We start from the raw sequence: 115,343 nt of genomic DNA on the forward strand, positions 1-115,343 counted from the left end.
GTCTCGCGTTCGCGTTCCAGCCGGCGCATGGTCGCGACGAAGTCGCGGCGATCGCCGGTGTACACCCACGCCGTACGCACGATGTGCGCATCGGGCGCCAGACGCAGCACCGCCTGTTCCCCCGCCAGTTTGGAACGGCCGTAGACGGTGGTCGGGCCGGTCGCGTCGCCGGGTTCGTACGGGCTGGTCCCGGTCCCGTCGAAGACGTAGTCGGTGGAGATGTGAATCAGCTTGGCGCCCACGGCGGTACAGGCCGCCGCGAGCACGGCCGGCCCGGTCTCGTTGCGGGCGAACGCGCCCGCGGCATCCGATTCGGCCGCGTCGACCGCGGTATAGGCGGCGCAGTTGAGCAGCACGTCGCCGGGTTCGAGGACCGCGCGCACGCCCGCGTCGTCGGTGATGTCGAGATCCTCGCGTCGCAACGCCACGACACCGGGAGCCTCGGCGCGCAGGGCTCGCCCGAGCTGACCGCTCGCGCCGGTCACCACCACACGTCTGGAAATTTCTGGGCACACGCGGGCCAGTCTGACACGGCACGCCCGCCGCGCCTCGCAGATGCCCGCGACTGCGTTGGCTAGCCTCGATTCCACGGGGTCGATGCGTGAAAAAGAATTCTTCAGGGCGTGGCCGAAAGGATCAGAGCATTGCCGCAGAAGCTGTCTCCCGCCCGCCCAGGATCCCCCGACGCGCATCCGGGCCGAGTGCTGGTCGCGGCGCTCGCGGCGCTGGTCTTCATCGTCACCGGTTTCGGCTGGCACAGCATCGACGGACTGATCTCCGGTATCGAGCGGATCGGCGATCTGGGCCTGGGCGGCGGCAGCGACGGCGCCACCGACATCCTCATGGTCGGCATCGACAGCCGTACCGATGCGCACGGAAAACCGCTCAGCGCGGCCGAACGGGCGATGTTGCACGCCGGAGACGAGGTGGGCACCAACACCGACACGATCATCCTGGTCCGCATACCCAACAACGGCCGCTCGGCCACCGCGATCTCGATCCCCCGCGACTCCTACGTCGACATTCCCGGCGTCGGTAAGGGAAAGATCAACTCCGCGTACGGGGTGACCAAGGAACTGACCCGGCAGAAGCTCAACGCGAAGGGCGTCTCGGACGCCGAGGCGGACAAACAGTCCACGCAGGCCGGGCGCGAGGCGCTGATCAAGGCGGTGGCCGATCTGACCGGTATCACCGTCGACCATTACGCCGAGGTGGGGCTGCTGGGATTCGCACTGCTCACCGATGCCGTGGGCGGGGTGCAGGTCTGCCTGAACAATCCGGTCGACGAGCCGATGTCGGGCGCGGACTTCCCGGCGGGGGTACAGCGGCTCAACGGCGCGCAGGCGCTGAGCTTCGTCCGCCAGCGGCACGATCTGCCGCGCGGGGATCTGGACCGGATCGTGCGCCAGCAGGTGTACATGGCCTCGCTGGTACATCAGGCGATCAGCGCCAAAATCCTGGCCAACCCGTCGAAGCTGGACTCGCTCAGCAAAGCGCTCGGCCGCACGATCGTGCTGGACGACAAGTGGGACGCACTGGATTTCCTGAAGCAGTTGCAGGACCTCTCGGGCGGGCAGGTGCGCTTCGAGACGATCCCGGTGGCCGACCTCAACGGCAGCACCGCCGACGGCGAGTCGGTGGTGCGGGTGGATCCGTCCGCGGTGCGGACCTACGTCGCGTCGCTGGTGGGCCGATCCGGCTCGGGCGGCGGGATCTCACCCGCGCAGGTGACCGCCGACGTGTACAACGCCAGCGACACCTCGGGATTGGCCGGGCAGGTGGCACAAGCGCTGGCGGGCAAGGGATTCCACACCGGAACCGTGGAAAACTGGTCGGGCGCTCCGGTGTCGACCAGCCGGGTGCTGGCCGCCAGCACCTCCGATCCCAAAGCCGCGGCGGTGGCCGACGCGCTGGGCGGACTGCCGGTGCGGGCGGCTCCGGGCACGCCGGAGGGGGCCGTGCGGGTGGTGCTGGCGGGTGACTACTCTGGTCCGGGCTCGACGGCGGGCGAATTGTTCAATACGTCGGGGAGTTCGAGCACCGCGACCCCGGTCCCGCCCGCCCCTCCCATCGACGCAGGCCAGAACGGACCGAAATGCGTGAACTGAACCGGACTCTCACCGATGCGCTCCTGGAGCCGATCCTCGACCGGGATCCGGCCGGGCCGCGGATCACCTATTACGACGACGCCACCGGCGCACGCATCGAACTGTCCGGGCTCACCCTGGCCAACTGGGCGGCCAAGACCGCCAATCTGCTCCGCGACGAATTCGGCCTCGCACCCGGTGCGCGGGTCGCGGTGCTGCTGCCGGCCCACTGGCAGACCGCCGCGGTGCTGCTGGGCTGCTGGTGGGCCGGTGCGGAGGTGCTGCTGGGGCCCGACGACGACGCCGAACTCGCGCTGACCACCGCGGCGCGGCTGGACGAGGTCGATCACATCGCCGAGGTGGTGGCGCTGTCGCTGGACGCGATGGGCGGGCCGGTGCGCGATCTGCCGCTCGGCGTCACCGATTTCGCGACGTCCGTGCGGGCGCACGGCGATCAGTTCCACCCGCGCGGCGCGGGTCTCGCGCTCGCCGGGGCGTCCGTGGCCGAGGTTGTCGAGGCGTCTCGCGAATCCGCTGTCCGGCAAGGCTTCTCGGAGAAGGACCGGGTGCTTTCCGAGAGTTCCTGGGATACCTCCGCCGAGGTGATCGACGGGTTGCTGGCGGTGTACGCGGCGGGTGCGTCGCTGGTGCAGGTCGACAATGCCGATCCCGCGAAACGCGAGCACCGCGTCGGTACCGAACACGTCACCGCGTTCCGGTCCTGATCGATCGGCCGGGCAGTTCGGCGTCGTGATCCCGGCTGGTCCGATCTCGGTCCCGGCCAATGCGTTCCCATGCGCGCCGCGGTCGATCCCAGCGATTGCGATCGATGCGATGCCGCGGCGCGGCCGGTTCGACGACACACTCCGTTCCTCGATCCGCACACCGTCCCGCGCCTGCTACGGGTGCGGTTGCGGGTAGCGGGTGCGGCTGGGAAACAAGTGTGTACGCGCCGATACCGCGCTCGTAGCATCGAATGCGGCAGTCCTACCGCGGTAGGGGTCCGAGTCCGACCGCAGGACGTTTCCGCCAGTAGTACGGGTACGTACCGTGGATGTCGACCTGGACGTGACGACGAGTTGGGGGTAGTTATGGGACCGCTGTACTGGATGCGCTGGATGTCGGTGCAGGGCCTGCCGCGGCTGGCGCTGAAGGCTTACGCGCTGCGCGGAGATCCGCTGGCGCAGCTGTTCGGCGATCCCGCGGTCACCCACGACCCGTACCCGCTGCTGGAGTCGATCCGGGCGCGCGGGCGCATGGTGCGCACCCCGTTCGCCTGGGTCACCGTCGAACACGATTTGTGCCGGAACATCCTGCGGGACAACGCGATGGGTGCGGTCAGCGCGGATGCCTTCGACATCCCGAAGCCGCTGCGCAAGCTGACCGCCCTGGCCCCGCTCCCGCCGAATCCGATGGAGTCGCCCTCCATGCTGGTCATCGACCCGCCCGAGCACACCCGGCTCCGGCGATCGGTCTCGGCGGCGTTCACGCCGCGGGCGGTCGGCCGGCTCAATGAGCGCGTCGAATCGGTCACCGAGGAGCTGCTGGATGCTCTACCCGAGAACGGTTCCGCCGACCTGGTCGCCGATTTCGCCGCACAGGTACCGATCGCGATCATCTCCGAGATGCTCGGCTTTCCGCGCAGCGCGAAGGACCGCTTCCTCGGCTGGGGCGATGCGATCAGCCCGCTGCTGGACATAGGCATCCCGTGGCGCTTCTACCGCGATGCCGTGGTCGCCATCAGGCAGATGGACGAGTACGCCGGTCAGCACCTCGAGCAGCTGCGCCGCTCCCCCGGCGAGGACATCCTGTCCAGCCTGGTCACCGCGGGCGAACTCGACGAGCGGGATCTGAAGGCCACCGCGAGCCTGCTGATGGGCGCGGGATTCGAGACGACGGTCAACCTCATCAGCAACGGCATCGTGCAACTGCTCGCCCACCCCGACCAGCTCGCCAGACTGCGCGAGGAGCCCGAGCTGTGGCCCAACGCCGTCGAGGAGGTACTGCGTTTCGACGCACCCGTGCAGAACACCGGACGCGTCGCACTCCAGGAGACGGAGTACGAGGGCATTCCGATGCGCGAGGGCACGACCATCGTGCTGTCACTGGCCGGCGCCAATCGCGACCCGAATGTCTTCGAAGCTCCCGACCGTTTCGATATCGGCCGCTCCAACGCCAGGGAACACCTGACGTTCTCCTCCGGTATCCATGCCTGCCTCGGCGCCAGCCTGGCCCGCATGGAGGCGGTGCACGCGTTGCGCGCTCTGTTCGACCGCTTTCCCGATCTGCGACTCGACGGCCCACCCCAGCGCCGCCCGCTGTTCACCCTGCACGGCTACAGCCATATGCGAGCGAACCTGGGCAGGCGTCACGCCGACCACGCCACGTCGGTCTGAGGCGCCGCCGCGGGTCAGCTGAACCCGACGACCTGGTCACCCCACGCGGTGAAGAGGTTGTGGTCTGGATCGTCGACGATGCGATCCGTGACGTCGATGAGCAGGGTGTTGCGCGAGGATTCGCGGTAGGGCGGCCAGTGCTTGGATCCGTCCAGGGCGGCGGGCACACCGTGCTCGGCGAAGGCCAGCCAGCGCCGCATCATCCGGCCCGAGACCTCCATGGCCGCTTTGCGACCGCCGAGCCAGAACGTCGGATCGTGGTTGAGAGTGCCGAAATTGCCGAAGACATAAGGCAATTCGGTGGCATGCCCGGCGCCGACCCGCGCGGCCTTGAGCATCGGGGTGGCCTGATCGAACCGGTACATCCAGGTTCGGGTGTGCCGGGAGTGCGCATCGGCGACCCAGTGCGCGGGCATCCGGAACGCGGCGTCGGTCGACATCGCCAGGGCGCCACGGGCTTTGCCCAGATCCGGATAGGCCGAGGTGATCTCTGCGATCCGCTCGGGCGACATCTCCGGGTGATCGGCGGCGACGCCCTTGAGCATCGCATTCACCGCATCCGGGGTGACCGGCATGATCGGTGAGCGGAACAACCGGAAGAGCGAGGCCTCGTCCCGGTTGGTGCCGATAATCAGGGGCACCCGATGCGATCGGCCCTGCTGGAATCGGTCGGTGGGATAGGTGGGCAGCAGATCGCCGTCCACCACCGGTGCCGCGGCCAACCGGCCCGGGGATTGCAGCGGCACCTCGTCCAGCAGGATCCCGGCCGCCTCCACGATCCGGCCGATCGGGCATTCGAGCAGTTCCGTCGCCCGCTGCCGCGGCAGATCCACCAGTTCCAGGAATCGGCCGGCCACCAGCGCGGCCCGCTCGGGACCGAAAACCGATGTGGCGGGCGGACTCTGAGCGATGGCCCGATGAAACAGCCCGGCCGCGGGAGGCGAGGTGAGCAGCGCGGTCACACATCCCGCACCCGAGGATTCACCGAACAGCGTCACATTGCCCGGATCGCCGCCGAACGCCGCGATATTGTCACGCACCCATTCCAGTGCGGCGATCTGATCGTGCAGGCCCAGATTCGGCACGAACTCGTCGCCGAGCGAGGACAGGTCGAGAAAACCGAGCGCACCCAGCCGGTAGTTGACCCCGACCACGACGACGCCGCCCGTCTCGGCGAGTTTGCGTCCGTCGTAGATGCTTTGGGCCGCGGTACCGAGGCAGTAGGCGCCGCCGTGCAGCCACACCATCACCGGACGCGGCTCCGAGTGCGCCGCGGCGGGAGCCCAAACGTTCACCCACAGACAGTCCTCGCCCATCCGCAGACCGGAATCGACCGGCACCATGGTGCCCATCGTCTGCGGCGCGATCTCGCCGAACTCGGTGCAGTCACGTTCTCCGTCCCAGGGCACGGGCGGTTGCGGGCGGTTGAACCGGTCGGGGCCGGATGGGGGCGCCGCATACGGAATACTGCGCCAGACGTGCACCGAACCGTCGTGGAATCCACGGACCGCGCCCGCGGCGGTGCGGGCTACGGGTTCGGCGCCACGGGTGTCCACACCCTGAGCCTCCTGGAAGAATTGAGTACTCATCCCCGTGCCTCGCTCCGGCTCGCCTCCGGCCCGACCACCGCTGTGACCGCGCCTGATACTCGCTCGCCCATGACGGCACCTCCTCAACTCTCTGTAATGAGAGTACGTCCGAGATCATGTCCGACGGCGAAGCCCGAGTCCTCGCACGTCAGCCGCGATCGATATGACCGAGGTCGCGACCGGGATCAATCCGGTCGCGAACACGCTGTTTGAGCAGGGCGATGTCGGGAAATCCGCCGTCCGAGCGGCGTTCCCAGATCTGATCTCCGTCGAGCGTGATGCGGAAGACACCCCCGTCCCCCGGGATCAGCGCCACCTCCGACAGTTCGGTGGTGAAGGTACTCAACAGCTCCTGAGCCATCCAACCCGCTCGCAGCAGCCAGCGGCATTGGGTGCAGTACTCGATCGCGACTCGTGGCATATCCGCACCCTACGTCGGCGGCGGAATCTGCCCTTGGAAAAACTTGCAGCAACTCCTCCGCTTCCTCCGTGCGTTTGTAGTGGGAACGGTAGGAGTGTCCCCGATAACGGGCAACAACTCGGGAAAGCCGCACCCGAATCGTTACCTCTCGATGTCTCCATCCAGGTAGCGCCACGCGCCGTCGAACCTGGCAAATCTGCTGCACTCGTGCAGCACACCTCGTCCGCCCGAACTCCGGTAGTGCGCACGGAATTCCACGACGCCGGTGTCGTCGAATGGCCCGCCCGCTTCCGTGCGCAGAATCTCCAGAAACATCCAGCGCTGTTCCGGATCCAGTTCGATCCGGTGCGGCCGGGTCCGGGGGTGCCAGGACTCGAGCAGGTATGCGGTGTCACGCACGGCGAACGCGGTGTACCGCGACCGCATGAGCGTCTCGGCAGTGGGTGCGGGCCGGGTGCCGTCCAAGCGCGGCCCGCAGCACTGCTCGAACGATTCACCACTGCGGCAGGGACACCGATCGGAGCCGGCCGGAGATTCACTGTGCATCGTTCGATTATCGGATCCGGGCGGCCCGGATCCGGGCCGCCCGGTCACCGAACGGGATACGTCGCCGGATCGTCGGCTCCGCACCCGCCGGGTTCACAGCATGCTGAGCAGATTGATGACGCTGGCCAACGCCGCGCTGGCGTTGGCCACCAGCGAGGAACCGGCGTTGAGCAGATTGAGCGTCCCCGTATCCATGATGCAGCTCTCTTTCATCGAGACAGATGAAACCCGACTGTGTACAACCGCATTCACGCCGCAAACCGAGCAGCAAGCACACAGTACTGTTCATAGGCCGACCACATCAATGAAATCCCCATGTTGATAGCGAATTTGGGGCTTCCGTCATCGAATTGCCGGACAATACGGGCGATTACGACCGGCCGGTATGCGGTTGCTTGGCCGTAACCACGTTCTCGGATTCGGTCAATGTCCCCAATTCGTCCGCGAGCCGGGCGGTTTCGTCGAACCAGCGCCGCAGCTCGACCACCGTCGGGGCCAGTTCGTAATCCTGGTGATGTCCCACCCGGGACAACGTCGCCCACAGCGCGGAAATCCGGGCCGAGGTCTCCTGGCCGGCATAGGAATCCAGCGCCAGCAGCTGAGCCCGCATACTGCATCGCGCCAGCGGCGGCGCGACCACCAGCCACAGCTGGTCGATGGACTGCTCGAGCGCCAACCGCAGAATCCACACCGTGGCCCGCGACCACAATCCGCCCGCATCGGTCACGGTGCCGCGCAGCAGCTCGTCCGCCGCGGCCAGACGCTGCGCGACCGTCGGCGGCTGCGACTCCCGCGTTACGGATTCAGCCATTTGACCAATTTCCTGGTACCGCTGATCAATTCGCGGGTGCCCCGATCGATGCGGATATGCGCCCCGGCGGCCGCGTCCCGCAGGACCGCCCGCGCCCACGCGGCATCGCGATCGAGCAGATCGTTCAGATCGTCCACTCGATCCGGGTCACCGAAGACGGCCAGCGACACCTTCTCCCAGGTGGTGCGCGCGGCATCCACCCGCCGCTGCACCTCGCGGTGATCGACTCCCTCCGCCAGCAGCGTGCGCCGGGACCGGGCCAAGGCAGCGGCCTCGATGGCCGAGCGGCAACAGGTCACCACCAGTTCGGCGGCGATGGCGCGGGGCAGCTGTTTGGTGCGCAGCAAGGCGTTGGCATCGCTGAGATAGCGGCGCACCGGATCCTCCGCGACGCGCACCTCAACCGCCGAGCGCTCCCGCCGCTGCACGTCCAGCACCGTCGCGTCCAGCCGCAACCGGCGCACCGCCTCCGCAAGCCGCTCGTCGTGGGTGAACACCACGACCTGACGCCCGCTGCGTGCGGCCGCGGCGAGCACCCGCGCGAGCCCGTCCACCTTGGCCGGATCCATCGCCTGCACCGGATCGTCGATCACGACGAACCCGAACGGACTCTCCGGCACCGTCGCACGCGGCAGGAACAAGGCCAGGCCGAGGGCGTGCAACTCGCCCTGGCTCATCACGCCGAGCGCATTGCTGCCGGCCTCGTCGACGGTGACGTCCAGCAGCACCTTGCGGCTGGCTCCGGCGTTGCCCTGCAACCGGATCACGCCGAGATCCACATTGCTCTGCTGACGAAGTCCGCGCCAGATGCCGCGGGCATGCTCGGCCAGCGGCGCCATCCGCTCATCGCGGAGTCCGGCGGCGGCGGATTTGAGCCAGTCCTCGGCCCGCCGGAGGGTGTGCAGTTCGGACTCGGCGGCAGCGACCGCACGCGCGCCCTGCAACCACGCCGCGATGCGCGGAACCAGCGGCATCCAGACCGCGTCGAGACGATCCAATTCCTTTCGGGCCGAGCCGCGCAACGCGGCCAGCAGCCGGACCAGATCCGCGTGGGCGGTCCGCAACCGGTCCGGGAAATCCGCATCCGGTTCCGTCTGCGCCGATCTCGCCCATGCGGCCCAGGCCTGGCGTGCCGGACCGGTGTCCACGTTGGGTGCCTGCGCCGGCGTCGGATCCAGTTCGGCGGGCACCGGCTGCACCAGCGCGCGAGCACGTTCGGCCGCCGCGAGGAGAGCGTCCCGGGCCGCGGTGACCGCCGCGGCCCGCTCGCTCAACCGGGTGATCTGGGCATCGGTCTCGCGCAACCACTGCGCATCGAGCGCGCCCGAGCCGCACACCGGGCAGGCGCACGCGCCCGAGGCCGCCACATGTGCGCGGGCGCGGTCGAGCAGATCCAGCACACGCAATTCCGCCTCGGTATCGCCGGTGGTCAGCTCGCTCAGCCGCCGCGCGCCCGCCTCTACCGCAGCGGCGGCCTGATCCACCGACGCCGAATCGGGCAATCGCAGACGCAGCATCGCCTGCAACGCGGCGGTGCCGGCCGGATCCTGCCGAGCGCCCGACACCTCCCGGCCGATGGCCACCAGGTCCGGGTCCGCGGCCCGCAGCAGCTGCGCGACCCGGGCCGCGCGATCGTCCGCGACGGCCTCGAGCGCGGTGAGCAGCTCGTTGCGTTCGTCACGGGTTTGTTTTGCGGCGCGCTCCAATTCGAGGCGGCGCACGCGAGTTCGCTCCTGCGCCGCGGTGAGATCGTCCAGGCCCAGCAGCCGGTGCAGGGCGTCGAACAGATCGCTGGGACGGCCGTCGACCAGAGCGCCGAGTTCGCTGTAGGACAGGAACGGCCGGTACAGCTCGAGCGCACGAGCCCATCGCTCGACCCGAAACTCGGTGGGGCTGCGGCCTTTTCGCGATTCGGTCCAGGCGCCGCCGGTGAGGTCGGCACCCTCTGGCCACTCCCGGGTGATCGTCACGGCGCCGTCCGGGCCCGCCGCGGTGAGTTCCACCTCCACACGAGAGGTCTTGCCGTCGTGCAGGTTTCGCCATCCTTCGCGCCAGACCGACGCCCTGCCCGCCCAACGCCGCGTATCGCCGGTCAGCGCCAGCTCGGCGGCCTCGGCGAAACTCGACTTGCCCGACCCGTTACGGCCCACCACGAGCGTCAGGCCCGGACCGGGATCCAGGCGCAGCGACGCCTCGGGGCCGATACCGCGGAAGCCGCGAACCCGGATGGCACGCAGGAAGATTCCGCTCATGCCCAGACTCGGCGACCGATCGGGCTCGGCATCCAGCGCGGCGAGCACCGCACTCGATACCTCCGGGGTGATCGTCGGATCGGCATCCAGGCGGTGCAGCACCAGATCGGACAGGCGTTGCGCACCGCCGGTGGACACGTCCCCCAACTGCCACTCCCTCCGCAAACGCCGTAGCGCGTTCGGACTACCGATACGCCGACGCTACCGGATGCGCCGCGCATTCGCGTATGCCGGAGGCCGCGAACCGTCCCGGACGGGGTGCTTATGGCCATCGAGCGGTGATCCGCCCGATGTCCACCCCTCGGCCGTCCCCGGCCGGGCAGTTCTACGGGTCTCGCCCGAATTCGGGCGGTTCGGATCAACCGAACAGAACAGAATGACAGAGTTCGATCACGAGCACAAGAACAGATGAGATTTCAATCATCCACCGCCCCAGCGAGATTGGTCTCGCAAACATACCGCGAACCCGCCCGCTCGGGCCGCCCGGCGATTCCTGTCGGTGGGGTGGGGTAGAAATCCGGTCAACCGAGTGAACGGGGGACGGCAGTGCCGACGACACCAGTGGGAACCGAATCGATGACCTGGACCGCACAGCAGGTCGCCGCGCTCGCGCCCGATGCCGCATCACTCACCGCCGCGCGAAAACTGCACGGGCGGTGGCACTCCACGGGGTGGTGCGACTCCGCGCTGTGGGGGCTGTGCAAGGGTAGCGGCGCGAAGCCGTATCAGACGATCGTGGACCTGTCCGGCCCCGCCTACAAATGTTCCTGCCCGAGCCGGAAATTCCCCTGTAAGCACGCGTTGTCCCTCCTGCTGAACTGGTCCGACGGCCTGGTGCCCGAGTCCGGCGCGCCCGCCGACTACGCCGCGCAATGGCTCGGCGCCCGCGCACAGCGAGAGACCGAATCCGTTGCCGCGCAGAAGAAGACGCCCTCCGCGGCGACGGCAGCACAGCGTCGTGATCGGGTCGCGGCCGGACTGGCCGATCTGGACGTGTGGCTGTGCGATCAGGTGCGCACCGGGTTGGCCCAGGCGGACCGCTCGTTCGCCGCCTTCGAATCGGTGGCCGCGCGGATGGTGGACGCACAGGTTCCCGGTGTCGCCTCGACGCTGCGGCAACTTCCGCGCAACGTTGTCGGACGGGAAGATTGGCCGGCGATACTCCTGCGCGAGTACGCCCGGCTGCACCTGCTCGCGACAGCACATCGCCGTCTCGACGAGCTCGAACCAGCGCTGGCGGCCAGTGCGCGCGCACACCTCGGCTATCCGGTCACCGCGGAGTCCGTGCGCACCGAGCCCGCCGTCCGCGATCACTGGATGGTGCTGGGTCTGCGCGTCACCGAGGAGGAGGGCCTGCACACCCGTCGTGTCTGGCTGCGGGGGCGGATGAGCGGCCGGTGGGCGCTGATCCTGGACCACTCGTTCGGCACTCCGGCCTTCCCCGCGGATCTCCCGGTGCCCGGATCGATGGTGGACGCCGAAGTGCACTTCTACCCGGGCTCCGCGCCACTGCGCGCGCTGTGGGGCGAACGACACGATGTTCCCGCACCGATCCCGCAGCCGTTCGCCACCGCGCCGGAGGCGTCCGGCGGGGAGCCGGGCGGCATTTCCGCCGCGCTCACCGCGCACGCCCGCGCGCTCGGCGCGGATCCGTGGCTGCGATCGTGGCCGGTACTGCTCACCGACGTCGTTCCGGTGGTGTCCGGTGACATCTGGTCCGTCGTGGACCGCGAAGGTTCCGCGCTGCCGCTGGCGCGGCTGGCCCAGCAGCCCTGGCAGCTGATGAGTCTGTCGGGCGGACATCCGGTCACGGTCGTCGGCGAATGGTCCGCCGATGGCCTCGTCCCGATCTCGGGCTGGGCGGACGGCGAGATGACCGCTCTCGGCGCGGAGGTGATCGGCGGATCCCGGCCGCAGTCGAACGAACTGGCCTCGGTCGCGCTACTGGGCACGGCGCGGCGCGGATTCGATCCGGCCACACTGCCCGAGCCGGTGGCCGAGGCTGCCGCACGACTGCACGGCGATCCGGCACTGGTCCTGTTGGAAGTCGCCGCGCTCCAGGACGTCTTCGCGCGCGGCGCGGTCCTGCCCGGCACCGGTGAGCCGCCCGAACCCGCGGAAACCGATCCGCGCCCGGTCCTGCCCGCCCCGGCCACGGCTCGGCTCGTCCGTCTGCTGACCGAGGGGTCGCCGTTCCTCACCGAATGGTTCGACGCCGCCGAACCACACGACTTCCGCGCACCCGACGCGATCTGCACTCTCCTGCTGGACCAGGCGAAAACCCGTGGGCCCCTGCGCGAATCACTGCTGCGGCTGGCCGGAGAGCGCGGCCGCTGGCTGGCCGCGCACCATGCACCGTGGCAGGCCCTGGCACGCGCCAGACCCGACGATACGAGCGTGTGGTCGCACGGGCGCACGACCGAGCGCCGCGCCTGGCTTGCGCAGCTGCGGGCACGCGATCCCCACACCGCCCGCGAAACTCTCACGGGCAGCTGGCGTTCCGAGCCCGGCCCGGCGGGCGCGGATCTGCTGGCCGTTCTCGCCGACGGCCTCGGCCCCGCCGACGAGCCGCTGCTGGAATCCGCGCTGGACGACCCGCGTGCCGAAGTCCGGCGCATCGCGGCGGACCTGCTCGCCCGCCTTCCGGATTCGGCCTTCGCCGCGCGCATGAGCGAACGCGCGGCGCGCTGGCTCACCTTCGACGGCGAGCAGTTGGTCGCCGATCTCCCTGATCGACTGGATGATTCGGCTCGGCGCGACGGCATCGCCGACCGCACCGCGCACACCGCCTACCGCTTGGACGGGGCACCGCACGTCGCCGCGGAGTGGCTGCGCCGAGTGATCGCCGCGACCCCGCTGCGTCATTGGGACGCGCTGCTGGGCGCCCCCGGATCGGCCGCCCGGGTGGGTATGCGCGCCGACCTGCTCGGGCCGGTCACCGCCGGCTGGGCCGACGCCGCGCTGGCTCAGCACGACAGTCGTTGGGCCGCAACGTTGTTCGAGGTGCTGACCAGCACCCCGACGCTCGGCGCCGATCCCGATGTGCGGCGGCGGCTGTTCGCCCTGCTACCGCTCGACCGGCGGGTGGAGTATCTGCGCACGTTGGACAGCAGCTGGCTGGCCGAGATCGAACTGCTGGTGCAGGCGGTGCCGCGGCCGTGGCCGGTCCCGCTGGCCCGATACCTGATCCGGCTGCTGCTGGACCGCGCCGAGCTCGCCGCGGCCCGTCCCGGCGCGCCGGGCCTGTCACCGGCCTCCTACCGCACCCTGTTCCGCACCGCCGCCGCGCACTTCCCGGTCGAGGCCGCCGCGGCGGTCGAGGTCGCCGCCCGCCGCTGCGGTGACCCCTACTGGGAAACCTGTTTCAACGAACTGGCCCACGACCTGATCCAGCGCACGACCATGCTCGAGGAGTTGCGATGACCACGACGAATACGACCGATTCGGCGCCGGCCGGCCTGCTGCGTCCACACGCCGAACAGGCCTTCGCCGACGAGCTGCGCGCGCTGGCCGCGGCCGACGACCGTCCCCGCCCGCCCTCGTGGCGGCTGTCGCCGTGGGGCGTGGTCACCTATCTGCTCGGTGGCACCCTGTCCGACGGCACCGTGGTGAGCCCGAAGTACGTCGGGCCGCGCAGACTGATGGAGGTCGCGGTCGCGACCCTCGCGACCGACCGCGCACTGTTGCTGCTCGGCGTCCCCGGCACCGCGAAAACGTGGGTGTCCGAACATCTTTCGGCGGCGGTGTGCGGTGCGTCGACCCTGCTCGTACAGGGCACCTCCGGAACCGCCGAGGAGGCGATCCGCTACGGCTGGAACTACGCCAGGCTGCTCGCCGAGGGGCCCAGCGAGGGCGCGCTGGTCCCGTCCCCGGTCATGACGGCCATGCGCCGGGGTTCCATCGCCCGCGTCGAGGAGCTCACCCGCATTCCCTCGGATGTGCAGGACGCGCTGATCACGGTGTTGTCGGAGAAGACACTGCCGGTCCCCGAACTGGGGGTGGAGGTGCAGGCAGCCAAGGGCTTCAACGTCATCGCCACGGCCAACGACCGCGACCGCGGGGTCAACGAGCTGTCCTCGGCGCTGCGGCGGCGCTTCAACACCGTCGTGCTGCCGTTGCCCGCCGACGAGGACGAGGAGGTCGCGATCGTGACCCGCCGCGTCGAACAGCTCGGCGCCGCATTGGAGTTGCCCGCGGTCCCCGCCGCCGCGCAGGAGGTGCGCCGGGTGGTGCAGGTCTTCCGCGAGCTGCGGTCCGGCATCACCGCCGACGGCCGGACCAAACTCAAATCACCCTCCGGAACGCTGTCCACCGCCGAAGCCATCTCGGTGATCACCAACGGGCTCGCGCTCTCGGCGCATTTCGGTGACGGTGTGCTGCGTGCCGCCGATATCGCGGGTGCGGTACTCGGTGCGGTGGTGAAGGATCCCGTCGCCGACGCGGTGGTGTGGACCGAATATCTGGAAGCCGTCGTCCGCGAACGGAAGGACTGGGCCGACTTCTACCGGGCATGCCGCGAGGTCCACGCATGAGCCCGGACAGATCCGAGCCGCCGCAGACCCGGGTGTTCGGCATCCGGCACCACGGCCCCGGATCCGCACGCTCACTTCGCTTGGCACTGGAGCGGTTTCGTCCCGACGCCATCCTGATCGAGGGTCCGGCCGATGCCGACCCCCTGATCGCCCATATCGCCTCCGCGAATATGGAACCACCGGTCGCACTGCTGGCCTACGTCCCGGAAACCCCGTCCCGCGCGGCCTTCTGGCCCTTCGCGGTGTTCTCTCCCGAATGGCAGGCCCTGCGCTACGCGCTCGAGCACGAGGTCACCGTCGGCTTCTGCGACCTGCCCGCCGCCAACGCCCTCGCCGCAACCGGCGAACCCGGCGACCGCACCGACCCTCTGGCCGTGCTCGCCGCCACCGCGGGCTACGACGATCCGGAACGCTGGTGGGACGCGGTCATCGAATCCAGCGCCGACGCGGACGTTTTCGATGCCATCACCGAGGCCATGAGCGCGCTGCGCGAAGCCGCGGCCGAACCGGAGAATCCCGGGACGCAACTGTCTGGATCCGATCATTTTTCTGTGCCGGAAAACATTGCCGCACAACGTGCTTCAATAGAACAGTGCCCACCGTCGGCCGAAATCGACGACGCGGGCGGCGATCTGCACATCTGCGCTGAAACCCCTGTGGCACAGAATATTCCCGGCTCGACGCACCTTGATCCGCTACATGAACCCACGACCGCCGTGGTCGTGCGCGACGCCGACACCAGCACCGCACCGCACGATCACGGTTCACCGGTGTCCGCCGCGTCGGACGAGGTGGGCGACTCGTCGACTGCGACCGCTCCGGGACGCGACGCCGAGGAACTGATCGGATCGCCGGTGGATCCGCATACCTTGCGACGTGAGGCGTACATGCGCCAGACGATGCGTAAGGCGTTGAAGGGCGGGGCCACACGGCTCGCGGTGGTGTGCGGGGCATTTCATGCTCCGGCGCTGACGGGAGCGCTCGGGCCGGCCGCGGCGGATGCGCGGATACTCAAAGGGCTGCCGAAGGTGAAGGCGACCTCGACATGGGTGCCCTGGACGCATTCGCGGCTCGCGGGTTCCTCGGGGTACGGCGCGGGCGTCACCTCACCGGGGTGGTATCACCACCTGTTCACCGAGACCGATCGGCCGATCGCGCGCTGGCTCACCAAGGTCGCCGGCACCTTGCGCGCCCACGACCTGCCGGTATCCAGTGCGCACATCATCGAATCGGTGCGGCTCGCGAATACCCTCGCCGCCCTGCGCGAACGACCGCTGCCGGGGTTGTCGGAGGTCACCGAGGCCACCCGAGCGGTGCTGTGCGAGGGCGACGAGACCATGTTGCGCCTGGTCACCGGGGAATTGGTGATCGGCGAGGCACTGGGCTCGGTACCGGAGGACGCCCCGGTGGTCCCGCTCGAGGCGGATCTGCGCGCACAGGCGAGGACGCTGCGGCTGACGCGCCAAGCCCTGTCCCGGCAGTTGGATCTGGACCTGCGCAAGGACCGGGACATCGCGCGTTCGCGGCTGCTGCACCGGCTCCGGCTGCTCGCGATCCATTGGGGCACACCGGCTTCCAGCGAGGTCCGCAATACCGGAACCTTCCGGGAGACGTGGACGCTGGTCTGGGAACCCGAACTCGCCATCGCCGTGATCGAGGCATCCCGCTGGGGCACCACCCTCCTGTCCGCCGCCGAGGCGAAAATTCTGGACTCCGCCGCCGCCCCGCAGGCCACCGTCGCCGACCTCGGCCGCGCCCTCGAACAGGCCCTGCTGGCCGATCTCGGCGGTGCCGTACCGGGACTGGTGACCCGCCTCGAATCCGTGGCCGCGGTGGACCACGACGTCACCCACCTGCTGGCCGCCCTGCCCGGCCTGATCCGCACGCTGCGGTACGGCGATGTGCGCGGTACCGACGTCGCGGCGCTCACTCGCGTCGCCGACGGGATGCTGGTCCGCATCTGCGCCGGATTGCCCAGTGCCGTAACAGGTTTGGACGCCGATGCCGCGGCCGGCCTGCGCGCTCTACTGGACGACGCCCAGCTTGCCCTGGCCATCCGTGACGATCAGTGGGCGACCCGCACATGGCACAGCGCACTGGGCAAACTCGCCGACCGGAGCGATGTGCACGGCAGTCTGGTCGGCCGTGCGGTCCGGTTGCTGTGCGATGCGGGCATTCTGGACGACGCCGAATCCGCGCGTCGCCTGTCCGCGGCGCTTTCGATCGGCCACGATCCCGCCGAGAAGGCCGCGTGGATCGACGGATTCCTCGGCGGCCGCGGTCTGCTGCTGGTGCACGACCGAAACTTGCTGCACCGCATCGACATCTGGCTCCGCGGTCTGGACGAGGACCAGTTCGTCGCCACTCTCCCCCTGCTCCGCAGAACCTTCGGCGCTTTCGAATCCGGTGAACGCCAGGCGATCGGCCAGGCCGTCCGCGACGGCGGTCCGGTCGCCCCCGCCCCGCCCCGGACCGGTGGCTTCGATCCGGATCGCGGCACCTTCGCCCTGGGCGCCGTCACCCGAATCCTGGCGGTCGGATGATGCCGCCCAGTAATCCCCGGCCGACCTCGCCCGGCGAATCGGCCGGGCAACACCGCGACGGTTCACGCGAGTTCGCGCCGACCGACAGCGGCGACGTACCGACGACGTATTCCAGCTTCACGCCGACCGGACGCATCGTGACGGCAACTCGCCGCCATCCCGGTGCGGCACCGCGTACGCGCGCCGCCGGCCGCGGACGCGCAATCAGTACGAGCCGGTCGAGGCGCGAAACACGACGAGAACCGCACGGCGCGAATTCCCGCGCCGTCCGCGGGAGAGGCGGTAGGCACCGATGACCGAAATGGATCGAACACAGTCTCGCCGTTGGCGTTTGGTGCTGGGCGCCCCCGCGGAGTCCTGCCTCGGGGGGCTGGGGTCCGGGGGTGACGCGGCGATGGATCGAGCGCTCTCGGCGTTGTACAACGCCGACGAGCTGACCCCGGCGGAGAAGCGCGCGGGCGGATTGGGCGGATCGGCGCCCAAGGTCGCCCGGTGGCTGGGTGATATCCGCAGCTATTTCCCTTCCACCGTGGTGGAGGTGATGCAGCGCGACGCGGTGGAGCGACTCGATCTGACCCGGCTGCTGCTCGAGCCGGAACTACTCGAGGCGGTCGAACCCGATGTGCACCTGGTCGGCACCCTGCTCGGCCTGAACCGGGTGATGCCCGAGACCACCCGGTCCACCGCACGCATGGTGGTGGAGAAGGTGGTTCGCGAAATCGAGCGGCGCATCGCCGCGCGCACCGTGGCCGCCGTCTCCGGCGCGCTGAACCGGGCCGCGCGCACCACCCGCCCCCGGCTGCGCGATATCGACTGGGATCGCACCATCCGCCGCAATCTCGCGCACTACCTGCCCGAACATCGCACGGTGGTGCCCGAACAACTCGTCGGCTACGGCCGCAGGTCGCAGGCGGTGCGGCGCGATGTGGTGCTGGCGATCGATCAATCCGGATCGATGGCGTCGAGCGTGGTGTACGCCTCGGTGTTCGGCGCGGTTCTGGCCTCGATGCGCGCACTGAGGACGTCGATGGTCGTATTCGATACGGCCGTGGTCGATCTCACCGATCGGCTCGCTGATCCGGTCGATGTCCTGTTCGGCACGCAGCTGGGTGGCGGGACCGATATCAATCGCGCCATCGCCTACAGCCAACAGCTGATCACGCGGCCGGCCGACACGCTGTTCGTGCTGATCTCCGACCTGTACGAGGGCGGAATCCGCGACGAGATGCTGCGCCGGATCGCGGCGATGCGTGAATCCGGCGTTCAGGTACTCGTCCTGCTGGCCCTGTCCGACGACGGCGCACCCGCCTACGACCACGAGAACGCCGCGGCCCTCGCAGGGCTCGGCGTCCCGGCCTTCGCCTGCACCCCGGACAAGTTCCCGGATCTACTGGCGGTGGCTCTGGACCGGGGCGACGTCCGCACCTGGGCGAACAACCATGCGGGCTGAGCCGGACGCTACGTCACCGCGCGCTGCTCCCGAGCGAGTTCAGGAACCCCAGCACGGATTGCCCGAACCCGAGACCTGCTCCGAAAACCCCCAACGCGCCATTGACTATGCCGAAGAGATCCATCTGCAGACTCCTTCACCGACCGTACGGACAGCGAGCGAACCGGACAGATCATACGGCCCCCAGGCCCGCGAACCCCGCATCTCGCCGCCGCGTCATCCCACCCGGCACGCCGACAGCCCCTCGACTCGGACCGCAGGTACCACCGACGTCACGGTGCGCCGCCGCGTCCGGCGTTCGGACGAACGAACTCGCCCGGGCCGCGACCAGTCCAGGAAGCGTACGCATGCAACAGGGTCACGGCGCACCGCACTACCCCGGACCGGCCCGCCGCGCTCACAGATCGGCGATGGCGGCCAGGGGCGGAGTGCGCGCAGCACGGATTCCCGGCCACACGGCGGCCAGTACACCGACGATCCCGGAGCCGACCAGCATGAGCACGATCTGAATCCACGGCACGGTGATCGTGCTGATGCCCAGGTCGCTCAGTGTCCGCAGGAATCCGACGCCGAGCCCGAGCCCGAGCACCACGCCCACGAGCGCACCGAACACCGCGATCAGCATCGACTCCAGATAGATGCTGCGGCGAACCTGCGGCCGTTGCATGCCGACCGCACGCAGCATGCCGATCTCGCGACGGCGTTCGACCACCGACAGCGCGAGCGTGTTGACGATGCCGAGCACCGCGATCACCACCGCCAGAGCCAGCAGCCCGTACAGGATCGCGAGCATGGTGTCGATCTGCCTGCCCTCTGTGCCCTTGAATTCGTCCCGGTTCTCCACCTGCACCACGACGTACTGCTCGGTCGCCTTCACCAGGTTCTGCCGCATGAGCGACAGGTCCGCACCCGGAGCGGCGGTGATCAGCACGACCACATCGGAGCGGAACGCGACGGGCATCACCTGGTCGTACAGCGCCGGCGGCACCACCATGGACCCCAGCAGCTGGGTGTCCTTGTAGATTCCGGAAACCGTGACGGTGAACTTCTTGTTGTCCATACTGGTCAACTGGACCTGTTCACCGGCGTGCCAATTGCGTTTCCCGGCTTCGGTTTCCGAGACCTGGATATCGTTGTCGCCGAGTGTGTAACCGCCGCTGCGGATCTCGTAGTTCAGCACCCGACTCATCGGCGCGTCGGGCGAGACGCCGTACACCGCGTCCTCGCCGAGCTTCATCTGCACACCGCGGAAGGCGACCACATCCCGCACTCCCGCAACCGATCTCGCGGCCGGTCCCGCGCCGACGGGCACGCCGATCAACTGCGGCCCGGTCAGTATGTAGTCCGCCTTGACGCCCCGGTCGACCACATCGCTCACACTCGCCTTCGCCGAGGAGCCGAGCATGCCGATCGCCGAGACCAGCATCAGCCCGAGGGTCAGGGCGAAGGCGGTCGCGGCGGTGCGCCGCGGATTGCGCACCGCGTTGTTGCGCGCCATATGCCCGATCGGCCCGAACGGCCGCACCAGCACACCCAGCGCCGCGAGCACCGGCCGCGACAACGACGGCGAGGCGAACAGCACCGCGAAAATCAGTGCCGCGGCGCCGATTCCGACCGTCAGCGCGGCATTCCCGCCGGTGTGGCGGGCTCCGAGAACGACCAGTACCATGCCGAGCACCGCCAGCACGACGCCGATGCCCGTACGCAGCCGCAGCGAATCGCCGATCGAGGCGAACTCCTCGCGCATGGCCTCGACCGGCGGAATCTTGGCCGCCCGGCGCGCGGGAGCATAGGCGCTGCCCACCGTCACCACCAGGCCGATGCCCAGCGCCGCGAGCACGGTGCGCGGCTGCACCTGCATCGCCCCGGTCGGCAGCCCCAGATCGAAGGCGTTGAGCAGCCCGGACAGGCCGAACGCCAGCGCGATGCCGCAGGCCAGGCCCAGTGCGCTGCCGATCAATCCGATGATCGCCGCCTCGGCCACCACCGACAGTCCCACCTGCCGTCTGCTCGCACCCACGGCGCGCAGCAGCGCCAGTTCGCGCAGCCGCTGCGCCACGATCATCGAGAAGGTGTTGTAGATGATGAACGTGCCCACCAGCAGCGCGATCGCACCGAAGGCGAGCAGGAAGTAGTTCACGAATTTGAGCGCGTTGCCGACCTGGGCCTTCAGATCCGCCCGCACCTGATCGCCGTCGAGCACCTTGTAGTCCGGCAGGACCCGGGAAAGCCTGTCGCGCACGGTATCCGCCGCGACACCCGGCGACGCGGCCACGTCGACATAGCCCACATGCTGTCCGTCGGTGAACAACTCGCGCGCTTGCGCGTCGTCGAACAGCACTTGGATGAATCCGCCGGAATCGGAAGCCACGGTGTAGATCCCGCTGACGGTCACCACGATATTGCCCTTGGCCGGCACGAGGATTTCGGTGCGATCCCCGACCGACAGCCCGGCGCGTTGCGCCCCACCGGAATTGATCGCGATCTGCCCGGGTTGGGTGGGCGCGGCGCCCGCGACCATCTTCGGCGGATCCGCGACGGCCTTGGCCGGCGGCAGATACGACTGCCCGAGACTCGGCGCACCACCGGTCTGCACGGCGTGACCGTCCTTCAGCAGTACGATCGGCCCCTGCACCGCGGGGGCGACCGCGCGGACGCCCGGGGTGGCGCCGACCTTGTCGACAACGTCGAGCGGAACACCCAGCGACGCGCGTTCCTTGGGTTGCACTCGTACGTCGACGCCCTTGGCCTGATCGGCGAAGATACCGTTGAAGGTGCTCTGCAGGGTATCGGTGAACACGAAAGACCCTGCGATGAAGGCGGTTCCGAGGATCACCGACAGCACGGTGAGCGCGAGGCGTACCTTGTGCGCGGCGAGATTGCGCAAGGCCACCTTGCGCATCGGGCTCCCGGCCATCAGGCGTTCTCCAGCTTCTTCATCCGGTCCAGCACGGATTCGGCTGTGGGATCACGCAATTCGTCGACTATGCGACCGTCGGCCAGGAAGATCACCCGGTCGGCATAGGATGCGGCGTGCGGCTCGTGGGTGACGATGACGACCGTCTGCCCGAATTCGTCGACCGCCGCGCGCAGGATCGACAGCACCTCCCCGGAGGAGCGCGAGTCCAGATTTCCGGTGGGCTCGTCGCCGAAGATGATGTCGGGTTTCCCGGCCAGCGCGCGGGCGCACGCCACCCGCTGCTGCTGCCCGCCGGACAGTTCGCTGGGCCGGTGGTCGAGCCGGTCGTTCAGGCCCAGGCGTTCGATCACCGTGTCCAGCCAGTCCTGATCGGCGCGACGGCCGGCGATATCCAGCGGCAACGTGATGTTCTCCAATGCCGTCAGCGTCGGCACCAGGTTGAAAGCCTGGAATACGAACCCGATTCGGTCCCGGCGCAGTGCGGTCATCTCCTTGTCCGAGAGCCCGGTCAGGTCGGTTCCGCCGATGCGCACCGCGCCGGTGGTGGCCGCGTCGAGCCCGGCCAGGCAGTGCATCAGGGTGGATTTGCCCGAACCCGAAGGGCCCATGATGGCGGTGAACTCACCCGCGGCGAATTCCGCGCTCACCCCGTCCAGGGCACGGACCTGGGTATCTCCCGTTCCGTACAGCTTGACCAGGTCGGTGGCGCGGGCCGCGATCGAGGTATCGGCAGTGGTCTCGGTGCCCAGGGCATCGGCAGTCATGCCCTCCAGTGTTGCGTGAGCGGCACCTGCGCGCCATCGGGAATACCCCCCAATACTTCGGAGGTAGGCCGAACCGGCTCAGCCCAGCGAACCGATGATCGCCAGCACGACCAGCAGGATGATCACCGCACCGACGATGATCCCGATGATCAGGCCGGTATTCGATTTGCGCTGCTGCGGCATCTGCGCGGGTTGATATCCGTAGCCGGTCTGCTGCGGGTACGGCGAATTCTGCGGATACATCGGTTGCGGAGGCGGCGTCGCCGCGCGCACCGACATCGGCATGGGGGCCGGCCCCGCGGTCGGCATCGGCCCGGCGTTGGGCATCCCGATACCGGTGCGCGGTGGCGCCACCGGATTTCCGGGGCCGGTCCCGGTGAGGCCCATCTGCGGGCCGACGGTCTGCATCCCCGGCCCGGTGAACTGCCGCGGCGGCGTCACCGGCACCGCGGGGGAACTGGGCACGGCGAGGGCGCGGCGAGCCGCGGCGGCGAATTCCGCGCACGAGGCGAAACGATCGTCCGGGCGCTTGGCCATGGCCTTGGCCAGCACGGAGTCCATGCTCGGCGGGAGACCGGGCCGGACCTTGCTCAGCGGCGGCGCGGGCTCCTGCAGATGTCCGCGGATCACCGCGGCGGGGTTAGACGCGGCGAACGGACCGGTACCGGTGAACAACCAGAACAGACTGCACGCCAGCGAGTACTGATCCGCCCGGCCGTCCAGGTCGGCGCCGGTCAGCTGTTCGGGCGAGGCATAGGCCAGCGTCGCGGTGAACGTGCCGGTCTGGGTCAGGTGGCCGCCGTCGTCACGCAACCGGGCGATGCCGAAGTCGGTGAGATAGACCCGCTCCCCCTTACCGCCGGTCGAGCGGGCCAGCAGCATGTTCGCGGGCTTGACGTCGCGGTGCATGACGCCGTTGCCGTGCGCGTAGTCCAACGCCTCGGCGACCTCGCCGATGATCTGTACCGCGCGTTCGGGCGGGAGTCTGGTCGGGTCCACACTGGCCGCGTCGATGCCGTCGATGTACTGCATCGAGATCCACAGCTGACCGTCCTCGAGTCCGCGGTCGTAGACGGTCACGATATTGGGGTGGTCCAACTGGGCGACCAGATCGGCCTCGCGCTCGAAGCGGGCGCGGATCTCCTGATCGGATACCATTTCACGGTTGAGCAGCTTGAGCGCGGTCTTGCGCGGCAGACGGGGATGTTTGGCCAGATAGACCGAACCCATGCCGCCGCGGCCGAGCAGTTGCTCGACGAGATATCCGGCGAAGACCTCACCGTTGGCCACCATGATGTCCGCTCCCACTTCCCGTGCCGCGCACCGGGACCCGCCAGCGCACGGCCGTGTACCGCATGAACTCCGTCGCCGTTACGAGCCGACCACGGGAAACACCGAAACCATAGCAGCCCCGGCGAATCCGCACGGCCCGGCAGCGCGAACCCCGGCGCGGCCGCATCGCACGATTTCGATGCGGGTCGACCGCCCCGGTGGAACCGGCGGAAACGGGCTGTTCCGCGCCCCGGCGGAAGCTGTCGGTGGGTACCGATACGCTCGACCCCATGCGCATTGGAGCACACGTCAGACAGGACAGTGATCCGATCGGCTTCGGCGAGAAACTGGGCGCCGAGGTCATCCAGATGTTCGTGGTGGATCCGCAGAGCTGGGACAAACCCCAGCCGCATCCGCTGGCCGAGCAGATCAAGGCCAGCCCGATCGACGTGGTGGTGCACTCCTCGTATCAGATCAACGTGGCCAGCACCAACAACCGGCTGCGCATGCCCTCGCGGCAAGCGGTGGCGCTGCAGGCGCGGGCGGCGGCCGATCTGGGCGCGTTCGGGCTCGTCGTGCACGGCGGGCACGTGCGCTCGGACGCGGAGATCGAGGCCGGTATCACCAACTGGGGCAAGCTGTTCGAGCGTCAGCGGGACAAGGGCGGTTTCGCGGTGCCCATCCTGATCGAGAACACCGCGGGCGGAAACCACGCCATGGCGCGGTATTTCGACTCCATCGCCAAACTCTGGGACGTCGTCGGCGAGTACGACGCGGGATTCTGCCTGGACACCTGCCACGCCTGGGCGGGCGGCGAGGAGCTCGTCGGCGTGGTGGACCGCATCAAGGCCATCACCGGCCGCATCGATCTGGTCCATCTGAATTCCTCACGCGACGAATTCAATTCGGGTGCGGATCGGCACGCCAATTTCGCCGAGGGCACCATCGACCCGCAACTGCTGGCCGAGGTCTGCCGCACCGCCGGTGCGCCGGTGGTACTGGAGACTCCGGCCGAGGGCGTCGCCGAGGACCTTGCCTACCTACGCGAACATCTGGGCTGAGCCACAGCGTTCGGATCCTGCTGACCGCAAATCTGGTTCGCCTCACCCCGCCGATGATGTGCTGCTCGTGCACCACAGATCCGAGCGAAAGGCTCCTCATGTCCGTCGATCACGCAGTAGAAACCGACACAGCCGTGCAGGTCGTCAAGCTCGGCACCCACATCGGCGCACGCATCGACGGCGTCCGGCTCGGCGGTGAGCTGTCCGCGCCGGCCGTCGAGGCGATCCGCGCGGCGCTCAACGAGCACAAGGTGATCTTCTTCCGCGGTCAGGAGCACCTCACCGAGGACGGCCAGTACGCGTTCGCGGAACTGCTGGGCACCCCGACCACACCGCATCCCACGGTCACCTCCCAGGGCGTCCGTTCGCTGGCCATCGACTCCGACACCGGACGGGCGAACAGCTGGCACACCGACGTGACCTTCGTGGACCGGGTGCCCAAGGCTTCCATTTTGCGCGCGGTCACCCTGCCCAGCTACGGCGGCTCGACCACCTGGGCCTCCACCGTGGCCGCGTACAACTCGCTGCCCGATCCGCTCAAGCGGCTCGCGGAGAGTTTGCGCGCGGTGCACACCAACGCCTACGACTACGCCGCCAGCCACGGATCGGACGCCGAGTCGAAGTACGGTGCGCAGGCCAACGACAAGACGCGCAAGCACCGCGAGGAATTCGTGTCCACCTACTACGAGACCGAACATCCCGTGGTGCGCGTACACCCCGAAACCGGTGAACGAGCCCTGCTGCTGGGACATTTCGTGAAGCACTTCGTGGGCCTGAACAACACCGAATCCCAGGCGCTGTTCCGGTTGTTCCAGGATCGGGTGACCCGGCTCGAGCACACCACCCGCTGGAACTGGTCGCTCGGCGACGTCGCGATCTGGGACAACCGCGCGACCCAGCACTACGCCATCGACGATTACGACGGCGCCGAACATCGCAAACTGACCCGCATCACGCTCGCGGGTGACATCCCGGTCGGTGTCGACGGGAAGACCAGTACGGTGATCGCCGGTAACGCCGAGCACTACTCGGTGGTCGAACAGGCCGCCTGAGTCCGAGGGGCCCCGACGGCCGGGGTCGCAACGGCGAATCCTTATAAGCTGCTGTGACTTTCGGCCGTTTCGGCAATCGCTCGGTAGGCTGGCACGCGGGTCGGGGCCCCAGAGAGGAGTCCTGTCGTGAGTGTCCGCAAGGCCGGAGACGCCACCATCTCGGCCGATCGAATCCGAAGTCGCCGGTTGGCATCTGCCGCTCTGCTCGTGACCCTGCCCACCGCCGCGGTGGCGTTGGCTGTGATCGCACAGGCGCAGACGCCGACAGACGCGACACCCGCCGCGCCACCGCCGATCGTCACCACCACCCCTGCGCTCCCGCCGCCGACGACCGCGCCTCGGCCGCCCGCCGCCGAACCTCCGAAAGTCCCGTCTCCGACGCCGGTGACCCCCACCCCGGCACATACGACTCCCAACCCGCCGCGCACGAGTCCTACCCGGCCGCCGGTCAGCACGCCTCCGGTGAACTGCGGTGTGCCGCCGTGCAGTCCGGACGGCTACGGTGTGGACGGTTTCAACCAATTCGGATACGACCGCTCGGGTTATGACCGTTGGGGCTACGACCGCTCCGGATACGACCGCTTCGGTTACGACCACTCCGGCTACGACCACACCGGACACGACCGCAACGGGCACAGCCGAGACCACACTTCGCCCGCACCGGTTCCTTCCCCGCCGCGTCCGCCACTGCCGTTCACCGGTAGCGCCGGGCTGTAGCGACGCACCCCCAGCTGGTTGAATCAATGCCATGGAGATTCGGCCGCTGGACGGAGTCCGGGTATTGGAGCTGGGCAATTACATCGCGGCGCCGACCGCCGGGCGAATCCTCGGTGATTTCGGCGCCGAGGTGATCAAGGTCGAGCGGCCGAAAACCGGTGACGAGCTACGCAATTGGCGGCTGTACGGCGGGGACACCTCGATGCTGTACCGGACGGTGAACCGGAACAAGAAGTCCATCGCCTTGGATCTGCGGTCCGAGGCGGGCCGGGCGATCGTGCTGGATCTGGTCTCCCGATCCGATGTCCTGCTGGAGAATTTCCGGCCCGGCATGCTGGAGAAGTGGGGACTGGGCCCGCGCGAGTTGAATGCGGCCAATCCGAATCTGATCCTCACCCGGATTTCCGCCTACGGTCAGACCGGTCCGCTGGCACAGCGACCCGGATTCGCGGCGGTGGCCGAGGCCGTGGGCGGTCTGCGCGAACTGGTCGGCGACCCGGATCGGCCGCCGGTGCGGGTAGGCGTGTCCATCGGCGATTCGATCGCCGGGATCTACGCCGCCTTCGGCACCGTGATGGCGTTGTTCCAGCGCGAGCGGTCCGAGGAGACGATTCCGTTGCCGCACCGACTGATCGACGTCGCGCTCAACGAGTCGATCCTGTCGGTGATGGAATCGCTCGTACCCGACTACTACGCGTACGGCATCGCCCGCGAACGGGTCGGCGGGCGGATGGAGGGCATCGCCCCCAGTAACGCCTACCCGTGCTCGGACGGGTTCAGCATCATCATCGGCGGTAACGGCGATGCCATCTTCCAGCGCTATATGCGGGTCATCGAGCGACCCGATCTGGCCGCCGATCCGGAACTGGCCGACAACGCCGGTCGCTGGAGGCATCGCGAACGCCTCGACGCCGCCATCGCCGAATGGACGCGGGCCCGCACTCGCGACGAGGCGCTGGCGATCCTGGAGCAGGCGGGCATTCCGTCCGGCCCGATCTACACCGCGGCCGATATAACCACCGACGCACAATACCTGTCGCGCAACATGATTCAGCACTTTCCGGTGGATGTCGGCGAATCCGAGCCGAAGCAGGTGGGTTTCACCGGCATCGTGCCGGTGATCGGCGAGACGTCGCTGCCCATCCGCAGTGTCGGCCCGGATCTGGGCGAGCACACCCACGAGGTGCTCGCCGGACTGCTGGGCATGTCGGACGAACAGATCCGCGCCTTGGAGGTGGACTGACACCGCGGCGCCACCACTGAATCACTCTGCCGGGAAATCCATTTCCGCATTCTGACCGGGAACCAGCGGGAAGTACGCCAGGAAGGTGACATCCTCGTCCAAGGCGTCGAATCGCGCGATCCGCGCGCCCTGGGGTTCGAAGAACACGTCACCGGGCCCGAGCGTGCGCACCTGCTCACCCTCGATCTGGTACGCCACCCTGCCGGACACGATATTCCCGACCACCGGCCCGTTGTGCACATGCAGCCCCGCCGCGACGCCCGCGGGCATCCGGATCCGGCGCACCTCGATCCGATCCGCCGCGACCACCGGCGACAGTACAGCGGTCAGCTCGATCGTCCGGGTGACCGCGGATAAACCCTGTTCCGACATGGCGCTCAGTCTATTGGCGCGCCACGGAAACGGCCGTGCGCGGGAAGCGGGAAGCGCCCAGACCGCCTCCGCCAGGCAGCTTCCTCGGCAGGGCACCCGGGCAGGCGCTTCGCTCGGCGCACAGTTTCGCCCCTGATCGACCGGTACCACCGGTGCCTTACCGCGCGACGCCCATTCGTCCCGAGGGGGCCGCACCAGGCAGACGAGCCACGCCGAATGTGCCAGTGCCATGACCGAATCCGCGCCCATGCCGAAGGCGCTGCCGCCGCCGATCCGCCATCGTGAGCCGGCAGATGCCTCACTCCGGCAGTCCGAGCCGCGTGGTCAGGCCGTCGAGGATGCAGCCCAGGGTCCATTCGACCGGCTCGTCGGGTCCCGCGCCGGTGCGCCCCTGGAACCAGCGGCCGAAGGCCGGGTAACGGCCTTCGGCGAGAATCGGTTCCAGGACTGGGCGGGCGGCGGCGGCCAGTTGGGCCTCGGTGTGCAGACCGACGCGTACGCGCATCCGCTGTTCGTGCGCCAATTGCAATGCGGCACCGAAGAGATGGCCGTCCACCGCGCCGGTGATCAACGATAACTCATCGGCCGTGCGCCCCAGCGGTTCCAGCATCGCGAACCGGAAATCGAAGTAGCGCAGCGCGTTCGGACCCAACGGCGGGCGGGTGTGCACGAGTTCGCCGAACCAGAGATGGCGCTGCAGTACCGCCCAGCTGGCCCGCGCGAGCTGTTCCAGGCCCGAACGCCAGTGCGCCACAGGTTCATCGGGCAGCGGTATCTCACCGTAGACGGCGTCGATCATCAGATCCACCAGACCGTCCTTGCTGCCGACGTAGCGGTACAGCGACATCGGAGTCGACGCGCCCACGGCCGAGGCGACGCGGCGCATGGTCAGCGCCGGCGTGCCCTCGGCATCGGCGATCGCCAGGGCCGCGCGCAGGATGCCCGCGCGGCTCAGGCTGGTCGTCGGTCTTCCGGGCGGTTCGGGCAGGGTCCAGATCAGCGGGCCCGGGGTCTCCTCGGCCATTGCACCTCCTCGAGAATCCGTCCCTTGCCCGGCATTCAACCATTGGTGTACAACGTACATATGATGTACGACGTACACGAACCGCGAGTCCTCATCGTCGGCGGCGGACTCGTCGGCCTCACGGCCGCGCTGTTCCTGCGGTATCACGGTGTGCCGTCGTTGCTGGTGGAGCGGCGCGCGAGCACCTCCCCGCAACCCAAGGCCCGGCGCATCAACATCCGGACCATGGAATTGTTCGACCAGGTCGGCATCGGCGAGGCGGTTCTGGACGCGGCGCGCGATCTGGCCGCGCATCAGGCCATGGCCGCCGGGCCGACGCTGACCCGCGCCGCCCGCCTGCCCTTCACCCTGCCGGGCGGGGTTCCCGACTGGGCGGCCGTCACCCCGTCCACGGCTTGTCTGTGCGCACAGGACCTGCTCGAGCCGACGCTGCGCGCGCTGGCAACCGAACGCGGCTGCGATATCCGCTTCGGCGTCGAATGCGTCGAATTCGCCCAGGACGCAACGGGTGTCGCGGTGACGCTGCGCAGCGCCGACGGAGATGTCCGGCGAATCCGGGTGAGCTATCTGATCGCCGCCGACGGGGCCGCGAGCCCGATCCGGGAACGCCTGGACATCCCGCGCAGTGGCCGCGGCACCCTCGGCCGGGCGGTGAACGTCTATTTCCACGCCGACCTGTCGAATCTGGTGCGGGGCCGCGAATTCAATCTCTGCCAGATCGAGAACGACCGCGTACCAGGCGCATTCATGTCCGTAGACGGCGCGCGACGGTGGATCTTCAGCAGTTCGCACGATATCGACCGGCCGGCGCGGGACTGGCCGCAGGCACTGCGGACCGCGATCGGCGACCCGGCCATCGATGTCGAGGTGGTGAGCGTATTGCCCTGGGAACCAGGGATGTTCGTCGCGGACCGATATCGCGAGGGCAGGATTTTCCTGGCCGGTGACGCCGCCCACGTGATGCCGCCGTATGCTGCCGCGGGCGCGAATACCGGCATCCAGGATGTGCACAACCTCGCCTGGAAGCTGGCCGCGGTCCTGCGCGGTGCAGCCGGGGCGGAACTACTGAATTCCTACCAGGCAGAACGTCATCCGGTCGGTTGGTTCACCGCCGACCAATCCAGCATTCGCGGCGGCGACCTGCGTACCATGGCCCACCGCTCGACCGACGACACACCCCTGGCCGACCCGATCGCCTTGATCCTCGGGCAGCGCTACCCGTCCGGCGCCTTCATCGACGACCACAGCGCGCACACCCTGACCCGACTGGATCTGACCGGACAGCCGGGCACCCGGGTGCCACACCTGTCCCTATCCGACGGCCGCTCCACCCTCGACCTCTCCGGCCCGGGATTCGCACTGCTCACCGGTGCGCGAGGGGGTCCTTGGCAAACGGCGCAACGATCGGTGGCCACACTCGGCGCACACAGCGAAACCGGCTGTCCGGCAACGGATACAACTCATCCCGAGGCATCACGGACCCGAACTCGCGCACCGCGGCGCCACGTGCCGGTGTCGGTGCACACGCTGGACGAAAACTGGTGCGCGGCAGCGGGTATCACCGCCTCCGGTGCGCTGCTGCTACGTCCCGATCAGATCGTCGCGTGGCGCGTCCGGACCGCACCGAAAGATCCCGCGGCGGCACTGGAAGCGGCACTCGACCGAATCCTGGCCGCGCCGCAACAACGCCGAGCGTCAACGGTGCGAGCCGAATCACCGCGATAAGACGGCCGGACGGAATCTGCCCGGTATCGGTGGGCGTGATCCACACACCCACCGATACCGGGCACGTAATTCCTTGTCACCCAGCGGATTTCCCGCGGGCGTTCAGCGAACCGCGCGTTCAGGCCGATCCGTGCGCATCGGCCCTGAGCTTCAACAGCACCAATCCGGCGGTGCTGGCGAGGATCAGACCAGCGACGGTGACCAGGACGCGAAGGTCGACAATGCCCATCACCGCTCCCGCCATGCCGCCTGCGAAGATCACCCAGGCCACGAGGCGCGAGACGATCGCCCAGACCGAGCGCGCGGATTCGGCTGCGGCCGAATCACTCTGGGGCGCCGCGCCCAGGGGGGTCGTCGAGAAAGCTCCCATCACCACTCCTCGATGACGCCGCCGGAGCCGTGAATCTCACGGTATCCCCCGGCATATTGGAGGCGTCTCACGTGTAACTTTGCCCACACGCTACGGCTCCGTTGCAAAATCTCCACCCGACACGCGTACGACACGCCGAAGTTATCGTTTCGTTATCTGACTCGAAATTGTTTTACAATTGGGTCGGTATTTTGCTGTGCGCAGCTTCATCTGGCCCTCGACCCCGGCGCTCGGATAATGTGAGGCCGACTCGAGAACAGACTCGAGAACAGTTCGAGGAGCTAGGCACCAATGCACGGCAGTAGGGCGGAGTCGGGGGATAACGCCGAGGACATCCCGCACCGCCTGACCGCCAAGGTGGCAGGCCCGGCGATCGCCGCGGGCGCAATCTCGTTGGGGCTGGTGCTGATCGGAGCGTGCGGACTCGGGCAGCACGACGTCTACGTCGCACCACCGCCGCTCAGCGCCGACGGCCAGGTCGCCACCGGCACCCGCGCGCCGAGCGCGACCTCCTACGTCGTGGTCATCCCCCCGTCGCCGTCGTGGCACATCGCGGCCAAGACCACACCGCGCAGCACCTCGACGACCTCGCCGTTCCCTTCCTACCCGGCCGATATGCCGACACCTCCGGTCGGGACGACGACGGTGACCACGGATCCGTTCGACGAACAGACCTTCGACCCGCCGTCCTACGTCGCGCCGCCGACGACCACCACCGATCCGTTCGACGAGAGCACGACCACCACGGCGGTGACGACCGATCCGCAGTTCCCACACCACCGGTTGCCGTCCGAGGAGGGCGACAACTGACCGCGGAACGGCCGTCACCGGGGTCGCGCTACAGCTCGACCAGGTCGTAGTCGCCGAGCCGATCGGTCAGTAGCCGCAGATGTTCGAATCCGCCGCCGAACGTGTGCTCGATGGCGGTGAGCCGCGCTGCGTAGTGGCTGACCGGATACTCGGTGGTGATGCCGATACCGCCGTGCATCTGGATCGCCTCCTGGCCGATGTGCCGGGCCGACCGGCTCACCTGCAGGCGAGCCCGGGAGGCCACGGCCGGATCGGGTTCGTCCTCGGTGAGCGACGCGGTGGCGTACAGGCTCATGCTGCGGGCCAGTTCCAGCGAGACGTACATATTCGCCGCACGCTGGGTGAGCGTCTGGAACTTGGACAGCGTGACCCCGAACTGCTTGCGGGTCTTCAGATAATCGGTGGTCAACCGCAACGCCTCGGCCATCGCGCCGACCGACTCCGCGCACAGACTCGCCTGCGCCTGCGCGATCTGCGCCGCGATCGCCGCCGAGGCGTCACCCGGCTCGCCGAGCAATTCGGCCGGAGCCGAGTCGAATTCGATCTGCGCGCCGCGCAGGCCGTCGAAGGTGCGGTACGGCGTGCGGGTCGCGGCATCGGCCGCGACCAGGAACAGCCCGGTGCCGCCGCCGGGCAGCGTCGCGCTGACGACCAGCAGGTCCGCGCAATCGCCGTGCGGCACCGGGTTCTTCACGCCCGTGATCCGGTAGCCGTCACCATCGGCTACCGCGCCGACCGCCGAACCGGTTGCGGGCCAGCGCGTTCCGGGCTCGTCATGAGCGAAGGCGAGAAGCGTTCCGCCGGAGACGACCTCGGGCAGCACCCGGCTGCGCTGTTCGGCGGTACCTACCCGGGCGATCAACCCGCCGGGCAGCAACACCGCATCCAACAGCGGTTCGGGCGCGAGCCGTCGGCCGATCTCCTCCATGACCACCATGGTCTCCACCGGACCGGCGCCCACGCCGCCGTCCTCCTCGCTGAAACTCAGTCCCAGCACGCCCAATTCGGCCAGCTGACCCCACACCTGCCGGCTCCAGCCCAGCTCGGTGTCGAACACCTTCAGCCGGGACTCCGGGTCGTAGCTGCGGGCCAGCAGGTCGCGGACGGTGTCGCGCAGCAGCCCCTGTTCATCGGTGAGTTCGAAATCCATGGCTGCGCCTCACAATCCGAGGATGGTGGAGGCGATGATGGTGCGCTGCACCTCACTCGATCCTCCGTAGATGGTGGTCTTGCGGAAGTTCAGGTAACCCGGGCCGCTGCGCTGTGCCCAATCGGGCGAGGCGATGGCCTCGGCGTCGACCGGCAGCGAGTCCGGGCCCGCGATATCCAGCAGCAGCTCGGTCGCGGCCTGCTGTAGTTCCGAACCACGCAGTTTGAGCACCGATGAGACCGGATTCGGTTTGCCCTCGGCCGAATTGGCCACCACCCGCAGCAGGGTCAGCTCCAGGGCCAGCAGCTCGTTCTCCAGCTCGGCCACCCGCGCGCCGAACACCGGATCCGCGAGCAGCGTGCCCGAGCCGATCTTCGTCTGCGCCGCATACTCTTTCGCGACCGCGAGCTTGACCTTGGTGCGACCGACACCGGTGATACCGGTGCGCTCGTTGCCGAGCAGGAACTTCGCGTAGGTCCAGCCCATGTTCTCCTCGCCGACCAGCTGATCGGCGGGCACCCGGACGTTCTCGAAGAAGACCTCGTTGACCTCGTGATGGCCATCGATCAACTTGATCGGGCGGATCGTCACACCGGGGGTCTTCACATCGAACAGCAGCAGGGAGATGCCGGCCTGTTTCTTGGGCGCGTCCGGATTCGTGCGCACCAGGCAGAAGATCCAGTCGGCGTACTGGGCCAGCGTGGTCCAGATCTTCTGGCCGTTGACGATGTAGGAGTCGCCGTCGCGCACCGCGGTGGTGCGCAGCGAAGCCAGATCCGAACCGGCATCGGGTTCGGAGAAGCCCTGGCACCACCAGATGTCCAGGGCGGCGGTAGGCGGCAGGAAGCGCTCCTTCAGTTCCGGCGAGCCGAACTGGGCGATCACCGGGCCGATCATGTTGGCGTTGAAGGTCAGCGGTTCGGGCACACACGCCAGCTGCATCTCGTCTTCCCAGATGTGACGCTGCAGCGGCGTCCAATCCTTGCCACCCCACTCGGCGGGCCAGTTCGGCACCGCGAGACCGTTTTCGTGCAGGATCTTGTGCGCGGTCACGATATCGTCGCGGGAGAGTTCCCGGCCGTATTTCACCTTGTCCCGGATCTCGGCCGGAATCTCGGTCCGGTAGAACTTGCGCAGTTCATCCCGGAAGGCCACCGCATCGGGTGCCAAAGCAAGTTTCATGGGCGTCTCCCACCGTGTTGGATTTCCGGACTCAAACCTACTCCCCGGTAATCCGGTGCTGTCGGATGGATCACAGCGTGCCCGTTCCTCCCGGGCGCGACGGGAATGCCGGTCCACCCGACTCGACCGGCTGCCAACTGGTAGGTTGCTCCGGAAGCAGGCTGCGGTCGTCCGGCTGACCGGACGGATCCGGCGGCCGACCGGTTCACGATCAAGGAGTTCGACGAGTGAACGGCAGGATCATCGCGCGTCTGGCCGCGGTCGCGGCTTGTGCCGCAATCGGAACCGCGACCGGGCTCGGCACCGCCACCGCCGCGCCGAGTGCTACCGACACCGCGATCGATCACCTCACCACGGCCGTCGGCTCCGATACCGCGGCCCGGAAAGCGGTGCGCACCCTGGCCGAATCCGCGCATCTGCTGACCGCCGCCAAACTCGATCACATCGCGGGCGCGTTCCAGCCGTTCTGGTTCTCCTCGCCCACGTTCGGCTGCCCCGGGAACCCGGTCACCATGACGGTCGCTTCGGGCGTCGCCGGATCCAACGGGGCGAACAACGGTCTGCACGGCGGCTACGGCACGCTGCGTTTCCAGGCCACGCCCGCCACCCCCGGCTATGCCATCGGCTCGGGCCTGAGCGTCGCCTGGCTCAACACCGGCAACGGCCGCAGCGGCGTCAGCCCGCTCGACGATATGACCCAGTACCACTTGCCGGGACTGTCCAAAACGGTCGCGACCGGCCCCGGCACCGTCGTCGCGGTGCTCTGGGGAGGGATGTCCTACCCCGGTGGCACCTGCGTCATCACTCCCACGGTCGGCGCCTTCACCGTCTACAACGCGCCCGCCTCGAACTTCAACGACCCCATTCCCGATCCGACCACTCCGGCGGCCCCCAAGCCCGCCCCGAATCAACCCGTCCCCGGCGGCGTCCCCTCGGGCCCGCACAGCGCCCGCTAGTCCGCGCCCCCACCGCACCAGCTCCGGGTTCACGGGGCGCTCACCGATGACGCCACAGGTCCTCCGCGGACCGAGACGCGATCACCCCCCAACCACCAACCCGAAGCTCACGTCTCCCGACAACAACACGCTGAAGGCGCGAAGCGGTGAACGAGCGGCCGCACCCACCTCCCCAACCGCCGGCCCGACACGCAAGTCTCCCGGCACCCGACGAAACGCTGAAGTCCCGGAGAGGCGGAGGAGTTCAGGCGCGCGGTTTGCGGCGATCGAAGCGCTTGGGTTCGCGCCGCGGTCCGCGAGCCAGCGGACGGTGCCCGGGCGGGCCCTGGTCGAGCTGAAGCTGGATGAGCACGCCGCTGATCCTGGTGCGGCGCAAAGCTTCCAGAGTTTCCGGGGGCAGGTCCGCCGGTAACTCGACGAGGCTGTGATCGGGCCGGATGCTGATGTGACCGAAATCGCTGCGGCGCAGGCCGCCCTCGTTGGCGATGGCGCCGACGATCGCGCCGGGAACAACGCGGTGACGCTTGCCGACGGCGATACGGTAGGTCGCCATATCCGCGCCGGTGCTGCGATGTTTGCTCGGCCCGGCCTGACGGCGGTCCTCGCGCTCGTCGAAGTTGCGCGGAACCCGTTCGCGCCGTTGCCTTTCCGGCTCCGGCTCGGCTTCCATGAAGAAGTTGTCGCCGTCGTTCGAGCCGACCGCCAGCGCGGCGGCGATATCGACCAGCGGGATGTTGTGCTCGGCCTCGTAGTCCTCGATGAGCTTGCGGAACAACGCCAGATTGTCCGAGGAGAGATTCTCGGTGATGGCGTCCTGGAATTTCACCACCCGCTGCGCGTTCACATCGTCCACGCTGGGCAGCTGCATCTCGGTCAGCGGCTGACGGGTGGCGCGCTCGATCGCGTCGAGCAGACGGCGTTCGCGCGGCGCGACGAACAGCAGCGCCTCACCCGTGCGGCCGGCCCGGCCGGTGCGCCCGATCCGGTGCACATAGGACTCGGTGTCGTGCGGGATGTCGTAGTTGAGCACATGCGAGATGCGGTCCACATCCAGCCCGCGCGCGGCCACATCGGTGGCGACCAGAATGTCGACCGCACCGGACTTGAGCTGCCCGATGGTGCGCTCGCGCTGATTCTGCGCGATGTCGCCGTTGATCGCGGCGGCCGAGTAGCCGCGTGAACGCAGCTTCTCGGCCAGCTCCTCGGTGGCCTGCTTGGTGCGCACGAAGATGATCATCGCCTCGAAGGATTCGACCTCGAGGATCCGGGTGAGCGCGTCGAGCTTGCGCTGATAGGACACGTGCACCCAACGCTGGGTGATGTTGCTGGCGGTGGTGGTCTTGGCCTTGACCGTGATCTCCACCGGGTCGTGCAGATACTGCTTGGAGATCTTGCGGATCGCGCTCGGCATGGTCGCCGAGAACAGCGCGACCTGCTTTTCGGCGGGTGTATCACGCAGGATGCGCTCCACATCCTCCTGGAAGCCCATCTTCAGCATCTCATCGGCCTCGTCGAGCACCAGATACTGCAGCTGCGACAGATCCAGCGTGCCGCGCTCGAGGTGATCGATGACCCGGCCGGGCGTACCGACGACGACCTGCGCGCCGCGCCGCAGCCCCGACAGCTGCACCGCGTAGTTCTGCCCGCCGTAGATCGGCAGCACATGCACGCTCGGCAGATGCGCGGAGTAGCGGCCGAACGCCTCGGCCACCTGGATCGCCAGCTCGCGGGTCGGGGCCAGGACCAGCGCGCGCGGGCTCTTGGAAGGGCGGCCCTCGGTACTGGCCAGACCCATCAGGATCGGGATGGCGAAGGCGGCCGTCTTACCGGTGCCGGTCTGCGCCAGGCCCACCACGTCGGCCCCCGCGATGAGCGGGGGAATCGTGGCGGCCTGGATCGGCGACGGCGACTCGTAGCCGACGTCGGCGATGGCCGACAGAATGCGGTCATCGATGCCGAGATCGGCGAAGGACGGGTCGGCGGCGTCCCTCTCGTCGGACCGGGAATCGCTGTCGACCTCTGAGGTATTCATTGACCAGCAGTTTACTGCGTGCTGGTGGTCACCCCGACCATCGGGCCAATACGGTGAGACGTATGCAACCGCAGCAGCCGCCTGTCACCGTCACCGCCGCGAGCCCTTCGACGCGGCCGACCAGCAGCTCCGACGCCTCGCCGCCCCCGAAGGCCCTGGACGTCGCGGTGGTGCAGTTCGATCCCTACACCGACAAGGACGCCAATCTGGTGATGCTGCGCGACCACGTGCGCGCGGCCGCCGAACGCGGCGCGCGGGTCGTGGTCGCCCCGGAGTATTCGATGTTCGCGGTGACCCGGCTCGATCAGCGCGTGATCGAGGCGGCCGAACCGCTCACCGGGCACTATGTCACCGGTCTGCGCGGGCTGGCCGCCGAATTCGGGGTGCACCTCGTCGCCGGCGTGGTGGAGACGGGCGGACCGTCCGGTCTGGTCTACAACACGCTGGTCGCCGCCGCGCCCGACGCCGAATTCGCGGCCGTCTACCGCAAGGTTCATCTCTACGACGCTTTCGGCTTCCGCGAGTCGGACATCGTGCTGCCCGGCCCGATCACCACACCGGCGACCTTCACCGCGGACGGCGTCGTCTTCGGCCTGCAGACCTGTTTCGATCTGCGTTTCCCGGAGGGTTTCCGGCGCCTGGCCGCCGCCGGTGCGCAGGTGTTACTCCTTCCCGCCCAATGGATCCCGGGACCGGACAAGGTCGAGCAGTGGTCGACGCTGCTGCGCGCACGGGCCATCGAGAACACCGCCTACGTCGCGGCCGCCGACCATGCCGCGCCGCGGGGTGCGGGCTGGTCGATGATCGTCGATCCGACGGGCATGGTGCTCGCCGAACTCGGCGAGGGCACCGGCATCGCCACCGCTCGCATCGAACCCGATCACCTGAACAAGGTCCGGACCTCGAATCCGAGTCTGGCGCTGCGGCGGTTCGGTGTCGGCGAACTAGACTGACAGGCACCATGATCTATCCCGATCGGATTGCTGCCGGTCGCTCGCTGGGTGGGTCGCTGATGCACCTGCGAGCGTCGAACCCGCTGGTGCTGGGATTGCCGCGAGGCGGAGTCCTGGTCGCGGCGGGCGTGCACGCGGTAATCGGCGGCCAGGTCGACATCCTGCTCGTCCGCAAGCTCGGGGTACCGTGGCAGTCGGAGCTGGCGATGGGCGCGATCGGCGAGGGCGGGGCGCGGGTGATCAACGAGGACGTCATCCGCCAGACCGGCGTCGGCCCCGATCAACTCGCCGCGGTCGAGGACGAGGAACGTGCGGAACTCGCACGGCGGCAACGGATTCTGCGCGGCGGACAGCCACGCATAGCATTGACCGACCGCTCGGTGGTGATCGTCGACGACGGGATGGCCACGGGCGCGACGGTCGCGGTCGCCTGCCGGGTCGCCGAAGTCTGCGCGCCGCAACGGCTGACCGTGGCCGTGCCGGTTTCCTCGGTCGAGGCGCTGCGCCGCGTCGGCGAACTGGCCGACGAGCTCATCTGCCCGCTGGTCCCCCGCGTTCTGGGCGGCGTCGGCGGGGCGTACCGGGATTTCCACCAACTCTCCGACGAGGAAGTCGTCGACCTGCTGCGCGACTCGGCCGGGCCGGACGCATCACCAGACTCCGGCCTCGGCGACGACGCGTTCGGCCGCGGTGAGCATCGGCCGTAGCGCGGCGGTGAACTCCTGCGCGGTCGCCGGGACGATATCGACCTCGGTGCGGGTGTGCACGGTGTAGCGGCCGTCGCCGACCACATCGATCCAGCACAGCACGCCCAGCGGGCGCACATCGCCGTTACCGCGGCGCGCGGAGACGATGATCTGACCGATCCCGTCGCGGGGCTGTTTGAGCAGGCGGCGGATGCGGGCCGGGGCGGACGGACCGGAGACCGGAACCGTGACCAGATCGCGGCTGTCCTCACGGACGCGGCCCACCGGGGCGGTATACCGCGGCCCGGTGCCCGCGACGTTCTCGGGTAGCATCGAGATGACCCGGGGCGCAAGGGATTTCGCATTACCTACGAACAAGCGGATATCCGAGCCGCGGTCCGGTGTCACGCCCGCGCGCTGCGCGGCCACCACGGTGACGTGTCCGGAGCCCGCGCCGAGCACCCGCACCGGCATCGCGTCCGGCTCCGGCCCCTGCCTGCCGAAGACCTCGACCCGGACATCGGGGCGGGCCAACACCCGCAACGCCGCTTCCAGATCGGGATCCAGTGTGCGCGAACACCATTCGTTCAGCTCCGGCAGTTGTGCGGTGCGTTCGCCGCTGTCCCGGGCGGAGAGTCGGACGGCGAGCGGATAGGGGATCCGGTCGCCGTCGGTGCGCTCCCAGGCCAGTGCGAACTGGTCGGGTGTGAGCGTCCATTTCACCGGCGGCGGCCCACCGTACACTCGATTCCCGACCCGGCCGCCGGCTCAGTCCTCATCGTCGAGCCACTCGCCGACGACCGGCGGCGTAGTCGGATCCAGCTGCCCGACCAGGTCGGTCTCGGGCTCGGCGGGCTCGAGGTAGGTCGGATCGTCGAAGTCCGGGTAGTAGTCCTCGTCGTCCTCGTACTCGTCCTCCGGGGAACGCCGTGGCGGAGCCGCGACGGTGTTGCCCGGGCGGGTGCTGTCGCCCATGGCGAACGCGCCGCCGGCGAGCCCGCCGACGATTCCGGCGCCCATCCCGGACGACACGTCGCCACCGCCGGAACCGTCACTGCCGCCTGAACTCTCGGCCCCGTCCTTGTGTTTGCCATCGCTGTCGGCGCTCTGCGGCTTCGTGGACGTGTTCTGCGGCTTGGTCGAGGCACTCCGCGGCTTCGCGGCGGCCGGGGCGGGCGCCACTGCGGGAACGGCCGCCGATGCGCTGGGCGCGATCCGGTCAGCTTGCGGCGCAATGGCATTCGCCGGAGTCGCCGTGGACGCCGACGGTACGGCCGCGGGCGTGGTGGACGCGGAGGCGGCCGCCGGGCTGGTCACCGAGGCCGGTGTCACCGCCGCGCCGGCATCGGTGCGAACCTGGCCGGGCTGGGCCGCATGCGGCTGGGACGGCTGATGGATCGTCGGATCCGACTGTGTCCCGGCAACTTTCGAACTCGGCGCGGGCGAGGTGGCCGGGCTCGCGGTATCGACGCCGGCGCCGGGGGCGGTGACGCCGGGTTGCGGGGTGGTCTGCTGCTGAGCCGGATACATGCCGCCGACGGGAAAACCCGGCACATTGTTCCCGGTGGGGATGAAGGCCCCGACGTAGACCGAATTCATCACCCGCACGACATCCAGACGGACGTTCTCCGCCATCTTCTGCGTTTCGGCATTCACGGTGGCGTGCTTGGGATCCAGCAGTGCGGCATCGAGATCCATGGAGACCGAAACCGGGTGCGAAACCGAGGAGCGCAGCGTCTCGGCTGCGTCATTGGCCTGTCCGAGACGCTGCCCGACTTCGGACATCACATCGGCCAGATTCTGTCCCAGCGATTCGAAGGCCCGCACGGCATCGGCGGCCAATTGTGCCGCGCTCCCGCGCCAGCCGTCGGCGATGGCCGCGCGAATCTCGGCATGCGCCTGCTGTACCGCGTCGCTCATCGCGCTGCCCGAACTCTGCCAGGTCCGGCGGCCCGCGGTGAGCACCTCCGGGTCCAGCGCCATGACGCCGCGGTAGATCTCGTCGTAGGTGAGGTGGTCGAAGACCTCGACGTTCGGCGCGTAATCCGGGTCCGCGTGCGAGGTTTCGACCGTGGTGCCGTCGCCGCTGATCTTATGCATGGCCCGCACCCACCACATCGCTGTTGGTCTTGCCGATCGCCGCGGCGATATCGGCGTCGTGCTGGGTGTAGGCCGCGCCCGCGACGCGCAGCGTCTGCGCGAGTTGGCGGGCCGCGTCGGCGTACTGGCGCAGATGTTCGAGTGCGTCGGTGGCCTTGCCCTCGAATCCACGCCGCAGCGAGGCACCGGATTCGAAACCGCCGAAGCCGGGCAGCGCGGTGGCCGCGTGCAGCACCTTCATCTGCTGTTCCACCTGCTCGGCGAGGGTTTCGTAGCGACGCGCACAGCGTTCGTGGACGCCCTCGGTGACCAGTACCCCGTCCATCCACAGTTCACCGTCGTCGACCGCTTGCGTCAGGGCTGCCACATCACTGCGCAGGTCCCCGGTCTCTTGTGATTGCACCGGTCCCCCTTTCTCGAACTCACTCCGCAGGTATGCGCTCCGCGTTCGCGACCACACCCTGTATCCACTCGGCGATGTCGGCGGTGACCCGCACGTGCACCGGTTCGTGGAGCAAATCGTGCCCGGCGTCGGTGTACTCGCGCAACCCTACAGATTGTTGACGCCCGGTCCAGTCGCGAATCGGATCGATGGGTGCGCGACGATCGTCGACGCCGTGCAGCGCCAGAACCGGTAGTCCTTCGCGCACAAGCGCATCGGGAGTCGCGGCGCGGGCGGGTGTGCCGGTGAGCACGAGCCCGGCGCAATCGGGCAGTGCGGGAAGCGCGGCCAGAGCGGTCGCCGCGCCGAGCGAGTGCCCGGCCGCGAGCATCGGCACATCGGGCAGTTCGGAGCGCAGGAGGGCGGCCAGCCGCAGCGCGTCGGCGGCGAGTTCGCCGATCGTGCCGGGGGCGGCCGGATCGCCCTCGCTCAATCCCTGCCCGGAGGTGTCCAGTCCCCACACCTCGATGCGCTGTGCGCCCAGTGCGCGGGCGAATCGGTGATAGTGCCCGGTGTGCTGCCCCGAGCCGGGCAGCCACTCCAGTGCGGCCAGCGGTTGCCGCACCGGCCAGCGCCGATAGTGCAGCCGCCCGCGCGCGCCTTCGAAAAACGGCATGCCGCAATCCTTTCACCGGCCGTGCCTTTGCGCGCCGCACCCCCTGCACCTGCGCCACAGCCCATCCGACCACGCGCGATGGGCCGCGTCCCATACACTCGGTTCGGGCCAACCGTCACGCGGGGGTGGGGGCCGGTCCCCTCGGCTGGCTGCGTTTCACTTCACGTGACGACACGCGCCGCGTACGCCACGCCGTGCGACCTCGAATGATTACGCTGTTGCGCGACTCGGCACGCAACGGTGCGTTCGCCCGGGGTTCGGGTGTCCCGAGACACAGGAGGGCCACGATTGATTCTGTTCGGTGATCGCGTCGTGTGCAGCACCGGTGACCTGGTGGAGGCGGCGCGCTGCGAGTTCGCGCTGTTGCGCGCGCTCGATGCCGAACTGGGCTTGGTGCCGCCGGTCGCGGGCACCGGGTCAGCGCCCGATTCCCTGGGCACGACCAGCGCCGCCGCCATCGACGCCGCGCTCGACACCCTCCCGGCCCCCCTGGCCGACGCCGCGGTCCGCATCGATCCCCCCGCCGCGGCCGATCCCGCCGCGCTGGTCGCCGCCCTGGAGCGCGCGGATCACCGGACAGTTGCCGCCCTGCGCGCGGGCGCGCCCGTGGTCGCCGGCGCGCGGTTCTTCGACGGCGAGTTCACCAGCGGTTGCGCTCTGCTGATACGGGCCGAACCCGAAGCTCCCCGCCCCGCCTCGACCACCCCCGCATTCGACGACGACTCCATCGTCGACGGCGACGCCCTGGGCGCAACGGGACCGGCCGGGCAGTTCTTTTCGGGCGCGGGCCCGAATGCCGCACCCGCCGCCAAGGACCCGCCCTACGACACGACAGCCGACCACCTGCCCGGTTACTCGGCCCACGCCATCGCAGCCGACCGGGCTTTGCAGCACGCGTTATCCGGTGCGGCAGCAGACGACCACGGACTGCGCGAACAACCGGTACACAGCACGACAGCCGACCGAACTCCGCAGTACTCGACACAAGGTCCGACCGACCGATCCCCGCAGCACTCGGCACCCGACGCGACAACCGACTCCACCGCGCGGTACGCGACCCACGACACGACAACCGCCTCGGCCGCACAGCACTCGGTTCACGACGCGACGACCAACCCGGCCACGCGGTACCCGACCAACAACACGACAACCGACCCCACCGCGCAGTACGCAACACACGACACGACAACCACCTCGGCCGCACGGCACTCGGTTCACGACGCGACAACCGACCCGGCCACGCGGTACGCGACAGATGGCCCGGCCGCGCAGTATTCGATACGTGGTGTGGCGACCGACCCCGGCCCGCGGTACTCGATACACGGGGTGGCGGGTTCGGGGTCGGCGATCGGCGCGCTGATCGAGCTTGCGGGTTGTGCTGATGCGTTGCAGCAGTGTGGTTTTCGAGTGGACCCGCGGCTGCGGGTGCGGTTGGCCGACGGCTCGGAGATGATTCACGACCTGTCTGCGGCAGCAGTGGTGTACCGAGCGCGGCGGGCGCGGCTGGCCACGATTCTGGCCGGAAAGCAGAACGAACTACTTCCGGTGCAGTGGGGCGATCGCCGCTATCTGGCCTGCGGTCACTGCCCCACCTGCACCGCGGAACTGGTTGCCGGGCGTGATCTGCTGCTGGTGGCCGGTATGCGCCCGGGGGTGCGGGCACAGTTGCGCGATGCCGGTATCACCACCGTCGATCGTCTGGCGGCCGCCGATTCCGCGGTCAGCGGCGTTGCGGCACATACCTTTTCGGCGCTGTCTCGACAGGCCGAGGTGCAGTTGCGGCACGAGCGCACCGGCGCGGCGGTCTATACGGTGACCGATGCGGAGGCACTGGGTGCGCTGCCGCTCCCCTCACCCGGGGACGTCTTCCTCGCTGTGACGGACACGCCGGCCACAGCGGTGGGCGTCGGCGTGGCTCCGGCACATCATGCCGAGGGCGGCGAGGATCCGGTGGTGCTCTTCCACGCCTTCGCCATCGCCGGAATCGATTCGGCCGACGAGGGTTTCGACGCCGCCGACGAGACACCGGATCTGCTGGAATATCTCCTGGACCGCCAGGAGCACCACCCCGGCATGCGGATCTACCACTATCGCTCACCGGTCCGGCAGCTGCTGGCCCGGCTGTGCGTCCGGTACGGCGCGGATGAGCAGATCATCGACGATCTGCTGGGGTCCCTGGTGGACCTGTACCCGATCCTGCGGTCCGCACTGATCATCGGCCAACGTTCGTACCGCCTGGCCGACCTGGCCGAACTGTTCGGCACGAGAACCGAGATCCCTGGCGAGAACCTGGAATCGGAGTGCGCGCACACCTTGCGGCTGCGTGAGTGGCTGCGTCGGCTGGCCGCCGAACACGGCGTTCGCCCGGTTCCCCAGGCGCCGCGCCCGGAGACCGAACCGCTGCCCGCGGTCGAGGCGGCGCTGCGCGAATTCGCCTTCGACTTCGACGAATCCCGTAGCGCCGCACAGCGAGCCGCGGCGTTGACGGCCGCGACCCTGGCCTATCACCGGCGCGAGCGGCAACCGCTGCACTGGGCGCACGAGGATCGCCTGCGGCGGCCGATCGCCGAATGGGACGACGCCCCCGGAGTGCTCATCGCGGACTGGGGCACCGTGGACACCAAGTGGCACAGCACCGGTGAGCTGCCGATGCGGCGCTATCTCACGCTGACCGGCCGTCTGGGCACCGGTGGCGCACCACGTCCCGGGACCCCGGTGCTCACCGTCTACGACCGGCCCGTCCCGGGGATGACCGCCACACCCGGCCGTCGCGCGACCGCGCACGCCACCATTCTGGGTTGCGCGCTGGACGCCAACTTCGACGACGCCGTACGGGTCGAGGAGCTGTTGCCGCAGGGCTGCGAGCCCTATGACGAACTGCCGGTCGCGATCGTGCCGGGCCCGCCCGGTCAAGACGAGAACATCGCGGACGCACTCGAATCCGCGGCGCACGACCTGCTGGTGAGCCTGCCCGAGGTGCCCGCGACGGCCGCGTTCGACCTGTTGCTGCGACGTCCACCGCGCCTGCGCTCGAGTGCGGCGCTGCCGGAGGTGTTCGGTGATCACGCCGCCGCCGTCACCGCCGCGGTGCTCGATCTGGACGATTCCTATGTCGCGGTGCAGGGCCCGTCGGGCACCGGCAAGACCGATACCGCCGCACGAGTGGTGGAACGGCTGGTCACCCGGTACAAATGGCGCGTCGGAGTGGTCGCCCGGTCGCACTGGTCGGTCGAGCAGGTGCTCGACGCGCTGGTGCGGGTGGGCGTGCTACCGGAACTCGTCGCCAAATCCGAGACCCACGCGGTATCGCCGGAGTGGCTGACCATCGAGCCGAACCGCTACCCGCGTTTTCTGGACAACGCCGTGAACGGCTGCGTGATCGGTGGTCTGCCAGGCGATTTCGCGGACGCCGCGCGGGTGCCGCCCGGCGCACTGGATCTGCTGCTGATCGCCGACGCCGGGCATTTCGCGCTCGCCGACGCGATCGCGGTCGCCGGCAGCGCGCACAATCTGCTGCTGCTCGGCGATCCGGCCCCGCTACCCGGCCACGGCATCCATCCCGAGCCGGTGCACGATTCGACGCTGGGTCGGCTGCTCGGTGAATTGCCAACGCTCCCGGACGAATTCGGTTACTTCCTGGATCGCACCTGGCGGATGCATCCGCAGCTGTGCGGGCCGGTGTCCCGGCTGCGTTATGCCGGACGCCTGCGCTCGAGCGAAACCGTAACTCTCGCAAGGGATCTGGAAGGCATTCCACCCGGTGTGCGGACGAAGCCGATCGAACATCACGGCAACAGCACCGAATCCGCGGAGGAGGCCCGCGAGATCGTGCGCACGGTGCGGAATCTGCTGGGCCTGCCCTGGCGGCAGGGCGCGGTGACGCGCCGCCTGCACCCGCACGACATCCTGGTCGTCACCCCGTACCACGCCCAGGTCGCGCGCATCCGCACCCTGCTCTCCCGGGCTCGCATCGAGGACGTCCTGGTCGGCACCCCCGAACGCCTGGCCGGTCGCGAGGCGGCCGTGGTCCTGATCTCCATGACCACCTCCTCCCCCGACGACGCCCCACACGGCATCCATCCGCTGCTGTCCCGCCACTGGATCACCACGGCCGTCTCCCGGGCCATGTGGACCGCCATCATCGTCCACTCGGCACTGCTCACCGAGTACCTCCCGGACACCCCGGATCAGCTGGCCGACCTGGCCGCGTTCCTGGAGCTCGCCGACTCCTGAAAACGCCTGTCAGCCGAAGTTCTTCCCTTCCCCGCGGTAGGTGGGGACAGTGCCGCGGGTGCCGTCGGGGGCGACGATCTGCAGCGTGTCGAAACGTTCGCACAGCTCCCCCGCTTTGGCGTGGCGGAACCACACGCGATCGCCGATCGCCAGATCACCGGCTCCGGCGAGCGGAGTCTGCACCTCACCCGCCCCCTCGGTGCCGATGAGGCGTAATCGACCGGGCCACACCGGTTTCGGCACGCGCGATGAACCCGCCGGCCCCGAGGCGATGTAACCGCCGGAGAACACCGTGGCGATATCGCGCGCGGGCCGGCGCAACACCGGCTCGGCGAAGTACAGAGCGGGGCGCGGGGTGAAGCTGCGGTATCCGTCGAACAGCGTCGGAACGTACAGTCCGGAACCGGCCGTAACCTCGGTGACACCGGGTGAGGCGGCGCTCACCTCGATCGAGCCGCTGCCGCCGCTGTTCACGATCCGCAACTCACCCACCACGGACCGGACCGCGTCGAGCACCTGCGTGCGGCGGGTGGCGATCTCCGCGGCCGAGAACTTTTTCACCAGGCGTACCGCGGGATTGGTATCGGGCAGACCTGCGATCTGCGCCTCGTAGGTCATCACCCCGACGACCTCGAAGCCGCGATCGCGGGCGGCGCGAGCGAGCCGGGCGGCCTGATCCGGGGTGCGGATCGGCGAGCGGCGAACGCCGAGGTGCAGCGGGCCGATTCGCAGTGAGGCGTCCACGTCCAGGCAGACGCGCGGACGCACCCGGTCGACGCCGACGGCCGTTTCGATCAGATCGAGCTGGGCGCTGTCATCGACCATGAGGGTGATCGAGTCGCGCAGCACCTCGTCCTCGCCGAGTTCGGCCAACGCGGCGCGATGCACGCTCGGATAACCCAGCAGAACGTCCCGAGCGCCGTTGCGGACCAGCCAAATCGCCTCGGGCAGTGCGTAACCCATGATCCCGGCGAATCCACCGGACGCGGTCGTACCGGCGCCGAGTACCTCCTCGAGGACGGCGCGACAGCGCACGGATTTGCTCGCCACGCGGATCGGCACCCCCGCGGCCCGGCGAACCAGATCGGCGGCGTTGGCACGCAACGCGCCCAGATCCAGCACGGCCAGCGGCGGATCCAGATCGGCGGTGGCCGCATGCAGGTCGGCGATGGACGACACGTCTGTCACGTACTCCACTGAATCATGAAGCTGGTCACACGTCCAGTTGCGCGGCGACGTGCATCCGCGGCTCCACGGCGACTCTTACCTGTCGATTACCTGTCGACAGCCTTGGTGGACAGGCTCGATACCAGATCGTCCAGCACCACCAGCGTGGTTTCGTCGTCGCAGTCGGCCAGCCAGCGCAGGATGGTCCCCTGCATGACCGCGACGGCATAGGCCGAGATCGCCTCGACCGGCTCGATCCATTCGGTCCCGGACCGCTCCGCGCACAGCCGCAGAAACGCCGTGACTTCTGCTTCCTGCTGCCGGAACAGTGCGCCCGCCGACTGTTCGACGGCACACTCGTCCCGCCCGCCCCATCGGTGGCGCAGTGCCGTGATGGTGGTCTCGTAGATGTGCACCTGACGCTCCGGCGTGGCCTTGATCGCGGGCCACAGCGCACTCACCCCGGCATGCAGCAACACTCGCAGCGCGCGCGTGCCGGAAAAATCGAGCTCGGCACACGCCCGTTCCACCGCATCGGCGAGCGCCGGCCTGGGCCGGAGCTCGGTCATCTCTCCACTAGCGCTCAACGAAGACTCCCTTGGGCAAATCGAACACTCGCACCTCGCCGGCGCGGGCCGCTCAACGGGTTGCAGATCCTCGCTGATCGGACCGGACCCGCGCCCGGTCGACCCGTCCAACCTTCACCAATATAGGAGGTTTCCAGGGATGGCGACCGAGTTCAGCGTGGTTTTACGGACTGGAAGAATGTTTTGTTACCCCCTTGGAATCAGGCTGCGATCCAACGGACATCCATCCCATCATCCCGCCGAAATATGAGACGAGTCGGTGATCGGGCTAAGGCTCCAGTGAACCACGAATCAAGTGCGGAATCTCTGTGGCGGGTACCACATGCCGCCGGAGATTCGCCGGTTCGATCGGTGAACGACACCCGGGGGCAACCAGCCCGACCGTAGCCTTGACAGATGAACACCGCACGTCCAGACCACTTTCAGATCTCCGGTACCTTCAACTACCGCGACGTGGGCCGGCTACATACGGCGCGCGGGCGCAAGTTGCGCAGCGGTGTGCTGTTGCGCTCGGCGCACCTGTGCCGGATCGACGCCCGCGGCCAGGAGACGTTACGCGAACTCAACGTGCGCACCGTGCACGATCTGCGCGGACCGCGCGAGATCGATCACCTGGGCGCGGACGTCCTGCCCGGGGGCGTGCGCCTGCGGCTGACCCCGTTCGACTCGGCCATCGGCGAACAGCCGCCGCACGAGGCGGCCGGTGAGCGCGACGGACTCGCCGAGATGCTCCAGGTCTACCGATCGTTCCCCGGAATGGCCGAGGCGCACCTGGCCCTGCTGGCCATCGCCGAATCGCTTCTGCGCGGCGACGGCGCCGTCCTGGTGCACTGCGCCGCGGGCAAGGATCGCACCGGCTGGGCGATCGCGACGCTGCTGCGCGCGATCGGCGTGACCGAGGACGACATCCTGGCCGAATTCCTGCTCAGCAATCACGCCGCCGAGGCCCTGGCCGCCGACGTGCACCACAATTCCGGTGGCCGCCTGAGCCTTCCGCCCGAGGTGCTCGGCGTCCGACCGGAATACCTTGCCGCCGGCACGGATTCGATGCACGACCTGCACACCGACCTGAGCGGCTATTTCACCGCGATCGGCCTCACCGAGGATCTGCGTACCCGGCTGAGCGAGCGCCTGTTGGAGTGAACTTCGCCCGCTCGATCCGGTGGCCGGCTGCGCGACCGGCTCAGACCGCGAACTGGTCGGGAACCTGTTCGGCGGGCCGGGGCGGGGGCGGCGGCGTGCCCGCGCCGAAAGGAGTGCCGGGCAGCGCCTCGCGGCCGTGCGGGGCAAGCCAACCCGACAGATCGGGCCCCCTGGGCACGATCCGGGTGGGATTGATGTCGGTGTGAACGATGTAGTAGTGCTGCTTGATCTGGGTGAAATCGATGGTGTCGCCGAAACCCGGAGTCTGGAACAGATCACGGGCGTAGGCCCACAGCACCGGCATCTCGGCCAGCTTGGTTCGATTGCATTTGAAATGGCCGTGATAGACCGCGTCGAAACGGGCCAGTGTGGTGAACAGCCGCACATCCGCCTCGGTGAGGGTCTGTCCGACCAGGTAGCGCTGGTCGGAGAGGCGCTGTGAGAGCCAGTCCAGCGCGCTGAACAGCCGATCGTAGGCCGCCTCGTAAGCGGCTTGGTCACCGGCGAATCCACAGCGGTAGACGCCGTTGTTGATCTCGGTGTAGACGCGCCGGTTCACCTCGTCGATCTCGGCGCGCAGCGATTCGGGATACAGCTGCGGCGCACCCGGTCGGTGATACCGCTCCCACTCGGTGGAGAAGTCAAGGGTGATCTGCGCGTAGTCGTTGGTGACGACCTGCCCGGTCGGCACGTCCACCACGGCCGGCACCGTGATACCGCGCGGATAGTCCGGGAAGCGGGCAAGATACGCATCGCGCAGGAAATGCACGCCCAGCACCGGGTCCACACCGCCGGGATCCAGATCGAAGGTCCAGCTGCGTTCGTCGTGCGTGGGTCCGCACAATCCCAGCGAGAGCACATCCTCGAGCCCGAGCAGCCGCCGCACGATCAACGTCCGGTTCGCCCACGGGCAGGCCCGCGCCGCGACCAGCCGATAACGTCCCGGCTCGACCGGATATCCGTCACGCCCGTCGGCGGTGATGCGGGTGGTGATGTAGTTGGTGTCCCGCTGGTACGCGCCGGACTCGACATAACCGGCCGTCTCGGAGGTGCCGCTCATACCTCGAGTCTGGCAGATCGGGCCGGGTCGCTCTCCCCCGCACGGCCCCCGATGGCTAGATTCGGCCCATGAGTGAGCTCCCCCAACCCACCCGCCTGGACCGCACCGATACCGACGCCGGGGCACAGCTGGCGACCATCACGATCGATCACCCGCCGCTGAATCTGTTCGACAAGGCGCTGCTGGACTCGCTGGCCGCGAACGTCGCCGAGCTGATCGCCACACCCCCGCGTGCGGTGCTGTTGCGCGCGGAGGGCAAGGTGGTCTCCGGGGGCGTGGACGTGCACGTCTTCGAGGGATTGTCGGTCGAACAGGGCACCGAACTGTGGGAAGACCTGTTCAACCGCGTCATCCATCCGATCGAGGCGCTGCCGTGCCCGGTGGTGTTCGCCGCGCACGGGCTGACCCTCACCGCCGCCTTCGAGATAGCCCTGGCCTGCGACATCATCCTCGCAGCGCCGAAGGCGAAATTCGGGCTGGTGGAGACGGTCGTCGGGCTGACGCCATCGATGGGCGGCCCGCAGCGCCTGGCCGAACGCGCCGGTTCCGGCCGCGCCCGCGAATTCGTGATGACGGGCGACCTGTACGACGCGGCGACCATGGCCGACTGGGGTGTGGTCAACGCCGTGCACGAGGATGTCGACACCGCCGCCCGCGCCCTGGCCACCCGGCTGGCCGACGGCCCGACCCGGGCCCACGCGGCGACCAAGCAGGTCATCGAGGCGTGGCGTTCCGGGGGTGTGGCGCACGCGGATTCGGTGACGCCAAGAGTCTCGGGCGAGCTGTTCGCGACCGAGGACCTGCGCGGCGCGGTGCGCAGCTTCCTGGACGTCGGGCCGGGCAAGGCGAAGTACTCCGGGCGGTGACGTCGCAGACACGTTTGCCGACAATCAGCCCACGATTGTGAGCTGAGTCATATAGTCACAGGTGCCTGCCGGATACGAGGCACTCGGAGGGACGTATGCCACAGCTCGTCGAATATCCACAGACCCGAAATCCGTGGTGTACCAACCCTCTTGCCCGTGGCGCCGACGGCGTTCTGCGCTACGGCAACCTCAATCCGGCCCTCACCGAACTGCTCGACGTGCAGGTGCACGCATTCTCCAACCGCGAGGCCGTGGTGGAGATCGGCGGTGCGAGCGGGCACGAGGTACGCCTGACCTACCGGCAGTTGTGGCACAGTGCCGCCAGGATCGCAGGAGGATTGCAGGAGCACGGCATCGGCTACGGCGACCGGGTCGCGGTGCGCATGCCGGTGGGCGCGCGCTGGGTGCAGGCATTCCTGGGCGCGCTGCTGTCCGGCGCGGTGCCCGTGCTGGTGCCCGACCCGCTGCCCGACGCGCTCGCCGATCAACTCCTCGCCGACAGCTCCGCGGATTTCGTGCTCGACGGCGGCGGGGCCGAGGCGAACTACGCGAACCTGCCCGACGGCGCGGCCTTCATCGATGACGGCGCGTCCCTGAGCGAGCTGGCGCTGCTGTGCTACACCAGCGGCACGGTCTGCCCGGCCGATTCGCCCGCGTACGGCGAACCCAAGGGGGTCGAGCTGACCAACGAGAACTTGCTTTCGGCGGTTCGTTCCATGGTGAGCGCACTCGATCTGCCGACCGATGGGATGCGCAACCTGGTCCTGCTGCCGCTGGCCCACGCCAGCGGGTGCGTGGACCAGATGCTGCCGACCTTCGCTGTCGGCGGCACCGTCGTCCTGACTCCCGATCCCTCGCTGATCGCGGAAACCATCGTCACCGAACGCATCGACGCGGTCTGCGCGACGCCGCGCATCTTCGCCGGACTCCTGCCCGACCTGGCCGGACTGCATGCCGACGGAGTGCGGCAGGTCTGCAGCGCCGGACATCGCGCCGAGGTGGCCGCCGTCGACCCCGGCACCTGCGCGATCGTCGCCGACGCGCTGCGCGAGGTGTTCCCGCTGGCGCGGCAGTGGTCGGTCTGGGGCGCGACCGAGACCAGCGGTATCGGCCTGGCACTGGCCGACAGCGCCGACCCGCACTGCCGCGACCTGCTCGGACTTCCTTTCGGCGGAATGGAATTGGCCCTGTGGGGCCCGCGAGCCGGATCCGGTCGCGGCGAACTCCTGTGCCGCGGACCGAATGTCACCCCGCGCTACTGGAACGACCCCCAGACCACCGAATCCCGTTTCACCGGAAGCTGGTTCCACACCGGTAATCAGGTCGAGATCGACACGGACGGTCTGGTCCACCGCGCCGAATGATCACTCGTCTTGCGCGGCTCCGGCATAGGTGCCGAAACTCCAGATCACGCCCTCCGGGTCGCGGCAGGTGAAGCCTCGGGAACCGTAGTCCTCATCGCGCAGGCCGCGCAGGATGACGGCCCCGGCCGCCTCGGCGCGGGCATACAGCTCGTCGGGATTGTCGACGACGACGTATACCGATCCGCTGGCGGTCGGCAGTTGGCCGTGCACCGAATCCTCGCGGACCGAGCCGAGCATGATGCCGCCACCGCCGGGCCGGCCGAGTTCGGCGTGCTGGATGACATCGCCCTCGCCGTAGCGCGCACGCTCGACGAAACCGAATGCGCGACAGAGGAATTCGATCGCCGCGGGGGCGTCTCGGTAGGTGAGGCACGGCCACACCGGGGTCGCGACGCGGGTGCTGATTTCGCTGCTTGTGTCTGTCATGCTCGTCAGCCTTCCAACAATCCGGGTACGGGGTCTTGGACGAATGGGAACACCTCGCACGCCAGCCACCGCGAGGGCGGCAGCCCGGCCAGCTCCCGCCATTCGCGCGCCATGTGCGCCTGGTCGTAATAGCCGGTCGTGGCGGCGACCTCGGCGAGGGTCGCGCCTGCGCGAGGCCCGGTGGCGGTGTCGGACGCGGCTTCGGTGGCCACCGTGCGCAGCAGCCTGTGCGAGTACTCGAAACGCGCCAGCCGGGCCACGTCCTTGGGCGTGATTCCGAACTCCGCGGCGAACCGCGAGCCCAGATACCTTCTGCTCCAACCGATCTCCTCGGCCACCGCGCCCACGCGGGCACGTCCGCCCGAACCGGTCAGCAACTGCCACGCCCGCCGCAACTCCGGTTCGATCGTGGCCTCCCGCAGCAGTTCGAGCAGGATCCGGTCCAGAATCGCGAAGCGGCCCGGCCAGTCGGCGGTGACCGACATCCGTTCGCGCAACTCGGTTGCCCGCGGCCCGAGCAGATCGGTCAGGTCGACCAGCCACGATCCCAGCTCCGCGGTCGGCACGCCGAACAACACTCGCGCTCCCAGCGGCGTCACCGCGAGCTGGACACCGTGTTGATATCCGCGGTGCCCGATCAGGCACGGCCGGACGGTGAGCCCGCTGGCCAGCGCATCCCAGCTGCCGCCGGACTGCGCGGGATGACAGCTGACCGGCAACTCGATGGGCTCATCGATCGTGACGATCACCGTCAGCGCCGTGGACGGCATCCCGATGTGCACTCCGGGCGGGAAACCACGCAGCAGATAACCGACGTAATCTCCCAGATACGGCCGCAAGCGCGGATCGGGCGCGGCGCGCGCGCCTTCGGAGATGCCGCCGCCGTCCGACGTGCCGGCACCGCCCACCGCTCGCTGCCGCAGCAGCGACTCCTCGACGAGTTCGCCGACGCGCGCGGATCCACCGACTCGGCGACGAGAGCCGGTTCCGTCGGCGGCCGGGTCCACCACGCTCACGCCTCCCACGGTAGGCCGGACCACCGACAATTTCGGGAACCACCCACCCACCGGCCCGATCCCGGCGGACCGGTTTCGCCGTAACGGCGGCATCCGGGCCGCCCACACTAGACTCGGCGCGGACGAGAGGGGTGACATGCCGATATTCAAGGCCGGGGTGGAGAAGGCGATCCGGTCCATGCTCGACAACGGAGCGCAGTTGCAGGCGCCCGCGGTCGCCAAGTACGTGGACCGCCTCCGGCGCGCACATCCCGGGGAGTCACCGGCGCAGATCATCGCGCGGATCGAGACGCTGTATCTCACGAGCGTCACCGGCAGTGGCACCGCTGTCGGTGCGACCGCCGCGGTACCGGCGGTCGGCACCCTCGCCGCACTCGCGGCCGTCAGCGCGGAGACCACCTTCTTCCTGGAGGCCTCGGCGGTCTACACCCTCGCGGTCGCGGCCGTGCACGGCATCGCCCCCGGCGACGCCGAACGCCGCCGCGCGCTGGTGCTCGCGGTCGTACTCGGCGAGAGCGGGATGGAGATCGTGGAGAAGAACCTCGGCCGCTCGGCGCAGAACTGGGCCACTCTGCTGACCGAGCGGATTCCCGGAATCCGCAGCCTCAACGACACCCTGATGCGGCGTTTCATCCTGCGCTTCCTGGCCAAGCGCAGCCCGTTGATGTTCGGCAAGGTGCTGCCGGCCGGAATCGGCGCGGCCATCGGCGGATTCGGCAACCGGACGCTGGGTAAACAGACCATCGCCAACGCGAACCGGGCGTTCGGCCCGGCGCCGCTGGTCTGGCACACTCCGGTGGTGATCGACGCGGATCCCCTGCCCGGCCCGGACCAACCCGGCGAGGAGCGGCGTTGATCCTTCCGCCCCGATCGACGACCACGGCCCGCAGGAGCGAACGATGAGTGCGGCACGACCGATTGCGCTCGGCGTCACCGGGCTGACCATGAAGTTCGAGGGCGTCACGGCTCTGCGCGCGGTGACTTTCTCCGTACCGGCCGGGACGACCGCCGCCCTGGTCGGACCGCCCGGAGCCGGCAAGTCGCTGCTCGTGCAGATTCTGCTCGGGCAGTCGCGGCCCTCGTCCGGTACCGCGTCGGTCGGCGGACCGGGTTCCGGCGTGCGCGGGAACCGCCCGGTGGGGGCGATGTTCCAGCCGCACGGGCTGCAACCGGGCCGCACCGTGCGCGGACAGCTGTTGGTCTACGCCGCGGCCGCGGGCGTCACCGACGCCGAGGTGGACGGACTCCTCGCCTTGACCCGCCTGGATCCGGTCGCCGGGGACAAGGTACAGACCCTGCCGCCGAATATGGCCGCGCGGCTGGCGCTGGCGATCGCGCTGCTGGGCGATCCGCCGCTGCTGATTCTCGACGATCCGCTCACCGGACTCGACGGCTCCGAACGGGCCTGGCTGTTCGACCGCCTGCGCCGACACGCGCGCCGCGGCGGCACCACGCTGCTGACCTCGCAGAGTCTGTCGGCCGTGCTGCCGGTCGCGGACAATCTGGTCGTGCTTAGCGCCGGCTCGGTGGTGTATCAGGGCAGTCCACGCTCGCTGCGGCGCAGCCACCCGGACCGCCTGGTGGTCGCCGCCTCGAGTCCGATCGCGCTGGCCACGATGCTGGCCGCGGACGGCTTCACCGATACCGTCATGCGCTCGGACGGGCGGTTGGCGATCGCCGAGGCCGGCCGCGCCGACATCGAGGCCGCAGCCGGTCGCGCCCGTGTGCGCCTGACCGAGATGATCCCCGAGCCCGTGCATCCGGACCGGGTGCTGACCGCTCTGACCAGGACCGCGCCGACACCGTACGGGATGCCGCAATGAATCCGACCATGCTCAGGCTGCCGAAACTGCCGTCCCTGTCGCAGATCCCGGTGCCCGTACGCCGTGCCGCGTACTCCGAGATCCGCAGGGTGACGACCCAGCGTTCGGGGTGGCTGCTCCCGGCCTGCTGCGCCGCGATCGGTCTGGTGACCGGCCTGGTGAGCGCCGGGACCGGCAGCGGACCACAGGACGGCGGGCAGATCGCCACCGGAACCGCCACGGTCGGGCTGTATCTGGCCGTACTGGTCGCGATCGTGGCCGCGGCACTGAGTGGCGCATCCGCCACGGGGTCGGAATACCGCTACGAGAGCATGCCGCTGACGGCCCTGTTCGTCCCGGACCGCAATCTGCGTTTCGGTGCGAAACTCGGTGTGGCAGCGGTGTATTCGTTGACGCTGGGACTGGCGGCCGAGATCGGCGCGGGCATCGGGCTGGCAATACTGGGACATTCGCAGGTCCAGTTCGGCCTGCGTCTGACGGGAGTGCTGCTGGGCGGCCTGCTCGCGACGGTCTGCTGGGGAGTGATCGGCGCGAGCATGGGTCTGCTGCTGCGCTCCACGGGCCTGGCCGTGACCGCCGTGATCGGCTGGTGCCTGGTGGCCGAGCCGCTGCTGTGGCTGATCCTGCGGGGAATCGGCATCGCCGGCGTCGCGGTCCTGCTCCCCGAATCGGCCACCATCGGCACGGTCGCGGTCGGTTCCTTCTCGCGCAGTCCCTTCCTGTCTCCCGGTGCCGTCTCCGCCGTCGTGCTGGTCATCTGGACCGCCGCCGTCGGCGCGCTGTCCTGGTGGAAACTGAGTCAGCGCGATCTGTAGTCACCCCGTCAACGGTGCACACACGCTTCACCTGGGAAGAATTCGCGGGTGAGAGGGGTTGTCGGTTCCGCTCGGTAATGTCGGATGCCGATGCGGAGCTCGGTAGGAACGGGGGCGGGTGTGGCTGGGAACGGCGAGGTCGGATGGTTACGCCGGTTGTGGCGGGCATGCTGGGCACGGCCGCGACTGCTGTCGGCAGTCGTTCTGACGCTGCTGTTTGGCGCGATTGCCGAGGCGGCGGTCCCGGTGGCGGCCAAACAGGCGCTGGACAGCGCACGCGTCGGCGATGTGCGAGCGATCACCGATGTCACGGCGGTGCTGGTGGTGTTGGCGATCGCACGGTTCGGCACCTCGACCGGGCGGCGGTGGCTGGCCGGGCGGCTGGCGCTGGATGTGCAACACGAGGTGCGGGTATCACTGCTGACGGCCCTGCACCGGTATGACGGGCGCGGCCAGGACCGGGTGAGCACCGGGCAGGTGGTGTCCCGGTCGATCTCGGATCTGCAACTGGTACAGGGCTTTCTGGCGATGGCGCCGATGTCGGCGATGCAATTGCTGCTCGCGGTGCTGGCCGCGATCGTGATGATCGTGCTGTCGCCACCGTTGGCGCTGGTCTCGCTGCTGACCGTGCCCGCCCTGATGCTGGTGGTGTACCGCACCCGCCCGCGCCTGCACGCGGCCACCTGGTCGGCGCAGCAGCGCGCCGCCGATCTGGCCCAGCACGTCGAGGAAACGGTCACCGGCGTGCGGGTGGTCAAGGGATTCGGCCAGGAGGCGCGCATGGTGGGTGTGCTGGAGGTGCACGCGCGCCGGCTCTTCGGCGAACGGATGCGCGCCGCGCGCATCGACTCCCGCTTCGCCCCTACGGTGGCGGCGATCCCGCAGATCGGCATGGTCGCGGTGATCGCCCTGGGCGGCATGCTCGCCCTGCACGGCTCGATCGGCGTCGGCACCTTCCTGGCCTTCGCCGCGTACGTCACGATTCTCGCGGGCAGCACCCGCGTGGTGGCGAGCGTCATCGTGATGGCACAGCTCACCCGCGCCGCGGCGGAACGGGTGTTCGCCGTGATCGACGAGGCGCCCGACACCGTCGACCGGCCGGAACCGCGGCCGCTGCCCGAGGGACCACTGGGCATCGAGATCGATTCCCTCACTTTCGGTTTCGACCCCGACCGGCCGGTGCTGCACGATTTCGACCTGACCGTTCGCCCCGGCGAGACCGTCGCGGTCATCGGCCCCGCGGGTTCGGGAAAATCCACGCTGGCCATGCTGCTGCCGCGCTTCTACCACCCCGATGCCGGGCATATCGTGCTGCACGGGGCGGACGGCGCGGCCGATGTCGAGCAACTGCGGGCCGCGGATCTGCGCGCGGCGGTCGGCGTCGTGTTCGACGAGCCGTTCCTGTACTCCGACACAGTCGCGGCCAATATCGCCCTGGGCCATCCCGGCGCCACTGCCGAGGAAATCCGGCACGCCGCCGAACGCGCCGCGGCACATACGTTCATCGAGGCCCTGCCCGAGGGCTACGACACCGTCGTCGGCGAGCGCGGCCTGACCCTTTCCGGGGGCCAGCGCCAGCGTCTCGCCCTGGCCCGCGCCCTGCTGGCCGACCCGCGCATCCTGGTTCTCGACGACGCGACATCCGCCGTCGACGCCGTCACCGAGGCGGCGATCTTCGAGGGCCTCGCCGATGACACCGGCCGCACCACCATCATTCTGGCGCACCGGGAATCGACCCTCGCCCACGCCGACCGCGTCATCCGCCTCCCGGCGCCACCGCGCCGCGAGATCCCGAACCTCTGGCCCGAGCCGGGGGAGACCATCACCGCCGCAACGAGTTCCGGTGTCAGTACCGATTCGAGCGCCGGTTCCCCGGCCGGTGATCCGGTCCGGGCACACTCGAACGCTGCGCCAGAGCGCATCGATCCCCCAGTGCCACAACAACTTTCCACGCTCGCCGATCCCCCGGGGGGCATACCGCGCCACACTCCGCCGTCGGCTGGATCCACCGCAGGCCGCCCGCGACCAGCCTCAGCCGCCACAGACCTCGCCCAGCAGGTCGAAGCTCCCGACGTCGACGTGCCCCCGGAGCTGCGTGCCACACTCGCCCGGCTGCCCGCCGCGGACGAGCCGCCGCGCATGGATCCGAGTGAGCACGAACGTCCCGATCCGGATTTCCGGTTGCTGCGACTGTTGCGGCCGGTGCGCTGGCTGCTGGTGGCCGTGGTGGTGCTGCTGGCCCTGGACGGCGCCATCGGCGTCGGCTTCCCGATGTTGACGCGCTATGCGCTGGACCACGGCGTGGCGGCGCACAGCGGTGCGGCGCTGCTGGCCGCGGCACTGGGTGCGCTGATCCTGGCCCTGCTGAGCTGGGTGGACGAGGCCGCGGGCACGCTGTTGTCCGCCCGCGGCGGTGAGCGGGTGCTCTACGGTTTGCGTATCCGCAGCTACGCGCATCTGCAGCGGCTCGGACTCGACTTCTACGAACGGGAGCTTTCCGGCCGGATCATGACCCGGATGACCACCGATATCGATGCGATGTCGACCTTCCTGCAGACCGGACTCGGCACCGCGCTGATCGGCATCGCCACCGTCGCCGGGGTGATGGTGGCGCTGGTGATCTGCGACGCGGGTCTGGCGTTGGTGGTCTTCGCGGCGCTGCCGCCGCTGGCCATCGCGACGCTCGCGTTCCGCAAGATCTCCGCCTCGGCCTACTCGGCCTCCCGCGAGCGTGTGGCCACGGTGAACGCGGATTTCCAGGAGAACATCGCCGGACTGCGCACCACCCAGGCCTACCGGTCCGAACCGCACGCGGCGGTGCGCTTCACCGGCTACTCCGACGCCTACCGCAAGGCCAGGATGCGAGCGCAGAAAGCGATCGCGGTGTATTTCGGCTTCATCGTCGCCTGGGCCGACCTGGCCCAAGCGGCGGTGGTCTTCGTCGGTGCGCGCGATATCGCGCACGGTGTGAGCACTCCCGGGACGCTGGTCGCCTTCGTGCTGTACCTGAGCCTGCTGATCAACCCGATCGTGCAGCTGTCACAGGTGTTCGACGGATACCAGCAGGCCCGAGTGGGGCTCGGACGCATCGGAACGCTCCTGCGCACGCCGTCCTCGATCGCACCCGATCCGATCGACCCGGTCCCGGCCGGTGCGGGCCGAGCCGCCGATGTGGTATTCGACACCGTGCACTTCCGGTATCCGGGCGCGGCCTCGCCCGCCCTGGACGATCTGCGCCTGCACATTCCGGCCGGCTCGAGCCTGGCGCTGGTCGGCGAGACCGGCGCGGGCAAGTCCACCATCGTCAAACTCCTCGCCCGTCTCTACGACCTACCGCCCGATGACGCCCGGCACGCGACCACTCCACCGTCCGGCTCCACCGGCGCGATCCTGGTCGACGGCGCGGACGTGCGCGATTACCGGTTGGCGGATTTCCGTGCCCGCCTGGGCGTCGTTCCGCAGGAGGCGCACCTGTTCACCGGTGACATCGCCGCCAACATCGCCTTCGGCCGACCGTCCGCGACTGCCACGCAGGTCGAGCGGGCCGCGGAAACCGTTGGCGCACTGGACATGATCGCGTCCATGCCGCGCGGTATGCGCCAGCCGGTCGGCGAGGGCGGACGCGGCCTGTCCGCCGGGCAGCGGCAGCTGATCGCGCTGGCCCGCGCCGAACTGGTCGATCCGGACCTGCTGCTGTTGGACGAGGCGACCGCCGTGCTGGATCCGGTCAGTGAGGAGAAGGTTTTGGCCGCCAGCGCCGCGATGACCGCGGGCCGCACGGCGGTGATCGTCGCGCACCGGCTCGCCACCGCGGCGCGGGCCGATCTGATCGCCGTCGTGGCCGCCGGACGGATCGCGGAAATCGGCACCCATGCCGAGTTGGTCGCGGCGAACGGCATCTACAGCCGGTTATGGGAAGCGGCACGGGCGGGCGAGGGAATATTCTCGACCTAGGACGGGTCGTCTCTTATGAGTCATGAGGCCGGTCCCGTTCAGCAAATTCCTGGCAGCGTGGATTCGCCAGCGGGGTGCGGAGTTCGGAGCGGTCCGGAGGAGGCAGCTTGGGTAATCAGGCAGCGACCCGCAGGGACCGCCGTGAAGCGCCGGTTCAGGGCTGGGCCTATCCTCGGAAAGGGCGCATCGGCGCGCATATTGCCGATACCCGTGCCGAGCACGTCACAAACGTCGCAGCGCGAAGAACGAAATGAGGCGAACACCTGCTGTGAGCAGCTCAACATCCCAGTTCGGACAGAACCAGTGGCTCGTCGACGAGATGTACCAGAAGTACAAGCAAGACCCGTCGTCGGTCGATGAGAGCTGGCACGAGTTCCTCGCCGACTACACGCCGGAAAGTCCGTCCGACAACGGCGCCGGCAACGCTGCCGCCCCGACTGCCGCCGCAACCGCGACCACCCCCGCGGCCCCCGTTCCGGCTCCCGCTGCGAACCCGGCCCCCGCGGCCGCGCCCGCCCCGGCCGCCGCCCCCGCCGCGGCGCCGAACCCGGTCGCCCCGAAGGTCGCCGTGGCGACCTCTGCCGCTGCCGCTCCGCCGCAGGCGCGCACCCCGCAGACCACCCCCGCCCCGGCCTCCAACGCCGCCCCCACCTCCGGCGCGCCGAAGTCCGCCGAGTCGGCCGATGCCTCTCAGGTGCTGCGCGGTCCCGCCGCCGCGATCGTGAAGAACATGTCGGCCTCGCTGACCATCCCGACCGCGACCAGCGTGCGCGCCATCCCGGCCAAGCTGATGATCGACAACCGGCTGGTCATCAACAACCACCTGGCCCGCACCCGCGGTGGCAAGATCTCCTTCACCCACCTGCTCGGCTACGCGATCGTGCAGGGCATCAAGTCCTTCCCGAACATGAACCGGCACTTCGCCGAGGTCGACGGGAAGCCCAACTCGGTCACCCCGGCGCACACCAACCTGGGCCTGGCCATCGATCTTCCGGGGAAGAACGGCGCCCGCACCCTGGTCGTCGCGGCCATCAAGAACTGCGAGACGATGAACTTCGCGCAGTTCCACAACGCGTACGAGGACGTCGTGCGCCGGGCCCGCGACGGCAAGCTCACCACCGAGGACTTCACCGGCGTCACCATCTCGCTGACCAACCCGGGCACCATCGGCACCGTGCACTCCGTGCCGCGGCTGATGCCGGGTCAGGGCGCGATCATCGGTGCGGGCGCGATGGAGTACCCGGCCGAGTTCCAGGGCATGAGCGATCAGCAGCTGGCCGAGATGGGTATCGGCAAGCTGATGACGCTGACCTCCACCTACGACCACCGCATCATCCAGGGCGCGGAGTCGGGTGACTTCCTGCGCACCGTGCACAACCTGCTGATCTCGGACGAGTTCTTCGACGAGATCTTCCACGGCATGGGCGTGCCGTACGAGCCGGTCCGCTGGCGCAAGGACATCAAGGAACGCGGCGTCGACAAGAGCGTGCGCGTGCAGGAGCTGATCGCGGCGTATCGCAGCCGCGGCCACCTGATGGCCGACACCGATCCGCTGCGGCTGGTCAAGGACAAGTTCCGCAGCCACCCGGATCTGGACGTCACCCAGCACGGGCTGACCCTGTGGGACCTGGACCGCGAATTCAACGTCGCGGGCTTCCACGGCCAGGAGCGGATGAAGCTGCGCGACGTGCTGTCGGTGCTGCGCGACGCGTACTGCCGCCACGTCGGCGTGGAGTACACCCACATCCTGGAAACCGAACAGCTGCAATGGATTCAGCAGCGGGTCGAGCAGAAGCACGAGAAGCCGACCGTCGCCCAGCAGAAGTACATCCTGTCGCGGCTGAACGCCGCCGAGGCGTTCGAGACCTTCCTGCAGACCAAGTACGTCGGCCAGAAGCGGTTCTCGCTGGAGGGCGCCGAGTCGACCATCCCGATGATGGACGCCGTCATCGACCAGTGCGCCGAGCACGGCCTGGACGAGGTCGTCATCGGCATGCCGCACCGCGGCCGCCTGAACGTGCTGGCCAATATCGTCGGTAAGCCGTACTCGCAGATCTTCACCGAGTTCGAGGGCAACATGAATCCGGCCGCCACCCACGGCTCGGGCGATGTGAAGTACCACCTCGGCGCGCACGGCACCTACATCCAGATGTTCGGTGACAACGACATCGAGGTCTCGCTGACGGCCAACCCGTCGCACCTCGAGGCCGTCGACCCGGTGCTGGAGGGCCTGGTCCGCGCGAAGCAGGATCTGCTCACCAAGGAAGACCTGGTCACCAAGGGCGAAGAGGCGCGCACCTTCTCGGTCGTGCCGCTGATGCTGCACGGTGACGCGGCCTTCGCCGGTCAGGGCGTGGTCGCCGAGACGCTGAACATGTCCGGCCTGCGCGGTTACCGCGTCGGCGGCACCGTGCACATCGTGGTGAACAACCAGATCGGCTTTACCACCGCGCCGGAGAACAGCCGCTCCACCGAGTACTCCACGGATATCGCCAAGTCGATCGGCGCGCCGATCTTCCACGTCAACGGCGACGACCCCGAGGCCTGCACCTGGGTCGCCCGCCTGGCCACCGACTTCCGCGAGAAGTTCCACAAGGACGTGGTCATCGACCTGATCTGCTACCGCCGCCGCGGCCACAACGAGGGCGACGACCCGTCGATGACCCAGCCGTACATGTACGACGTCATCGACACCAAGCGCAGCGTCCGCAAGTCCTACACCGAGGCGCTGATCGGTCGTGGCGACATCTCGATGAAGGAGGCCGAGGACGCGCTGCGCGACTTCCAGGGCCAGCTCGAGCGGGTCTTCAACGAGGTGCGGGAACTGGAGAAGTATCCGCCGGAGCCGAGCGAGTCGGTCGAGGAGGAGCAGACCGTCCCGGGCACCGTCGTCACGGCGGTGGACAAGACCGTGCTGCAGCGGATCGGTGACGCGTTCCTCAACGTTCCCGAGGGCTTCAACGTGCACCCGCGCGTCAAGCCGGTGCTGGAGCGTCGTCGCGAGATGTCCTACGAGGGCAAGGTCGACTGGGCCTTCGCCGAGTTGCTGGCCTTCGGCACGCTGATTGACGAGGGCCGCGCGGTGCGCCTGACCGGTCAGGACTCCCGCCGCGGCACGTTCACCCAGCGGCACTCGGTGGTCATAGACCGCAAGACCGGCGCGGAGTACACCCCGCTGCACAACATCGGCAGCGCGAACCCGGGCTGGTTCGCCGTACACGATTCCGCGCTCTCCGAGTACGCCGCGGTCGGCTTCGAATACGGCTACTCGCTCGGCAATCCGGACGCGCTGGTGCTGTGGGAGGCGCAGTTCGGCGACTTCGTCAACGGTGCGCAGTCGATCATCGATGAGTTCATCTCCTCCGGTGAGGCCAAGTGGGGTCAGCTGTCGGAGGTCGTGCTGCTGCTGCCGCACGGCCACGAGGGTCAGGGCCCGGACCACACCTCCGGCCGCATCGAGCGGTTCCTGCAGCTGTGCGCGGAGGGTTCGATGACGGTGGCGGTTCCCTCCACCCCCTCGAACTACTTCCACCTGCTGCGCCGGCACGCGCTGGACGGCATCCGCCGCCCGCTGATCGTCTTCACCCCGAAGTCGATGCTGCGCAACAAGGCCGTGGTCTCCAATATCGAGGACTTCACCGACAACAAGTTCCGCTCGGTGCTCGAGGAGCCCACCTACGAGAGCGGCGACGGTGACCGCGCGAAGGTCAAGCGGATCCTGCTGACCAGCGGCAAGCTCTACCACGAACTGGTCGCGGAGAAGGCCAAGAAGGGCCGCGAGGATGTCGCCATCGTGCGCATCGAGCAGCTGTACCCGATCCCCTCGTACCGGCTCAACGACAAGCTGTCGACCTACCCCAATGCGACCTATATCGCGTGGGTGCAGGAGGAACCGGCCAACCAGGGCGCTTGGCCGTTCTTCGGCCTGAACCTGCCGGAGATCCTGCCGGACCGGTTCGCCAAGCTGCGCCGGATCTCGCGCCGTGCCATGTCGGCCCCGTCCTCGGGTTCGTCGAAGGTGCACGCGGTCGAGCAGGCGGAGATCCTGGCGGAGGCGTTCTCGCCGACGGCCTGACCGAACACCCTGGGGCACAATCGAATACGGTTCGCGACAGCGCCGGGCCGGAATCGCATCCAATGATTCCGGCCCGGCGCTTTTCGCGTGGCGGGTTTCGTATTCGCGGGGTGATCGATCCGATGTGACGGTGGTCATTCCTTCTTGTTACGCACTCTCCCGCACCGTATATTCGGAGTGGAATATTTGAGGCGGATGATGTCGGCGGTCTCGATTGGAGTCCCGATCGACGAACAGGAGCGACCACGATGACCAAGCAGCCAGGGGCCACCTTGACGCCACTGGCGCTCGCGGTGCTCTCGCTGCTCGAGGAGCGGCCGATGCATCCGTACGAGATGTATCAACTGCTCGTGCAGCGCCGGGAGGACTTTCTGGTCAAGGTCCGTCCGGGCTCGCTGTATCACACCGTCACCCGCCTGGCCGAGCAGGATCTGGTGCGCGCCGAGGGCACCGACCGCGCCGGCAACCGTCCCGAACGCACCACCTACCGAATCAATCCCGCAGGCAGGACCGCCCTGCGGAACCGGATCACCGATATCATCCGTCGTCCCGTCCGCGAATACCCGATCTTCCCGCTGGCCATCTCCGAGGCGCACAACATGCCCGCGGGAGAGGTGCTCGAGCTGATCACCGAGCGCATCGGCTGGCTGAACAACGACCTCACCGAACTCGACGCCCTCCTGCAGTGGCTGCCCGCGAAACGGGTACCACGCCGCTACTGGATGGTCATCGAACACATCCGCGCACAGACCGACGCCGAAGTCACGTGGCTGCGCCGCATCAGCGCCGAGCTGCGGGACGGCACTCTCGAATGGGAGCAGTTCACCCCCGATGGCGAACGCATCGATACCTGTGAGACCGAGGATCTGGGGCCCGACTGGGGCACAGCCGTCACCGACGACGTGCTTGCCCAGCTGCGGAACGGCGGTGCGCACCCTGCCGGCCACTGAGGCGCGTCACCCGTGATGCGCGAGATTCCCCCTACGTCGTACCGATCGTTCACCGCGATCGTTCACCGCTCGATAGGACACAGACACCCATGACCACCCGACACAATCCCTGGCTGGCGTTGTACGCGCTGGTCGTGGGCTTCTTCATGATTCTGCTGGATATGACCATCGTCGCGGTGGCCAATCCGACCATCATGCACGACCTGAACACCGATATGACCAAGGTCATCTGGGTGACCAGCGCGTATTTGCTGACCTATGCCGTGCCACTGCTGGTGACCGGCCGGCTCGGAGACCGGTTCGGCCCCAAGAACATCTACCTGATCGGCCTGGTGGTCTTCACCCTCGCGTCGCTGTGGTGCGGTCTGTCCGGCAGCATCGAGATGCTGATCGCCGCCCGCGCGGTGCAAGGCCTGGGCGCGGCCCTGATGACGCCGCAGACGATGGCCGTGATCACCCGCACGTTCGCGCCGGACAAGCGTGGCGCGGCGATGGGTCTGTGGGGCGGCGTCGCCGGACTGGCGACCCTGGTCGGCCCGATCCTGGGCGGCGTCCTGGTCGATCAGTTGGGTTGGAACTGGATCTTCTACATCAACGTCCCGATCGGGGTGGTGGCCTTCGTCCTGGCGCTGTGGCTGGTGCCGGCCCTGGAGACGCACGAGCACCGGTTCGACTTCGTCGGCGTGGCACTGTCCGCAATCGGAATGTTCCTGCTGGTCTTCGGCATCCAGGAGGGCAACGCGCACAACTGGAACGCCTGGATCTGGACCATGATCATCGCCGGTGTCGTGGTACTGGGCCTGTTCGTGATCAACCAGGCGCGGAACAAGGGTGAGCCGCTGGTGCCGATGAGCCTGTTCCGCAACCGGAACTTCGCGTTGTCGAGTGTGGCGATCGCCTCGATGGGCGCGGCGATCACGGCTCTGATGGTGCCCGCCTACTTCTATCTGGAGGCGGTGCGCGAGTACTCGCCGACCCGGGCCGCGCTGGTCTTCGCTCCGATGGCGATCGTCACCGGTATCACCGCGCCGTTCATCGGCAAGATCTCCGACCGGATGCCGCCGCGAATCATCCCGACCATCGGCTTCGCGCTGTTCGCGGCGTCGATCTTCGGATTCGCTACTCTGATGAAGCCGGACAGCTCGATCGTGCTGTTCATCGTGATCGGCGGCGTCGCCGGTCTGTCCAACTCGTGCATCTGGGCTCCGCTGGCCTCGACCGCGACCCACGACCTGCCGATGGAACTCGCCGGTGCGGGCGCCGGCGTGTACAACACGACCCGGCAGATCGGCTCGGTCCTGGGCAGTGCGGTGATCGCCGCCCTGGTTTCCAACCGGATGGCCGCTCAACACCTCGGCGGAGGTCAGTTCTCCGAAGGGGCCGGCCAGACCAAGCTCCCGGAATTCATCGTGCACCCGTTCAGCACCGCGCTGAGCCAGTCGATGTATCTGCCCGCCGCCATCCTGCTCATCGGTGTCGTGGCCTCGGTCCTGTTCGTCAACAACAAGAGCGAGACACCGGCACCCGCGGTCGCCGACGCCGAAGCGCCCGCGGCGGCGCCGATCGACGAGGCGCCCGCAGCCGCCGCGACGACACAGTTCACCCCGGTCGACCGGGTCGGCGCTCAGCAATCCGCCACTCCGGCCGCCGGAGCCGGAAAACCGCTCTCGGTGCGGGTGCACCGGGAGGACGGACGGCCGGTATCGGGCGCGGCGCTCACGCTGATCGACCACAACGGACATCAGGTCGCCCGTGCCACCGGTGGCGACGACGGCGTCTACCGCCTCGCGGCCCCGGCTGCCGGACAGTACGTCCTGATCGCCGCGGCCAGCGGGCACCAGCCCGCCGCGGTCTCGGTCACCGCCGGCGACCGCGACGCCCTGTGGGAGGTGACCCTCAGCGGTAACGGCGAGCTGTCGGGTGTGGTCACCGCCGGTGGCGGGCAGCCGCTGGCCGGAGTCACGATCACCTTGACCGACACCCGCGGCGAGGTCGTCACCGCCGGGGTGACCGGCGGCGATGGCGCCTACGCCTGCCAGGGCACGATCGCCGGCAAATACACCCTGGTCGCGGTGGCCGAGGGCCGCCAGCCGCATGCCACGACGCTCACCCTTCCGGAGTCGGGCACGCTGCGGTACGACATCGAGCTGGCGTCGATGGCCGTGCTCAGCGGCCGGGCCTGGTCGGATTCGGACGTGGTCGCCGATGCCCAGGTGTCGGTCCTGGACTCGGCCGGCCGGGTGGTCGGCTCGGTGTTCACCGATGCCGAGGGCAACTACCGCATCCCGGACCTGCCCGCGGGCGACTACACCGTGGTGGCGCGTGGATATCCGCAGGTCAGCAGTCAGGTGTTGATCGACGGAGCGAACCTCACCCACGATGTGAATCTCGGTTACGAACTCACGCCCGAGGCGCGGCCCGCCGAATACAGCGGTGCGGGCTACGACCGGACGTCCGACCGGACGTGAGCCGCGCTGCCGGGATCTGCCTCACCCCGCTCGCACGGTGATCGACGGGTAACCGGTGGCACCGTCCGGGACGACGTCCCGGACCTCGGCGGTCTGTACCTGGCCGGTGCCATCGGTGGCGCGGGCACGGATGGTGTGCGTGCCGGGGGTCGGGGTCCAGTCGTAGACCCACTGTCGCCAGGTGTCGACGCTGGGTTCGGCGGCCAGGCGCGCGGATTGCCAAGGGCCGTCGTCGATCTGGACCTCGACCGCGTTGATCCCCCGATGCTGGGCCCAGGCCACGCCCGCGACCGCGACCCGGCCACGACTCACCGATGCGCCGTCCTTCGGGGTATCGATGCGGGTGCCGGTTTTGATCGGGCCGCGCTCGGACCAGCCTCGTTCGGTCCAATACGCCTGGGCCCGATCGAATCTCGTGATCTCGATATCGGTCACCCATTTGGTAGCCGAGACGTAGCCGTACAGGCCGGGAACGACCAGCCGCACCGGATAGCCGTGCTCGATGGGCAACGGTTCGCCGTTCATTCCGATGGCCAGCATGGCGTCGCGGCCGTCGGTGACGGTGGCCAGCGGACTGCCCGCGGTGAATCCGTCCACACTGCGGGACAGCACCATATCGGCGTCCGGGTGGGGTCCGGCCTCGGCGAGCAGATCGGCCAGGGAGTAGCCGAGCCACCGGGCGTTGCCGATCAGATCCCCGCCCACCGGATTCGATACGCAGGTCAACGTCACCAGTCGTTCGATCGGACGGCGCGCCTTCAAATCGTTGTAGCCGAGCCGGATTTCGCGATCGACCATGCCGTGCACCCGCAACGTCCAGGTCTCGGCGCTGACCTGCGGGACGGTGAGCGCGGTGTCGATCCGGTAGAAATCACGGTCGGCGGTGAGATACGGGGTCAGGCCGGGAATGCGCAGATCGGCCGCGGGATCGATCGGCGGCTGCGGCGACGGCGCGACCGGTAGCTGCACCGCGGCGCGCTCGGCGGAGACGCTGTGCAGTGCGGAACCGATGAACCGGCCCGCCACCCCGGCCGCCGCGGCCAAGGCTCCGACACCGACGAGCGCGCGGATCAGGCCCCGCCGATCGATCTCACCTGTCCGATCGTTCACACCGGAATCCGTTGTCCCGGAATCGGTTTCGCTCGCGACCAGTACCGTCGACTCGTACGCCCCGATCCGCCGAGTCAGCCCGCGCAGTACCACGATCGCCAGCCCGACCCCGATCACCGAGGGCAGCGCCCAGGTCCAGGACGCGCCCGGCCTGGTCACCGCGACACCGGCCGCCACCAGTCCGAACACGGCGAACAGCGCCGAACCGACCGGGCGGCGGGAGCGTTCGATCCGCCCGGCGAAGGCCGCCACGATGGCCGCGACGGCCGCCATCAGGATGAACAGCACCAGCTTGTCGTTGGTGCCGACGAGGGCGATCACCCGTTCTCGCACGCTGTCGGGGGTGTGGTCCACCACGGTTCCGCCCAGGGCGGTCAGCGGCGCACTGCCCGACCCCACCGGCGCGGCCACCAACTCCGCCGCCCCGAGGGCGAACCCCGCGGTGAGGATGCCGGCGGCCGTGCGCAGACCCGATCCGGCCGAATCGGGATCACCGCGCCGAGTCGCGCCGGTGCTCGACGAAGTCCCGCGCGTGCCAGAGGAGGTCATCTCGCGAGCGTACTGCCGGCGCGGGCACGTGTGACCGGCCGAGAGGCCCGGATTCGGGTCCGTCACGGATTCGTCAGAAAGCGGGCCTTCGCCCCGCGCGGGCCGTTCGGATATGGCGACGCTCACCGTGGCGGTTCCACGGCAACTCCCCAGCCCACTCTCAGGAACGGCGCGCTTAATTGATTGAGAGGTTCCTGACCAAAAGGACGTGATGACCGTGTATCCGAATCAGGGGAGCAGGCCCGGACAACCGGGTCCGTACGGAGCACCTTACGGACCGCATGCGCCGCAGGGTGGCCGTCCGCCGCGCCACGGGCTGGGCTTCACCGTCGTGGCCGCGATCGTACTGGCCCTCGCGGTGACCATCGGCATGGTCGCGGCGCGATTGACCGCGCCCGGCGCGGCCACGCGATCGCCGTTGGCACAGTCGCCGGGCATCGTGTCGCAACCGGTCGACTCACAAACCAGCACCGCTGATCTCACCGCCGCGGCGAACAAGGTCGTCCCCGGAATAGTCAACATCGACACCCAGCTGGGCCTGCAGAACGGCGAGGGTGCGGGCACCGGGATCGTACTCACCTCCGACGGTGAGATCCTGACCAACAACCACGTCGTCGAGGGCGCCACCAAGATCTCGGTCACCGATCTGGGTAACAGCAGAACCTATCCCGCGACGGTGGTCGGCTACGACCGTTCCGACGACCTCGCTGTGGTGCGGTTGTCCGGGGCGTCGGGCCTGCAGACCGCACCGCTGGGCGATTCGGATCGGGTTGCGGTCGGCGACGCCATCGTCGGTCTGGGCAATGCGGGTGGCACCGGCAGCCCGACCGCGGCCGCCGGCCAGGTCACTGGGCTGGACCGGTCGATCACCGCGAGCGACGAGGCCGCCGGCGCCGCGGAGAAGCTGACCGGACTGATCCAGGTCGCGGCGAATATCCAACCGGGCGATTCGGGTGGTCCGCTGATCAACAGCGCGGGACAGGTCGTCGGCGTGGACACCGCCGCATCACAGGGCTTCCGCCTCGGCACCATGAACGGCCAAGGCGGCGGGCAGGGCTTCGCCATTCCGATCAACAAGGCGTTGGCCGTCGCCAAGCAGATCCGGGCGGGCAAGAGCTCGAGCACCGTCCATATCGGTCAGTCCGCCTTCCTCGGCGTCTCGGTGAGCGATTCCAACAGCGGTGCGCTGGTCCGCAATATCGTCGCCGGCGGCCCCGCCGAGGAATTGGGTCTTGCTCCCGGAGACGTGATCACCGGCGTCGACAACACCGCCGTCGGCTCCGCCCTGGAGCTCACCGACGCCATGGATCAGCACCACCCCGGCGATACGGTCACCCTGAAGTTCATCGACCAGACCGGGCAAACCCAATCCGCCCGAGCGAAACTCGCTCAGGGCCCGGTCGGCTGACCGAGTATCCGCACGCGATACGGACCGGCACCGCACAATGCGGTGCCGGTCCGTTTCCGTTCCGACGACGCTCGGACAATGTCGACAATCCGATTGTTCGCCGATATCGACGTCGGAGTCGACCTTCCTATACCGCAACAATTTTCGAGCCCGACGGTGCGACGTAGCATCCGAGCCGCTCCGAAATTCCTCGAATCCGGGCGCCGATCGGCCGCCTCTGTTTGGCGCGATGCCCGCATGGGTACTCGCACAGAATGACGGCGACACGGGGTTCGATCCAACTGCCAACGCCCGGAAGCCGTTTCGATCACGTAGCCGCCGGATACCCGTGTCGACGAGGATATCGGGACACTCCGTCAGCGGCAAGAGATACGGATAGCGCGTAGCACACCGACCGCACCGCGATATCCGCGATGACGGCCCCCGAATCGCCATGCTGGGTCCCGGGGTCGAGAGGAGACCGGTCTTGTCGACTGCAACACGGGAATCGGCGATACGAAACCCGGACAAAGGTTATGTCGCCCTGTTGGGCTGGAGTTTGAGCGCCGTCGAAGCGGTGGATCGTTTCGATCGGCGCTATGTCGTGGTGGCCCCGGAGTGGGCCGAGGAATATTGCACCGAACACCGAATTCCTTATATCTGCTGGGATTTCGAGCGCCTCAACGATCGCTCGATGGAGATCGCGGAGACGCTGAAGGCCCGGGGCGTCGACGTCGCCATTCCGATCTTCGAGGAGACCGTCGAGTGGGCCGGGGCGATCAACTCGGTGCTGCTGGACAATCCTCGCCTGCTGGGCCAGGCGATGCTGCTGCGCGACAAGTCGTTGATGAAGCGCCGCGCCCAACTCGGCGGCATTCGCGTCGGGATCTTCGAGGAGGCGCACGAACGCGACGACGTCATCCGCTTCCTCAAGCGGGTCAATCAGACCCTGCTCAAACTCGATGGCGATCCCAACGATCCGATCCACATCAAGGCCTTCGACAAGGCGGGCTGCCTGGGACACCGCGTCATCCGCACACCCGACGAGATCGATTCGATACCCGACGAGGAATTTCCGCTCCTGATGGAATCGCATCTGGACGGTTGGGAATTCGCGGTCGAGGCGTGGATCCACGACGGCAAGATCTGTTTCCTGAACATCTCCGAATACGTGACTCTCGGGTATTCGGTATTCGTTCCGGCCACACCGGAACTGGAACGGTACCGGCCGGAGATCACTCGCCAGATCGAGAAGTTGATCAAGACGTTCGATATCGAATTCGGTTTCGTGCACCCCGAGTATTTCGTCACCAGCGACGGTGAGATGTATTTCGGCGAGGTCGCCTACCGGCCACCCGGTTTCAAGGTGTTCGAACTGCTCGAACGATGCTACGGGTTCAACGCGTATCACGCGCTGGTCCTGGCCTTCGATCCGAAGACGACCGCCGAGGAGATCGAGGCATTCTTCCCGAAGGAGGTGGTGGACGCGAAAGGGCATGCGGGCTGCTTCGGAGTTTATCCGCGGCGCCGCGTGGTCAGCCGCCTGGCCATGCCCGAGGAAACCGAGGACCACGACTACTTCGATTCACACGAGCTCACCCCGCCGCTGGAAGAAATGGTGACCAAACGCACTGCGTTCGGAAACCATTGGGGCGTACTGTACTTCTTCGGAGAGGACCCGTACACTCTCCGAAATCTGTTGAAGCGACAGGAAGAACTCGACTTCTACATTTGAATCCGTTGGACTGCAACGGCTCACGGGAGGACCGGAGATTGAGTCCACTCAGCAGCGACAGCACGGCGTTGGACAAACGCCTTGCCGCGCTGGACGATGCCACCGGATCCCTCGCGGCCGCAGCCGATTTCGGTAAGCAGGTCAAGCTCACGAGGGTTCTGGGCACACTACGGCGGGTGCTGCCCCTGCCCGGCGGATGCGCGGCGGTGCGGGCACGCGCGGCCGGGCTCGAATCGGCGGGGCTGTTCCTCGGCACGGACTGGGCGACTCCGGAGATCCTGATCCCGGCGCTGAGCACGGGCTCACTGCGCAGCCCGAATCCCGACACCGTGGTCCTCGAGACGGTCAGCGACCTGCGTCTGCTGGCCGTCGCCAAGGGCGAGTACACGCATCCCTCGATTTCGGCCGAACAAGCCCACGACCACCTGTCGCAGGTGCTGGCGACCAATCTGTCCCTGCTGTTCACCCCGCCCTCGGAAGCCGAGCGGGAACAGCAGGGCCGCATGGCGCTGGCTTCCCGGGAACTGCTGCACCACCTGGTCCAGGAGATCGGGTACGAGAAGGTGCTCGAGCATCTGATCGAGGAGATCTGGCGCATCCTGCGCCAGCGACCCATTCAGGTGGATTCGGTCAAGCGGATGATCACCCAGATCGCCGTGGCGCGGGCCAATCCCGATATCGATCTGGGCGCCGGCGCGCTCGGCGCGGACCGGCTGATCAGCAGCCTCTACAGCACCACCGACGCGTGCCGGGAGGATCCCGGCGTCGAGGTGTACCTCGCCCGGCTCGAAGCGATGGACGATGCCGCTCTGCAGTCCGAGGCAACGGGTTTCGCGCGGTCCATGCACGACACCGGACTGGTCTCGCCGTATCACGCGACGCTGCTGCGCCATCTGCTCGGCAGGGGTGAATATCTGCTCGCCGAGGCGATGGGACTGTCCAGTACCGGGCGTGACTGCCTGCTCTGCTACCACGAGCTGGTCCGCACCCTCATCGAACGCGCCGTACATCCCGAGACGGCCCAGTGCGTCTACGGTCTCGCGTCGCTGCTCGAACGCGGCATCCTCTATCAACCGCCGGTCGCCCCCGCGATGTGGCGGCAGCTCCGGCTGGAGTTGTCCGCCGGCTCGCGCGCCCGGTTGAACCAGGTGTTCGGCCCCTCCCCCGATGCGGGAGCTCGGCTGCTGGCCGGTGTGCTGTCCATGCTGGGCCTGCCGCTGGGCGTCGGCCAAGGCGACAATCCGACGTGCCAATCGGCGCGCGCGCTATCGATGTGGGCCTACAACGACCCCGACTACCTGTTGCAGACCGTGGCCTGGGCGGCGCGTGACGACGAGGTCGTCATGCATTTCGAAGGGCAGGCCATCTCCTCACGGGAACTCGCGCCGGGTGGCGCGACGACGTTGAACATCGACCTGGATCCGGTATCGCTGCTGGTGGTGCCGCATCTCGACCGGATCTACGCGGAGATGGGGCGGCGCTGCATCGGACGCGCGGGCGATCCACACCGCTGGATCAATCCGGAATTCCACGGCTGGTGGTCCGGACGCGGATTCCGGATCAATGTCGACGTGGCCACCGGCGCGCTGACCGACCTGGACGAGTTCCTGCGGCACTTCTACGCCAGCTATCACCCGTTCTACAACGGCAACCAGCCACTGATCCACCCACAACCCGCCGGTATCGCCGTCACCGACAGCGCGGCCCGATTCGTCGGCTGGCATGCGATCACGATTTTGCGGGTCAGCCTGGACCCCCAGGACCAGATGCGGGTCTACTTCTACAACCCCAACAACGACAGCGGCCAGGATTGGGGTGACGGCGTGGTCGTCGGCACGTCCGGGCACGGCGAGCGTTCCGGTGAAGCCTCGCTGCCGTTCGAGCAGTTCGCCTCACGTCTGTACATCTTCCATTTCGACCCGCTCGAGCACGGCGAATCGGCCTCGATTCCGCCCGACGAACTCGAGCGCGTGACCGGCTACATCCACCGCAGCTGGGGTGCGGACCGGCTCGGTATGGACGCCGAGAACTGAACGGCCGCAAGCCGATTCACGCCGAATCGATCCGATCCGACGCGAACGGCCCACCCGCAGTACGCGAATGGGCCGTTCACTCCGGAAACAATTGTCCCGCAGCAGGACTCAGCTGTAGATGGCCTCCACGTCGGCGGCGTAGTTCTTCATCACGACCGCGCGCTTGAGCGACATCTTGGGGGTCAGCTCCCCGCCCTCCTCGGTCCAGTCGACCGGCAGGATGCGGATCTTCTTGATGGCCTCGGCGTGCGAGACCAGTTTGTTGGTGTCCGCGACCGCGGCGTCGATCTCCGCGACCAGGTCCGGGTTCTCGATCAGCTTCTCGATCGGGGTGTCCGCGGGCAGGTTGTGACGATCCTTCCAGCCGGGCAGGGCCTCCGCGTCCAGGGTGATCAGCGCGCCGATGAACGGTTTGCCGTCACCGACCACCATGACCTGGCTGATCAGCGGGTTCGAGCGCAGCGAATCCTCGAGCATGGCCGGGGAGACGTTCTTGCCGCCGGCGGTGACCAGGATTTCCTTCTTGCGGCCGGTGATGGTGATGAAACCGTCCGCATCGATCGCGCCCAGGTCGCCGGTCTTGAACCAGCCGTCGGCGAAGGCGTCCTCGGTGGCCGCGTCGTTACCCCAGTAGCCGGAGAACACGACCGGGCCGCGCACCAGCAGTTCGCCATCCTCGGCCACCTTGGCGCCGTGGCCGGGCAGCGGGCGGCCGACCGATCCGACGCGGGTGTACTGGGGCGTGTTCACCGAAATCGCCGCGGTGGTCTCGGTCAGGCCGTAACCCTCGCGAATGTTGACGCCGACCCCGCGGAAGAAATGTCCGAGCCGAGGGCTGAGCGGGCCGCCGCCGGAGACCGCGGACTCGCAGCGACCGCCCATCGCCTCGCGCAGCTTGCCGTACACCAGTTTGTCGAAGACCGCGTGCTTGACCTTCAGCACCAGGCCGGGCCTGCCGTTGTCCAGGGCCTGGCTGTAGGCGATGGCGGTATCGGCCGCGGCGTCGAAGATCGCGCCCTTGCCGCCGTCGTGCGCCTTCTGCTTCGCACCGTTGAACACCTTCTCGAATACCCGCGGCACCGAGAGGATGAAATCGGGCTTGTACTGGCCGAACTGCTCGACCAGGGTGGACCAGTCGGCGGTGTGCGCGACGGTGACGCCCGCGTCGAACGCGGCCAGCGCCACCGCCCGCGCGAAGACGTGCGCCAGCGGCAGGAACAGCAGCGAGCGCTTGCCCGGCCGCAGATCGTGCGGCATGACCGCGCGATCCGCGGCCGATTCGGCGTAGAGGTTCGCATGCGAGAGCATGACGCCCTTGGGCCGCCCGGTGGTGCCCGAGGTGTAGATCAGCGTCGCCGGGGAGGCGGCCTTGACCTGAGCGCGACGCTCGTGCACGACGGCATCGTCGAGATCCGCACCCCGACGGGTGAATTCCTCCACCGCGCCGTATCCATCGGGCATGAGCGGGGGCGCTGCGTGGTTACGCTCCGCTGCCGCCTCAGTATCCGACGCCGGCGCTTCCGAGGGCCCTGCGTGGTTACGCAAGCTGCCTCCTCCGGGCGCGCCGGGCGCTGACCCGCTCACGCCGGCGGTCAGCAGCAGAGTTTCCTTCAGTTCCGGCAGGGCGGACTCGATCTCGCCGATCATCGCGCGCTGCTTGGGCGTTTCGACGACCAGCAGCTTGGTCGCCGAATCCTGCAGGATCCACTTGGCCTGCTCGGCCGAGGAGCTGTCGAAGATCGCGACGGTGCAGCCGCCCGCGGCCCAGATGGCGAAATCCAGGACCACCCAGTCGTACTGGGTGGAAGCCAGGATCGCGACCCGGTCGCCGAGTTCGATGCCGGTGGCGATCAGCCCTTTCGCCACGCCTGTGACGGCCTGCGCGAACTGCTTGGCAGTCACATCGGTCCAGCCGCCCTTACCGTCCGGCCTGTTGAACACCACCAGGCCGGGCGTGCGCTCGGCATGCCGGAAGACGCCGTCGGAGACGTTGACGTCCTCGGGGATGGTGTAGGTAGCCGGGACTTCGAACTCTCGCATCGGTGCCCTTCCACGTGGTTTACTCACCAGTAATTTACGCTAGCCGACCCAGCGGCCGACTCGGGACCGCCGCAGCGGCCACGACCGGGCCGTCTCCCGGCGCCGGATCGTTCGCACATCATCCTATGGTCGGGTTTGCGCAGGTTGCAGCGATTCGCCGAGGAAGTCGGCGAGCTCGCGCATCGCGACCGCCGCCGGGGCGACCAGCGATGCCTGGAGCTGGGACACGTGCCACAGTCCGTGCGTCACCGAGAAGCGGGTCGGCACGTCGGCCGCGCGCAACGCCGCCACCAGGCGAACGCACTGGGTGTACAGCATCTCGCCCTCGTCGGCCTGGACGTAGGTCGGCGGTAGTCCGCTCAGCTCGCCCAGCAGCGGTGCGTAGCCGGGATCCAGCGCGTCACCCTCGCCGAGGTAGGCGGCGGCGCAGGCCTGCGACCAGGGCCGGCTGACCACCAGATCCCGCTGCCGCGGCGCGGATTCGTTCGGATCCGACCACGGCGCGATCAATCCCAGTGCGGCGGGCCGGATCTCGTGCCGGTCGATCAGGCGGCGGGCCAACGCCAAGGACAGTCCGCCACCGGCCGAATCCCCCGCTACCGCAAGGCTTTCCGGATGCAAGCCGGTGGACAGCAATTCCAGATAGGCGGCCTCGGCGTCGTCCAGGGCGGCCGGATACGGATGTTCGGGAGCGAGCCGGTAATCCAGCAGATACACCGGACGGCCGAGTTCGCGGGCCAGGTGCGCGGCCAGCGAGCGGTGCGTGGCGATCGACCCGATGGTGTAGCCGCCGCCGTGCAGGTACAGCAGCGCACCCGCACCGGCGTTCGAACCGGAGGTGATCCGTTCGGCCGGGCGAGCGCCCAGGCGCATCCGGTGCACGCGGGTGTCCGGCGGCAGCACCTGCAGCGCCGACCCGGCGTCCAGCAGTGCGCGCTGCACGACCCACGGCAGCCGGGAGTGCATCGCGTACCGGAACATCGGGTGCAGGACCGCGCGGGCGATCGGCAGCGGCAGCGAAACAGCGGGCATGGCGGGAACTCTCATACCGATCAGGGCAGGAACCGCCGGTTCACCAGATTGGCGATCCGTTGGTAGTACGAGCCGGTGGTCCGCACGAACAGGTCCAGAGCCTTCGCCTCCCAGCCGATCAGCACCCGGCCGTGGCCCTTGGCCACGCCCTCGGTGATGGTCTGTGCGGCCATCTCCGGGGTGTGCAGGGCCAGCTGCTTGTCGAAGAACGAGGCGAACTGCTTGGCGTCGATCCCCTCGGCGTAGGTGGCGTTGCGCGCCACGGCGGTCTTGATGCCGCCGGGGTGTACACAGGTGACCTTGACCGGATGCTTGCGCGCCAGCATCTCCTGACGCAGCGATTCGGTGAAGCCGCGCACCGCGAATTTGGCCGCGTTGTAGGCGCTTTGGCCGGGAACGGCGATCAGCCCGAACAGGCTGGACACGTTGATCACGTGCCCGGCGCCGGATTCGATCAGATGCGGCAGAAATGCCTTGGTGCCGTTGACGACTCCCCAGAAGTCGACATCCATGATCCGCTCGATGTCCTTGAACTGCGAGTCGATCACCTCGCCGTGGAAGGCGATGCCGGCGTTGTTGTAGATCTGGTGGATGACGCCGTAGTGCTTCTTCACCTCGTCGGCGTAGAGCAGGACGGCCTCGCGCTCGGCGACGTTGAGCCGGTCGGACTTGACCTGCGCTCCCAATGCCTCACAGCGGCGGACGGTTTCGGCCAGCCCGTCGGTATCGATGTCGGAGAGCGCGAGCTTCGCGCCGCGGCGGGCCAGATTCTCCGCCAGTGCGCGTCCGATCCCCGATCCGGCGCCGGTGATCACGCAGACCTTGCCGGTGAAGTACGCGTCGTTGCTCACTTGCCTGTCACCACTTTCGCTGCGGGCCGCGCCTGCGCCCCGGATGTGTCGGAATCGGCCGCGGTGCTGGTCCGATACGCCGCGACGTCGAAGGTTTCCAGCAGCCTACGGAATCGGAACGTGAAATCCGGCCACAGCGTGGTGTTGTTGCCGTGCTTGTCCAGATACCAGCTCGCGCAGCCGCCGGTGCTCCACACGCTGCCGGCCAGCTTGTCCTGCAGGCCGCGGTTGAAGGTGTCCTGGGTGTCCTTGCGCACCTCGACGGTGCGCAGGCCCGCGCGATCGAAGGTGGCGACCGCGTCGGCGATGTAGTTGATCTGCGATTCGATCATGTACACCATCGAAGTGTGCCCGAGGCCGACGTTCGGGCCGAGCAGGAAGAACATGTTCGGGAAGTTGGCGATCGCCGACCCCTTGTACGCCTGCTGACCGCCCTCGTCGAAGACCTCGGTCAGGGTGCGCCCGTCACGACCCGAAATCGTCTCGTACACAGGCGAATCGGTGACGTGGAAACCGGTGGCCACGATGATGGCGTCGACCTCGCGCTCGGTGCCGTCCTTGGTCACGATCGAGCCGGGACGAATCTCGGCGATGCCGTCGGTGACCACGTCGACGTTGGCGCGGCCCAGCGCCGGGTAATAGTCGTTGGAGATCAGCATGCGCTTGCAGCCGATGCGGAAGTTCGGGGTGACCTTCTCGCGCAGTTCGCGATCGCGCACTTCGAAACGCAGCTTGGCGCGGGCGATGGTCTCCAGCGCCAGCATCGCGGGCGGGAATTTCGCCAGGCCGACGACCTGCGTCTCGCGGGCGGCGTAGATGGCCGCGCGGGACAACTTCTGTACGCCCGGAACGTATTTGAAGGCCAGCCGCTCCGGCAGCGTGTACGGCCGGTCCATGCGCGGCAGCAGCCACGGTGCGGTGCGCTGGTACAGATCCAGGTGCGCGACCTCCGGCGCGATCGAGGGCACGATCTGAATCGCCGAAGCGCCGGTGCCGATCACCGCGACACGCTTACCGGTCAGCTCCGCGGCGTGATCCCAGCGCGCGGAGTGGAAGATCTGTCCCTCGAAGGTGTTGATGCCCTTGATATCCGGCAGATTCGGTTCGCACAGCGCGCCGACCGCGGAGATCAGAATGTCGGCGGTGAACTCGCCCCGGCTGGTCCGCACCTCCCACCGGGCCTCGGCCTCGTTCCAGCGCGCGCCGGTCATCTCGCAGTCGAACACGTGCTTGTCGCGCACGCCGTACCGCTCTGCGACGCCCTGGATGTAGCGCTGGATCTCCGGCTGTTTGGAGAACGACCGCGACCACTCCGGGTTGAGCGCGAAGGAGTACGAGTACAGCTGGGAGGGCACATCGCAGGCCGCGCCGGGATAGGTGTTGTCCCGCCAGGTTCCGCCGACGTCGCCGCCGCGCTCGAGCACCAGATAGTCCCGCACGCCCTGCTGGCTGAGCCGGATGGCCATGCCCAGCCCGGAGAAGCCACTGCCGACGATCAGGACGTGCACGTGGCGGGCCGGTTCCCCCTGATCACCGACACCACTGTCTGTAACCTTGCGACTCATGTATCCGAGCGTAAGGGCTTATTGAGCCGGAGTCAACAGTATTGACTCACGTTCAGTAGGATGGTCGCCGTGACCGGAAGAACTGCGGGCAGAAACGGTAAGCGGGTGCGCCTGAGCCCCGACGAACGCCGTCGTCAGCTGATCGCCCTGGGCACCCGGATGCTGCGCGAACGCGCGCTGGAGGATATTTCGATCGGCGCGGTCGCCGAACAGGCCGGCATCTCGCGCGGCCTGCTGTTCCACTACTTCTCCTCCAAACAGGAGTTCCAGCTGGCGATCGTGGCCAACGCGAACGCCGAACTGCTGGCCCGCACCGAGCCGGACCGCAGCCTCGCGCTGGGCGATATGCTGCGCGACGCGGTGCGCCGCTACGTGGAGTACGTCAGCGAGAACCGCACCTCGTACCTGGCCCTGCTGCGGCGTCCCGCCGGAACCGAACTCATGGCCCTGGTCGATGCGACCCGCGGCGCGCAGGCCGACCGCATCATGGCCGAGATTCCGCTGCCCCCGGACCATCCGGACCGGCCCCGGCTGGAATTGGCCGTGCGCGGGTGGATCGCCTTCGTCGAGGAGGTCACGCTGAGCTGGCTCACCGCGGAGACGGTCACCCGCGAGCAGCTGATCGACATGCTCGTCGAGTCACTGCCCGGCCTCGCCGCCGACCCGACGCTGATCACGCTGCTGCGCAACTGAATCCACGCATTCCGGCTCGCCGGGTGCGCCCGGAATCGAAGCCGTCAGGTCTCGTACTCGTATCCCGCGCGATCGTATCGAGGCAGCGAGATCGCGGTCAGCGCCGCGGCGAGCAGGATCATGACGGCCGAAACCAGCAGCGCCACATCGAGTCCGCGGTGGAACGCCGCGTAGGTGGCGGTGATGACCTTGTCGACGATGGGACCATAGGCTGCCGAGGCGGCCTGATCGCCGCCCGCGGGCACGTTGCCGGTCTCGATGGCGTCGATCACGATGGCCTGGAAATTGGCCGGGATCTGCAACTGGTTCAGCCGAGAGGTCAAGTCGGAGTTGAGGAACGAGTTGACCAGCGAGCCCAGGGCCGCGACGCCGACGACCGCGCCGACCTGGCGCATGGTGTTGGTTGCCGCGGCCGCCATACCCGAGTGTTCGGCGGGAACGCCGGACAGCACCGCCGAGGTCAACGGCACCACCGCGATGCCGAAACCGATCCCGGCAAGCATCAGCGCCAGCGCCAGCGCCGTGAAATGCACTGTCACGCCCAGGAATTCGCGACTGAGCAGAATTCCGGCAGCACCCAGCACGCAGCCCGCGATCATCGGCGTGCGCGAACCGCGCGCGGCCACCCAGAAACCGGAGATCAGCGAGCCGGCGATGATGGCCACCGCCATCGGCGCGAAGACGGCCGCGATCCGCCAGCCCGAATAATTCACCACCTCCTGCAGATACAGCGCGGTGAAGAAGAAGATCGAGAAGATGCCGAAATACACCGCGAACGCGACGATCAGGGCGCTGCGCACCAATGGTCTTCGCAGATAGGCGAAGTCGAACATCGGATTGCGGGCCCTGGCCTCCGCCACCAGAAATGCCACTCCGGCGATACCGCCCACGACGAACAGCGTGATCACCGAGGCGGCGCTGTAGCCGATCTGTTCCCCGGAGATGCCCGCGTAGATCACGCACGCCAGAAATGTCGCGCCCAGCACGAATCCGGGCAGATCGACCGGGCCGGGCTGCGGATCGGCGCTCTCGGGAACGTAGCGCAGCGCGGCGAACAGCACCACCGCGCCGATGATCAGGTTGAACCAGAACACCGCTCGCCAGCCGAACGCGCCGACCAGCAGACCGCCGACGACGGGTCCGGCGGCCAGCGCCAGCCCCGAGACCGCCGCCCACGCACCCAGCGCCTTGGCCCGCGCGCCGCGCTCGGGATAGATGTGCCGGATCAACGACAGCGTCCCGGGCTCGGAGGCGGCCGCACCCAGCCCCATCACCGCGCGCCCGCCGATCAGCACCGCGACCGACCCGGCCAGCGCCGAAAGCACCGATCCCGCACAGAAGATCACCAATCCGGCGATCATCACGCGTTTGCGGCCCCAGCGGTCGCCCAGCGATCCGGCGGTCAACATGAGGCTCGCGAAGACCAGGGTGTAGGCGTTGACCACCCACTGCAGCGACACCACCCCGGCGTGCACATCGGATTGAATGTTGCCGAGGGTGACGCTGACGATCGTGGTGTCCAGGAACGTCACGAACAGCACGGCGGTCACGATGGCCAGCGCGACCCGTGGCCGCTCGGCGCCGCCGCGCGCGGATGCTCGCGAGATCACGTTGTGCCACAGCGGTTTCGACGACTCCGTGCGGGACATGTCCGGCTCAGGACGTCGGCGCGGGAGTCGGGGTGGGACTGGGCGCGGCGCAGACCGGCGGCGGATTGCCCTCGAGCGTCAGCAGCGCGCAGAACGTCGCCGCGGTGACCTTCCAGGTGCCGTCGATGCGGACCGCCGTCCCGGACTGTCCGGCCAGCGCGGGTTTGCCGTTGAACAGGATGGTGTACGTGACATCGGCATGGTCGGTGCCCGAACTGGCCACGTTCGACACCGTCGCGGTGGTGCTCTTGGCCATCGAGGAATCGGCCTGGGCCTTGATCGTGGCCGCGAACGCCTGGCCGTTCTCCAGCAGTGCGATCTTCTGATCGGCGGTGGTGGCCCCGTCGAAGAAGCGCTGGTAAGTAGTGGTGACCGCCTGGGTCACGCTGGGTGGGTGACTGCTGCCGGCGGCCGGACCGCCGGACTTGCTGTTCGACCCGCCGCAGGCGGCGGTGCTCAGCAGTGCGGCCAGCGCACAGGCGGTGAGTGCGCGCGCGACGAGCGTCCGATTGAACATGCCTGCGCCTCCCTCGGGTGGCTGCTTGATCAACCCACCTGAGATTACTCGCCGGATTCGACCGATGGGCCCGGTTCGACGCCGCGGCCCGCGGCCTCGAATCGGCCGGAATCCCGGGCAACATATCGGCGAATCCGACAGGAGCCGATACGGCCGAACCTACCGGACGCGCACCTAGAGGTCGTGCTCGTCCAGCCAGCTGCGCGCCAGGTCGGCGGCCGAGGCGTGCTCGTCGCGCAGACGGCGGACCATCGTGGTCAGATCCTCCGTGGTGAGCTCGCCCGCGACGTAGTTCAACTTCTTGATCCGGGTCTCGGTCAGTGATCCCTGCCGGAACAGCGGCACTATGTTCTGCGCGCGGAACGCGTAATCCGGATCGGCGGCCACCACCAGATCACCCGGTCCGCCGGGCAGCAGCGTCGCCGCGGCGGTCAGCACGCCGGCCTGAATTCGCCCGCCCCGCAACGCGTTCCGCAGCGCGGTATCGTCCGGGTAGACAGTGTAGTGGGTGATATCGCAGCCATAGGTTTGCCGCAGCGGGTTCAGCACGTCGCGCTGCGGGTCCGGTGCTGGACGCAGTGGGTCCAGCTCGCTCCCCGTGGCGATCCCCACCGACAGCTCACCGCAGTGCGCGGCCAGGTCCGGCAGCGCATGCGGTACGCGGGCGGCCGTGGCGGCGGTCAGCACGAAATCCGGGCGCAGGTCGGTGCCGTCGGCGATATCGGAGATCACCAATCCCTCGGGCATGGCCCGGCTCAACGCATCCGACACCGAGGAGCCGGGCGCGGCCTGTGCGACCGTCGTTCCGGTCGCCTCGCTCGCCTTCGCCGCGGCCGCGTCCGGATCGGAGATGCGCGCGGCCGAGCGGGAGTCCAGTGCGGTCAGCAGATCGCCGCTGTCGTCACCGACCAGGGTCACCCGATCCGCGTCCAGGGCGGCCAGATAGTCTCCGCGCCCGCCCAGTCGCGTGCGCACCGCGGTATGCGCGCCGGTGCTGGCCAGGGCTCCGGCATAGATTTCGGCGATCAATTCCGATTGCGCGGAACTGCCCGCACCCACTGTGATCGTCTCCCCGGAATCGCTGTGCGAACACGAGACGACCAGCGTCAACGCCGTCGCGGCGAGCACCGCTCGAGTCGCCGTTCGCAGCGACGCTGCCAATTCCATCCGGCGACACCTACTCCCGTTAGATAGTCAGAACGACACCCGGCTGCAAGGATGGACAGCCAGACCGCGGCCGTCCCGACGACGAATGGTAGCCGGGCCGCGCCGCACCTCACCCGGCAGCGCCGGGCCCTCGGAAGGACAGCAGTGAAACCCACGATCATCCTCTCCGCGCGTCGGCGCGGACTTCGCCCCGCGTTCACCGCCGTTCGATTCGTGGCCACAGCCGTCGCACTGGCAGCGGCGATGGCGCTGTCCGCCTGCGGCGGCAGTTCCGATCCGCTGGCCTCCGGATCGGGCGGTTGCACCGGTGATGCGAACAAGCTCACCGTCGGCTCGGCGAACTTCCCGGAATCGGAGACCGTGGCCGATGTGTACGCCGAGACGCTGCGCGCCAACGGTTTCACCGTAGACACCAAACTGAATATCGGCAGCCGGGAGGCGTACATCCCGGCGCTGCGGGAATGCTCGATCGGCGTGATCCCCGATTACACCGGCAATCTGCTGCAGTACCTGGACAAATCGGCGACCGCGACCGACGCCACCGCGGTGAATCAGGCGCTGAGCAAGGCGCTGGGCGGCGATCTGGTCACCGGCACATCCGCATCGGGGGAGGATTCCGACGCGGTGGTGGTCACCCAGGAGACGGTGCGGAAGTGGAATCTGCATTCGATCGCGGACCTGGCCGCGCACTCGTCCGAGGTGAGCTTCGGCGGCGCACCGGAATTCGCCGAGCGCCCGGACGGTCTGCCCGGCCTGAAGAAGCATTACAACCTGGATATCCCGGCGAACAAGTACGTCCCGATCAGCGATGAGGGCGGCCCCGCGACGGTGCGCGCGCTGACGTCCGGGCAGGTCACCGCGGCCGACATCTTCACCACTTCGCCTGCCGTCAAGGAGAACAACCTGGTGGTGCTCGCGGACCCGCAACACAATTTCGCCGCGCAGAACGTCGTGCCGGTGCTGAACGTGAAGAAGAAGTCCGACAAGGCGTTGAAGGTACTCGACGCGATCTCCGCGAAATTGACCACCGACCAGCTGATCGCGCTCAACGAGCAGGTATCCGGCGCCGCCAAGGTCGAGCCCGCGGCCGCCGCGAAGTCCTGGGTCACCGCACAGGGACTGGACAAGCCGATCGGATAGGTTTGCCAGTGAGCACGAACAGCTGGTGAGGGAAATCGTGAGCGCGAAGATGAGGGTCCGGCGCGAGGTACGTGCAGCCGAGGTGCGTTCGAGAGCGATCGGCGCGGCGCGATCGCGCGGGTGCGGCCGTGAGCGCGGCGCACCCGGCGCGGGTGAGGCGCGCCGGGGCCGGGCCCAGCGATGTGAACCATGGAGGCAGTGCGTGTCGCGCACGGCGGAGGCGAGCGCCGGCGAGGTGCATTCGTGAGTGAGATCGAGTTCAGCGGGGTGGGTAAGACCTACCCGGACGGGACGACCGCGGTGTCCGATCTGGATCTGCGGATCGAATCCGGGTCGGTCACCGTGTTCGTGGGCCCGTCGGGCTGCGGTAAGACCACGTCCATGCGCATGATCAACCGGATGATCGTGCCGACAACGGGCACGATCACCGTTGCGGGCCAAGATATTTCGGCGGTCGATCCGGTGCGGCTGCGACTGGGTATCGGTTACGTGATCCAGCACGCCGGACTGTTGCCGCACCGCACGGTGCTCGACAACGTCGCCACGGTGCCGGTGCTGCGCGGGCAATCCCGTCGCGCCGCGCGCCGGGCCGCCCTCGAGGTGCTCGATCGGGTCGGGCTGGATCGCGCGCTGGCGAGCCGGTATCCGGCGCAGCTGTCCGGCGGACAGCAGCAGCGCGTCGGCGTGGCGCGAGCCCTGGCGGCAGACCCGCCGATCCTGCTGATGGACGAGCCGTTCAGCGCCGTGGATCCGGTGGTGCGCGAAGAGTTGCAGGCCGAGATGCAACGGCTGCAGGCCGAGTTGCACAAGACGATCGTCTTCGTCACGCACGATCTGGACGAGGCGATCAAACTCGGCGATCGGATCGCGGTCTTCGGCCGCGGCGGCGTGCTGCAGCAGTATGATTCGCCCCAGCGCGTATTGGCTGCGCCCGCAACCGATTTCGTGGCCGAGTTCGCCGGGCGGGACCGCGGCTATCGCGGACTGTCCTTCCGCACCGCCGATGGTATCGCGCTGCACGACATCCGGACCGCGACCGGACCGCAGGTTTCCGGACTCCGGCTCGACCGCGGCGAATGGGTTCTGGTGGTGGATGATTCGCGCCGCCCGATCGGCTGGGTCGATGTCACCGCTGTCGAGCGCGTGCGCGCGGGCGGAACACTGACCGAGAGTATGTCCGCGGGCGGATCGCTGTTCCCGCAGGGCGCGGACCTGCGCCAGGCATTGGACGCCGCGATTTCCTCGCCCTCGGGAGTCGGTGTGGCCGTAGATGATTCGGGCGCGGTGGCCGGTGGCCTGCTGGCCACCGAGGTCATCGATCGGCTCGCCGCCCAGCGTTCGGACGAGGACGCCGCGCGCAATCGCCACTTCTTCGACCAGGAGCGGGCACGGTGAGACCGGAAACGACCCGATGAGATATCTGATCGACAATTTCGCCGAGATCGCCGGATTCGCGCGCACGCACCTGTATCTGGCGCTGGTCCCCCTGCTGGTCGGGCTGGTGTTCGCGATCCCCGCGGGCGCGGCGGTGCGGCGGGTGCCGTGGCTGCGACGGATCACGATCACCCTCGCGAGCCTGGCCTTCACGATCCCGTCCCTGGCGTTGCTGGTGATCATCCCGCCGCTGGCGGGTATCGCGACGATCGACCCGCTGAACGTTGTCATCGCGCTGAGCATCTACTCGGTGGCGCTGCTGATCATCGCGGTCCCCGCGGCACTGGATTCGGTGCCCGCCGACGTGCTCGACGCCTCCGACGCTATCGGCCACACCCGGCTGCGCCGCACCTTGATGGTCGAATTCCCTTTGGCCATCCCGGTTTTCGTGGCGAACCTGCGGGTGGTGGCGGTGACCAACATCTCCATGGTGACCGTCGGCGCGTTGATCGGCGTCGGCGGGCTGGGCAAGCTGTTCACCCAGGGATACCAGCGCGACTACCCCGACGAGATCGTCGCCGGAATCATCGTGGTGCTGATCCTGGCCCTGGTGGTCGATCGGGTGCTGTTCCTGCTCGGCCGCTGGGCCACACCGTGGTTGCGCGCGGAACGGCCGAGCCTCGCGAGACGCCTGCGGGCGGCGAAAGGACTCGGCGCATGAACCTTTTCATCGACGCCTGGCATTACTTCACCGCGGCGGCGAACTGGGGCGGTTCGGCCGGAATCGGGAACCGGCTGCTGCAGCACCTGTGGTACAGCTTCCTGGCGATCGCGATCTCCGCGGCGATCGCGGTGCCGATCGGACTGCTGATCGGGCACAGCCGGCGCGGCGGCGGCCTGGTCGTCGGCTTCGCCAACGCGATGCGCGCGCTGCCGACACTCGGTGTGCTGACGATCGTCGTGCTGGGATTGGGACTGGGCTTGCTGCCGCCGCTGCTGGCGCTGGTCACCGTCGGCATCCCGCCGCTGCTCGCGGGCACCTACGCGGGCATCGCGAACGTCGATTCGACCGTGGTGGACGCCTCGCGCGCGATGGGAATGACCGAACGCCAGATCCTGCTGCGGGTGGAGACGCCCAATGCGCTGCCGGTGCTGCTCACTGGATTGCGTTCGGCCACATTGCAAGTGGTGGCGACCGCGACCATCGCCGCGTACGTGAATCTGGGCGGGCTCGGCCGCTACATCTTCGACGGCATCAGCCTGTACAAGTACGACCGGGTACTGGTCGGCGCGCTGCTGGTGGCCGCGCTCGCGCTGGTGCTGGACGCGCTGCTCGCGCTGGCGGTCCGGGCCAGCGCGCCCGGTACAGGTCGATTGCGCCGGAGCGCAACGATTTCCGATGCCCGGTGAGCGTGCCGGCCCGAGAACCAGTGCGTTACCGGAGATTCAGCTGCCAGGAGACGCCGAAGCGGTCGTTCACCCACCCGAAACGCTTGCTGAATCCGTACTCGCCCAACGGCATCAGCTCTCCGCCGCCCTCGGACAGCGCCGCGTAGAGCCGTTCGAGTTCCGCATCGGAGGCGCACTCGACGAACAGCGACATCGACGGCGTGAAGCCGAACTCGTGATGCACGAAACTGTCGATACAGCTGAACTGCTGACCGGCCAGCCGGAACACCGCACGTTTGACGGTGCCCTCCGCACCGGGTTCACCGGCGGCGAACCGCTCGATCTCCAGCACGGCGCCGTCCTCGAACAGACTCGTGTAGAAGGTCATGGCCGCCTCGGCAGCACCCTCGAACATCAGCTGCGTGGTGATTTTCTGATCCGCCATGGGCTCATCATGACATGTCAGCGGGCCAGTCCGGCGCGATGCGCGTACGCGATGGCCTGCCCTCGGTCGCGGACGTCGAGCTTGGCGAACAGCGCATTGATATGACTCTTGACGGTGCTCACGCCGATGAACAGCTCCGCGGCGATCTCGGCGTTGTTGCGGCCCTGCGCCATCAGCCGCAGCACGTCCAGTTCACGGTCGGTGAGATCCGCGCGCGGAGGCTGCGCGGCCGCGCCCAGAGCCGAGACCAGGCGCGCGCCGACGTCGGCGGCGAGGGTGGTGTGCCCGCTGGCGACCGAGCGGACGGCGGCGGCGATTTCGGCGCGACCGGCGTCCTTGGTCAGGTATCCGCGCGCGCCCGCGCGCAGTGCCCCGGCGATGGACGCGTCGTCGGCGTAGGTGGTCAGGACCAGGACCGCGGTCTCGGGGTGGGCGGCGGTGATCGCGGCGGTCGCGGCCACGCCGTCGATGCCCGGCATGCGCAGATCCATCAGCACAACCTGCGGAGACAGGGTGCGTACCAGCTCGACCGCCTCCGCGCCGTCGCGCGCCTCGCCGACCACCTCGACGTCCGGCAGCAGCGACAGTACGGTGCTCAGGCCGTCCCGCACGGTGGTCTGATCATCGGCCACGACGACCGTAATCATCTGTGCGGCAACAGGATTCGAACCATCCACTGTCGCTCCTCCCTTCCCGCGCGCACCGTGCCGCCCACGGCCGCGATACGTTCGGTCATGCCGAGCAGGCCCGCGCCCGCGCCGGAATCCCGAAGCGCGCTCAACCGATCGGTGATCGGATTGCCGATCGCCACTCGCAGGCCCTCGTCCCGATCCTCCAGGGTGAGCGTAATCGGTTGGCCGGGAGCGTGTTTGCGCGCGTTGGTGAACGACTCCTGCACCGAGCGGGCGATCGCGACGGCGGTCTGCTCGTCCAGTCGGCGCAGATCGGCGTCGAGGAGCAGTTCCACCCGGCCGCCGGAGGCGCGCTCGTCGCCGGCGAGCCGGCGCAACTCCGCCGCCAGGTCGAAACCGTCCGCGCGCATGGCGTTCACCACTCGCCGGGCGTCCTCGAATCCGGACCGGGCCAGCTCGTGCGAGGCCTTGACCCGTTCGGACGCGCGATCCACCTCACCCGCCTCTAGCAGTGCGTCCGCGGCGTCGAGTTGGCGCACCAGTCCGCCCAGGGTGTGTGCGAGCACGTCGTGGATGTCGCGCGCCAACCGGCCGCGTTCGGCCAGCGCGGCGGCCCGGTCCCGCTCGGCACGGATGATCCGGTTCTGCTCGACCAGCAGCCGGTTCTGTTCGGCGGTCCGGCGCGACTGGCGGCGGCTCCAGCCCATCAGCCCGAAGACCAGCACCCCGACCATCAGCCCGAGCAGATCGCGCGGATGATCCGCGACGCCGAATACCGAAACACAGGTACACACCGCGGCCAGACCCGCGATGGCCAGGCCGATCGATACCGGCGCGGTCGCCAGCGACAACGCCGCGAAGACCACAGCCAGAGCGGTGATCGCAGATCCCGCCACCCACGGGGCGGTCAGTCCGCCGCCGACCGCCATGGCGCACAGGCAGATTCGTCCCGGCCACACCGATCCCGCGGGCTCGGCGATCCACGCCGCCCAGCCGAGCCAGGACAGCACCGCACCCGCCGCGATCCACGGATGCGACCACAGGTGCGCGTGCACCGAGGAGAAGAGCACGGCGACGAGCCCGACCAGGCGAAGCAGCCTGGACAGGCCCGTCGGCGCGGCCGCGGAGATCATCGCGTTCAGTGTGCCGCAACCCGGTACGGCTCGCGGGTCCGCCGCAGCAGCATCACCGTGCGCCCGGCCCGGTTCAGCGCCAGCATCAGCAGGATGATCCCCGCGGAGGTGACGATCTTCGCCCCGTCGGCCGCGGCCCACACGTCCACGCCCAGTCGCACCGCGAGCATGACGAACCACAGCAGCGACCCGACCAAGCCCGTGCGGGCCTGCAGTTGCCCGTCCACCTGCCGCACCTGCGACAACATTCCCATCCCGATGCCGACGCCCACGCTCAGCACCGCCTCGAGCGCCAGCAGCGCCACCGCGAGCGTCCCGACCGAGGCGCCGGCCACCGCCGACCTCGACACCAGCACCCCGACCACCGCCAGGATGATCGGCCCGCGCCACACCCGCGTGAGATCCACTACCTGCCACCGCGTCTGGCGGTAGATGATCCACCCCAGCACCAGAACCACGACGACACCTTCGAGTACCGCATTCTGCAAGCTCATGCCTATAGCGTCGATCGAACGGGCCCGATACCCCACCACCCCCGGGTGGACCCGGGGTGGAGATCGGCAGCCGGGAAGTCCACCGCCACGCGGATTCCACCCGCACCGACCTGAGCGGCAGCAGCCATGCGGTGAACAAAGGCATGCCAACGAGTCGCCCCGGCCGAGCCACCGCGCCCGAGCCCGAAACCGGACGTGCCGATCCGGATCGATCACCGAGTTGCAGTCGATATTGTTCGCGCGCAGAGCGTTGCGTCGCGGATATCAGTGCAAGGCGAACTCTCGATCAGGCCCGCGGGCATTCGGTCGCCCACAATCCGATCACCAAAACCGGAGCGAGCCAGCGCATCCGAAACCAAGGAGCCGATACAGCGCACGCCACGCCCCATCGCAGATACCAGAGCAGCAACGAACGCTCGATCAGGCTCGCAGGCACTCAGTCGACCCGCCCCGATCGCGAAAACCGCGCCGAGCCAACGTATCCGCGACGGAGGACCCGGCACAGCGCACCCGGCGTCTCATCGCGAGATATCCGCGCAGCGACGAAAGCCCGATCAGGCCACGGACACTCGGTCGCCCACAATCCGATCACCAAAACCGGAGCGAGCCAACGCATCCGAAACCGAAGACCCGATACAGCGCACGCAACGTCTCATCGCGGATATCCGCGCACGGGGTCGGTCCGTGGATGCTCAGGTGATCAGACCCAGGTCGCGGCGGCCGGGGCCGAGGACGGGGGCGGGGTCGGTGGCGACGACGCGGTGCAGGAGTTCGTGGTAGACGTCGCGGAAGTCGACGGCAGATTTCAGGTCGCCGTCGTCGAGGTCGGTGAGGCTGGGTTCGTCGCCGTGGAAACCGCCGGCGACCCGGGAGCCCGCGAGGAAGACCGGGCCCGCGGTGCCATGGTCGGTGCCCTGCGAGGCGTTGGCCCGCACGCGGCGGCCGAATTCGCTGTAGGCCAACAGGACCACGTCGCGGCCGCGCGGATGTCCGGCCATATCGCGCAGGAAGCCCGAAATCGCCTGGTCCAGGCGGCCGAGCAGTTGCTCCTGCGTCCGGCGTTCGTCGGCGTGGGTGTCGAAACCGCCCAAGCCGACCGAGTAGACGCGGGTGGGTACACCGGCCTTGATGCACTGCGAAACCAGATCCAGTTGCGTCCGGAGTGGATTGCCGCCCGAGGCGACGCCGGCTTTCCCGCCTGTTTCGATCGACGAGAAAGCTTGTGACACGGTCTGTTCCGAGCGATACCCGCTGCACACGAAACCTTGCGCCGCGCTGTCGTGCGGATCGGATGCGGCCAGTCCGGCGAGTTCGGCCTTCAGTTGCGCGGACAGCGGAACCGAGGACGGATCCAGCGCCGAGGCAGTGTGTTTCGCGCCGATCGCCAGCGTCGGCAGGACCGAGCCGATATTGACCGCGCGCAGCGGATCGTCGCCGGTCGCGTCCAGCCAGCGGCCGACCCAACCGGTCGGCGACGGTTCGCCGGGTACAGCGGTCTGCCAGATGTCCATGGACCGGAAGTGACTGTGGTCCGGCTTCGGATATCCGACGCCGCGCACGATCGCCAGGTCGTGCTGCCCCCATAGCTGCGCCAAGCCCTTCATGGCCGGATTCAGACCGAGTTGACCATCCAGATGCAGCACTTCCTCGGGGCGATAGGACAATTCGGGACGCGCGTCGTGATACGCGTTGTCCGCGTACGGAATCACGGTGTTGAGACCGTCGTTGCCGCCGTACATGGTGAGCACCACCAGGATGCCCGACCCGGCGGGCAGCGGGGTGGTGCTCGCCGCGTGCCGCAACTCCTCCCAGGTGATCGCCGACGCGCCGAGCACGCCGAGCGCTCCCAGCACGCCGGAACCGACGAGGAATTGCCTGCGACTCACAGGTGACATGGCGTTCGCGTCCTCAGCTCGTCAGATATTCGGGAGTGTTCACCGCGATCGCGGCCAGGCGCGCCGGATTGCCGGCCGCCGTGCGCAGCACCTGCGCGCTGCGGTCGGACCAGGCGCCGACGCCGAGCAGATACCCGGCGGCATCCACTCGATCCGCGGTACCCGCGGACGAAATCGGGGACAGGTCAGCGTTTTTCAGCAGTGCGGTGATCGCGGTCAGCCGAATCTGGGCCGCCGCGGTGGACATCCACGCCTGCCCGCGCGGCCAGCCACCCACGTTCGGCGGATAGAACGGCAGCTGCCCGAGCGCGCGCAGCACGCTCAGCACCCGGTGCGCCTCGGCATCACCGGTCAGCGGCACCCGCAACGCTCGCACCGCGCCGATCAGCCATTCCACCGGCGCGTGCACGACGGTGTCGCGAGCACCGGTGAATTCGGCGTCGGTGAGGATGGCGGTGATCACCGCCCCCAGGTCACGACCGGGCCCGTAGGCCGTGGTGATGCGCTCCAGCGCGGCCTGCGAGGGCGGATCGTCCGAGGCCAGCTGCTGCCACATCCGCCCGGCCACATACCGCGCGGACTCCGGCCGGGCGAGCACCGCATCACAGAATTCCCGCACGCCCAGCGAACCGCTCACGCCGAGAACGGTCTTCGTCCCCGCGTCGTGGCGCTTCGGATCGAATACCGCCGCGCCGTTCCTTATCGTCCACCCCGTCAACGCCCTGGCCCCTTGGCGCACATCGGTTTCGGTGTACCCGTTGCCGTGCCCGAGCGCGAACAGCTCCATGAATTCGCGGGACAGGTTCTCATTGGGCGCCTTCGCGGTATTGGTCTGGCCGTCGAGCCAGCGCAACATCGCCGGATCGGTGAGCATCGCGTAGGCCAGCGCCGAGAAATCGCCGGCGCCCATGGTGCGCAAGGTGCGGTTCTGCCCGGCCATCTCCGCGGCGCTGCGAACCTTCACCGCCGAGGTGGCGAAGTGGTTGTGCCACAACAGGGTCAGCTTCTCCCGCACCGGTACCCGCACCGCGGCCATCCGCCGCAGCCACCACACGGTGAGATCGTTCAGCTGTGCGGTGACCTCGGCGTTGTAGCGGCGGCGTTGATCGGCCGTGGCCGTGCGTCCGGGCGCCGCCACGACGGCGAATTGCGGCATGGGCGTGGCGTGCGCCCCCGGATCGACCTCCGGATCGGCCGCAAGCGCCGAGCGCAGATACGCCGCCGGATCGCTCACCGCGTCGACCTCCGGGCCCGCGGCACCGAATCCGGACCGGCGCAGCACTCGTGCGCTGTGCATCCACTGTGCCGATTGACTGGCCATATCCCGAGTATCGGCGATGCACAGCCGTCCCACAGGCCGCGTACCGGCAACCTTCAGCCAACCCTCAGCTCGCACCGGCCACAATGTCGGGTGTGCGGAACGGGCGAATCATGGTCATCGAAGATGCCGAAGCCATACGGGCGGCGGTCGCGTCCGGGCTGCGCGCGGCCGGTCACGAGGTGCTGGCACGTCCGGACGGCGGCGAACTCGAACGGGATCTGGCGCAGTTCCGGCCGGACGTGGTGGTCCTGGACGTCATGCTGCCCGGGCGAGACGGATTCGTCCTGCTCGATGCGGTGCGCGCACATTGTGCGGCGGGCGTGGTGATGCTCACCGCCCGCGACGAGGTGCGGGACCGGATCCGCGGCCTGCGCGCGGGATCGGACGACTACGTGGTCAAACCGTTCGATCTGGCCGAACTCGTGGCCCGGGTGGAGGCACTGCTGCGGCGGATGGGGAAACTGCGCGACAAGATCACCGTCGCGGATCTGGTGGTGGACGTCGAATCCGGAATCGTGTTGCGCGGCAACGCTACCGTCACGCTGACCGCGACCGAGTTCAAACTCCTGACCTATCTGGCGGCACACCGCGACCGGGTGGTCACCAAGACCCAGATCCTCACGGCCGTATGGGGTTACGAGGACTACGATCCGAATCTGGTGGAGGTCCACGTCAGCGCGCTGCGGCGAAAATTGGAGGAATACGGGCCGCGACTACTGCACACGGTGCGCGGTATGGGCTATGCGCTGCGGGCCGGGGACCGATGAGTACCCGCGGCGCGGCGGGCGCAGATCCGGGTGCACGAGGCATCATGCGCACCGTATCCCTGCGACGCCGGGTAACCCTCACCGCCGCAACGGTTTCCGGTATCGCCCTGATCGTCGTCGCGATCATCGTGCACAGCCTGTTCGCCGTCGTGGTCTCCCGTACCGAGGCGACCACTCTCACCGACCGCGTACAGCTGGCCCGCCAGCTCGCCAGGCAGGGCACTGCTCCCGGCACATTGATCGCCCGGATCGACAGCCGCTCGGTGCGCGCCCGCCTGGTCCTCGCCGACGGCCGGGCCTACGGCAGCCTCACGCCGCATCGCGAGGCGGAGAACGTCGCGGCGGCGCGGCGGGTGGTCCTGACCGGACCGGGGCAACTCGACCGCGCGCGGCTGACGGTCCAGATCGACGAGCCCCTGCTGGCGCGGGTCCGATCCCGGCTGGTCTGGGTGCTGATCACCGCGGTCGCCGCCGCACTGCTGCTGATCGCGGGCGGACTCTGGTTCGGGGTGCGCCGGGCCCTGGCGCCGCTGGATTCGATGACGCGGCTGGCCCGCGACATCGCCCGCGGTCACCGTGGCAGCCGCCTGTCTCCCGACCGCACCGATACCGAACTCGGCCGAACCGCAAGCGCTTTCGATGAGATGCTGGACGCGCTGGAGGGCGCCGAATCCCGGGCTCGCGCTTCCGAACAACAGTTGCGCGCCTTCGTCGGCGATGCCGCGCACGAGCTGCGCACCCCGGTCGCGGGCATCCGCGCCATCGCCGAGGCCGTCCTGCACGAACCGGCCGACGCCGATCCCGAGGAACGTCAGCGCATGTATCTGCTGCTGGCGCGCGAGGCGCAACGGGCCGGTCGGCTGGTCGAGGATCTGCTCGACATGGCCCGCATCGATGCGGGCCTCCAGCTGCACAGCGAACCGGTGGACCTGTACGAGCTCACCGGAATTCAACTCGATCGCGTCCGGATGCTGCATCCCGGCGTGGAATTCCGGCTCGACGGGCAGCCGGTGCGCACGATCGCCGATTCGGAACGCATCGGGCAGATCCTGGTCAACGTCCTGAACAACGCCTGTCAGGCCATGCCCGCGGGCGGCACGGTCACCGTGCACGTCGAAGCGCGCGACGAGCTGGCCCGGATCACGATCGCCGACACCGGTCCCGGCATCGCCCCGGCCGACCGCGAGCGCGTCTTCGACCGCCTGGTGCGCCTCGACGCGGCCCGTGCGGCCCGATCGGGCGGTTCGGGCCTCGGCCTGCCCATCGCCCGCGGCATCGCCCGCGCCCACGGCGGCGATCTGCGCTGTATCGAACCCGAGAACGGTCGCGGGGCCCGGTTCCGGCTGACCCTGAAGATCGCCTGAAGGTACGCGGGTCGAACACCGGAATTTCAGCGCGGCCTCAGCTGCGGCGGGCAGATTCGGTTCCGACAGCACGAACCGAAGGAACGGAGTTCCACCGTGAAACGCATCGCCACCGCCTTGCTCACCGCCACGGCGGGTCTGGCCACGCTCGCGATCGCCCTGCCCGCGACGGCCTCCGCGGCCCCCGCACAGTGCACCGCGCAGGACCGCGCCGCGGCTCACGCCGCCGCGGCGCCGAGGGTCGCGGCCTACCTGGCCGCGCACCCCGACCTCTCCGCCGAACTCGCCCACCTCAGGTCCCTCCCGAAGGACCAGCGCAGGGCCGAACGCCAGTCTTACCGCCGGGCCCATCCGGATCTGATGGCGGGTCTGCGCGGCGCACGTCAGCCGGTGATCGACTACCGGCACTCCTGCCACCGGTAACCGAACCTCCCGAGGCCGGCATGGATGCGACTGTTGTATCGACATCAGTTGTGCGATAGAACAGTTGCATCCATTCGACCTTGAAACAATGGGGGGATCAGATGATTCGCAGCGTCGTCATGGCCACAGCGCTGACCGCCGCGGCTCTGGGCGGCATCGCCGCGGTAAGTTCCGTTGCGGCACAGGCAACTCCGATCGGGACGGTGAACTGCGCCTCGGTGCCTACCGACAGCAGGCTCGTAACCACGTGTACCAACACCGATCTCGGCCCCGGCACGATGAACTACTCACTGCTGTGCACCAATCTGGTGTTCGAGTGGTATCACACCGAGCGGATCGGCCCGAACTCCACGCAGACCATGGTTCGCGACTGCGGTCCCGGCGCGCATCCGATCCTGTGGGGCTCCTCGGGCATCACCGATTATCAGCAGCTGCAGAACTACATGAACCAGCAGAACCAGCAGCGATTGAGCAGGTGAGCCGCACCGCCGGTGGTCGCTCAGGTCACCGGCGCGGGGCTGATCCGCAGCAGTACGGTGTCGTGCGCGGCGATCTGGGCGCCAACCGTGGTGCGCACGGTCGCGTGCGCACCCGACCACAGGTTGCGCGCCGCGAACCCGTCCGCCGCGGGCAGGCTCAGGCGCGCGAGCGGGATGGAGATCGTGGCGGTCGAATCGCCGTTGTTCCACAGCGCAACGGCCACCGACCCGTCCGACAGCGTTCTGCGCCAGACCTTTCCGCCGGTTCCCGGCACGACGGTGACCGGTGCGGCGAGCGAATCCTGGTCCACCGCGATGATTTCCGGATCGGTCAGCAGCCGCCAGGTCGTCTCGTCCATGTAGGGCAGGGCATTTCCCGCGATCAGCGGTGCGGCCAACAGTGCCCACATGCCGAACTGGGTCCGCTGCTCGGCCCGGGTGAGCCCGGGATAGGAGGTACCGAGCACGCCCGGCACCCCGACCTCGAGCATATCCGGGTCGGCCCAGTGTCCCGGACCGGCTCGGCCGGCCGATGCCACTGTGCTGGAAAGGACTTCGCTCAGGCCCTGATCTCCGGCCGGCCCCTGGTGCAACGCCCAGCCGGGCAGCAGATCGTTGGTCGTGCGCCACAGCGTGCCGATACCCGACCAGTCGTAGATCGCGCCCGGCGGCGCGCCGCGCACACTGCTGTTGGGATTGATGCTGTAGACGATCGGGCGGCCGGTGGCGCGCAACGCGTCTCGCATTTTCGTGAATGCCGAAACCTGCCGGTCGATATTGGAATCGACTGAGCACCAATCATATTTGAGATAATCGACACCCCAGGCCGCGAATGTGCGCGCATCGAGCATCTCGTGTCCGGAACTTCCGGTACTGCCCGGATAGGTTCCGGCAATCTGTGCGCACGTTCGAGAATTCGGACTCTCGTAAATGCCGAATTTCAATCCGCGCGCGTGCACGTAGGCCGCCAGAGCAGCCATCCCGTGCGGAAAGCGTGTCGGGTCCGGTTGCAGCGCACCGGAAGACGTGCGCAGCGGCACGAACCAGCAGTCGTCCACCACGACGTACCGGTAGCCGGCCGTACGCATCCCGCTGGCGACCATGGCGTCGGCCGCCTGCTCCACCGTGTGCTCGTCGACCGAACAGCCGTAGGCGTTCCACGAGTTCCAGCCCATCGGCGGGGTCCGCGCCACGCCGGGAATCGCGATCGACGCATTGCCCAGACGCACGGTATCGGCGAACGGCGCGGAGGCGACGCCGCCGACCGACACCAGCGCCACCGTGAGCGCGGCGACCAGCGCCGGCACCAGGCCGCGCCGCGCACCCGGCGGGCCGGCGGCCTCCCCGGACAGCGCAGGACGCCCCACCCGTCCCCGGATGAGGCGTCCTAGCTGCGAAAACACCTGTTACGCAACGCCTTCCGCGCGCGCAGCGGCGGCGACAGCCTCGGCCACCGCCGGTGCGACCCGCGGATCCAGCGGACTCGGGATGATCTTGTCCACGCCCAGTTCCTCGCGCACCACGCCGAAGATCGCGTTGGCGGCGGCCACCTTCATCCCCTCGGTGATCCGGCGCGCGCCGGCGTCCAGCGCACCCTTGAACACGCCGGGGAAGGCGAGCACATTGTTGATCTGGTTCGGGAAGTCGCTGCGGCCGGTGGCCACGATCGAGGCGTACTTCTGCGCGACCTCGGGGTGGATCTCCGGGTCCGGGTTGGACATGGCGAACACGATCGCGTCCGACGCCATCGAGGCGATCAGCTCCTCGGCGATGGTGCCCGCGGACAGGCCCATGAACACGTCCGCTCCGGCCAGCGCCTCGGCCGCGCCGCCGCTGAGCTTGCGCGGGTTACTGCGTTGCGCCAGTTCGGCTTTCACCGAGTTCAGGTCGGCGCGATCGGCGCCGACGATACCCTTGGAGTCGAGCACGACGACGTCGCTCACGCCCGCGGCGAGCAGGATGTTGGTGCAGGCCACACCGGCCGCGCCGGCGCCGGACACCACGACCTTCAGATCCTCGATCTTACGGCCCTGCACGGTGGCCGCCCCGTTGAGCGCGGCCAGCACCACGATCGCGGTGCCGTGTTGATCGTCGTGCATGACCGGGCAGTCCAGCGCCTCGACCACGCGCTTCTCGATCTCGAAGCAGCGCGGAGCCGAGATGTCCTCCAGGTTGACCGCGCCGAAGCTGGGACGCAGCCGGATCAGGGTCTCGACGATCTCGTCGACATCCTTGGTGTCCAACACGATCGGGATCGAGTTGAGCCCGGCGAACTTCTTGAACAGCGCGGCCTTGCCCTCCATGACCGGAAGGGAGGCGCGCGGGCCGATATCGCCCAGCCCCAGCACCGCGGTGCCGTCGCTGACGACCGCGACCAGACGGTCGGTCCAGGTGTACCGCTTGGCCAGCGCATCGTCCGCCGCGATGGCCCGGCTGACCTGTGCCACGCCCGGGGTGTAGGCGATCGACAGATCGCGCTGCGAGTCGAGCGGGGCGCTGAGTTCCACCGAGAGCTTGCCTCCGAGATGGCCGGCGAAAATCTCTTCGTGCGTGATCTCGGACAGGCTGGCAGTTGTATTCGGTGCGTCAGTCACAGATGACACGATTTCACTCCTGCTCGATACGGGCTAAACCGGGGGACGGTTACCGTCGGGTATGGAAATAAGGGATTTTTCGGGTTACTCGAGGGTGCGCCGAATACGCTCATCCATGTCTCGTAATACCGTTCAGTAGTTACATCGCGGCAAGCTGCAAGGGGTATTACGGGATACGGTTCGCGTACCGGTGCACAGATCCGTCGAGCCGGAGCCGGATGGTTGTCCGGGCAATGCACTACGGTGGTGATCCGCGGACCGGAGCCGTGCGTCACGGATCGCCGTTCACCAACCTTCCCGGGCCGGGCGGTGGCGTCGGCCGGGATCCGGAACATTCTGCCAGCAGCCCCGGGACTTGCCAAATCCTGCTGCGCGGCGGCGGGTCGAGAACGGCTGGGTAGTGCCATTTCCCGAGGCTACGTGGCGCAAATTACCCCCGCATCACCGAAGGCCGACGATTCGCGCGCCCCGCCGGTGAACTGTCGCACCGCCGAGCCGACGCCGCTGTGCGGGTGATCAAGCGGTGGCCAGATCCGGCCGCTCGGAGAGCTGTTCCGGCTGCGGTTGGGACTGCGGTTGGGACTGCGCGGCGGGCAGGACCGGCCCGCATGCCTGGGGACGCACCCAGACGGCACCCAGCCCGCCGGCGTGCAGGCGCCGGCACCAGTGCTCGACGACCTGTGGATGGTCGGTGCGCCGGTGAATGCCGCGGGATTCGGTTCTGGCCAGCGCACTGTATTTGCTCCAGCGTGCGACCGCCAGCAGCGCGGCGGCCTCCCGGGCGCGCAGTCGGTCCGGGCCGCTGCCGCCGAGCGCGAATTCGGTAGCGGGCCACAGGGCGTCGAGTTCGGCGATGCTGTTGCGCAGGCTGTCGGCGCTGCGTCGATAACTGCGTCGCATGGGCAGCGTGTGCTCCTGGACCAGGCCGATCACCGCACGCGGATCGAGTCCGGAGCCGGCGTGCAACCCGGCGCCCGGAACCAGCCGCACCGGTCCCCTGCTGCCGCGGCGCGTCGCGAAGCGGGCCGCACCCGCGCCCGCCCACACACCCGAGGACATCGCCCAGGCCCCACCCTGCCCGCCGAATCCGCCGACCGCACCGGTGAGCGGTTCGCGCCCGGCCACCTCACCTGCCGCGAACAGACCGGGAACCGTTGTCGCACAATCGAACCCGGCCAAATGCACGCCGCCGCTGCCGCGTACGGTGCCCTCCAGCACGGCCCGCACCGGCATGCGGGCGATATCGCCGTCGATCCGAACGCCGGGCGTGGCGTCGCGCGGATCGAGCTGCCAGCAGGCGTAGACGCGGCGGCCGTCCGCGAGGGCCGCGAGCGCCTGTGCGCCGAATCCCTCGCCCGCCCCGCCGAATACCGTGCCGGACTCGTCGCAGAGAGTGGCCGTCCGCAGCATCGCCCGGGAGGCGCCCGCCCGCCGCTGCGCACTCGCCGGCTGCGGAGCCGGAGCCAGGGAATAGGCGCTGGAGAACTCCATACCCGACAGTTCGCCACCGACCTCGGCGGCCATCAGCATCCCGTCACCGGTATCGACGTCGGTCCCGGCGCCCCCGGACCGGAACGCGCATCCCCCGGTCGCCAGAACCACCGCACCGGCCCGCGCGGACCAGCTCCGGCATCCGCCGTGCAGCTCGATGCCCGCCGCACCCGAGACCACGCCCTCGCCGTCCACGGCCAGTTGCAGTGCCGGATGATGATCCAGGATCCGCACCCCGGCGAGAACCAGCGCGCGGCGCATTCGAACGAGGTATTGCGCACCGTCCAGCCGGATCCGGGTCGTTCGCGCCGCGCGTTCCCCCGGGCCGCGCTGCCCCCAGCGGGCCAGCCGGCCCGCGTGCCGGTGGGTCTCGGCCAGCACCCGCGCCATCCACTCCGGATCACCGAGGCAGCCGCCGTCCGCCAGCCCGCGCGCGATCGCCGCGTCACGAAGCGGGCCGGGCGGGATATTCCACAGCGAGACAATGTTTTTCGCGGTCGGGCCGCTGTGCCCGCAGCGCGACTTGTCGACCAGCACCACCCGGACCCCCGCACGCGCCGCGGCCAGTGCCGCCCACGCTCCCGCCGGGCCGCCGCCCAATACCAGGACGTCGGCCTCGACGTCGATCACGGTCGCCGCCGGCGGCGGTGCGACCCCATCCGGTGCGGATATGCCGGCGCCGCGGACCGCGTCGTCGCTTCCCTCGCGATCTTGCTCACAAAGAATAAGGTTCGGACACAATTCACCCGTTGGCAACCATTACACGGGGTTCAATTCCACCACTGCGTAACCAATAGATAACCTGCCGCCACAAAAACGACCAGCGATCCGGAAAAAGCGGCCAAACCGCGACGCCGATCGGTGAACACCTGGGCCACCACGGCCACCGCCGCCAACCCGACGTGCCACCCCACCATCCGCCCGCCCGGCCCCGGATACCGCCACACCTCCCCCAGTACCGCCGATCCGGCCACGACCAGGGCCAGCACCACCATCCCGGCCGCTATCACCCCACTGATGCCCCGCAGCAGCCTCACGCCCCGCACTCCGTCCCGCGCCGATCCATCACACGCCACCATCTCTCCGGCACCGATCCACCGGTACTCTCCCGTGCGCAGGCGACCGCCACATCCGCCGGCCGCCAGGGCATCCGCGTGCCGCGGCGCGACAACACGCCGCGGGCGCCGTCGACCGCCCCGCGATCCGTCGCAGTCGCCGACGAGCCTTGACACACAACGGAATACGTCGGACCGGCATCCGTACGCCTACATGACATCGCCGGCTCACGATCGACGCGGGCACGGAGCACCGGCGCTCCGATGCCGTCGACATCGAACCGAAAGCACTGTCCCGCAATGGTATCCACGTCACGGCCAGCGGGCGGGACAACCGGAACGTGCTCGCGACTCGAGCAGCGCGATGCGATATCGATCCCGGGCCGCGCCGACCGAAAGCATCCGCGCGCGGTGCGATGAGCCGCGCGTCGAGCGGAGCCGGGTGGCGTTCCGACGCGGCCGCGATGGAGGTCGGAGCGACCGAGATGCCGACGCCGCGAGACGGCGCGGGACGCGGCGCTCATCCGGCGATCACCGGGACACCGGTCGCCTTGCTGACCAGCTTCTCGAATTGCACCGGGTCCGTGGTGCATTCACCGAGGGCGATGACCTTGTTCGCGCCGTGGTAGTCGGATGAGCCGGTGGTGAGCAGGCCGAGTTCGGCGGCCAGCTCACGCAGGACGGTGCGGTCGGACGCGGTGTGGTCGGGGTGGTCGAGTTCCAGCCCGGCGAGGCCGACGGCGGCCAGGTCACGGACCTCGTCCAGGGCGAGCAGCCGGCCGCGAGTACGGGCGCGGGCATGCGCCACCACGGCCACTCCGCCTGCCGCGGTGACCATTTCGACCGCCGCGCGCAGTGGCGTATCGGCCTTCTCGGCGTAGTAGCGACCGCGCGGAGCCAGCAGTTCCACGAAGGCCGCGTCCACCGTCGGCACCACCCCTGCCGCGACCAGGGCACGCGCCAGATGCGGGCGTCCCGCGGCCGGACCCGCCGAGGCCAGCACCTGCTCCGGATCGACGGGCAGTCCGTCCGCCGCCATCCGCTCGGCCATCGCCCGCACCCGGGCGACCCGCTCGCCACGCAACCTCTCCCGCTCACGGGCGAAGGCGGCGTCGGCCGGATCGAACAGATAGGCCAGCAGATGCACCGGCACCGGCCACCCGTCCTCCCCCATCCCCTGACACGACATCTCCATACCGCGCACCAGGCTCGTTCCCGCCGGTAACGCCGCGGCCGCCTCGGCCCACCCCGCGGTCGTGTCGTGATCGGTGATCGCAATCACATCCAGGCCCGCCGCGGCGGCACCGCGGATCAGTTCGGCGGGACTGTCCGTACCGTCGGACGCGGTGCTGTGGGTGTGGAGGTCGATGCGCACGGTGCCATTTTGCCGTGTCCGATTTGCCTCCGCTCCGCTCCGGCGTCCCGCGGCCCCCGAGGATCGATTCTTCCCCCGCTTCGCTCCTGGCGCTCCGGTCAGCCCGGAATCGACCCGGGCCGCGGCCGCGGAGCCGGCGTTGTCCGAGGTCGGCGAGACTCAGGTGCTCACGGTGGTTCTGTCGCTGGTTCGGATTTCACCGTGCCGGAGTGCGGACCGCCGCCCTCGGCTCAGGCCCGAAAGCAGCGGGCGCACCGCGGCTTGCGGGGTCAGAGGTTCGCCGCGCCTCGGCCCGGATCGCGCACGTCGATACCGGCCTCGGCCCACGCCTCGCGCAGCGCGGACGCGCCGCGCAGCCGCACCCAGGCGGCCTCGGTGGCGGTGATCGGCGAGACCGACAGGAAACGCACGGGATCCGCGGGTTCGGGCAGGGCGAGCTCCGGGACATCGCCCGGGCCGAGCAGGACGGCGGTGAACGGGGCGTTGCGCCACAACGGTTCTCCCACGTCCAGCAGCGCATCGGGTTGCAGCACAACGCCTTCCACCGCGGGCGAGGCGATCAGCACGCCCAGCGCGCGGGTCAGCCCGGTGTGCGCGTCGCCACCGCGCAGGGTCAGCACCAGTTCGGCGCGCGGCCCGCGCTCCGGATCCACAACGGCCGCAGCGGGATCGGTCATGGGATGCCGCGCACCACCCAGAGTGACGTAGTGCACGAACTCACCATCGGGAATGCGCAGGATCTCGATCGGCTCGAGCCCGAGAAATGTCACCGAGGCCGAATCCGCGGTCCGCACGCCGAAATGTTCGAGCACCGCCGCCCGAACCGACTCGATCACGTCCATGCCGGACCGCCGCTCACGTGCCCGCGCCACGGCCTGCGGGCACGCCGCGCAGACGCGCGTACCGAATCGCTCATACCGCTCAGATCGCCAGCCGGGCGAGCATGTCGCGAGCCTGTTCGGCGGCCTTCGGTTCACACAGCACGTCGTAACGACCGGCCACCAACTGCATCGTGGAGGCGAAATCGCGCTGGCCGCGAGTGGCCGCATACGGGATCGAGGTGGAGATGACACCGAAGATCACACCGCCCACCAGGCCGACGATCAGCGGTCCGACCGCGCCGCCGGTGGTGAACAGGCTCAGCAGCAAGCCGAGGAACAGGCCGAGCCAGGCGCCCGAAACCATACCGCCGCCAATGACTTTGCCCCAGGTCAACCGGTAGAGCACGCGCTCGACCTGCATCAGGTCCACCCCGACGATGGTCACGTTCTGCACCGGGAACTGATTGTCGGCCAGATAGTCGACCGCGCGCTGGGCCTCGGCATATGTCGGATACGACCCCACCGGCCAGCCCGACGGCGGGGTCGGCAGACCCTGCCGATTGCGGTTCGAATTCCCGAGTGGGTTGGTCATAACTCCATCATGCTAGTTCTCCGCGGCCGATGGGGGTACGAAACGCGTGGTTCGCGCCATTCCCGCGGCCCGGCCCTTCTCCGCTATGACGTGCGCCATCTTCGCGCTCGCCTCGTCGATCATCTCCTCGCCCAGCATCACCGCGCCGCGAGCGCCGCCGTCGGCCGAGGTGTGATAGGCGTACGCGTCCAGAATCTCCTCGGCGCGATCGTAATCGGCCTGGCGCGGGCTGAAGATCTCGTTCGCGGCCTCGATCTGGGTCGGATGCAGCACCCATTTGCCGTCGAAACCCAGCGCGGCGGTGCGGGCCGCGGCCCGGCGAAACGCGTCGAGATCGCGAATTTGCAGGTAGGGGCCGTCGATTGCCTGCAGACCGTGGGCGCGCGCGGTGAGCAGGATGGTCATCAGAATGTGGTGGTAGGCATCGCCGGTGTCATAACCCTCGGGCTGCTCCCCGACGACCAGCGTGCGCATATTGATACTGGCCATGAAATCGGCGGGACCGAAAACCAGCGTCTGCACCCGCGGGCTCGCGGTGGCGATCTCATCGATATTGCGCAGGCCCAGCGCATTCTCCAGCTGCGGTTCGATGCCGATACTGCCGATCTCGAGTTCGCACGCCTTCTCCAACTGGGTCAGCAGCAGATCCAGTGCCCGCACCTGACCGGCGTCGGTCACCTTGGGCAGCAGGATCGCGTCCAGATGCGCTCCCGCGCCCTCGACCACGGCGATCACGTCGGAGTAGGTCCACGCGGTACTCCAGTCGTTGACCCGGACCACCCGGATCTGGTCGCCCCAGCCGGGCGAATTCAGCGCCGCGACAATATTTCCCCGCGCCGCGGCCTTGGCCGCGGGGGCGACCGCGTCCTCGAGATCCAGGAATATCTCATCTGCCGGAAGACCCTTGGCCTTCTCGATCATCCGGGCATTACTGCCGGGGACCGCGAGCACCGAACGGCGGGTTGGCATGCACGACTCCTCCACGTCTGGGTTCGGTGAGGAGTCTATCGATACGCCCTCGCGGCGATGCCTCTAACCTTTCAGTCATGGCTTCGACGAGGGTTTTCGCGGCCAGGCTCGCCGGTCTGGTGGTCCTGGGTCCGGACGGCGAATCGATCGGCCGTGTCCGGGACGCGGCCATTTCGATTCGCTATGACCAGCAACAACCCAGAGTCCTCGGACTCATCGTCGAATTGCCCACGCGCAAACGCATTTTCGTGCCCATGCTGCGAGTCACCTCGATCGAACCCGGTTCGATCAGTCTCAACACCGGAACGGTCAGCCTGCGACGGTTCCAGAAACGTCCCGGCGAGATGCTCGCCCTGGCCCAGATTCTCGACTCGCGCGTGCACGTCGAGGATCCCGATCTGCCCGAACTCTCCGGCGTCGAGGTCTTCGTGGCCGATCTGGGCATGGAGCAGACCCGCACCCGGGACTGGGTGGTCTCGCGGGTGGCGGTGCGCCGCTATCGAGGACTGGGCCGGGCGCTGCGCCGCAGCGCGATACACGTCGTGGACTGGACCGAGGTGCGCGGCCTGAATCTGCAACAGCTCAACCTGCCCGGCCAGAGCGTGACCGCCCTGCTGGAACAGTTCGAGGGCCTGCGTCCCGCCGACGTCGCCCACCTGCTGCGCGAGCTGCCCGAGAAGCGTCGCATCGAACTGGTCCGCGCGCTGGACAACGAGCGTCTCGCCGACGTCGTCCAGGAGCTGCCCGAAACCGACCAGATCGATGTCGTGCAGAACCTGGGCGTATCCCGCGCGGCCGACGTGCTCGAGGCGATGGATCCCGACGACGCCGCCGACCTGCTGGGTGAACTGCCCAAGGGGGAAGCCGAAGCGCTGCTGGCGCAGATGGATCCGGAGGAGTCCGAACCGGTCCGCCGTCTGCTGGAGTACTCGCCCTACACCGCGGGCGGCATGATGACGCCCGAGCCGGTGGTGCTGCCACCCGCCGCCAACGTGGCCGAGGCGCTGGCGCGGGTGCGCGATCCGGACCTGCCCGCCGCGCTGGCGTCGATGGTCTTCGTGGTGCGGCCGCCGACGGCCACGCCCACCGGGCGCTATCTGGGTTGCGTACATACTCAGCGATTACTGCGCGAACCACCGGCGACCCTGCTCGGCGGTATCGTCGACACCGACCTGTCCCAGTTGCGGCCGGAGAACTCGCTTCCGGCGGTGACCCGGTACTTCGCCACCTACAACCTGGTCTGCGGGCCGGTGGTCGATTCGGAGAATCACCTGCTCGGCGCGGTGACCGTGGATGACGTCCTCGATCATCTGCTGCCCGAGGACTGGCGGGAACAAGACGAGGAGGCACACGACGTGCAGCCTGCCGCGCACGCCGGCGCGGGCATGCGGACAGCGGCCGAGGGAGAACGACAGTGACCGACCGCGTAGACAAGCCCCGCGCCCGGCTCGAGACCCCGGTCGAGGGCAGATTCCGATTCGATTTCGACGCCGAGGCGATGGCCAGGACCAGTGAGCGGATCGCCCGGTTCCTGGGCACCGGGCGCTACCTGGCGATCCAGACCGTCATCGTGTTCGCGTGGATCGTGCTGAACGTCTTCACCATCACCCTGCGCTGGGATCCCTACCCGTTCATCCTGCTGAACCTGGCCTTCTCCACCCAGGCCGCCTATGCCGCGCCGCTGATCCTGCTGGCGCAGAACCGGCAGGACAACCGGGACCGGGTCTCACTCGAGGAGGATCGCCGTCGCGCCGCGCAGACCAAGGCCGATACCGAATTCCTGGCCCGCGAACTGGCGGCGCTGCGGATCGCGGTCGGCGAGGTGGCCACGCGCGACTATCTGCGCCGAGAGCTGGAGGACATCAAGGGGATGCTGAACCGGATCGAGTCCATCGCCCCGCTGGACGATGAAGATTCGAACGATGGTCCCAAAACGCGAAAGAGTACCGATCGAAAGCGGGGGCAGGTACCGATTTCGCCACAGCTGAGCGGCAACTGACCGCAAATATCGACAACATCCCCGTGACCCATAGGTAACCTGGATCACGTTGTCCGGAACGGCGGGTTGTACTCGGGCCGCTCACACGACCAGAGGGGAATGGTGTGCCGATGCGAATATCTGGACCGGTTACCGTATCGGCGCTGGTGGCAGCGGGTTTAGTGGCCTCCAGTTCGGCGGCCCAGACCACCGCGCACCCGCACTCGCAGACCGTGACCGAACCGCAACTCGCGGCCGCTACCGACCCCGCCGCTGCGGCCGCCTCTGCCGCCGACGGGACCATCGGCCTGGTTCCCGCCGCGCCCGAACCACCCCGCAAACTCCGCGCGATGTCCGAGCCCGGTGACGACCTCCCGCTGTTCGGGGGCACGATGCCGCTGCGGGACATCACGCTCCCGGGCGGAGCCGGGGTCTTCGGCATCCCGGAGATCGTGCTGGCCGCCTATCGCAATGCCGAACTGGCACTGGCGTCATCCGATCCGGGCTGCGGGCTGAACTGGAGTCTGCTGGCGGGCATCGGCAAGATCGAGTCGAACCACGCCGCGAACGGCCGCACCGACGCCAACGGGACCACCGTCGGAGTGATCTACGGCCCGGCGCTGGACGGCACGCTGCCCGGCAACGAGGTACTGAAGGCGAGTGACGGCGGCTTCGTGCGGGCCATCGGACCGATGCAGTTCCTGCCCGGAACCTGGGCCGAATACGCCTCGGACGGCCGCGGCATTGGTCATCCCGACCCCAACAACGTCTTCGACGCCGCGCTCGCCGCGGGCAAATACCTCTGCTCGGGCGGGCTGGACCTGCGCGATCCGCAGCAGCAACTGCGAGCCGTATTGCGCTACAACAACTCTCTCGCCTACGCCTCGAACGTGTTGAGCTGGGCCAACGCCTACCGGACCGGCGGCGTCCCGACCCAGGTCACCATCTCGCCGGATCTGGTGCCGCCGGGCACGATGCCCGAGGGCGCGGGTTCGCAGATGACAGCGGCCAATTCGAAGGTGACCACCACCCCCGGTCCGGCCACCCAGGCCCCGGTCACCACCGAAAACAGCCAGCCCGCACCGACGCCCACTCAGGTGATGATCAATTTCCCTGGGCTGCCGCCGATCCCGTGCGGCGTCTTCTGCCCGGCGCCGCAGCAGCCCAAGCCCTGCGACCCGGCTACGATGCCCGTTCCGGCGCAGCATCAGGATCCGAACAACCCGCTCGCCGGATTCCTGCGCTGGGCTCCGGGAACGCTTGCGGGCCAGGTAATGCCGGGCATACCGGAGAATCCGGGCGATCCGGCCGCGAATTCCGGCCCGCAGGACCCGAACGTCCAGCAGTCGCAGCAGCCCGCGGCGTGCACCCAACCGCAAACGCAGCTTCAGCCGCAGGCCGCCCCGGGCGCACCGAATGCTCAGCAGACCCAGGCGCCGGCACCGGCAACTCAGCCGCAACAGCCTGCGGCACCGGCGAAGACGCCCGAGGCGGCCCCGCCCCCGCCCCCGCCTGCGCCTGCGCCGACAGTCGCGCCGCCGCCGCCCGCGATCACGCTGCCGTTCGGCATCGTCATCCCGCTGCCTCCGGCCCCGCGGTGAAACTAAACCGCGAAGAGCATCACGAAGGAGTAACGAAAAGATCTCGGATGCGGTAACCTTCAATCGTTGTGTCACGCAAAGCTCACAGCGAGCATTGGAGGGTCACCACACAGTGGGACGTCACCGCAAGCAGCCGGAGCCAGTATTCCGGCGCGGATCTGTTATCGCACTGGCCGGTCTCGTCCCCGCAGGGGTCGTCACGGTCAGCACAGCCTCCGCCTCGGAGCTGAACACCGGAGAGTTCGCGGCCTTGTCGGCGGCGCAACACAATTCGGGTGCGCACCAGGCTCAGACCGCCGCCGCGGCGGTCTCCGAGGAGACCATGCACCTGGCCCGGCACGCCGGGCCGCCGGTCGTGGAATCGGTTGCGCTGCCGGAGAATCGCGCCGAGGCGCAAGCTCCGGCCGGGCCCCTGGGCATGCCCGGTGTGGCCTACTCCGCGTACCAGAACGCCGAGCACATCCTGGCCCAGGAGGATCCGAACTGCCACATGTCGTGGTCGATGCTGGCCGGTATCGGTCAGGTCGAATCACATCAGGCGTACGGAAAACTCGACGCCGACGGCAATCCGCTCGAGCCGATCTACGGCCCGGTCCTGGACGGCAGCCTCTACGGCAACAACGTGGTCCCGGAGACCGACGGCGGCGCCCTGGACGGGATGAGCAGTTACGCCCGCGCGGTCGGCCCGATGCAGTTCCTGCCCGACACCTATCGCAAGTACGCGGGTGATGCCCGCGGCTCCGGCATCTCCGATCCGCAGAACCTCTACGACGCCTCACTGACCGCCGGCAAGTACCTGTGCGAGGGCGGGCTGGACATGCGCGATCTGTCCCAGCAGTCGCGGGCCATCATGCGCTACAACAACTCGATGGCCTACGTGGCGAACGTCATGGCGTGGGAGACCGCCTACCGCACCGGCGTCACCCCGCACGCGGCCGACCTGCCCAGGATCTGACCGGCCCGACGACCTGGGCCGCAAACCCACCGAAGCGAAAGCAGGACAACACAGTTCGCAGCCGAGGAGTCGCCTGGCCACGCACAACCGCGACGGCGACACAATGGCCCCCAGGCCGGTTCGCCGTTGGCAACGCCGACCCCAGGATTCACAGCCTGCCTCGCCACTCGGACACATGCCGAATGCGAGACCCACGTACCCGGCACAGGCCGAACGGCAAGAGCCCAGGGAGCCGGAAACGGTCGTGGTGAAACGCAACCGCTGCGTTTCACCCAGGCCCGCGCACTCCGACCAACGCCGAACAACCCGCCGGAGCGGAGCGGAGACAATCCACACGGTTCGCGCCCCGTCTCGCCGGTCGGACGCGCGGCGGGCGCACGGAACCAACGCCCGGCACCAGGCCGGCCAGCCAGACCCACAAGGCCCGCAAACCCACCGCCGCGCAACGGAGACCATCCCACAGGGCCCGCAGCCAGCCTCTCGGCCGGTCGGACGCGCGGCGGGCGCGCGGAACCAACGCCCAGCACCAGGCCGGCCAGCCAGACCCACAAGGCCCGCAAACCCACCGCCGCGCAACGGAGACCATCCCACAGGGCCCGCAGCCAGCCTCTCGGCCGGTCGGACGCGCGGAACCAACGCCCGGCACCAGGCCGACCGGTGAGACCCGCAGGGCCGCGAACATCCCGGAGCGAAGCGGAGGGCAAAGATGCAGTCGCTAGACTCGGGCTCATGCCAGTGGTAACGGAATCGGATGTGCGGGGCGCCCTCGCGAAGGTGATCGACCCGGAGATTCGCAAGCCGATCACCGAACTGGGCATGGTGAAGGACGTTCGCGTCGGCGACGACGGCACCGTCGAGGTCGGGATCTACCTGACCACCGCCGCCTGTCCGCTACGCACCGAGATCAGCGATCGGGTCTCCCGCGCGGTAGCCGATGTGCCCGGCGCGGGCGCGGTCAGCGTCGAACTCGACGTGATGAGCGACGAGCAGCGCACCGAACTGCGCAAGCAGTTGCGCGGCGATGCCGCCGAACCGGTGATCCCCTTCGCCCAGCCCGGTTCGCTGACCCGCGTCTACGCGGTCGCCTCCGGTAAGGGCGGGGTGGGAAAGTCCAGTGTCACCGTGAACCTCGCGGCCGCGATGGCTGCGCGCGGGTTGTCGGTGGGCGTGCTGGACGCGGATATCTACGGTCATTCGGTACCCCGCATGCTCGGCACCGATCAGCGGCCCACCCAGGTCGAGCGGATGATCATGCCGCCGATCGCGCACGAGGTGAAGGTCATCTCGATCGCGATGTTCACCCAGGGCAATACGCCCGTGGTGTGGCGCGGGCCGATGCTGCACCGCGCGCTGCAGCAATTCCTCGCCGACGTGTTCTGGGGCGATCTGGACATCCTGCTGCTGGATCTGCCGCCCGGCACCGGTGACGTCGCGATCTCCATCGCCCAGCTCATCCCCAATGCCGAGATCCTGGTGGTGACCACGCCCCAGCCGGCCGCCGCCGAGGTCGCCGAGCGCGCCGGGGCGATCGCGCTGCAGACCCGGCAGCGCATCGCGGGCGTGGTGGAGAACATGTCCTGGCTGGATCTGCCCGACGGCTCGCGCATGGACCTGTACGGCTCGGGCGGCGGCCAGGACGTCGCCGATCGCCTCACCCAGGCCGTCGGCGCGAAGGTCCCGCTGCTCGGCCAGATCCCGATCACCCAGGAACTCCGCGAAGCGGGCGACGACGGCACCCCCATCGTGCTGAGCGCACCGGACAACCCGGCCGCCCAGGCTCTGCGGGACATCGCCGAGAAGCTGGCGGTCCGCCGCCGCGGTCTGGCAGGCATGTCCCTGGGCATCGACACGACCAGGCACTCCCCCGCCACCCCGTAACTGCTCACCCGCCTCACCGCACCTCAGCGTGTCGTCGAGAGCGGGGAGGCTCACTTCGGGCCGACAGGGAAGCGCACTGCGGGGCCGATGGCGACAGTGGAGACGACTGGCCGTGGAATCTCTCGCGTGAAACGAAAAGCGCCGCGCTACAGGATGTGCCAGCGTGACGAAGCGCCCGAGCGAAGGGCGGCTATGCGGCGCAGGACTTCTCGGGCACAGGCGGTGTCGGGGGCGGACTTGTAGGCGTTGGTCGTGATCATCCGAAGTTCGCGCAGGTCGCGGAGCCAGGAGTAGCCGGGCCAGGTGCGTACGTCGAAACCGTAGGCGTGACAGAACTTCTCGTATTCCACGACGGGGTGCGCGAAGCGGCGGCAGTGCACCTCGAGGGTCACCAGATCCCATTCCGGGTGGCCGAAGGCCGCGCTCTCCCAATCACACAGCACACCGCGTCCGATTACATTGTCCCACAGCATGTTCCGATGATGTGCGTCGCCGTGGATCAGGCTGGGCGGCAGCACGAACGTGATGTCGGCGGCGCGGGCGGCCAGGCGGGCCCGTTCGGCCCGCAGCAGGGCGCGATCCTCGGAGGTCAGGATCCGGCTCGCCGCAATGGATTGCGCGATCCGGGTGAAGGTATCGGCCAGATGGCGAGCGGGCAGCCATTGCGGCGGGCGGGTGCGCAGCGAATGCAGCATCGACAGGGGCGCGGCGAGATCCCGGGCGACGATCTCGCGATGCTGTGGCAGGTAGCGCCAGAACGTCACCGCGCATCCGCCGATCTCCATCGGCTGCCGCACCGGCGCGAGCGCCACCACCGGCACCTGCCGGGCCCGCAGCCAGCGCACCAGCGCGACCACGTCGACCGGTGATCTCCCCCGGCAGGGCCGATCGATCTTCACCACGACCGGAGCGCCGGCCAGCCGGTACACCGCATTGGTGTGGTGCCGCAGCAGTTGCGCACCGGAAGATTCGAAACCGACTGCACCACAGGCTCTTTCGAGTATCGCGAGGGTGCGCTCCGGGGTGAACGCCGCCGCGGCCACCGATTCGGCCGGTTCGAATGTCGTGATCACCGCGCGACCTCCGCTTCGACGGACACCAGGTCCCGCAGTTCGTCCACCGGACGACGGCCGCGGCCGCGGTCTCCGATGGCATCCACCACCGCGCTCGCGCGGGTCAGCACGATCGTGGTGCGATGTTCCGCGGGAAGCGTGGTCAGCACCTGCGTGGCCAGCTCGCACGCCTCGTCGACCGCACCGTCGAGGGCGTAGCCGATCGCGGTGTCGAGTTCGATGAGCGCGGGATCGACCACGACGCCCGGACTCGTCCGATACAGCCGCAGCGCCTGCTCCTGCACACGCCGGGCCGCGGCGGTGCGCCCGAGATTGGTCAGAATGCCGGATTGGTAGAGCAGCAGACGCTTCTCACCGAATCGGAACGCCTCGTCGGTGGCGGTGTCGGCGAGTTCGGCGGTCCGCCGCATCGCGCGCGTCAGGGCAAGATCCGCACCGGCCGAATCCCCCAGCCGGGCCAGCGCCCGCGCCTCGGCGGCCGCGGCCAGAGCCGTTGCGTCATCGGCGGTTTCCGGCAACTGCGCCTGAGCGGCCCGGGCGAGCACGACCGCCTGTTCCGGACTGCCGTAGTAGTACGGGAGCATCGCGTGCTGAGCCCGGACCTGCGCCCGCAACCGCAGATTGCCGGTGTCGTCGGCGGCCATCCGCGCGGTGCCGTACCAGAAGTTCGCCCGCTCGATCTGGCCGAGCTTCATCAGCGCGTCCGCGATGAGCAGGCCCAGCACCGCGGTGACCTCCGAAAGCCGGGACTGGATGGCCGCGGGCTGGCGCTGCGTCGCCACCGCCTGGACCTCGAGCACATCCGACAGAACCGTCGCCAGTACCTGCGCCGGCGGGGTGCGGGTGTAAGCCAGGACGCGTCCGGCGGCCCGCTCCTCCATCAGATTCACCAGAACCGGGCCGACCGTGCAGGCGGCCACGGTGCGATCGACCAGGGCGCGGGCGTCGTCGAGCCGGGCCAGCAGCGTCGCGTTGTCAGCGGCAACCGGCGCGGCCGGTGCGACGGCGCGGCGTGCGGGCAGGCGCCGCGGGCCGAGCGCGGCCTCCCCCTCGGCGAGGATCTGCTCGAACCGCTCGCGGACATCGGGCCCCACCTGAACGAGCAGGGTGTCGAGTAGCTCCTGAGTGAGCGGGCGCGGGGTGACCGCGCTCAGCCCGGCGCGCCAATTGGCGACCGTCGTCATCTCCACGCCGAGATGGGCTGCGAACTCCCGCACGGACTTTCGCGTAGCCGCCTGCAGCGCCACTGCCTCGAAGCCGGTCCACGGCCGACCCAACACCATGGGGAGTCCTGTTGTGAGTACTTGTTAATTCCGTGTTTCGTACCTTGATGCCAACAGTAGGCCAACACCAACGCCAACGGTGTGCGATTTCGCATCGGTACGAGAACGACCAAAGTAGGAGGAGCACCGGGTGCGCCCACAACCCAGGAGGTTTCCCATGAACACACCATCCTCCGGCACCAGGGACATGTGGTTGATGAACAGCCGCAACTGTTCCCACGAACCCACCGAACTCACCGACGAGCTGGCGCGATTCATCCTGGCGGTGCACGCCGGGCACGGCGGCGGCTGCCGGCAGTATCTGGCCGCGTCGGCCTACTGCTTCCGGCGCACCGGCGAAAGGTGAAGCGGCGGTAGGTCCTGTCGGTCCTGCCACCTATTCTCGAACGCATGCTCACGATGCTGCTGTACGTGCTGATCGTCGGATTGGTCGCCGCGCTGCTGTTTCTGGTCGCGAGCGCGGTGTTCGGGCG

At 68.6% G+C, this 115,343-nt stretch carries 94 protein-coding genes (2 of these 94 cut by a window edge); 46 read left to right on the forward strand and 48 right to left on the reverse strand.

Annotation, left to right across the window (positions count from 1 at the left end):
* A protein-coding gene (gene rfbD / locus AC5WS7_RS31735; protein ID WP_495958284.1) for a dTDP-4-dehydrorhamnose reductase crosses the window boundary here: on the reverse strand, nucleotides 1–485 show its 5' portion. 352 nt of this gene lie to the left of the window's left edge; the window shows 485 of its 837 coding nt (coding positions 1–485); it begins with the start codon at nucleotides 483–485; its stop codon lies beyond the left edge, outside the window.
* Between the two features lie 159 nt (nucleotides 486–644).
* Here rfbD and AC5WS7_RS31740 point away from each other — a divergent pair, with 159 nt between their 5' ends.
* From AC5WS7_RS31740 to AC5WS7_RS31750, 3 genes are all read left to right on the forward strand, one after another.
* Entirely contained in the window at nucleotides 645–2,108 is a 1,464-nt protein-coding gene (locus AC5WS7_RS31740; RefSeq protein WP_495958436.1) for an LCP family protein, read from the forward strand.
* Complete coding sequence (locus tag AC5WS7_RS31745; protein WP_495958285.1) at nucleotides 2,096–2,812, forward strand: TIGR03089 family protein; 717 nt, start codon at nucleotides 2,096–2,098, stop codon at nucleotides 2,810–2,812. The genes AC5WS7_RS31740 and AC5WS7_RS31745 overlap by 13 nt, the downstream gene beginning before the upstream one ends.
* A gap of 366 nt (nucleotides 2,813–3,178) precedes the next feature.
* Entirely contained in the window at nucleotides 3,179–4,483 is a 1,305-nt protein-coding gene (locus AC5WS7_RS31750) for a cytochrome P450 (protein WP_495958437.1), read from the forward strand.
* A gap of 14 nt (nucleotides 4,484–4,497) precedes the next feature.
* Here AC5WS7_RS31750 and AC5WS7_RS31755 read toward each other — a convergent pair whose 3' ends face one another.
* The 5 genes from AC5WS7_RS31755 to AC5WS7_RS31775 form a co-directional block, all read right to left on the reverse strand.
* Nucleotides 4,498–6,072, reverse strand: a complete 1,575-nt coding sequence (locus AC5WS7_RS31755; protein ID WP_495958286.1) for a carboxylesterase/lipase family protein — start codon at nucleotides 6,070–6,072, stop codon at nucleotides 4,498–4,500.
* Between the two features lie 148 nt (nucleotides 6,073–6,220).
* Nucleotides 6,221–6,493, reverse strand: a complete 273-nt coding sequence (locus AC5WS7_RS31760; protein WP_495958287.1) for an Rdx family protein — start codon at nucleotides 6,491–6,493, stop codon at nucleotides 6,221–6,223.
* A gap of 141 nt (nucleotides 6,494–6,634) precedes the next feature.
* Entirely contained in the window at nucleotides 6,635–7,039 is a 405-nt protein-coding gene (locus AC5WS7_RS31765) for a YchJ family protein (RefSeq protein ID WP_495958288.1), read from the reverse strand.
* A 370-nt stretch (nucleotides 7,040–7,409) separates the two neighbouring features.
* Nucleotides 7,410–7,850, reverse strand: coding sequence for a hypothetical protein (locus AC5WS7_RS31770; protein ID WP_495958289.1), 441 nt, complete (start codon nucleotides 7,848–7,850; stop codon nucleotides 7,410–7,412).
* Nucleotides 7,835–10,240, reverse strand: coding sequence for an AAA family ATPase (locus tag AC5WS7_RS31775; RefSeq protein ID WP_495958438.1), 2,406 nt, complete (start codon nucleotides 10,238–10,240; stop codon nucleotides 7,835–7,837). Before AC5WS7_RS31775 ends, AC5WS7_RS31770 begins: the two co-directional genes overlap by 16 nt.
* Nucleotides 10,241–10,678: 438 nt before the next feature.
* Between AC5WS7_RS31775 and AC5WS7_RS31780 the strand changes: the two genes are divergently transcribed.
* The 4 genes from AC5WS7_RS31780 (at nucleotide 10,679) to AC5WS7_RS31795 (ending at nucleotide 18,627) form a co-directional block, all read left to right on the forward strand.
* A complete protein-coding gene (locus tag AC5WS7_RS31780; RefSeq protein WP_495958290.1) occupies nucleotides 10,679–13,525 on the forward strand; it encodes a DUF5691 domain-containing protein in 2,847 nt (948 codons plus the stop codon).
* Nucleotides 13,522–14,634, forward strand: a complete 1,113-nt coding sequence (locus tag AC5WS7_RS31785; protein ID WP_495958291.1) for an ATP-binding protein — start codon at nucleotides 13,522–13,524, stop codon at nucleotides 14,632–14,634. Before AC5WS7_RS31780 ends, AC5WS7_RS31785 begins: the two co-directional genes overlap by 4 nt.
* Nucleotides 14,631–17,177: a DUF5682 family protein gene (locus AC5WS7_RS31790; protein ID WP_495958292.1), complete on the forward strand. Its 2,547-nt coding sequence runs from the start codon at nucleotides 14,631–14,633 to the stop codon at nucleotides 17,175–17,177. The genes AC5WS7_RS31785 and AC5WS7_RS31790 overlap by 4 nt, the downstream gene beginning before the upstream one ends.
* A gap of 292 nt (nucleotides 17,178–17,469) precedes the next feature.
* Nucleotides 17,470–18,627 carry a VWA domain-containing protein gene (locus AC5WS7_RS31795; protein WP_495958293.1) on the forward strand — a complete coding sequence of 386 codons (1,158 nt, stop codon included), beginning with the start codon at nucleotides 17,470–17,472 and terminating at the stop codon, nucleotides 18,625–18,627.
* Nucleotides 18,628–19,024: 397 nt separating this feature from the next.
* On the opposite strand, the gene AC5WS7_RS31800 is transcribed toward AC5WS7_RS31795, so the two are convergent.
* The 3 genes from AC5WS7_RS31800 to AC5WS7_RS31810 all read right to left on the reverse strand — a co-directional run bounded on the left by AC5WS7_RS31800 (nucleotide 19,025) and on the right by AC5WS7_RS31810 (nucleotide 23,604).
* Entirely contained in the window at nucleotides 19,025–21,544 is a 2,520-nt protein-coding gene (locus AC5WS7_RS31800; RefSeq protein WP_495958294.1) for an ABC transporter permease, read from the reverse strand.
* The gene (locus AC5WS7_RS31805) at nucleotides 21,544–22,311 is read right to left on the reverse strand and encodes an ABC transporter ATP-binding protein (protein WP_495958295.1); all 768 of its coding nucleotides are present in this window, start codon (nucleotides 22,309–22,311) and stop codon (nucleotides 21,544–21,546) included. The genes AC5WS7_RS31800 and AC5WS7_RS31805 overlap by 1 nt, the downstream gene beginning before the upstream one ends.
* Before the next feature lie 78 nt (nucleotides 22,312–22,389).
* A complete protein-coding gene (locus AC5WS7_RS31810; RefSeq protein WP_495958296.1) occupies nucleotides 22,390–23,604 on the reverse strand; it encodes a serine/threonine-protein kinase in 1,215 nt (404 codons plus the stop codon).
* Between the two features lie 269 nt (nucleotides 23,605–23,873).
* Between AC5WS7_RS31810 and AC5WS7_RS31815 the strand changes: the two genes are divergently transcribed.
* From AC5WS7_RS31815 to AC5WS7_RS31830, 4 genes are all read left to right on the forward strand, one after another.
* Entirely contained in the window at nucleotides 23,874–24,644 is a 771-nt protein-coding gene (locus AC5WS7_RS31815; protein WP_495958297.1) for a deoxyribonuclease IV, read from the forward strand.
* Nucleotides 24,645–24,742: 98 nt separating this feature from the next.
* Nucleotides 24,743–25,696: a TauD/TfdA dioxygenase family protein gene (locus AC5WS7_RS31820; RefSeq protein WP_495958298.1), complete on the forward strand. Its 954-nt coding sequence runs from the start codon at nucleotides 24,743–24,745 to the stop codon at nucleotides 25,694–25,696.
* Between the two features lie 126 nt (nucleotides 25,697–25,822).
* The gene (locus tag AC5WS7_RS31825) at nucleotides 25,823–26,413 is read left to right on the forward strand and encodes a hypothetical protein (RefSeq protein ID WP_495958299.1); all 591 of its coding nucleotides are present in this window, start codon (nucleotides 25,823–25,825) and stop codon (nucleotides 26,411–26,413) included.
* Nucleotides 26,414–26,444: 31 nt separating this feature from the next.
* Nucleotides 26,445–27,656, forward strand: a complete 1,212-nt coding sequence (locus AC5WS7_RS31830; RefSeq protein WP_495958300.1) for a CaiB/BaiF CoA transferase family protein — start codon at nucleotides 26,445–26,447, stop codon at nucleotides 27,654–27,656.
* A 21-nt stretch (nucleotides 27,657–27,677) separates the two neighbouring features.
* On the opposite strand, the gene AC5WS7_RS31835 is transcribed toward AC5WS7_RS31830, so the two are convergent.
* Nucleotides 27,678–28,028 (reverse strand): cupin domain-containing protein, encoded by a 351-nt coding sequence (locus tag AC5WS7_RS31835; protein ID WP_495958301.1) that lies wholly within the window; start codon nucleotides 28,026–28,028, stop codon nucleotides 27,678–27,680.
* A gap of 298 nt (nucleotides 28,029–28,326) precedes the next feature.
* Nucleotides 28,327–29,052 carry a TetR/AcrR family transcriptional regulator gene (locus AC5WS7_RS31840; RefSeq protein WP_495958302.1) on the reverse strand — a complete coding sequence of 242 codons (726 nt, stop codon included), beginning with the start codon at nucleotides 29,050–29,052 and terminating at the stop codon, nucleotides 28,327–28,329.
* A gap of 60 nt (nucleotides 29,053–29,112) precedes the next feature.
* Between AC5WS7_RS31840 and AC5WS7_RS31845 the strand changes: the two genes are divergently transcribed.
* Entirely contained in the window at nucleotides 29,113–30,777 is a 1,665-nt protein-coding gene (locus tag AC5WS7_RS31845; protein ID WP_495958303.1) for an FAD-dependent monooxygenase, read from the forward strand.
* A gap of 118 nt (nucleotides 30,778–30,895) precedes the next feature.
* On the opposite strand, the gene AC5WS7_RS31850 is transcribed toward AC5WS7_RS31845, so the two are convergent.
* A complete protein-coding gene (locus AC5WS7_RS31850) occupies nucleotides 30,896–31,147 on the reverse strand; it encodes a hypothetical protein (RefSeq protein ID WP_495958304.1) in 252 nt (83 codons plus the stop codon).
* A gap of 291 nt (nucleotides 31,148–31,438) precedes the next feature.
* On the opposite strand from AC5WS7_RS31850, the gene AC5WS7_RS31855 reads away from it, so the two are divergent.
* Nucleotides 31,439–31,957 (forward strand): hypothetical protein, encoded by a 519-nt coding sequence (locus tag AC5WS7_RS31855; RefSeq protein ID WP_495958305.1) that lies wholly within the window; start codon nucleotides 31,439–31,441, stop codon nucleotides 31,955–31,957.
* Between the two features lie 28 nt (nucleotides 31,958–31,985).
* On the opposite strand, the gene AC5WS7_RS31860 is transcribed toward AC5WS7_RS31855, so the two are convergent.
* Together AC5WS7_RS31860 and AC5WS7_RS31865 are read right to left on the reverse strand one after the other, a co-directional pair.
* Nucleotides 31,986–33,107, reverse strand: coding sequence for an acyl-CoA dehydrogenase family protein (locus AC5WS7_RS31860; RefSeq protein WP_495958306.1), 1,122 nt, complete (start codon nucleotides 33,105–33,107; stop codon nucleotides 31,986–31,988).
* 9 nt (nucleotides 33,108–33,116) lie between these two features.
* The gene (locus tag AC5WS7_RS31865; protein WP_495958307.1) at nucleotides 33,117–34,289 is read right to left on the reverse strand and encodes an acyl-CoA dehydrogenase family protein; all 1,173 of its coding nucleotides are present in this window, start codon (nucleotides 34,287–34,289) and stop codon (nucleotides 33,117–33,119) included.
* Between the two features lie 227 nt (nucleotides 34,290–34,516).
* Between AC5WS7_RS31865 and AC5WS7_RS31870 the strand changes: the two genes are divergently transcribed.
* Entirely contained in the window at nucleotides 34,517–35,245 is a 729-nt protein-coding gene (locus AC5WS7_RS31870; RefSeq protein WP_495958308.1) for a hypothetical protein, read from the forward strand.
* A 244-nt stretch (nucleotides 35,246–35,489) separates the two neighbouring features.
* Here AC5WS7_RS31870 and AC5WS7_RS31875 read toward each other — a convergent pair whose 3' ends face one another.
* Nucleotides 35,490–37,277 carry a DEAD/DEAH box helicase gene (locus tag AC5WS7_RS31875; RefSeq protein WP_495958309.1) on the reverse strand — a complete coding sequence of 596 codons (1,788 nt, stop codon included), beginning with the start codon at nucleotides 37,275–37,277 and terminating at the stop codon, nucleotides 35,490–35,492.
* Between the two features lie 62 nt (nucleotides 37,278–37,339).
* Here AC5WS7_RS31875 and AC5WS7_RS31880 point away from each other — a divergent pair, with 62 nt between their 5' ends.
* Both AC5WS7_RS31880 and AC5WS7_RS31885 read left to right on the forward strand, forming a co-directional pair.
* Entirely contained in the window at nucleotides 37,340–38,230 is an 891-nt protein-coding gene (locus AC5WS7_RS31880) for a carbon-nitrogen hydrolase family protein (RefSeq protein WP_495958310.1), read from the forward strand.
* Between the two features lie 8 nt (nucleotides 38,231–38,238).
* Nucleotides 38,239–38,937, forward strand: a complete 699-nt coding sequence (locus AC5WS7_RS31885) for a phosphoribosyltransferase (RefSeq protein WP_495958311.1) — start codon at nucleotides 38,239–38,241, stop codon at nucleotides 38,935–38,937.
* Here AC5WS7_RS31885 and AC5WS7_RS31890 read toward each other — a convergent pair.
* From AC5WS7_RS31890 to AC5WS7_RS31905, 4 genes are read right to left on the reverse strand one after another with little or no spacing between them, the layout of a single operon-like run.
* The gene (locus tag AC5WS7_RS31890; protein ID WP_495958312.1) at nucleotides 38,881–39,639 is read right to left on the reverse strand and encodes an ESX secretion-associated protein EspG; all 759 of its coding nucleotides are present in this window, start codon (nucleotides 39,637–39,639) and stop codon (nucleotides 38,881–38,883) included. The two genes, AC5WS7_RS31885 and AC5WS7_RS31890, sit on opposite strands and share 57 nt — an antisense overlap.
* A 45-nt stretch (nucleotides 39,640–39,684) precedes the next feature.
* A complete protein-coding gene (locus tag AC5WS7_RS31895; RefSeq protein ID WP_495958313.1) occupies nucleotides 39,685–41,016 on the reverse strand; it encodes a WXG100 family type VII secretion target in 1,332 nt (443 codons plus the stop codon).
* Nucleotides 41,009–41,419, reverse strand: a complete 411-nt coding sequence (locus tag AC5WS7_RS31900; RefSeq protein WP_495958314.1) for a hypothetical protein — start codon at nucleotides 41,417–41,419, stop codon at nucleotides 41,009–41,011. Before AC5WS7_RS31900 ends, AC5WS7_RS31895 begins: the two co-directional genes overlap by 8 nt.
* 19 nt (nucleotides 41,420–41,438) lie before the next feature.
* Entirely contained in the window at nucleotides 41,439–42,074 is a 636-nt protein-coding gene (locus tag AC5WS7_RS31905; RefSeq protein WP_495958315.1) for an alpha/beta hydrolase, read from the reverse strand.
* Between the two features lie 288 nt (nucleotides 42,075–42,362).
* Here AC5WS7_RS31905 and AC5WS7_RS31910 point away from each other — a divergent pair, with 288 nt between their 5' ends.
* Nucleotides 42,363–46,307, forward strand: coding sequence for a bifunctional RecB family nuclease/DEAD/DEAH box helicase (locus AC5WS7_RS31910; RefSeq protein WP_495958316.1), 3,945 nt, complete (start codon nucleotides 42,363–42,365; stop codon nucleotides 46,305–46,307).
* A 9-nt stretch (nucleotides 46,308–46,316) separates the two neighbouring features.
* On the opposite strand, the gene AC5WS7_RS31915 is transcribed toward AC5WS7_RS31910, so the two are convergent.
* On the reverse strand, nucleotides 46,317–47,486 hold the full coding sequence (locus tag AC5WS7_RS31915) for an amino acid deaminase/aldolase (RefSeq protein ID WP_495958439.1): 1,170 nt from the start codon (nucleotides 47,484–47,486) through the stop codon (nucleotides 46,317–46,319).
* 95 nt (nucleotides 47,487–47,581) lie between these two features.
* Nucleotides 47,582–48,043: a TetR family transcriptional regulator gene (locus AC5WS7_RS31920; protein ID WP_495958317.1), complete on the reverse strand. Its 462-nt coding sequence runs from the start codon at nucleotides 48,041–48,043 to the stop codon at nucleotides 47,582–47,584.
* Between the two features lie 414 nt (nucleotides 48,044–48,457).
* Between AC5WS7_RS31920 and AC5WS7_RS31925 the strand changes: the two genes are divergently transcribed.
* Nucleotides 48,458–49,204 carry a tyrosine-protein phosphatase gene (locus AC5WS7_RS31925; protein WP_495958318.1) on the forward strand — a complete coding sequence of 249 codons (747 nt, stop codon included), beginning with the start codon at nucleotides 48,458–48,460 and terminating at the stop codon, nucleotides 49,202–49,204.
* Nucleotides 49,205–49,244: 40 nt separating this feature from the next.
* On the opposite strand, the gene AC5WS7_RS31930 is transcribed toward AC5WS7_RS31925, so the two are convergent.
* Nucleotides 49,245–50,264 (reverse strand): glutathione S-transferase family protein, encoded by a 1,020-nt coding sequence (locus AC5WS7_RS31930; RefSeq protein WP_495958319.1) that lies wholly within the window; start codon nucleotides 50,262–50,264, stop codon nucleotides 49,245–49,247.
* A gap of 68 nt (nucleotides 50,265–50,332) precedes the next feature.
* Between AC5WS7_RS31930 and AC5WS7_RS31935 the strand changes: the two genes are divergently transcribed.
* Together AC5WS7_RS31935 and AC5WS7_RS31940 are read left to right on the forward strand one after the other, a co-directional pair.
* Nucleotides 50,333–51,130, forward strand: a complete 798-nt coding sequence (locus AC5WS7_RS31935) for an enoyl-CoA hydratase/isomerase family protein (RefSeq protein ID WP_495958320.1) — start codon at nucleotides 50,333–50,335, stop codon at nucleotides 51,128–51,130.
* Between the two features lie 95 nt (nucleotides 51,131–51,225).
* A complete protein-coding gene (locus AC5WS7_RS31940; protein ID WP_495958321.1) occupies nucleotides 51,226–52,494 on the forward strand; it encodes a class I adenylate-forming enzyme family protein in 1,269 nt (422 codons plus the stop codon).
* Here the strand turns inward: AC5WS7_RS31940 and AC5WS7_RS31945 are convergent, their stop codons facing one another.
* Together AC5WS7_RS31945 and AC5WS7_RS31950 are read right to left on the reverse strand one after the other, a co-directional pair.
* Nucleotides 52,495–52,920 carry a VOC family protein gene (locus tag AC5WS7_RS31945; RefSeq protein WP_495958322.1) on the reverse strand — a complete coding sequence of 142 codons (426 nt, stop codon included), beginning with the start codon at nucleotides 52,918–52,920 and terminating at the stop codon, nucleotides 52,495–52,497.
* Nucleotides 52,921–52,925: 5 nt separating this feature from the next.
* Nucleotides 52,926–53,828 carry a helix-turn-helix domain-containing protein gene (locus AC5WS7_RS31950; protein WP_495958440.1) on the reverse strand — a complete coding sequence of 301 codons (903 nt, stop codon included), beginning with the start codon at nucleotides 53,826–53,828 and terminating at the stop codon, nucleotides 52,926–52,928.
* Nucleotides 53,829–54,072: 244 nt separating this feature from the next.
* On the opposite strand from AC5WS7_RS31950, the gene AC5WS7_RS31955 reads away from it, so the two are divergent.
* From AC5WS7_RS31955 to AC5WS7_RS31985, 7 genes are all read left to right on the forward strand, one after another.
* Nucleotides 54,073–54,792 carry a hypothetical protein gene (locus AC5WS7_RS31955; protein ID WP_495958323.1) on the forward strand — a complete coding sequence of 240 codons (720 nt, stop codon included), beginning with the start codon at nucleotides 54,073–54,075 and terminating at the stop codon, nucleotides 54,790–54,792.
* Nucleotides 54,793–54,835: 43 nt separating this feature from the next.
* Complete coding sequence (locus tag AC5WS7_RS31960; protein ID WP_495958324.1) at nucleotides 54,836–55,759, forward strand: ATP-binding cassette domain-containing protein; 924 nt, start codon at nucleotides 54,836–54,838, stop codon at nucleotides 55,757–55,759.
* 8 nt (nucleotides 55,760–55,767) lie between these two features.
* Nucleotides 55,768–56,574: an ABC transporter permease gene (locus AC5WS7_RS31965; protein ID WP_495958325.1), complete on the forward strand. Its 807-nt coding sequence runs from the start codon at nucleotides 55,768–55,770 to the stop codon at nucleotides 56,572–56,574.
* 90 nt (nucleotides 56,575–56,664) lie between these two features.
* Nucleotides 56,665–60,528, forward strand: a complete 3,864-nt coding sequence (locus tag AC5WS7_RS31970) for an ABC transporter ATP-binding protein (RefSeq protein WP_495958326.1) — start codon at nucleotides 56,665–56,667, stop codon at nucleotides 60,526–60,528.
* Nucleotides 60,529–60,778: 250 nt separating this feature from the next.
* Complete coding sequence (locus AC5WS7_RS31975) at nucleotides 60,779–64,603, forward strand: multifunctional oxoglutarate decarboxylase/oxoglutarate dehydrogenase thiamine pyrophosphate-binding subunit/dihydrolipoyllysine-residue succinyltransferase subunit (protein ID WP_495958327.1); 3,825 nt, start codon at nucleotides 60,779–60,781, stop codon at nucleotides 64,601–64,603.
* Nucleotides 64,604–64,851: 248 nt separating this feature from the next.
* The gene (locus tag AC5WS7_RS31980) at nucleotides 64,852–65,553 is read left to right on the forward strand and encodes a PadR family transcriptional regulator (protein WP_495958328.1); all 702 of its coding nucleotides are present in this window, start codon (nucleotides 64,852–64,854) and stop codon (nucleotides 65,551–65,553) included.
* A gap of 89 nt (nucleotides 65,554–65,642) precedes the next feature.
* Entirely contained in the window at nucleotides 65,643–68,021 is a 2,379-nt protein-coding gene (locus AC5WS7_RS31985) for a DHA2 family efflux MFS transporter permease subunit (RefSeq protein ID WP_495958329.1), read from the forward strand.
* A gap of 21 nt (nucleotides 68,022–68,042) precedes the next feature.
* On the opposite strand, the gene AC5WS7_RS31990 is transcribed toward AC5WS7_RS31985, so the two are convergent.
* Complete coding sequence (locus AC5WS7_RS31990; RefSeq protein ID WP_495958330.1) at nucleotides 68,043–69,680, reverse strand: molybdopterin-dependent oxidoreductase; 1,638 nt, start codon at nucleotides 69,678–69,680, stop codon at nucleotides 68,043–68,045.
* Nucleotides 69,681–70,050: 370 nt separating this feature from the next.
* Between AC5WS7_RS31990 and AC5WS7_RS31995 the strand changes: the two genes are divergently transcribed.
* The 3 genes from AC5WS7_RS31995 (at nucleotide 70,051) to AC5WS7_RS32005 (ending at nucleotide 74,835) form a co-directional block, all read left to right on the forward strand.
* The gene (locus AC5WS7_RS31995; protein WP_495958441.1) at nucleotides 70,051–71,088 is read left to right on the forward strand and encodes a S1C family serine protease; all 1,038 of its coding nucleotides are present in this window, start codon (nucleotides 70,051–70,053) and stop codon (nucleotides 71,086–71,088) included.
* A 673-nt stretch (nucleotides 71,089–71,761) separates the two neighbouring features.
* Nucleotides 71,762–72,802 (forward strand): ATP-grasp domain-containing protein, encoded by a 1,041-nt coding sequence (locus tag AC5WS7_RS32000; RefSeq protein ID WP_495958442.1) that lies wholly within the window; start codon nucleotides 71,762–71,764, stop codon nucleotides 72,800–72,802.
* A gap of 38 nt (nucleotides 72,803–72,840) precedes the next feature.
* Nucleotides 72,841–74,835, forward strand: a complete 1,995-nt coding sequence (locus AC5WS7_RS32005) for a hypothetical protein (RefSeq protein WP_495958331.1) — start codon at nucleotides 72,841–72,843, stop codon at nucleotides 74,833–74,835.
* 108 nt (nucleotides 74,836–74,943) lie between these two features.
* On the opposite strand, the gene AC5WS7_RS32010 is transcribed toward AC5WS7_RS32005, so the two are convergent.
* The 4 genes from AC5WS7_RS32010 to AC5WS7_RS32025 form a co-directional block, all read right to left on the reverse strand.
* Nucleotides 74,944–76,875 (reverse strand): AMP-dependent synthetase/ligase, encoded by a 1,932-nt coding sequence (locus tag AC5WS7_RS32010; protein WP_495958332.1) that lies wholly within the window; start codon nucleotides 76,873–76,875, stop codon nucleotides 74,944–74,946.
* A 123-nt stretch (nucleotides 76,876–76,998) separates the two neighbouring features.
* Nucleotides 76,999–77,907: an alpha/beta hydrolase gene (locus AC5WS7_RS32015; protein ID WP_495958333.1), complete on the reverse strand. Its 909-nt coding sequence runs from the start codon at nucleotides 77,905–77,907 to the stop codon at nucleotides 76,999–77,001.
* A 20-nt stretch (nucleotides 77,908–77,927) separates the two neighbouring features.
* Nucleotides 77,928–78,758, reverse strand: coding sequence for an SDR family NAD(P)-dependent oxidoreductase (locus tag AC5WS7_RS32020; RefSeq protein WP_495958334.1), 831 nt, complete (start codon nucleotides 78,756–78,758; stop codon nucleotides 77,928–77,930).
* On the reverse strand, nucleotides 78,755–80,323 hold the full coding sequence (locus AC5WS7_RS32025; RefSeq protein ID WP_495958335.1) for a flavin-containing monooxygenase: 1,569 nt from the start codon (nucleotides 80,321–80,323) through the stop codon (nucleotides 78,755–78,757). The genes AC5WS7_RS32020 and AC5WS7_RS32025 overlap by 4 nt, the downstream gene beginning before the upstream one ends.
* A 60-nt stretch (nucleotides 80,324–80,383) precedes the next feature.
* On the opposite strand from AC5WS7_RS32025, the gene AC5WS7_RS32030 reads away from it, so the two are divergent.
* Nucleotides 80,384–81,016, forward strand: coding sequence for a TetR/AcrR family transcriptional regulator (locus AC5WS7_RS32030; RefSeq protein ID WP_495958336.1), 633 nt, complete (start codon nucleotides 80,384–80,386; stop codon nucleotides 81,014–81,016).
* Nucleotides 81,017–81,060: 44 nt separating this feature from the next.
* On the opposite strand, the gene AC5WS7_RS32035 is transcribed toward AC5WS7_RS32030, so the two are convergent.
* The 3 genes from AC5WS7_RS32035 to AC5WS7_RS32045 form a co-directional block, all read right to left on the reverse strand.
* Nucleotides 81,061–82,665, reverse strand: a complete 1,605-nt coding sequence (locus AC5WS7_RS32035) for an MFS transporter (RefSeq protein WP_495958337.1) — start codon at nucleotides 82,663–82,665, stop codon at nucleotides 81,061–81,063.
* A gap of 7 nt (nucleotides 82,666–82,672) precedes the next feature.
* Nucleotides 82,673–83,182 (reverse strand): MTB12 C-terminal domain-containing protein, encoded by a 510-nt coding sequence (locus tag AC5WS7_RS32040; RefSeq protein ID WP_495958338.1) that lies wholly within the window; start codon nucleotides 83,180–83,182, stop codon nucleotides 82,673–82,675.
* A 174-nt stretch (nucleotides 83,183–83,356) separates the two neighbouring features.
* Entirely contained in the window at nucleotides 83,357–84,349 is a 993-nt protein-coding gene (locus tag AC5WS7_RS32045) for a glycine betaine ABC transporter substrate-binding protein (protein ID WP_495958339.1), read from the reverse strand.
* Between the two features lie 243 nt (nucleotides 84,350–84,592).
* On the opposite strand from AC5WS7_RS32045, the gene AC5WS7_RS32050 reads away from it, so the two are divergent.
* From AC5WS7_RS32050 to AC5WS7_RS32065, 4 genes are all read left to right on the forward strand, one after another.
* Complete coding sequence (locus tag AC5WS7_RS32050) at nucleotides 84,593–85,489, forward strand: ABC transporter substrate-binding protein (RefSeq protein ID WP_495958443.1); 897 nt, start codon at nucleotides 84,593–84,595, stop codon at nucleotides 85,487–85,489.
* Nucleotides 85,490–85,732: 243 nt separating this feature from the next.
* The gene (locus AC5WS7_RS32055; protein ID WP_495958340.1) at nucleotides 85,733–86,884 is read left to right on the forward strand and encodes an ABC transporter ATP-binding protein; all 1,152 of its coding nucleotides are present in this window, start codon (nucleotides 85,733–85,735) and stop codon (nucleotides 86,882–86,884) included.
* Between the two features lie 16 nt (nucleotides 86,885–86,900).
* Nucleotides 86,901–87,584 (forward strand): ABC transporter permease, encoded by a 684-nt coding sequence (locus tag AC5WS7_RS32060; RefSeq protein ID WP_495958341.1) that lies wholly within the window; start codon nucleotides 86,901–86,903, stop codon nucleotides 87,582–87,584.
* Entirely contained in the window at nucleotides 87,581–88,273 is a 693-nt protein-coding gene (locus AC5WS7_RS32065; RefSeq protein WP_495958342.1) for an ABC transporter permease, read from the forward strand. Before AC5WS7_RS32060 ends, AC5WS7_RS32065 begins: the two co-directional genes overlap by 4 nt.
* Nucleotides 88,274–88,298: 25 nt before the next feature.
* Here the strand turns inward: AC5WS7_RS32065 and AC5WS7_RS32070 are convergent, their stop codons facing one another.
* From AC5WS7_RS32070 to AC5WS7_RS32095, 6 genes are all read right to left on the reverse strand, one after another.
* Nucleotides 88,299–88,697, reverse strand: coding sequence for a VOC family protein (locus AC5WS7_RS32070; protein WP_495958343.1), 399 nt, complete (start codon nucleotides 88,695–88,697; stop codon nucleotides 88,299–88,301).
* Between the two features lie 17 nt (nucleotides 88,698–88,714).
* The gene (locus AC5WS7_RS32075) at nucleotides 88,715–89,374 is read right to left on the reverse strand and encodes a response regulator transcription factor (RefSeq protein WP_495958344.1); all 660 of its coding nucleotides are present in this window, start codon (nucleotides 89,372–89,374) and stop codon (nucleotides 88,715–88,717) included.
* Nucleotides 89,341–90,462 carry a sensor histidine kinase gene (locus tag AC5WS7_RS32080; protein ID WP_495958345.1) on the reverse strand — a complete coding sequence of 374 codons (1,122 nt, stop codon included), beginning with the start codon at nucleotides 90,460–90,462 and terminating at the stop codon, nucleotides 89,341–89,343. The genes AC5WS7_RS32075 and AC5WS7_RS32080 overlap by 34 nt, the downstream gene beginning before the upstream one ends.
* Nucleotides 90,463–90,467: 5 nt before the next feature.
* Nucleotides 90,468–90,956 (reverse strand): hypothetical protein, encoded by a 489-nt coding sequence (locus AC5WS7_RS32085; RefSeq protein ID WP_495958346.1) that lies wholly within the window; start codon nucleotides 90,954–90,956, stop codon nucleotides 90,468–90,470.
* 692 nt (nucleotides 90,957–91,648) lie between these two features.
* On the reverse strand, nucleotides 91,649–92,851 hold the full coding sequence (locus tag AC5WS7_RS32090) for a DUF1501 domain-containing protein (RefSeq protein WP_495958347.1): 1,203 nt from the start codon (nucleotides 92,849–92,851) through the stop codon (nucleotides 91,649–91,651).
* A gap of 13 nt (nucleotides 92,852–92,864) precedes the next feature.
* Nucleotides 92,865–94,172, reverse strand: a complete 1,308-nt coding sequence (locus tag AC5WS7_RS32095; RefSeq protein ID WP_495958348.1) for a DUF1800 domain-containing protein — start codon at nucleotides 94,170–94,172, stop codon at nucleotides 92,865–92,867.
* A gap of 83 nt (nucleotides 94,173–94,255) precedes the next feature.
* Here AC5WS7_RS32095 and AC5WS7_RS32100 point away from each other — a divergent pair, with 83 nt between their 5' ends.
* The 4 genes from AC5WS7_RS32100 to AC5WS7_RS32115 all read left to right on the forward strand — a co-directional run bounded on the left by AC5WS7_RS32100 (nucleotide 94,256) and on the right by AC5WS7_RS32115 (nucleotide 97,205).
* The gene (locus AC5WS7_RS32100) at nucleotides 94,256–94,939 is read left to right on the forward strand and encodes a response regulator transcription factor (protein WP_495958349.1); all 684 of its coding nucleotides are present in this window, start codon (nucleotides 94,256–94,258) and stop codon (nucleotides 94,937–94,939) included.
* Between the two features lie 44 nt (nucleotides 94,940–94,983).
* The gene (locus AC5WS7_RS32105; protein ID WP_495958350.1) at nucleotides 94,984–96,303 is read left to right on the forward strand and encodes a sensor histidine kinase; all 1,320 of its coding nucleotides are present in this window, start codon (nucleotides 94,984–94,986) and stop codon (nucleotides 96,301–96,303) included.
* 96 nt (nucleotides 96,304–96,399) lie between these two features.
* Nucleotides 96,400–96,726 carry a hemophore-related protein gene (locus tag AC5WS7_RS32110; RefSeq protein ID WP_495958351.1) on the forward strand — a complete coding sequence of 109 codons (327 nt, stop codon included), beginning with the start codon at nucleotides 96,400–96,402 and terminating at the stop codon, nucleotides 96,724–96,726.
* A gap of 101 nt (nucleotides 96,727–96,827) precedes the next feature.
* Nucleotides 96,828–97,205, forward strand: a complete 378-nt coding sequence (locus tag AC5WS7_RS32115) for a hypothetical protein (protein WP_495958352.1) — start codon at nucleotides 96,828–96,830, stop codon at nucleotides 97,203–97,205.
* A 20-nt stretch (nucleotides 97,206–97,225) separates the two neighbouring features.
* Here AC5WS7_RS32115 and AC5WS7_RS32120 read toward each other — a convergent pair whose 3' ends face one another.
* The 8 genes from AC5WS7_RS32120 to AC5WS7_RS32155 all read right to left on the reverse strand — a co-directional run bounded on the left by AC5WS7_RS32120 (nucleotide 97,226) and on the right by AC5WS7_RS32155 (nucleotide 106,102).
* The gene (locus AC5WS7_RS32120) at nucleotides 97,226–98,572 is read right to left on the reverse strand and encodes a glycoside hydrolase family 27 protein (RefSeq protein ID WP_495958353.1); all 1,347 of its coding nucleotides are present in this window, start codon (nucleotides 98,570–98,572) and stop codon (nucleotides 97,226–97,228) included.
* A 39-nt stretch (nucleotides 98,573–98,611) separates the two neighbouring features.
* Nucleotides 98,612–99,808, reverse strand: coding sequence for an NAD(P)-dependent malic enzyme (locus AC5WS7_RS32125; RefSeq protein WP_495958354.1), 1,197 nt, complete (start codon nucleotides 99,806–99,808; stop codon nucleotides 98,612–98,614).
* 507 nt (nucleotides 99,809–100,315) lie between these two features.
* Nucleotides 100,316–101,920 carry an FAD-dependent oxidoreductase gene (locus AC5WS7_RS32130; protein WP_495958355.1) on the reverse strand — a complete coding sequence of 535 codons (1,605 nt, stop codon included), beginning with the start codon at nucleotides 101,918–101,920 and terminating at the stop codon, nucleotides 100,316–100,318.
* A 140-nt stretch (nucleotides 101,921–102,060) separates the two neighbouring features.
* Nucleotides 102,061–102,327, reverse strand: a complete 267-nt coding sequence (locus AC5WS7_RS32135; RefSeq protein ID WP_495958356.1) for a hypothetical protein — start codon at nucleotides 102,325–102,327, stop codon at nucleotides 102,061–102,063.
* Nucleotides 102,328–102,865: 538 nt separating this feature from the next.
* On the reverse strand, nucleotides 102,866–103,720 hold the full coding sequence (locus tag AC5WS7_RS32140) for a PHP domain-containing protein (protein WP_495958357.1): 855 nt from the start codon (nucleotides 103,718–103,720) through the stop codon (nucleotides 102,866–102,868).
* 269 nt (nucleotides 103,721–103,989) lie between these two features.
* Nucleotides 103,990–104,562 carry a suppressor of fused domain protein gene (locus tag AC5WS7_RS32145; RefSeq protein ID WP_495958358.1) on the reverse strand — a complete coding sequence of 191 codons (573 nt, stop codon included), beginning with the start codon at nucleotides 104,560–104,562 and terminating at the stop codon, nucleotides 103,990–103,992.
* A 79-nt stretch (nucleotides 104,563–104,641) separates the two neighbouring features.
* Nucleotides 104,642–105,133 carry a YflT domain-containing protein gene (locus AC5WS7_RS32150; protein ID WP_495958359.1) on the reverse strand — a complete coding sequence of 164 codons (492 nt, stop codon included), beginning with the start codon at nucleotides 105,131–105,133 and terminating at the stop codon, nucleotides 104,642–104,644.
* 12 nt (nucleotides 105,134–105,145) lie between these two features.
* Entirely contained in the window at nucleotides 105,146–106,102 is a 957-nt protein-coding gene (locus AC5WS7_RS32155; protein ID WP_495958360.1) for an HpcH/HpaI aldolase/citrate lyase family protein, read from the reverse strand.
* A 77-nt stretch (nucleotides 106,103–106,179) separates the two neighbouring features.
* On the opposite strand from AC5WS7_RS32155, the gene AC5WS7_RS32160 reads away from it, so the two are divergent.
* The 5 genes from AC5WS7_RS32160 to AC5WS7_RS32180 all read left to right on the forward strand — a co-directional run bounded on the left by AC5WS7_RS32160 (nucleotide 106,180) and on the right by AC5WS7_RS32180 (nucleotide 112,514).
* Nucleotides 106,180–107,520 carry a magnesium transporter MgtE N-terminal domain-containing protein gene (locus AC5WS7_RS32160; protein ID WP_495958361.1) on the forward strand — a complete coding sequence of 447 codons (1,341 nt, stop codon included), beginning with the start codon at nucleotides 106,180–106,182 and terminating at the stop codon, nucleotides 107,518–107,520.
* Entirely contained in the window at nucleotides 107,517–108,101 is a 585-nt protein-coding gene (locus AC5WS7_RS32165) for a DUF1003 domain-containing protein (protein WP_495958362.1), read from the forward strand. The genes AC5WS7_RS32160 and AC5WS7_RS32165 overlap by 4 nt, the downstream gene beginning before the upstream one ends.
* 110 nt (nucleotides 108,102–108,211) lie before the next feature.
* Complete coding sequence (locus AC5WS7_RS32170) at nucleotides 108,212–109,681, forward strand: lytic transglycosylase domain-containing protein (protein ID WP_495958363.1); 1,470 nt, start codon at nucleotides 108,212–108,214, stop codon at nucleotides 109,679–109,681.
* A gap of 112 nt (nucleotides 109,682–109,793) precedes the next feature.
* Entirely contained in the window at nucleotides 109,794–110,636 is an 843-nt protein-coding gene (locus tag AC5WS7_RS32175) for a lytic transglycosylase domain-containing protein (protein WP_495958364.1), read from the forward strand.
* Nucleotides 110,637–111,365: 729 nt separating this feature from the next.
* Complete coding sequence (locus AC5WS7_RS32180) at nucleotides 111,366–112,514, forward strand: Mrp/NBP35 family ATP-binding protein (protein WP_495958365.1); 1,149 nt, start codon at nucleotides 111,366–111,368, stop codon at nucleotides 112,512–112,514.
* Between the two features lie 146 nt (nucleotides 112,515–112,660).
* On the opposite strand, the gene AC5WS7_RS32185 is transcribed toward AC5WS7_RS32180, so the two are convergent.
* Together AC5WS7_RS32185 and AC5WS7_RS32190 are read right to left on the reverse strand one after the other, a co-directional pair.
* Nucleotides 112,661–113,587 (reverse strand): phosphotransferase, encoded by a 927-nt coding sequence (locus tag AC5WS7_RS32185; RefSeq protein WP_495958366.1) that lies wholly within the window; start codon nucleotides 113,585–113,587, stop codon nucleotides 112,661–112,663.
* Complete coding sequence (locus tag AC5WS7_RS32190; protein WP_495958367.1) at nucleotides 113,584–114,870, reverse strand: NsdA family TPR-like regulatory protein; 1,287 nt, start codon at nucleotides 114,868–114,870, stop codon at nucleotides 113,584–113,586. The genes AC5WS7_RS32185 and AC5WS7_RS32190 overlap by 4 nt, the downstream gene beginning before the upstream one ends.
* A 157-nt stretch (nucleotides 114,871–115,027) precedes the next feature.
* On the opposite strand from AC5WS7_RS32190, the gene AC5WS7_RS32195 reads away from it, so the two are divergent.
* Both AC5WS7_RS32195 and AC5WS7_RS32200 read left to right on the forward strand, forming a co-directional pair.
* Entirely contained in the window at nucleotides 115,028–115,216 is a 189-nt protein-coding gene (locus tag AC5WS7_RS32195) for a hypothetical protein (RefSeq protein WP_495958368.1), read from the forward strand.
* Between the two features lie 44 nt (nucleotides 115,217–115,260).
* Nucleotides 115,261–115,343: the 5' portion of a DivIVA domain-containing protein gene (locus AC5WS7_RS32200; protein ID WP_495958369.1), read on the forward strand. Its footprint extends 727 nt past the window's final position; only the first 83 of its 810 coding nucleotides appear in the window; the start codon lies at nucleotides 115,261–115,263; the stop codon falls past the right edge of the window.

This window comes from Nocardia sp. PLKS1-43 (assembly GCF_059510335.1).

Excerpts from the sequence above, each read along its gene's own strand:
- AC5WS7_RS31745 (WP_495958285.1), top strand. The coding sequence starts at position 2,096 with ATGCGTGAACTGAACCGGACTCTCACCGATGCGCTCCTGGAGCCGATC.
- AC5WS7_RS31750 (WP_495958437.1), top strand. The coding sequence starts at position 3,179 with ATGGGACCGCTGTACTGGATGCGCTGGATGTCGGTGCAGGGCCTGCCG.
- AC5WS7_RS31755 (WP_495958286.1), bottom strand. The coding sequence starts at position 6,072 with ATGAGTACTCAATTCTTCCAGGAGGCTCAGGGTGTGGACACCCGTGGC.
- AC5WS7_RS31760 (WP_495958287.1), bottom strand. The coding sequence starts at position 6,493 with ATGCCACGAGTCGCGATCGAGTACTGCACCCAATGCCGCTGGCTGCTG.
- AC5WS7_RS31765 (WP_495958288.1), bottom strand. The coding sequence starts at position 7,039 with ATGCACAGTGAATCTCCGGCCGGCTCCGATCGGTGTCCCTGCCGCAGT.
- AC5WS7_RS31770 (WP_495958289.1), bottom strand. The coding sequence starts at position 7,850 with ATGGCTGAATCCGTAACGCGGGAGTCGCAGCCGCCGACGGTCGCGCAG.
- AC5WS7_RS31780 (WP_495958290.1), top strand. The coding sequence starts at position 10,679 with ATGACCTGGACCGCACAGCAGGTCGCCGCGCTCGCGCCCGATGCCGCA.
- AC5WS7_RS31785 (WP_495958291.1), top strand. The coding sequence starts at position 13,522 with ATGACCACGACGAATACGACCGATTCGGCGCCGGCCGGCCTGCTGCGT.
- AC5WS7_RS31790 (WP_495958292.1), top strand. The coding sequence starts at position 14,631 with ATGAGCCCGGACAGATCCGAGCCGCCGCAGACCCGGGTGTTCGGCATC.
- AC5WS7_RS31795 (WP_495958293.1), top strand. The coding sequence starts at position 17,470 with ATGACCGAAATGGATCGAACACAGTCTCGCCGTTGGCGTTTGGTGCTG.
- AC5WS7_RS31800 (WP_495958294.1), bottom strand. The coding sequence starts at position 21,544 with ATGGCCGGGAGCCCGATGCGCAAGGTGGCCTTGCGCAATCTCGCCGCG.
- AC5WS7_RS31805 (WP_495958295.1), bottom strand. The coding sequence starts at position 22,311 with ATGACTGCCGATGCCCTGGGCACCGAGACCACTGCCGATACCTCGATC.
- AC5WS7_RS31810 (WP_495958296.1), bottom strand. The coding sequence starts at position 23,604 with ATGGTGGCCAACGGTGAGGTCTTCGCCGGATATCTCGTCGAGCAACTG.
- AC5WS7_RS31815 (WP_495958297.1), top strand. The coding sequence starts at position 23,874 with ATGCGCATTGGAGCACACGTCAGACAGGACAGTGATCCGATCGGCTTC.
- AC5WS7_RS31820 (WP_495958298.1), top strand. The coding sequence starts at position 24,743 with ATGTCCGTCGATCACGCAGTAGAAACCGACACAGCCGTGCAGGTCGTC.
- AC5WS7_RS31830 (WP_495958300.1), top strand. The coding sequence starts at position 26,445 with ATGGAGATTCGGCCGCTGGACGGAGTCCGGGTATTGGAGCTGGGCAAT.
- AC5WS7_RS31835 (WP_495958301.1), bottom strand. The coding sequence starts at position 28,028 with ATGTCGGAACAGGGTTTATCCGCGGTCACCCGGACGATCGAGCTGACC.
- AC5WS7_RS31840 (WP_495958302.1), bottom strand. The coding sequence starts at position 29,052 with ATGGCCGAGGAGACCCCGGGCCCGCTGATCTGGACCCTGCCCGAACCG.
- AC5WS7_RS31845 (WP_495958303.1), top strand. The coding sequence starts at position 29,113 with ATGATGTACGACGTACACGAACCGCGAGTCCTCATCGTCGGCGGCGGA.
- AC5WS7_RS31850 (WP_495958304.1), bottom strand. The coding sequence starts at position 31,147 with ATGGGAGCTTTCTCGACGACCCCCCTGGGCGCGGCGCCCCAGAGTGAT.
- AC5WS7_RS31855 (WP_495958305.1), top strand. The coding sequence starts at position 31,439 with ATGCACGGCAGTAGGGCGGAGTCGGGGGATAACGCCGAGGACATCCCG.
- AC5WS7_RS31860 (WP_495958306.1), bottom strand. The coding sequence starts at position 33,107 with ATGGATTTCGAACTCACCGATGAACAGGGGCTGCTGCGCGACACCGTC.
- AC5WS7_RS31865 (WP_495958307.1), bottom strand. The coding sequence starts at position 34,289 with ATGAAACTTGCTTTGGCACCCGATGCGGTGGCCTTCCGGGATGAACTG.
- AC5WS7_RS31875 (WP_495958309.1), bottom strand. The coding sequence starts at position 37,277 with ATGAATACCTCAGAGGTCGACAGCGATTCCCGGTCCGACGAGAGGGAC.
- AC5WS7_RS31880 (WP_495958310.1), top strand. The coding sequence starts at position 37,340 with ATGCAACCGCAGCAGCCGCCTGTCACCGTCACCGCCGCGAGCCCTTCG.
- AC5WS7_RS31885 (WP_495958311.1), top strand. The coding sequence starts at position 38,239 with ATGATCTATCCCGATCGGATTGCTGCCGGTCGCTCGCTGGGTGGGTCG.
- AC5WS7_RS31895 (WP_495958313.1), bottom strand. The coding sequence starts at position 41,016 with ATGCATAAGATCAGCGGCGACGGCACCACGGTCGAAACCTCGCACGCG.
- AC5WS7_RS31905 (WP_495958315.1), bottom strand. The coding sequence starts at position 42,074 with ATGCCGTTTTTCGAAGGCGCGCGCGGGCGGCTGCACTATCGGCGCTGG.
- AC5WS7_RS31920 (WP_495958317.1), bottom strand. The coding sequence starts at position 48,043 with ATGACCGAGCTCCGGCCCAGGCCGGCGCTCGCCGATGCGGTGGAACGG.
- AC5WS7_RS31925 (WP_495958318.1), top strand. The coding sequence starts at position 48,458 with ATGAACACCGCACGTCCAGACCACTTTCAGATCTCCGGTACCTTCAAC.
- AC5WS7_RS31930 (WP_495958319.1), bottom strand. The coding sequence starts at position 50,264 with ATGAGCGGCACCTCCGAGACGGCCGGTTATGTCGAGTCCGGCGCGTAC.
- AC5WS7_RS31935 (WP_495958320.1), top strand. The coding sequence starts at position 50,333 with ATGAGTGAGCTCCCCCAACCCACCCGCCTGGACCGCACCGATACCGAC.
- AC5WS7_RS31940 (WP_495958321.1), top strand. The coding sequence starts at position 51,226 with ATGCCACAGCTCGTCGAATATCCACAGACCCGAAATCCGTGGTGTACC.
- AC5WS7_RS31945 (WP_495958322.1), bottom strand. The coding sequence starts at position 52,920 with ATGACAGACACAAGCAGCGAAATCAGCACCCGCGTCGCGACCCCGGTG.
- AC5WS7_RS31955 (WP_495958323.1), top strand. The coding sequence starts at position 54,073 with ATGCCGATATTCAAGGCCGGGGTGGAGAAGGCGATCCGGTCCATGCTC.
- AC5WS7_RS31960 (WP_495958324.1), top strand. The coding sequence starts at position 54,836 with ATGAGTGCGGCACGACCGATTGCGCTCGGCGTCACCGGGCTGACCATG.
- AC5WS7_RS31965 (WP_495958325.1), top strand. The coding sequence starts at position 55,768 with ATGCTCAGGCTGCCGAAACTGCCGTCCCTGTCGCAGATCCCGGTGCCC.
- AC5WS7_RS31970 (WP_495958326.1), top strand. The coding sequence starts at position 56,665 with ATGCGGAGCTCGGTAGGAACGGGGGCGGGTGTGGCTGGGAACGGCGAG.
- AC5WS7_RS31975 (WP_495958327.1), top strand. The coding sequence starts at position 60,779 with ATGAGGCGAACACCTGCTGTGAGCAGCTCAACATCCCAGTTCGGACAG.
- AC5WS7_RS31980 (WP_495958328.1), top strand. The coding sequence starts at position 64,852 with ATGACCAAGCAGCCAGGGGCCACCTTGACGCCACTGGCGCTCGCGGTG.
- AC5WS7_RS31985 (WP_495958329.1), top strand. The coding sequence starts at position 65,643 with ATGACCACCCGACACAATCCCTGGCTGGCGTTGTACGCGCTGGTCGTG.
- AC5WS7_RS31990 (WP_495958330.1), bottom strand. The coding sequence starts at position 69,680 with ATGACCTCCTCTGGCACGCGCGGGACTTCGTCGAGCACCGGCGCGACT.
- AC5WS7_RS31995 (WP_495958441.1), top strand. The coding sequence starts at position 70,051 with ATGGTCGCGGCGCGATTGACCGCGCCCGGCGCGGCCACGCGATCGCCG.
- AC5WS7_RS32000 (WP_495958442.1), top strand. The coding sequence starts at position 71,762 with ATGGAGATCGCGGAGACGCTGAAGGCCCGGGGCGTCGACGTCGCCATT.
- AC5WS7_RS32010 (WP_495958332.1), bottom strand. The coding sequence starts at position 76,875 with ATGCGAGAGTTCGAAGTCCCGGCTACCTACACCATCCCCGAGGACGTC.
- AC5WS7_RS32015 (WP_495958333.1), bottom strand. The coding sequence starts at position 77,907 with ATGCCCGCTGTTTCGCTGCCGCTGCCGATCGCCCGCGCGGTCCTGCAC.
- AC5WS7_RS32025 (WP_495958335.1), bottom strand. The coding sequence starts at position 80,323 with ATGAGTCGCAAGGTTACAGACAGTGGTGTCGGTGATCAGGGGGAACCG.
- AC5WS7_RS32030 (WP_495958336.1), top strand. The coding sequence starts at position 80,384 with ATGGTCGCCGTGACCGGAAGAACTGCGGGCAGAAACGGTAAGCGGGTG.
- AC5WS7_RS32035 (WP_495958337.1), bottom strand. The coding sequence starts at position 82,665 with ATGTCCCGCACGGAGTCGTCGAAACCGCTGTGGCACAACGTGATCTCG.
- AC5WS7_RS32040 (WP_495958338.1), bottom strand. The coding sequence starts at position 83,182 with ATGTTCAATCGGACGCTCGTCGCGCGCGCACTCACCGCCTGTGCGCTG.
- AC5WS7_RS32045 (WP_495958339.1), bottom strand. The coding sequence starts at position 84,349 with ATGGAATTGGCAGCGTCGCTGCGAACGGCGACTCGAGCGGTGCTCGCC.
- AC5WS7_RS32050 (WP_495958443.1), top strand. The coding sequence starts at position 84,593 with ATGGCGCTGTCCGCCTGCGGCGGCAGTTCCGATCCGCTGGCCTCCGGA.
- AC5WS7_RS32060 (WP_495958341.1), top strand. The coding sequence starts at position 86,901 with ATGAGATATCTGATCGACAATTTCGCCGAGATCGCCGGATTCGCGCGC.
- AC5WS7_RS32065 (WP_495958342.1), top strand. The coding sequence starts at position 87,581 with ATGAACCTTTTCATCGACGCCTGGCATTACTTCACCGCGGCGGCGAAC.
- AC5WS7_RS32070 (WP_495958343.1), bottom strand. The coding sequence starts at position 88,697 with ATGGCGGATCAGAAAATCACCACGCAGCTGATGTTCGAGGGTGCTGCC.
- AC5WS7_RS32080 (WP_495958345.1), bottom strand. The coding sequence starts at position 90,462 with ATGATCTCCGCGGCCGCGCCGACGGGCCTGTCCAGGCTGCTTCGCCTG.
- AC5WS7_RS32085 (WP_495958346.1), bottom strand. The coding sequence starts at position 90,956 with ATGAGCTTGCAGAATGCGGTACTCGAAGGTGTCGTCGTGGTTCTGGTG.
- AC5WS7_RS32090 (WP_495958347.1), bottom strand. The coding sequence starts at position 92,851 with ATGTCACCTGTGAGTCGCAGGCAATTCCTCGTCGGTTCCGGCGTGCTG.
- AC5WS7_RS32095 (WP_495958348.1), bottom strand. The coding sequence starts at position 94,172 with ATGGCCAGTCAATCGGCACAGTGGATGCACAGCGCACGAGTGCTGCGC.
- AC5WS7_RS32100 (WP_495958349.1), top strand. The coding sequence starts at position 94,256 with ATGTCGGGTGTGCGGAACGGGCGAATCATGGTCATCGAAGATGCCGAA.
- AC5WS7_RS32105 (WP_495958350.1), top strand. The coding sequence starts at position 94,984 with ATGCGCACCGTATCCCTGCGACGCCGGGTAACCCTCACCGCCGCAACG.
- AC5WS7_RS32115 (WP_495958352.1), top strand. The coding sequence starts at position 96,828 with ATGATTCGCAGCGTCGTCATGGCCACAGCGCTGACCGCCGCGGCTCTG.
- AC5WS7_RS32145 (WP_495958358.1), bottom strand. The coding sequence starts at position 104,562 with ATGGACGTGATCGAGTCGGTTCGGGCGGCGGTGCTCGAACATTTCGGC.
- AC5WS7_RS32150 (WP_495958359.1), bottom strand. The coding sequence starts at position 105,133 with ATGACCAACCCACTCGGGAATTCGAACCGCAATCGGCAGGGTCTGCCG.
- AC5WS7_RS32155 (WP_495958360.1), bottom strand. The coding sequence starts at position 106,102 with ATGCCAACCCGCCGTTCGGTGCTCGCGGTCCCCGGCAGTAATGCCCGG.
- AC5WS7_RS32160 (WP_495958361.1), top strand. The coding sequence starts at position 106,180 with ATGGCTTCGACGAGGGTTTTCGCGGCCAGGCTCGCCGGTCTGGTGGTC.
- AC5WS7_RS32170 (WP_495958363.1), top strand. The coding sequence starts at position 108,212 with ATGCGAATATCTGGACCGGTTACCGTATCGGCGCTGGTGGCAGCGGGT.
- AC5WS7_RS32180 (WP_495958365.1), top strand. The coding sequence starts at position 111,366 with ATGCCAGTGGTAACGGAATCGGATGTGCGGGGCGCCCTCGCGAAGGTG.
- AC5WS7_RS32190 (WP_495958367.1), bottom strand. The coding sequence starts at position 114,870 with ATGGTGTTGGGTCGGCCGTGGACCGGCTTCGAGGCAGTGGCGCTGCAG.
- AC5WS7_RS32195 (WP_495958368.1), top strand. The coding sequence starts at position 115,028 with ATGAACACACCATCCTCCGGCACCAGGGACATGTGGTTGATGAACAGC.